This window comes from Flexivirga alba (genome assembly GCF_042661025.1).
GTDB lineage: Bacteria > Actinomycetota > Actinomycetes > Actinomycetales > Dermatophilaceae > Flexivirga > Flexivirga alba.
This window is the reverse complement of record NZ_JBHSWH010000001.1, coordinates 1,357,829-1,473,171: the sequence shown is the minus strand read 5'-3', so window position 1 is coordinate 1,473,171 and position 115,343 is coordinate 1,357,829. Positions and strand designations below refer to the sequence as shown.

General features: G+C 66.8%; 99 protein-coding genes and 3 pseudogenes (2 of these 102 running past the window's edge). 45 read left to right on the top strand and 57 right to left on the bottom strand.

Annotation, left to right across the window (positions count from 1 at the left end):
• The 3 genes in view from ACFQDH_RS07125 to ACFQDH_RS07115 are tightly spaced (at most 12 nt apart) and all read left to right on the top strand, a layout consistent with a single transcriptional unit that may run on beyond the window.
• Positions 1 to 218, top strand: the 3' end of a protein-coding gene (locus ACFQDH_RS07125; protein WP_382399832.1) for a ribonucleotide-diphosphate reductase subunit beta. 793 nt of this gene lie to the left of the window's left edge; only the last 218 of its 1,011 coding nucleotides appear in the window; its start codon lies off the left edge, out of view; the stop codon is at positions 216 to 218.
• Between the two features lie 7 nt (positions 219 to 225).
• The gene (locus tag ACFQDH_RS07120) at positions 226 to 1,470 is read left to right on the top strand and encodes an Nramp family divalent metal transporter (protein WP_382399830.1); all 1,245 of its coding nucleotides are present in this window, start codon (positions 226 to 228) and stop codon (positions 1,468 to 1,470) included.
• Between the two features lie 12 nt (positions 1,471 to 1,482).
• Positions 1,483 to 2,097, top strand: a complete 615-nt coding sequence (locus ACFQDH_RS07115) for a TetR/AcrR family transcriptional regulator (protein ID WP_382399828.1) — start codon at positions 1,483 to 1,485, stop codon at positions 2,095 to 2,097.
• A gap of 6 nt (positions 2,098 to 2,103) precedes the next feature.
• On the opposite strand, the gene ACFQDH_RS07110 is transcribed toward ACFQDH_RS07115, so the two are convergent.
• On the bottom strand, positions 2,104 to 3,009 hold the full coding sequence (locus ACFQDH_RS07110) for a LysR family transcriptional regulator (RefSeq protein ID WP_382399826.1): 906 nt from the start codon (positions 3,007 to 3,009) through the stop codon (positions 2,104 to 2,106).
• 112 nt (positions 3,010 to 3,121) lie between these two features.
• On the opposite strand from ACFQDH_RS07110, the pseudogene ACFQDH_RS07105 reads away from it, so the two are divergent.
• From ACFQDH_RS07105 to ACFQDH_RS07095, 3 genes and pseudogenes are all read left to right on the top strand, one after another.
• Positions 3,122 to 6,540: pseudogene (locus tag ACFQDH_RS07105) on the top strand (proline dehydrogenase family protein).
• Positions 6,541 to 6,804: 264 nt separating this feature from the next.
• The gene (locus tag ACFQDH_RS07100) at positions 6,805 to 9,774 is read left to right on the top strand and encodes a hypothetical protein (protein WP_382399824.1); all 2,970 of its coding nucleotides are present in this window, start codon (positions 6,805 to 6,807) and stop codon (positions 9,772 to 9,774) included.
• A 186-nt stretch (positions 9,775 to 9,960) separates the two neighbouring features.
• Positions 9,961 to 11,430 (top strand): DUF6020 family protein, encoded by a 1,470-nt coding sequence (locus ACFQDH_RS07095; RefSeq protein WP_382399822.1) that lies wholly within the window; start codon positions 9,961 to 9,963, stop codon positions 11,428 to 11,430.
• A gap of 14 nt (positions 11,431 to 11,444) precedes the next feature.
• Here ACFQDH_RS07095 and ACFQDH_RS07090 read toward each other — a convergent pair whose 3' ends face one another.
• Positions 11,445 to 14,054 (bottom strand): hypothetical protein, encoded by a 2,610-nt coding sequence (locus ACFQDH_RS07090; RefSeq protein WP_382399820.1) that lies wholly within the window; start codon positions 14,052 to 14,054, stop codon positions 11,445 to 11,447.
• A gap of 259 nt (positions 14,055 to 14,313) precedes the next feature.
• Here ACFQDH_RS07090 and ACFQDH_RS07085 point away from each other — a divergent pair, with 259 nt between their 5' ends.
• Positions 14,314 to 14,478: a hypothetical protein gene (locus tag ACFQDH_RS07085; protein ID WP_382399818.1), complete on the top strand. Its 165-nt coding sequence runs from the start codon at positions 14,314 to 14,316 to the stop codon at positions 14,476 to 14,478.
• Positions 14,479 to 14,605: 127 nt separating this feature from the next.
• Here ACFQDH_RS07085 and ACFQDH_RS07080 read toward each other — a convergent pair whose 3' ends face one another.
• From ACFQDH_RS07080 to ACFQDH_RS07050, 7 genes are all read right to left on the bottom strand, one after another.
• The gene (locus ACFQDH_RS07080; protein ID WP_382399816.1) at positions 14,606 to 15,190 is read right to left on the bottom strand and encodes a class I SAM-dependent methyltransferase; all 585 of its coding nucleotides are present in this window, start codon (positions 15,188 to 15,190) and stop codon (positions 14,606 to 14,608) included.
• 49 nt (positions 15,191 to 15,239) lie between these two features.
• Positions 15,240 to 15,638 (bottom strand): DUF2304 domain-containing protein, encoded by a 399-nt coding sequence (locus ACFQDH_RS07075; RefSeq protein WP_382399814.1) that lies wholly within the window; start codon positions 15,636 to 15,638, stop codon positions 15,240 to 15,242.
• Positions 15,635 to 16,375: a glycosyltransferase family 2 protein gene (locus tag ACFQDH_RS07070; protein WP_382399812.1), complete on the bottom strand. Its 741-nt coding sequence runs from the start codon at positions 16,373 to 16,375 to the stop codon at positions 15,635 to 15,637. The genes ACFQDH_RS07075 and ACFQDH_RS07070 overlap by 4 nt, the downstream gene beginning before the upstream one ends.
• Positions 16,366 to 17,379 carry a glycosyltransferase gene (locus ACFQDH_RS07065; RefSeq protein ID WP_382399810.1) on the bottom strand — a complete coding sequence of 338 codons (1,014 nt, stop codon included), beginning with the start codon at positions 17,377 to 17,379 and terminating at the stop codon, positions 16,366 to 16,368. The genes ACFQDH_RS07070 and ACFQDH_RS07065 overlap by 10 nt, the downstream gene beginning before the upstream one ends.
• Positions 17,376 to 18,656 carry a lipopolysaccharide biosynthesis protein gene (locus ACFQDH_RS07060; protein WP_382399808.1) on the bottom strand — a complete coding sequence of 427 codons (1,281 nt, stop codon included), beginning with the start codon at positions 18,654 to 18,656 and terminating at the stop codon, positions 17,376 to 17,378. Before ACFQDH_RS07060 ends, ACFQDH_RS07065 begins: the two co-directional genes overlap by 4 nt.
• Positions 18,657 to 18,801: 145 nt before the next feature.
• Positions 18,802 to 21,768 (bottom strand): S53 family peptidase, encoded by a 2,967-nt coding sequence (locus ACFQDH_RS07055; RefSeq protein ID WP_382399806.1) that lies wholly within the window; start codon positions 21,766 to 21,768, stop codon positions 18,802 to 18,804.
• Between the two features lie 252 nt (positions 21,769 to 22,020).
• Positions 22,021 to 23,526: a hypothetical protein gene (locus ACFQDH_RS07050; RefSeq protein ID WP_382399804.1), complete on the bottom strand. Its 1,506-nt coding sequence runs from the start codon at positions 23,524 to 23,526 to the stop codon at positions 22,021 to 22,023.
• 248 nt (positions 23,527 to 23,774) lie between these two features.
• On the opposite strand from ACFQDH_RS07050, the gene ACFQDH_RS07045 reads away from it, so the two are divergent.
• The gene (locus tag ACFQDH_RS07045) at positions 23,775 to 26,789 is read left to right on the top strand and encodes a putative Ig domain-containing protein (protein ID WP_382399802.1); all 3,015 of its coding nucleotides are present in this window, start codon (positions 23,775 to 23,777) and stop codon (positions 26,787 to 26,789) included.
• Between the two features lie 50 nt (positions 26,790 to 26,839).
• Positions 26,840 to 28,333 (top strand): hypothetical protein, encoded by a 1,494-nt coding sequence (locus ACFQDH_RS07040; protein ID WP_382399800.1) that lies wholly within the window; start codon positions 26,840 to 26,842, stop codon positions 28,331 to 28,333.
• 85 nt (positions 28,334 to 28,418) lie between these two features.
• On the opposite strand, the gene ACFQDH_RS07035 is transcribed toward ACFQDH_RS07040, so the two are convergent.
• From ACFQDH_RS07035 to paaA, 13 genes are all read right to left on the bottom strand, one after another.
• On the bottom strand, positions 28,419 to 28,700 hold the full coding sequence (locus ACFQDH_RS07035) for a tetratricopeptide repeat protein (protein WP_382404826.1): 282 nt from the start codon (positions 28,698 to 28,700) through the stop codon (positions 28,419 to 28,421).
• Positions 28,700 to 30,193, bottom strand: a complete 1,494-nt coding sequence (locus ACFQDH_RS07030; protein WP_382399798.1) for an O-antigen ligase family protein — start codon at positions 30,191 to 30,193, stop codon at positions 28,700 to 28,702. The genes ACFQDH_RS07035 and ACFQDH_RS07030 overlap by 1 nt, the downstream gene beginning before the upstream one ends.
• Positions 30,194 to 33,454 carry a beta strand repeat-containing protein gene (locus ACFQDH_RS07025; protein ID WP_382399796.1) on the bottom strand — a complete coding sequence of 1,087 codons (3,261 nt, stop codon included), beginning with the start codon at positions 33,452 to 33,454 and terminating at the stop codon, positions 30,194 to 30,196.
• Positions 33,388 to 36,717, bottom strand: a complete 3,330-nt coding sequence (locus ACFQDH_RS07020) for a beta strand repeat-containing protein (RefSeq protein WP_382404825.1) — start codon at positions 36,715 to 36,717, stop codon at positions 33,388 to 33,390. Before ACFQDH_RS07020 ends, ACFQDH_RS07025 begins: the two co-directional genes overlap by 67 nt.
• Positions 36,654 to 38,228 (bottom strand): putative Ig domain-containing protein, encoded by a 1,575-nt coding sequence (locus ACFQDH_RS07015; RefSeq protein ID WP_382399794.1) that lies wholly within the window; start codon positions 38,226 to 38,228, stop codon positions 36,654 to 36,656. Before ACFQDH_RS07015 ends, ACFQDH_RS07020 begins: the two co-directional genes overlap by 64 nt.
• Positions 38,229 to 38,495: 267 nt before the next feature.
• Positions 38,496 to 39,341, bottom strand: a complete 846-nt coding sequence (locus ACFQDH_RS07010) for a 3-hydroxyacyl-CoA dehydrogenase family protein (RefSeq protein WP_382399792.1) — start codon at positions 39,339 to 39,341, stop codon at positions 38,496 to 38,498.
• Positions 39,338 to 40,078, bottom strand: a complete 741-nt coding sequence (locus tag ACFQDH_RS07005) for an enoyl-CoA hydratase/isomerase family protein (RefSeq protein WP_382399790.1) — start codon at positions 40,076 to 40,078, stop codon at positions 39,338 to 39,340. The genes ACFQDH_RS07010 and ACFQDH_RS07005 overlap by 4 nt, the downstream gene beginning before the upstream one ends.
• Positions 40,079 to 40,166: 88 nt before the next feature.
• On the bottom strand, positions 40,167 to 41,333 hold the full coding sequence (locus ACFQDH_RS07000; protein ID WP_382399788.1) for a thiolase family protein: 1,167 nt from the start codon (positions 41,331 to 41,333) through the stop codon (positions 40,167 to 40,169).
• A 25-nt stretch (positions 41,334 to 41,358) separates the two neighbouring features.
• On the bottom strand, positions 41,359 to 42,447 hold the full coding sequence (gene paaE, locus ACFQDH_RS06995) for a 1,2-phenylacetyl-CoA epoxidase subunit PaaE (RefSeq protein ID WP_382399786.1): 1,089 nt from the start codon (positions 42,445 to 42,447) through the stop codon (positions 41,359 to 41,361).
• Positions 42,448 to 42,451: 4 nt separating this feature from the next.
• Positions 42,452 to 42,967 (bottom strand): 1,2-phenylacetyl-CoA epoxidase subunit PaaD, encoded by a 516-nt coding sequence (gene paaD, locus ACFQDH_RS06990; RefSeq protein WP_382399784.1) that lies wholly within the window; start codon positions 42,965 to 42,967, stop codon positions 42,452 to 42,454.
• A 2-nt stretch (positions 42,968 to 42,969) separates the two neighbouring features.
• The gene (paaC, locus tag ACFQDH_RS06985; RefSeq protein ID WP_382399782.1) at positions 42,970 to 43,893 is read right to left on the bottom strand and encodes a 1,2-phenylacetyl-CoA epoxidase subunit PaaC; all 924 of its coding nucleotides are present in this window, start codon (positions 43,891 to 43,893) and stop codon (positions 42,970 to 42,972) included.
• A gap of 93 nt (positions 43,894 to 43,986) precedes the next feature.
• Positions 43,987 to 44,280 (bottom strand): 1,2-phenylacetyl-CoA epoxidase subunit PaaB, encoded by a 294-nt coding sequence (gene paaB / locus ACFQDH_RS06980; protein WP_382399780.1) that lies wholly within the window; start codon positions 44,278 to 44,280, stop codon positions 43,987 to 43,989.
• On the bottom strand, positions 44,273 to 45,262 hold the full coding sequence (gene paaA / locus ACFQDH_RS06975) for a 1,2-phenylacetyl-CoA epoxidase subunit PaaA (protein WP_382399777.1): 990 nt from the start codon (positions 45,260 to 45,262) through the stop codon (positions 44,273 to 44,275). The genes paaB and paaA overlap by 8 nt, the downstream gene beginning before the upstream one ends.
• A gap of 114 nt (positions 45,263 to 45,376) precedes the next feature.
• Between paaA and paaZ the strand changes: the two genes are divergently transcribed.
• On the top strand, positions 45,377 to 47,389 hold the full coding sequence (gene paaZ / locus ACFQDH_RS06970) for a phenylacetic acid degradation bifunctional protein PaaZ (RefSeq protein ID WP_382404824.1): 2,013 nt from the start codon (positions 45,377 to 45,379) through the stop codon (positions 47,387 to 47,389).
• 81 nt (positions 47,390 to 47,470) lie between these two features.
• On the opposite strand, the gene ACFQDH_RS06965 is transcribed toward paaZ, so the two are convergent.
• Genes ACFQDH_RS06965 through ACFQDH_RS06955 form a run of 3 tightly spaced genes read right to left on the bottom strand, consistent with a single transcriptional unit; the run spans position 47,471 to position 48,581 of the window.
• Positions 47,471 to 47,938, bottom strand: a complete 468-nt coding sequence (locus tag ACFQDH_RS06965) for a Fur family transcriptional regulator (RefSeq protein WP_382399775.1) — start codon at positions 47,936 to 47,938, stop codon at positions 47,471 to 47,473.
• A gap of 26 nt (positions 47,939 to 47,964) precedes the next feature.
• The gene (locus tag ACFQDH_RS06960) at positions 47,965 to 48,171 is read right to left on the bottom strand and encodes a hypothetical protein (protein WP_382399773.1); all 207 of its coding nucleotides are present in this window, start codon (positions 48,169 to 48,171) and stop codon (positions 47,965 to 47,967) included.
• Positions 48,153 to 48,581 (bottom strand): CYTH domain-containing protein, encoded by a 429-nt coding sequence (locus ACFQDH_RS06955; protein ID WP_382399771.1) that lies wholly within the window; start codon positions 48,579 to 48,581, stop codon positions 48,153 to 48,155. Before ACFQDH_RS06955 ends, ACFQDH_RS06960 begins: the two co-directional genes overlap by 19 nt.
• 138 nt (positions 48,582 to 48,719) lie before the next feature.
• Here ACFQDH_RS06955 and ACFQDH_RS06950 point away from each other — a divergent pair, with 138 nt between their 5' ends.
• From ACFQDH_RS06950 to ACFQDH_RS06935, 4 genes and pseudogenes are all read left to right on the top strand, one after another.
• Entirely contained in the window at positions 48,720 to 50,579 is a 1,860-nt protein-coding gene (locus ACFQDH_RS06950; protein WP_382399769.1) for an acyl-CoA dehydrogenase, read from the top strand.
• A 372-nt stretch (positions 50,580 to 50,951) separates the two neighbouring features.
• Entirely contained in the window at positions 50,952 to 51,371 is a 420-nt protein-coding gene (locus ACFQDH_RS06945; RefSeq protein ID WP_382399767.1) for a globin family protein, read from the top strand.
• 124 nt (positions 51,372 to 51,495) lie between these two features.
• Positions 51,496 to 53,006, top strand: a pseudogene (locus ACFQDH_RS06940) (neutral/alkaline non-lysosomal ceramidase N-terminal domain-containing protein); the annotation flags it as partial.
• A gap of 102 nt (positions 53,007 to 53,108) precedes the next feature.
• Positions 53,109 to 53,561, top strand: a complete 453-nt coding sequence (locus ACFQDH_RS06935; protein ID WP_382404823.1) for a neutral/alkaline non-lysosomal ceramidase C-terminal domain-containing protein — start codon at positions 53,109 to 53,111, stop codon at positions 53,559 to 53,561.
• On the opposite strand, the gene aroQ is transcribed toward ACFQDH_RS06935, so the two are convergent.
• The 6 genes from aroQ to ACFQDH_RS06905 form a co-directional block, all read right to left on the bottom strand.
• Complete coding sequence (aroQ, locus tag ACFQDH_RS06930; RefSeq protein WP_382399764.1) at positions 53,548 to 53,988, bottom strand: type II 3-dehydroquinate dehydratase; 441 nt, start codon at positions 53,986 to 53,988, stop codon at positions 53,548 to 53,550. The two genes, ACFQDH_RS06935 and aroQ, sit on opposite strands and share 14 nt — an antisense overlap.
• A gap of 17 nt (positions 53,989 to 54,005) precedes the next feature.
• Positions 54,006 to 54,521: a hypothetical protein gene (locus ACFQDH_RS06925; RefSeq protein WP_382399762.1), complete on the bottom strand. Its 516-nt coding sequence runs from the start codon at positions 54,519 to 54,521 to the stop codon at positions 54,006 to 54,008.
• Positions 54,522 to 54,552: 31 nt separating this feature from the next.
• A complete protein-coding gene (locus ACFQDH_RS06920; RefSeq protein ID WP_382399760.1) occupies positions 54,553 to 56,388 on the bottom strand; it encodes an NHL domain-containing thioredoxin family protein in 1,836 nt (611 codons plus the stop codon).
• Between the two features lie 33 nt (positions 56,389 to 56,421).
• Positions 56,422 to 57,408 (bottom strand): L-histidine N(alpha)-methyltransferase, encoded by a 987-nt coding sequence (egtD, locus tag ACFQDH_RS06915; protein ID WP_382399758.1) that lies wholly within the window; start codon positions 57,406 to 57,408, stop codon positions 56,422 to 56,424.
• Complete coding sequence (gene egtB / locus ACFQDH_RS06910) at positions 57,405 to 58,712, bottom strand: ergothioneine biosynthesis protein EgtB (RefSeq protein ID WP_382399756.1); 1,308 nt, start codon at positions 58,710 to 58,712, stop codon at positions 57,405 to 57,407. Before egtB ends, egtD begins: the two co-directional genes overlap by 4 nt.
• Before the next feature lie 164 nt (positions 58,713 to 58,876).
• A complete protein-coding gene (locus ACFQDH_RS06905) occupies positions 58,877 to 59,302 on the bottom strand; it encodes a hypothetical protein (RefSeq protein WP_382399754.1) in 426 nt (141 codons plus the stop codon).
• A gap of 131 nt (positions 59,303 to 59,433) precedes the next feature.
• On the opposite strand from ACFQDH_RS06905, the gene ACFQDH_RS06900 reads away from it, so the two are divergent.
• Entirely contained in the window at positions 59,434 to 60,057 is a 624-nt protein-coding gene (locus tag ACFQDH_RS06900) for a LysE family translocator (protein ID WP_382399752.1), read from the top strand.
• On the opposite strand, the gene ACFQDH_RS06895 is transcribed toward ACFQDH_RS06900, so the two are convergent.
• Positions 60,058 to 60,852: a carbon-nitrogen family hydrolase gene (locus tag ACFQDH_RS06895; RefSeq protein ID WP_382399750.1), complete on the bottom strand. Its 795-nt coding sequence runs from the start codon at positions 60,850 to 60,852 to the stop codon at positions 60,058 to 60,060.
• Positions 60,853 to 60,857: 5 nt separating this feature from the next.
• Positions 60,858 to 62,948 (bottom strand): bifunctional copper resistance protein CopD/cytochrome c oxidase assembly protein, encoded by a 2,091-nt coding sequence (locus ACFQDH_RS06890; RefSeq protein WP_382399748.1) that lies wholly within the window; start codon positions 62,946 to 62,948, stop codon positions 60,858 to 60,860.
• Here ACFQDH_RS06890 and ACFQDH_RS06885 point away from each other — a divergent pair.
• The 4 genes from ACFQDH_RS06885 (at position 62,939) to ACFQDH_RS06870 (ending at position 67,149) form a co-directional block, all read left to right on the top strand.
• A complete protein-coding gene (locus tag ACFQDH_RS06885) occupies positions 62,939 to 63,826 on the top strand; it encodes a maleylpyruvate isomerase family mycothiol-dependent enzyme (protein ID WP_382399746.1) in 888 nt (295 codons plus the stop codon). The two genes, ACFQDH_RS06890 and ACFQDH_RS06885, sit on opposite strands and share 10 nt — an antisense overlap.
• A gap of 200 nt (positions 63,827 to 64,026) precedes the next feature.
• Complete coding sequence (locus ACFQDH_RS06880; RefSeq protein WP_382399744.1) at positions 64,027 to 64,533, top strand: MarR family winged helix-turn-helix transcriptional regulator; 507 nt, start codon at positions 64,027 to 64,029, stop codon at positions 64,531 to 64,533.
• Positions 64,534 to 64,640: 107 nt separating this feature from the next.
• Positions 64,641 to 66,422: an MDR family MFS transporter gene (locus ACFQDH_RS06875; protein ID WP_382399742.1), complete on the top strand. Its 1,782-nt coding sequence runs from the start codon at positions 64,641 to 64,643 to the stop codon at positions 66,420 to 66,422.
• A 76-nt stretch (positions 66,423 to 66,498) separates the two neighbouring features.
• Complete coding sequence (locus ACFQDH_RS06870; RefSeq protein ID WP_382399740.1) at positions 66,499 to 67,149, top strand: GNAT family N-acetyltransferase; 651 nt, start codon at positions 66,499 to 66,501, stop codon at positions 67,147 to 67,149.
• A gap of 23 nt (positions 67,150 to 67,172) precedes the next feature.
• Here the strand turns inward: ACFQDH_RS06870 and ACFQDH_RS06865 are convergent, their stop codons facing one another.
• The gene (locus tag ACFQDH_RS06865; protein ID WP_382399738.1) at positions 67,173 to 67,397 is read right to left on the bottom strand and encodes an antitoxin MazE5; all 225 of its coding nucleotides are present in this window, start codon (positions 67,395 to 67,397) and stop codon (positions 67,173 to 67,175) included.
• A 64-nt stretch (positions 67,398 to 67,461) separates the two neighbouring features.
• On the opposite strand from ACFQDH_RS06865, the gene ACFQDH_RS06860 reads away from it, so the two are divergent.
• Entirely contained in the window at positions 67,462 to 67,899 is a 438-nt protein-coding gene (locus ACFQDH_RS06860) for a GNAT family N-acetyltransferase (RefSeq protein WP_382399736.1), read from the top strand.
• A gap of 75 nt (positions 67,900 to 67,974) precedes the next feature.
• On the opposite strand, the gene ACFQDH_RS06855 is transcribed toward ACFQDH_RS06860, so the two are convergent.
• The gene (locus ACFQDH_RS06855) at positions 67,975 to 68,442 is read right to left on the bottom strand and encodes an HIT family protein (RefSeq protein ID WP_382399734.1); all 468 of its coding nucleotides are present in this window, start codon (positions 68,440 to 68,442) and stop codon (positions 67,975 to 67,977) included.
• 194 nt (positions 68,443 to 68,636) lie between these two features.
• On the opposite strand from ACFQDH_RS06855, the gene ACFQDH_RS06850 reads away from it, so the two are divergent.
• Positions 68,637 to 70,103 carry an HNH endonuclease signature motif containing protein gene (locus tag ACFQDH_RS06850; RefSeq protein ID WP_382399732.1) on the top strand — a complete coding sequence of 489 codons (1,467 nt, stop codon included), beginning with the start codon at positions 68,637 to 68,639 and terminating at the stop codon, positions 70,101 to 70,103.
• 19 nt (positions 70,104 to 70,122) lie between these two features.
• Here ACFQDH_RS06850 and ACFQDH_RS06845 read toward each other — a convergent pair whose 3' ends face one another.
• Positions 70,123 to 71,016 (bottom strand): hypothetical protein, encoded by an 894-nt coding sequence (locus tag ACFQDH_RS06845; RefSeq protein WP_382399730.1) that lies wholly within the window; start codon positions 71,014 to 71,016, stop codon positions 70,123 to 70,125.
• Between the two features lie 203 nt (positions 71,017 to 71,219).
• On the opposite strand from ACFQDH_RS06845, the gene ACFQDH_RS06840 reads away from it, so the two are divergent.
• Both ACFQDH_RS06840 and ACFQDH_RS06835 read left to right on the top strand, forming a co-directional pair.
• Complete coding sequence (locus ACFQDH_RS06840; protein ID WP_382399728.1) at positions 71,220 to 71,876, top strand: papain-like cysteine protease family protein; 657 nt, start codon at positions 71,220 to 71,222, stop codon at positions 71,874 to 71,876.
• A gap of 1 nt (position 71,877) precedes the next feature.
• Positions 71,878 to 72,678, top strand: coding sequence for a hypothetical protein (locus ACFQDH_RS06835; RefSeq protein ID WP_382399726.1), 801 nt, complete (start codon positions 71,878 to 71,880; stop codon positions 72,676 to 72,678).
• A 22-nt stretch (positions 72,679 to 72,700) separates the two neighbouring features.
• Here ACFQDH_RS06835 and ACFQDH_RS06830 read toward each other — a convergent pair whose 3' ends face one another.
• The gene (locus ACFQDH_RS06830) at positions 72,701 to 73,399 is read right to left on the bottom strand and encodes a GntR family transcriptional regulator (protein WP_382399724.1); all 699 of its coding nucleotides are present in this window, start codon (positions 73,397 to 73,399) and stop codon (positions 72,701 to 72,703) included.
• Between the two features lie 16 nt (positions 73,400 to 73,415).
• On the opposite strand from ACFQDH_RS06830, the gene ACFQDH_RS06825 reads away from it, so the two are divergent.
• Entirely contained in the window at positions 73,416 to 76,388 is a 2,973-nt protein-coding gene (locus tag ACFQDH_RS06825) for an FAD-binding and (Fe-S)-binding domain-containing protein (RefSeq protein ID WP_382399722.1), read from the top strand.
• 109 nt (positions 76,389 to 76,497) lie between these two features.
• Here ACFQDH_RS06825 and ACFQDH_RS06820 read toward each other — a convergent pair whose 3' ends face one another.
• Entirely contained in the window at positions 76,498 to 76,686 is a 189-nt protein-coding gene (locus ACFQDH_RS06820; protein WP_382399720.1) for a hypothetical protein, read from the bottom strand.
• Between ACFQDH_RS06820 and ACFQDH_RS06815 the strand changes: the two genes are divergently transcribed.
• Positions 76,670 to 77,077, top strand: a complete 408-nt coding sequence (locus ACFQDH_RS06815) for a hypothetical protein (protein WP_382399718.1) — start codon at positions 76,670 to 76,672, stop codon at positions 77,075 to 77,077. The two genes, ACFQDH_RS06820 and ACFQDH_RS06815, sit on opposite strands and share 17 nt — an antisense overlap.
• Before the next feature lie 135 nt (positions 77,078 to 77,212).
• Here the strand turns inward: ACFQDH_RS06815 and ACFQDH_RS06810 are convergent, their stop codons facing one another.
• From ACFQDH_RS06810 to hisC, 4 genes are all read right to left on the bottom strand, one after another.
• Positions 77,213 to 78,643: a dihydrolipoamide acetyltransferase family protein gene (locus ACFQDH_RS06810; protein WP_382399716.1), complete on the bottom strand. Its 1,431-nt coding sequence runs from the start codon at positions 78,641 to 78,643 to the stop codon at positions 77,213 to 77,215.
• A gap of 13 nt (positions 78,644 to 78,656) precedes the next feature.
• Positions 78,657 to 79,646 (bottom strand): alpha-ketoacid dehydrogenase subunit beta, encoded by a 990-nt coding sequence (locus ACFQDH_RS06805; RefSeq protein ID WP_382399714.1) that lies wholly within the window; start codon positions 79,644 to 79,646, stop codon positions 78,657 to 78,659.
• A complete protein-coding gene (pdhA, locus tag ACFQDH_RS06800; RefSeq protein WP_382399712.1) occupies positions 79,646 to 80,863 on the bottom strand; it encodes a pyruvate dehydrogenase (acetyl-transferring) E1 component subunit alpha in 1,218 nt (405 codons plus the stop codon). The genes ACFQDH_RS06805 and pdhA overlap by 1 nt, the downstream gene beginning before the upstream one ends.
• Before the next feature lie 228 nt (positions 80,864 to 81,091).
• Positions 81,092 to 82,192, bottom strand: coding sequence for a histidinol-phosphate transaminase (gene hisC, locus ACFQDH_RS06795; protein WP_382399710.1), 1,101 nt, complete (start codon positions 82,190 to 82,192; stop codon positions 81,092 to 81,094).
• Positions 82,193 to 82,327: 135 nt separating this feature from the next.
• Between hisC and ACFQDH_RS06790 the strand changes: the two genes are divergently transcribed.
• The gene (locus tag ACFQDH_RS06790) at positions 82,328 to 82,723 is read left to right on the top strand and encodes a phage holin family protein (RefSeq protein ID WP_382399708.1); all 396 of its coding nucleotides are present in this window, start codon (positions 82,328 to 82,330) and stop codon (positions 82,721 to 82,723) included.
• A gap of 92 nt (positions 82,724 to 82,815) precedes the next feature.
• Here ACFQDH_RS06790 and ACFQDH_RS06785 read toward each other — a convergent pair whose 3' ends face one another.
• The 5 genes from ACFQDH_RS06785 to ACFQDH_RS06765 form a co-directional block, all read right to left on the bottom strand.
• Positions 82,816 to 83,760, bottom strand: a complete 945-nt coding sequence (locus ACFQDH_RS06785; protein WP_382399706.1) for an NUDIX hydrolase — start codon at positions 83,758 to 83,760, stop codon at positions 82,816 to 82,818.
• A gap of 95 nt (positions 83,761 to 83,855) precedes the next feature.
• Positions 83,856 to 84,578, bottom strand: coding sequence for a hypothetical protein (locus tag ACFQDH_RS06780; RefSeq protein WP_382399704.1), 723 nt, complete (start codon positions 84,576 to 84,578; stop codon positions 83,856 to 83,858).
• Positions 84,579 to 84,691: 113 nt separating this feature from the next.
• On the bottom strand, positions 84,692 to 85,297 hold the full coding sequence (locus tag ACFQDH_RS06775; RefSeq protein ID WP_382399702.1) for a S8/S53 family peptidase: 606 nt from the start codon (positions 85,295 to 85,297) through the stop codon (positions 84,692 to 84,694).
• Complete coding sequence (locus ACFQDH_RS06770; protein WP_382399700.1) at positions 85,273 to 86,628, bottom strand: protease pro-enzyme activation domain-containing protein; 1,356 nt, start codon at positions 86,626 to 86,628, stop codon at positions 85,273 to 85,275. Before ACFQDH_RS06770 ends, ACFQDH_RS06775 begins: the two co-directional genes overlap by 25 nt.
• A gap of 161 nt (positions 86,629 to 86,789) precedes the next feature.
• Positions 86,790 to 87,680, bottom strand: a complete 891-nt coding sequence (locus tag ACFQDH_RS06765; RefSeq protein WP_382399698.1) for a L,D-transpeptidase — start codon at positions 87,678 to 87,680, stop codon at positions 86,790 to 86,792.
• A 183-nt stretch (positions 87,681 to 87,863) separates the two neighbouring features.
• On the opposite strand from ACFQDH_RS06765, the gene paaI reads away from it, so the two are divergent.
• Both paaI and paaK read left to right on the top strand, forming a co-directional pair.
• Positions 87,864 to 88,277, top strand: a complete 414-nt coding sequence (gene paaI / locus ACFQDH_RS06760; protein ID WP_382399696.1) for a hydroxyphenylacetyl-CoA thioesterase PaaI — start codon at positions 87,864 to 87,866, stop codon at positions 88,275 to 88,277.
• Positions 88,277 to 89,569, top strand: a complete 1,293-nt coding sequence (gene paaK / locus ACFQDH_RS06755) for a phenylacetate--CoA ligase PaaK (protein WP_382399694.1) — start codon at positions 88,277 to 88,279, stop codon at positions 89,567 to 89,569. Before paaI ends, paaK begins: the two co-directional genes overlap by 1 nt.
• A gap of 99 nt (positions 89,570 to 89,668) precedes the next feature.
• Here paaK and ACFQDH_RS06750 read toward each other — a convergent pair whose 3' ends face one another.
• Entirely contained in the window at positions 89,669 to 90,154 is a 486-nt protein-coding gene (locus tag ACFQDH_RS06750; RefSeq protein WP_382399692.1) for a DivIVA domain-containing protein, read from the bottom strand.
• A 117-nt stretch (positions 90,155 to 90,271) separates the two neighbouring features.
• On the opposite strand from ACFQDH_RS06750, the gene galE reads away from it, so the two are divergent.
• Positions 90,272 to 91,297: a UDP-glucose 4-epimerase GalE gene (gene galE, locus ACFQDH_RS06745; RefSeq protein ID WP_382399690.1), complete on the top strand. Its 1,026-nt coding sequence runs from the start codon at positions 90,272 to 90,274 to the stop codon at positions 91,295 to 91,297.
• A gap of 93 nt (positions 91,298 to 91,390) precedes the next feature.
• Here the strand turns inward: galE and ACFQDH_RS06740 are convergent, their stop codons facing one another.
• Positions 91,391 to 91,588, bottom strand: coding sequence for a hypothetical protein (locus ACFQDH_RS06740; RefSeq protein ID WP_382399688.1), 198 nt, complete (start codon positions 91,586 to 91,588; stop codon positions 91,391 to 91,393).
• 169 nt (positions 91,589 to 91,757) lie between these two features.
• On the opposite strand from ACFQDH_RS06740, the gene ACFQDH_RS06735 reads away from it, so the two are divergent.
• Entirely contained in the window at positions 91,758 to 93,473 is a 1,716-nt protein-coding gene (locus ACFQDH_RS06735) for an alpha/beta hydrolase (RefSeq protein WP_382399686.1), read from the top strand.
• Between the two features lie 98 nt (positions 93,474 to 93,571).
• On the opposite strand, the gene argS (ACFQDH_RS06730) is transcribed toward ACFQDH_RS06735, so the two are convergent.
• Together argS (ACFQDH_RS06730) and argS (ACFQDH_RS06725) are read right to left on the bottom strand one after the other, a co-directional pair.
• Entirely contained in the window at positions 93,572 to 94,693 is a 1,122-nt protein-coding gene (argS, locus tag ACFQDH_RS06730; RefSeq protein WP_382399684.1) for an arginine--tRNA ligase, read from the bottom strand.
• Positions 94,602 to 95,324, bottom strand: a pseudogene (argS, locus tag ACFQDH_RS06725) (arginine--tRNA ligase domain-containing protein); the annotation flags it as partial. The gene argS (ACFQDH_RS06730) and the pseudogene argS (ACFQDH_RS06725), both read right to left, overlap by 92 nt.
• A gap of 88 nt (positions 95,325 to 95,412) precedes the next feature.
• Here argS (ACFQDH_RS06725) and ACFQDH_RS06720 point away from each other — a divergent pair.
• The 5 genes from ACFQDH_RS06720 (at position 95,413) to ACFQDH_RS06700 (ending at position 102,490) form a co-directional block, all read left to right on the top strand.
• Positions 95,413 to 96,222 (top strand): hypothetical protein, encoded by an 810-nt coding sequence (locus tag ACFQDH_RS06720; protein WP_382399682.1) that lies wholly within the window; start codon positions 95,413 to 95,415, stop codon positions 96,220 to 96,222.
• A gap of 102 nt (positions 96,223 to 96,324) precedes the next feature.
• Entirely contained in the window at positions 96,325 to 97,263 is a 939-nt protein-coding gene (locus ACFQDH_RS06715; protein WP_382399680.1) for an ABC transporter ATP-binding protein, read from the top strand.
• Between the two features lie 233 nt (positions 97,264 to 97,496).
• Positions 97,497 to 98,735 carry an ABC transporter permease gene (locus tag ACFQDH_RS06710; RefSeq protein ID WP_382399678.1) on the top strand — a complete coding sequence of 413 codons (1,239 nt, stop codon included), beginning with the start codon at positions 97,497 to 97,499 and terminating at the stop codon, positions 98,733 to 98,735.
• Positions 98,736 to 98,746: 11 nt separating this feature from the next.
• Entirely contained in the window at positions 98,747 to 101,545 is a 2,799-nt protein-coding gene (locus tag ACFQDH_RS06705; protein ID WP_382399676.1) for an alkaline phosphatase family protein, read from the top strand.
• 108 nt (positions 101,546 to 101,653) lie between these two features.
• A complete protein-coding gene (locus tag ACFQDH_RS06700; protein ID WP_382399674.1) occupies positions 101,654 to 102,490 on the top strand; it encodes a hypothetical protein in 837 nt (278 codons plus the stop codon).
• 108 nt (positions 102,491 to 102,598) lie between these two features.
• Here the strand turns inward: ACFQDH_RS06700 and ACFQDH_RS06695 are convergent, their stop codons facing one another.
• Genes ACFQDH_RS06695 through ACFQDH_RS06685 form a run of 3 tightly spaced genes read right to left on the bottom strand, consistent with a single transcriptional unit; the run spans position 102,599 to position 106,163 of the window.
• Positions 102,599 to 104,917, bottom strand: coding sequence for an MMPL family transporter (locus ACFQDH_RS06695; RefSeq protein WP_382399672.1), 2,319 nt, complete (start codon positions 104,915 to 104,917; stop codon positions 102,599 to 102,601).
• Positions 104,918 to 104,961: 44 nt separating this feature from the next.
• Positions 104,962 to 105,591, bottom strand: coding sequence for a TetR/AcrR family transcriptional regulator (locus tag ACFQDH_RS06690; RefSeq protein ID WP_382399670.1), 630 nt, complete (start codon positions 105,589 to 105,591; stop codon positions 104,962 to 104,964).
• 23 nt (positions 105,592 to 105,614) lie between these two features.
• Positions 105,615 to 106,163 carry a hypothetical protein gene (locus tag ACFQDH_RS06685; protein WP_382399668.1) on the bottom strand — a complete coding sequence of 183 codons (549 nt, stop codon included), beginning with the start codon at positions 106,161 to 106,163 and terminating at the stop codon, positions 105,615 to 105,617.
• On the opposite strand from ACFQDH_RS06685, the gene ACFQDH_RS06680 reads away from it, so the two are divergent.
• On the top strand, positions 106,162 to 106,569 hold the full coding sequence (locus ACFQDH_RS06680; RefSeq protein WP_382399666.1) for a hypothetical protein: 408 nt from the start codon (positions 106,162 to 106,164) through the stop codon (positions 106,567 to 106,569). The genes ACFQDH_RS06685 and ACFQDH_RS06680 overlap by 2 nt on opposite strands.
• 93 nt (positions 106,570 to 106,662) lie before the next feature.
• Positions 106,663 to 107,301: a DUF4282 domain-containing protein gene (locus ACFQDH_RS06675; RefSeq protein WP_382399664.1), complete on the top strand. Its 639-nt coding sequence runs from the start codon at positions 106,663 to 106,665 to the stop codon at positions 107,299 to 107,301.
• Between the two features lie 66 nt (positions 107,302 to 107,367).
• Here the strand turns inward: ACFQDH_RS06675 and ACFQDH_RS06670 are convergent, their stop codons facing one another.
• Complete coding sequence (locus tag ACFQDH_RS06670) at positions 107,368 to 108,294, bottom strand: 2-dehydropantoate 2-reductase (protein WP_382399662.1); 927 nt, start codon at positions 108,292 to 108,294, stop codon at positions 107,368 to 107,370.
• Positions 108,295 to 108,445: 151 nt separating this feature from the next.
• Here ACFQDH_RS06670 and galT point away from each other — a divergent pair, with 151 nt between their 5' ends.
• Genes galT through ACFQDH_RS06655 form a run of 3 tightly spaced genes read left to right on the top strand, consistent with a single transcriptional unit; the run spans position 108,446 to position 111,230 of the window.
• Complete coding sequence (galT, locus tag ACFQDH_RS06665; RefSeq protein WP_382399660.1) at positions 108,446 to 109,519, top strand: galactose-1-phosphate uridylyltransferase; 1,074 nt, start codon at positions 108,446 to 108,448, stop codon at positions 109,517 to 109,519.
• A complete protein-coding gene (gene galK, locus ACFQDH_RS06660) occupies positions 109,519 to 110,718 on the top strand; it encodes a galactokinase (RefSeq protein ID WP_382399658.1) in 1,200 nt (399 codons plus the stop codon). Before galT ends, galK begins: the two co-directional genes overlap by 1 nt.
• Before the next feature lie 14 nt (positions 110,719 to 110,732).
• Positions 110,733 to 111,230: a low molecular weight protein-tyrosine-phosphatase gene (locus ACFQDH_RS06655; protein WP_382399656.1), complete on the top strand. Its 498-nt coding sequence runs from the start codon at positions 110,733 to 110,735 to the stop codon at positions 111,228 to 111,230.
• Here ACFQDH_RS06655 and ACFQDH_RS06650 read toward each other — a convergent pair.
• A complete protein-coding gene (locus tag ACFQDH_RS06650; protein WP_382399654.1) occupies positions 111,223 to 111,612 on the bottom strand; it encodes a hypothetical protein in 390 nt (129 codons plus the stop codon). The genes ACFQDH_RS06655 and ACFQDH_RS06650 overlap by 8 nt on opposite strands.
• Positions 111,613 to 111,794: 182 nt before the next feature.
• On the opposite strand from ACFQDH_RS06650, the gene ACFQDH_RS06645 reads away from it, so the two are divergent.
• The 5 genes from ACFQDH_RS06645 (at position 111,795) to ACFQDH_RS06625 (ending at position 115,244) form a co-directional block, all read left to right on the top strand.
• The gene (locus ACFQDH_RS06645; protein ID WP_382399652.1) at positions 111,795 to 112,577 is read left to right on the top strand and encodes a VOC family protein; all 783 of its coding nucleotides are present in this window, start codon (positions 111,795 to 111,797) and stop codon (positions 112,575 to 112,577) included.
• Positions 112,578 to 112,619: 42 nt separating this feature from the next.
• Entirely contained in the window at positions 112,620 to 114,035 is a 1,416-nt protein-coding gene (gene purB / locus ACFQDH_RS06640; protein WP_382399650.1) for an adenylosuccinate lyase, read from the top strand.
• A gap of 292 nt (positions 114,036 to 114,327) precedes the next feature.
• Positions 114,328 to 114,567, top strand: a complete 240-nt coding sequence (locus ACFQDH_RS06635) for a ribonuclease domain-containing protein (RefSeq protein WP_382404821.1) — start codon at positions 114,328 to 114,330, stop codon at positions 114,565 to 114,567.
• Positions 114,568 to 114,714: 147 nt separating this feature from the next.
• Positions 114,715 to 114,996: a metal-sensitive transcriptional regulator gene (locus tag ACFQDH_RS06630; protein ID WP_382404820.1), complete on the top strand. Its 282-nt coding sequence runs from the start codon at positions 114,715 to 114,717 to the stop codon at positions 114,994 to 114,996.
• A gap of 32 nt (positions 114,997 to 115,028) precedes the next feature.
• On the top strand, positions 115,029 to 115,244 hold the full coding sequence (locus ACFQDH_RS06625) for a heavy-metal-associated domain-containing protein (RefSeq protein ID WP_382399648.1): 216 nt from the start codon (positions 115,029 to 115,031) through the stop codon (positions 115,242 to 115,244).
• Positions 115,245 to 115,248: 4 nt separating this feature from the next.
• On the opposite strand, the gene ACFQDH_RS06620 is transcribed toward ACFQDH_RS06625, so the two are convergent.
• On the bottom strand, positions 115,249 to 115,343 hold the end of the coding sequence (locus ACFQDH_RS06620) for a VOC family protein (RefSeq protein WP_382399646.1). 559 nt of this gene lie beyond the right edge of the window; only the last 95 of its 654 coding nucleotides appear in the window; its start codon lies off the right edge, out of view — the gene reads right to left on this strand; its stop codon occupies positions 115,249 to 115,251.

The window sequence follows — 115,343 nt, the reverse complement described above, 5'->3', positions numbered from 1 at the left end:
TGCTCCCCCGCGGCATCCTCGGCCTCAATGCCGACTACATCAACACCTACGTCCGCTACCTGGCCGACCGCCGCCTGGAGGAGCTCGGCTTCGGACCGCACTGGGGCGTCAGCAATCCGGCGAAGTGGATGGCGACCGCCAACGACACTCTCGAGCTGGTCAACTTCTTCGAGTCGATCAACACCAGCTACGAGGTGGACGCGCAAGCGGGTTCATAGTGTGTCCGTGGTGACATCGGATCGCTCCATGCGGCGCGCGAGGTCACGGCCTCGCGCGCCGCGCGGACCGGGCGCTGCGGGTTCGCGCCTGCTCCGGCTCGGTCCGGCGTTCGTTGCCGCCATTGCGTATGTCGACCCGGGCAACATCGCCACCAACACGACCGCCGGGTCGCGCTACGGCTTCGGACTGTTGTGGGTGGTGCTGCTCGCAGTCGCGGCGGCTGGCCCGGTGCAATACCTGTCGGCGAAACTCGGTGCAGTCACTGGCAAGTCGATGGCACTGGTCCTGAGCACACGCCTGAACCCCTCGTCACGGGTGCTGTATTGGCTGCAGGCCGAAGGCGTCGCGGTCGCCACCGACCTCGCCGAAGTGGTCGGTGCTTCCATCGCACTGCACCTGCTCTTCGGTATGCCGATGTGGTGGGGCGCCATCGTCACGGCTGTCGCCGGCGGCGCGTTGATGGTGATCCGCGACCGGGTCGGCGAGCGCGGCTTCCAACTGATCATGGTGCTCGGGCTCGCAGTCATCGGTGCGGGATTCATCCTCGGCGTCCTGATGGGACCGGCACCTGCGGGGTTCGACATACGACCGCAGTTGCACGACCAGCAGATGGTGCTGCTCGCCACGGGCATCGTCGGCGCCACCGTGATGCCACACGCGATCTACTTGCACTCGGCGCTCACCACGAGTCAACTGGGCAGCATCCGTCGGCGGTTGCGGGACAACCGGCTCGACGTCACGCTCGCCATGCTGGTGGCCGGCACGGTGAACGTGTCGATGCTGGTGCTCGGTGCCACCGCGCTGCGCGGCCATCGTGACGAGGACTTCGGCGCCCTCGCACACGCCCTGGCCGACCGGGTCGGTGACGGCGCTCGGATTGGTTTCATCCTTGCTCTACTTGTCAGCGGCGTGACCTCGACCGCGGTCGGCATCCGATCCGGCGAGGTCGTCATGGCGGGGCTGCTGCGTCGCCGAGTGCCGATGCTGGCCCGCCGGGTGGTCGTGCTGATCCCCGCTGTCGTATTGCTGGCTCTCGAAGTCCCGGCGGTCGATCTGCTGGTGTGGTCGCAGGTCGCGCTGGCACTCGGCCTCCCACTGGCGCTGATCCCTCTCGTACTTCTCACGTCATCCGCGTCGGTCATGGGCGAGCAGGTGAATCGCCGCGCCATGACGCTCGTCTGCTGGATCATCACGTCGGCAGTCGTTGCTCTCGACGTGGCGCTGCTCGTCATACCGCTCACCGGTGTGTGACAGTCTCGGATCATGACAACCGCAGCCGAAGAGCCGACCCCGCGCCGTCGCGGACGGCCCGGCAAGGACCAGGCGACCGTGCTGCGTGAGGCGATCGAGCTGTTCAACCTGCAGGGATATGACGCCACCAGCATGGGCGATCTCGCCGCTCGCCTCGGATTCACCAAATCCGCTCTCTACCACCATGTTCCGAGCAAGGAACACCTGCTGCAGCGGGCCTTGGACGAGGCACTCGACGGGCTGTCAGAGGTCGTCGCGGCGGCACAGGCCGATACATCCGCGACCGCGCTCGAACGCCTCCGCCGCGCGATAAGGAACAGTGTCGACCTGTTGATCGATCACCTTCCGGCGGTCACTCTCCTGCTGCGGGTCCGCGGCAACAGTCCGGCCGAGCTGGCCGCACTGAAGCGGCGGCGTGAGTTGGACGCTCAGCTCGCACAACTGGTTGCCGAAGCCGCGGCCGAGGGCGGCATACGCACCGACATACCCCCGGACCTGATCAGCCGGCTGCTCTTCGGGATGGTCAACTCGCTGACCGAGTGGGTGCGGCCGAGTGGCCGGATCAGTCCGGACACGATTGCGGATGCGTTGACAGCCATGGCTTTCGAGGGCCTCCTCGCGCACTGAGCCGGCTCAGGAGAGCTCGACCTGTTTCGGGAAGACCTCCGCGAGGACCGACCGGCAGGCGTCGATCGCGGGCGTGTCGACGCTGGAGCGCCGGACCGAGGTGAAGACCGAGCGGCGAGGTGCCTCGGGCAGCTCGATCAGGCGCGCATCCGGTCGCCTCCGCACCAGCATCAACTCCGGAATGACCGCGACGGCGCTGCCCGACTCGATGAGCGCGATGTGCGCCTCCAGATCATCGGTCTCGAAACGCACGTCCGGCTCGAATCCGGCCTGTCGGCAGAGCTGTTCGGCCCAGTGACGGGATGCCGCACCGTAGGGCTCCATGACCCAGGGCAGGGCGCGGACGTCCTCGATCGAGCCGATGTGGTCCCAGTCATCGCCGGCCGGCACCACGAGCCGGAGTGCATCCGTGGTCAACGGGACGCGGTCGAGCGCCGGGTAGCGCGGCGCGGCGTGGTTGGGGTACTGCTCGGCAATCACCAGGTCGAACTCGTGCGCCGCTGTTTCGCGCAGGCCCTCCTCGGGCTCGCGTTGCGACATGGTGACGCGCAGGCGGGGATGCCGGGTGGCCAGCTCGGCGAGTAGTCGAGGCATGAAGGCGACTGCCGCCGATTGGAAGACCGCGATCCGCAGCGTGCCGGAGGCCTCCCCGGACACTCCGACGGCAGCGCTCTCCGCTTCCTCAAGTTGGCTGAGGATGCGCTCGGTGTGCTCCACCAGCACCTCGGCTGCGGGCGTCAGCTCCAGCCGCCGGCCGCTCTTGCGCAGCAGCGGCACACCGACTTCGCGCTCCAGCTGACTCAGCTGCTGGGAGATCGATGACGGGCTCAGGTGCAGCACTTCGGCGACTTCGGCGATGGTGCCGCGACCGCTCAACTCGCGGAGCAGCCGCAGTCTTCGGACTTCGAGCACACTTTACGATATCCGAACGATATGCATCGGAAAACATCGCTTTACCCGAAGGGATGAAGGCTCGATACTCGACATTGGCCAACCCCTGCTTGAAGAACCCCGAGGTGATCCAGTGACCACTGCCGATGTCGACACCGAACTCGTCGCCGAAGTCGAGACTCAGGTCAAGGCCTGGCTCGATGCCGCCGCGTCCAAGCCGGTCGATCCCTCCGCCAAGCGCCTGGCTGAAGTGCTGAAGGATCCTCGCGGGCTCGAGTTCACCGTCGGCTTCGTCGACCGCGTCATCCGACCCGAAGACCTCGGTGTCGCCGCGCAGGCGTTGCGTGAGTTGGTAGACGTCACACCGGGTTTCCTGCCTTGGTACCAGCGCGCGGCGCTGCGCACCGGCGGCTCATTGTCCAATGTCGCACCCGGGGTCGTCATCCCGATTGCCCGGAAAGTGTTGCGGCGCATGGTCGGTCACCTGCTCATCGATGCCACCGACTCCAAGCTGGGCGGCCAGATCAGCCGGATCAAGAAGCCCGGCATACACCTGAACATCAACTTGCTGGGTGAGGCAGTTCTTGGCGAGGCGGAGGCATCGCGTCGGTATGACGGCACGCTGCGGCTGCTCCAGCGCCCGGACGTCGACTACGTCTCGATCAAGACATCGTCCCCGGTCGCGCCACACTCACCGTGGTCGCACGACCAGGCGGTGGCTCACGTCATCGAGCGACTGCTGCCGCTCTACCAGTACGCCGCGACCGAAAGCGCAAGTGGCTCACCGAAGTTCATCAATTTGGACATGGAGGAGTACCACGACCTGGCGATCACGGTCGACGTCTTCACCCAGCTGCTGGACCGCCCCGAACTGCTCAACCTCGAGGCCGGCATCGTGCTGCAGGCCTACCTGCCCGATGCGCTCGCCGAGATGATCAAGCTGCAGGAGTGGTCGGCCGCCCGGCGCGCTCGCGGTGGCGCCCCGATCAAGGTGCGCCTGGTGAAGGGCGCGAACCTGCCGATGGAGCGCGCGCAGGCCTCCTCTTCGGATGGCCGCTGGCGACCTGGGGAAGCAAGCAGGAGACGGACACGTCATACCTGAGCGTGCTGGACTACGCGCTGCGGCCCGAGCGGACTGCCAACGTGCGCGTCGGCGTCGCCGGCCACAACCTCTTCGACATCGCGTATGCGTGGATCCTCGCCGGCCGCAACGGTGTTCGCGACGGCATCGAGTTCGAGATGCTGCTCGGTATGGCGGAAGGCCAGGCCGAAGCCGTCCGCGAGACCGTCGGCGATCTGCTGCTCTACGTGCCGGTCGTTCACCCGAAGGACTTCGACGTGGCGATCTCCTACCTGGTGCGCCGGCTCGAGGAGGGCGCGAGCCAGGACAACTTCATGTCGGCAGTATTCGAGCTGCACGACAGCGCCGCGCTCTACCAGCGTGAGAAGGATCGCTTCGTCGCATCGCTGGCCGCGCTGACCGATGAGGTGCCCGCGTCGCACCGCGTGCAGGACCGGCGGCAACCGGTCAACGCCGCCCCACTTGCCCACTTCGCGAACACCCCGGACACCGACCCGTCACTGCTCGGCAACCGCGCGTGGGGCAGCGAGATCATCGCCCGCGTCGCGACGTCGACCCTCGGGATCGATCTGGTGGCAGCGCACTCGGTCGACAACATCCATGCCGTGGAGACGGTCATCGACGACGCGCACAGCGCCGGCGCCGCATGGGGCGCCCGGCCCGCCGCCGAGCGCGCGCGGATCCTGCGTCAGGCTGCCGTGGAGTTCGAGAAGCGTCGCGGTGAGCTGCTCGAGGTCGCTGGCTCCGAGTGCGGCAAGACGCTCGACCAGGGTGACCCGGAGGTCTCCGAGGCCATCGACTTCCTCAACTTTTACGCAGACCGGGCCGAAGCAATGGAGACGATCGACGGCGCTGCCCCGAGCCCGGTCCGGCTTACGCTGGTCGTCCCGCCGTGGAACTTCCCACTCGCCATACCCACAGGCGGTATGGCGGCCGCGCTCGCCGCCGGTTCCGCGGTGATCGTCAAGCCGGCTCCCCAGGCAGCACGCTGTGGCTCGTTGCTCGTCGAAACCCTTTGGGCTGCAGGCGTTCCCAAGGATGTGCTGCGTCTGGTTCACGTCCCGGAGAACGAGGTCGGCCGCGCACTGGTCTCCTCCCCGAAGGTCGACCGACTTATCCTCACCGGCGCGTTCGACACGGCTGCCCTCTTCCGCACGTTCCGACCCGACCTGCCGCTGCTGGCGGAGACATCGGGCAAGAACTCGATGATCGTCACGCCGAATGCCGATCTCGATCTCGCGGTGAAGGACCTGGTCGCGTCGGCGTTCGGGCACGCCGGGCAGAAGTGCTCGGCCGCCTCCTTGGCGATCCTGGTCGGCTCGGTCGCCGAGTCGGACCGCTTCCGAAACCAGCTGATCGACGCCGTCACCTCGCTCAAGGTCGGCTTCCCCAGCGACCCAACGACGCAGATGGGCCCGATCATCGAGCCCGCAGCCGGGAAGCTGAAAAAGGCTCTCACCACACTGGATCCGTGCGAGACCTGGCTGGTAGAGCCGCGGCAGTTGGACGACGAGGGCCGACTCTGGTCGCCTGGCGTGAAGACCGGCGTCAAGCGTGGCTCGGAGTACCACCTGACCGAGTACTTCGGTCCCGTGCTGGGTCTGATCGCAGCCGCCGATCTGGACGAGGCCATCGCCATACAGAACCAGACCGACTACGGCCTCACCGCCGGGCTGCACTCGCTGGAGCGCAGCGAGCTGGAGACGTGGATCGACAAGGTCGAGGCGGGCAACGCCTACGTCAACCGCACGACGACCGGCGCGATCGTTCGCCGGCAGCCGTTCGGCGGTTGGAAGAAGTCGGCCGTCGGCGCCGGCACCAAGGCGGGTGGCCCGAACTACCTTGTCGGTCTTACGGATTGGACGCCTCGCGCCGCGGCCAAGGCTGCGGACATCTCGACCGCGGTGCAGCGGCTGCTGGACGCCTCAGGCTTGACTGGTGACAACGCTGAATTCCTGCGCCGCGCCGCCGGCTCGGACGCACTCGCCTGGAAGGACGAATTCGGCACTGCCAAGGACGTTTCCGGCTTGCTGGCCGAGAAGAATGCCTTCCGCTACAAGCCTGTCCCGGTCACGGTGCGCGTCGAGGCCGACGAGCCCGCGCACGTCACACGCATCGTGGCCGCCGGGCTCGCCGCCGGTGCACCGGTGACCGTGTCGCTCGGGGTCGCACTCGATGATCAGGTCGTGGGCGCCCTGACGGCTGCGGGTGCGAGCGTTGCCGAGGAGAACGACGACGCGTGGGCGACTCGTCTCCGTGGCGACGATGCGCCGCACCGCGTCCGACTCATCGGTGGCACGCGCGAAGGCTTCGCTGCCGCCAGCGAGGGTCGCGCGGACATCGCGCTCTACCCGCAGCCGGTCCTCGAAGCCGGTCGCATCGAGCTGCTGCCCTTCCTGCACGAGCAGGCCGTCGCGGTCACGGCGCACCGCTTCGGTTCGCCGACACCGCTGGCGGAAAACCTCTGCTGATCGTGAGCTAGTCGCAATTCGCCGCGTTTCGCGTCGCTATCAAGACGGCAGCATTGAACGGCCGCGGAATCGGTTCGTCATACCACTATTGACTGGCGAACGGATGTTTGGCTGCGTTCATCGATGAGCCTTGTCCCCGGACCATCGAACGGCAAAACCAACTGATGTCGCCGCGACGAATCAGCTGGCTCGTCAGCTATTTTTGGAATTCTGCGCAGGCTTGTCGCCGATTGCTCAGGTTTCTATGGAAAACGGGAGAGTGTTATGCGGTCGCTGCGACTGTTCCTGACGTCGTTGTTCGGTGTGCTCGCGCTGATGGTGGGGCTGCTGGGCACCCCATGGGCGACGGCCGCGCCGGTGACGGGCGCGACCACTCCACGGACGACACCGAGTGCTACGTCAGCGACGACCGGGCCCGGATTCGTGCCGGTGACGCCGGCCCGGGTGCTGGACACTCGCACCGGCACCGAACCCGCCGCGGGTTCGACCACGACGGTGTCGATCAGCGGGCACGCGGGCATCCCCATCTCGGGGGTCGCCGCCGTGGTGGTGAACGTGACCGCAGTGTCCCCCTCCGGACCGGGGTTCGTGACCACCTACCCGACCGGTTCGACGCGTCCGACCGCCTCGAACCTGAACTATGTGAAGGGTCAGATCGTCGCCAACCAGACGATCGTGAAACTCGGCACCGGCGGCGCGATCAGCCTCTACACGCAGACACCGACGAATTTGGTGGTCGATGTGACCGGCTACTACCCGATCGGTGCACAGTACGACGCGCTGGTACCCAGCCGCATACTGGACACCCGTCCCGGCACCGAACCCGCCGCCGGATCGACGGTCTCTCTCGTGGTCACCGGAAAGGGCGGGGTCCCAGCCACCGGCGTCGCCGCCGTCGTGCTGAACGTCGCCGCGGTCTCGCCGGCCGGCCCCGGCTTCGTGACGGCGTACCCGGCGGGCGTAGCCCGGCCCACCGCATCGGTCCTGAACTACACCACCGATTCGACGGTGGCGGGCACGACGATCGCCAAGGTCGGCGCGGGAGGAGCCGTCAACCTCTACACGCTCAAGGCAGCGGACCTGGTCGTGGACGTCGCCGGATGGATCCCCGCCCGCAGTGACTTCACCCCGATCACCCCGGCACGCATCCTGGACACCCGCAGCGGGGTCGGCGCACCCACGGGCCCGGTCGCCGCGAAAGGCACCATCGACGTGCAGGCCACCGGGATCGCGGGGATCCCCGCGAACGCAACCGCGGTCGAGGCCACCGTCACCGCGGTCTCACCAGCCGCCCCCGGATTCGTCACCGCGTGGCCCGCCGGCGTCGCCCAGCCGACCGCGTCGACCCTCAACTACGTCGCCGGCCAGATCGTCGCCAACTCCGCGACCGTCAAACTCGGCACCACCGGCAAGCTCGACCTCTACACCCTCGCCCAGTCCGACCTGCTGATCGACATCACCGGATACTGGACACCCACCAGCGTGGCGTGGGGTTCGGCCGCCAGCGTCGACCCGCCACAGGGCGACCCGCAGTCCATCTCGTGTCCAACGAGCAGCTTCTGCGCAGCAGTCGACACCTCCGGTAATGCCCTCACCTGGAACGGCACGAGGTGGACGTCACCGCAGCGCATCGACCGCGCGGGCGACGGACTGTTCTCGGTGTCGTGCCCGAGCAGCAGCTTCTGCGCGGCCATCGACGGAGTCGGGAACGTCCTCACCTGGAACGGCACGGCCTGGTCAGCGCCCAAAGCCGTCGACACCGGCAATGTCCTCGCCTCGGTCTCCTGCCCCAGCGCCGGCTTCTGCGCTGCCGTCGACCGGAACGGTGCTGCGGTGACCTACAACGGCACCAGCTGGGCGACGCCGAAGACCATCGATGCGGCCGGCAACGGACTGACCTCCGTCTCGTGCCCGACAAGCACCTTCTGTGCGGCCGTCGACAACAACGGGAGCACCCTCACCTACCGCAACGGCACCTGGTCGGCGCCGGCCGGCACCGACGCGAGCGGTGGCGGCTTGACCTCGGTGTCCTGCACGTCGAGCACCTTCTGTGCCGCCGTGGACTGGAACGGGAACGCCACGACATACAACGGCACCAGCTGGGCGACGCCCAAGAGCGTCGATCCGAGCGGCGGGCTGACCTCGGTGTCCTGCCGCTCCATGAGCTTCTGCGGAGCCGTCGACACGAACGGTCAGGCCCTTATCTACCGTGGCGGCGGTTCCTGGAGTGCACCGACACTGGCGGACACGCACACCGGCCGCTACGGGTGGCATGCACCGCGGTCAGTCTCGTGCGCCAGCACGGCGTTCTGCACCTCGGTGGACAGCGGAGGGTATGTCGCCACCTACTCGAGCGGTACCTGGACCTCGTCGTCAGCGTCCGCTGAGCCCAGCCGGGGCGGCATCAATGTGGTCTCCTGCCCGACGGCCACCTTCTGCGCGGCCGTCGACGCGAATGGGAATGCCCTCACCTCCAGCGGAAGCGCGTGGGCGAAGCCGACGCAGATCGATCCCCCGGCCGAATCGAGCGGGTCCCCGGCGAGCGGCAGCCTCACCGCTTCATGCGCGAGCGCCACCTTCTGTCTCGCTGTCGACGCCGTGACCGGGGGCTCGTTCACCTACAACGGGACGAAGTGGAGTTCCTCGCGGAGCACGGGCGACAGCGCCGCGATCCGCGCGGTGTCCTGCCCCACCAGCACCTTCTGCGCAGCCGGTGATGATGCGGGCAACGTTCTCACCTGGAGCGGCAGCAGCTGGTCGGCACCCAAGAGCATCGACGCGGCCGGCAACGGCTTGACTTCGGTCTCCTGCTCCTCGAGCAAGTTCTGTGCCGCCGTCGACCGGGACGGGAATGCCCTCACCTTCAACGGCAGCAGCTGGTCGGCACCCAAGAGCGTCGACGGTGCTGGCAACGGTTTGACGTCGGTCTCCTGTCCCGCCGGCACGTTCTGTGCAGCAGTCGACTGGGGCGGCAATGCACTCACCTACAACGGCTCCACCTGGTCGGCACCCACGAGCATCGACCCGACCGGTGGTCACCTGACGTCGGTGTCCTGTGCGTCGGGCAGCTTCTGCGCAGCCGTCGACTGGGACGGCAACGCCGCGTCCTTCAACGGATCGAGCTGGACCGCGCCCCAGCCCGTCACCACTGCCCCGTTGGTCTCGGTCTCCTGCCCCACCAGCACGCACTGCGTTGCGGTCGATGATGACGGCAACGCTGTCACCGGCCGGTAGCGAACCGGTCGCAGCGGTCCTTCCAGGAGGACGAAGGACCGTAGTCGGCGACGTGAGAGGTATCGCGCCTGAGGCCCTACGATCGCTGGCCGGCACGGGTCGCTAGCATCGTCCGGTGCCTGGAAGCAAGCAGCGACGCCGGACTCCTTCGAGTGCTCACTCCTCAGGTGTCGCATGGTGAAGCCGGTGGCTTGGCTCCGGGCACGCACGATCCCTCGGGCGCCGCTGCTGGTCTACGGCTGGGCGCAGCTGATCCTGCTGTGCTGGTGGGCCGTCAACTTCCCGGCCCAGCTGAGCATCGACTCGACCACCTACATCAGGCATGTCACCGTCGGGCCGTGGATAGCCGATCACTCGGTCCTCTACGACTTCTTCGTCCTGTGCTCACTGAAGCTGACGGGCAACGTGTGGCTGCTCGCCCTCATCCAGACGATCGTGTATGCCGCAGCGCTGGCGCTGATTGCGACCCGCATTCATCAGCTCGGGGTTCGGTGGCGCTGGGCGGCGTTGCCGTGCGTGCTGATCGTGTTTGTGCCGACCTTCGGCTCATTCACCACGATGATCTGGAAAGACGCTGCATTTGCGGCGGCCAATCTGTTTCTCGCGGCAACCCTGCTGAAGCTCATTGCGGCTCGGCGCGCCGGGGTCCCCTTCGGCAGGCCGATGGTGCTGACCTTGGCGGTGGAGATGGCCGCCGTCACGCTGTTCCGCAACAACGGCTTCGTTGTCGTCATACTCGTCGCGTTCGTGCTGATCATCGCGCTCAAGGGAGCGCGACTGAAAATGACGGCGGCTGCAGCGGCAGCGATCGTCGTCTTTGAGTTCGCCGGTGCCGTGGTCTATCCGGCAGTGGGGATCGAACCCGCCAACTCCTCCCAGTCGTATGGCGTGTTCGACGCGGACATCGCCCTGGTGTATGCCAAGAACCCGTCAGCCTTCACCTCCGCAGATCTCGCGGTCATGCAGAAGGCAGCACCTCTGAACGCATGGCGCACCTCCGACAACTGCTATACCTCGGACACGCTGTTCAAGAAGAAAAGCTTCAACTATGCGCAGGCAAATGCCCACCGACACCAACTCGCTGAGCTGTGGTTCTCACTCTTGAAGCGAGATCCGGTCGATCTGGTCAGCGGGCATTTGTGTCGCGCCGCCATCGCCTGGCGGGTCCGGCCGACGACCTCTTTTGGCGGCCTCCCACCAAAGACCAACTGGGATCTCTACACGAAGTCTTACGTCCTGGGCTACACGGATGCGCCGCCGTTGCCGGGCTATTTGATTCCGCGGTTGCGGCCACACCCCATCAGCTGGCGGATCTACAACAAGCTCGCAGTCGTGCGATATGACATCGCGAAAACGCCGCTCTGGCAGCTGCTCTTCTCGCGAGCCGCGGGCTGGAGTTACCTGGCCTACCTGGCCATCCTCGTCGCCGCCATCAGGAACCGTTGGAAGACCCTACTGATCGCAGCCGTGCCGATCCTGGCGAACCAACTGACCATCATGGTCGCCAACCCGGCCCAGCTGTTCCGCTATACCGTCGTCCAGCTGTTCCTCGGCATGCTCTTCATCCCCGTGGTCGCCGCGCGCTCCAGGGACCGGTCGAATGACGCCGCGACGGCATCACCGGTTGCCGAGAACCACCCAGCTACCGCACTCTGAGAGATCATCCAGGGTCACCCCTGACGACCGACGACCGCGCTGCCGTCCGAGTCAACTGCGAGACACACCGACCGCGCCGAGCACGAGACCGAGGCCAGGTAGCGACGGGCATCGACACTTGTCGGCCCTTGCCAGTTCACTCCATCGAAGGTGTAGGCATCCCCCATCGCGGTGACCGCCGCGCAGAATCCGGCCGTCGGACACGAGACAGAGGTGAACTGCGCGCCATACCCGACCTTGTGGGGCTTCGACCAGGAGGTGCCGTTGTAGACGACTGCATTCCCGTCCTGATCGACCGCCACACAGAACGACGCAGTGGCGCAGGAGATCGAGGTGATAGTCCCGCCGTCCGGATCGACGGCCACTGGCGCGGCCCACGAGCTTCCGTCAAAGGTCACCACTCCGCTCCCGATCCGCTGGGCGGCGACACAGAAGCTGGCCGAGACACAGGACACCGAAACCAGCCCGTCGTCGTTGCTGCTGGGATCGATCCGGGTCGCCGCCGACCAGGTGGTCCCGTTGAAGGTGTAGCCATTGCGTGCCTTACCGACCGCCACGCAGAAGGTCGACGTTGGGCAAGACACCGACCGCAGACTGTCGTTGGCAGCCAGTTTCGTGGGAGTCGACCACTTCGTGCCGTCGAACGTGGCGGCCTGTCCGAGACTGCCGACTGCAGCGCAGAAGGTCGTCGTCGGGCAGGACACCGACGCCATACGCGTCGTGGGCGGCAAAGTGTCTGGGCCGTCCGCCCAAGCAGAGCCGTTCCAGGTGAGCATCCGTCCGTATGGGTCCAGCGCAACGCAGTATGTCGTCGTCGGGCAGGAAACTGAGCCGAGATAGCCGAGCACCGGGTCGAAACTGGTGCGGGTGGACCAGGTCGCAGCGTCATACCGGAAGGAATCGCCGGCAACGTCAACGGCGACACAGGCGCCCGTCGTCGGGCAGGACACGGACGTGAAGCCCCCGGTGTGAGTGGCAACGCTCTCGGGAGCCGTCCACGAGCCGCCGTCATACGTGAGCGCGTTGCCCGCCCCGTCGACCGCTGCGCAGAACGTCGTGGTCGGGCAGGACACCGAAGCCAGTCCGTGGTTCGTGGTGTTCGAGTCAACTTTCACGGAGGTCGACCATTTGGTGCCACCCCAGGTGAACGCATTCCCCAGCGGGTCGACCGCGATGCAGAAATTGCTGGACGGACAGGAGACCCTGTTGAGCCGACCGTTAGGGTCAACCTTCGTCGGTGCGCTCCATCGGCTGCCGTTGAACGTCAGCGCGTAGCCGGCACCGTCCACGGCGGTGCAGAACGTAGCAGATGCACAGGACACCGACGGAATGCCGCCGACTGCTGCGGTGCCATAGGAATCGATCTTCGCAGAAGGCGACCACGCGACCCCGTTGTAGGTGGATGCGTATCCATAATTGTCGACGGCGACGCAGAAGTTCTTGGTCGGACATGAGACCGAATTCATGGACGTGTAGGTGAGCCAGGACGTGACGTGTCCGACGAATTGCGCCGACCAAGTGTCGCCGTTGTATGTCAGCGCCGTCCCGAACTGATCCACCGCGACACAGAAGTCAGGCGTCGGGCACGAGACGGAAGAAAAGACGGTGTCACCGTTGATCTTCCGGGGCGCGGACCAGGCCGTGCCGTCGTAGGTCAGCACATTCCCGCGAGCGTCGACGGCCGCGCAGAACGTCGTGGTCGGGCAGGAGATGGACTGCGGAATGCCTTGCGCCGGGTCGATGCTGGCGGGCGGCTCCCACTCGAGTCCGGTGTGCGTAGTCCCCCAGTAGCCGACGACATCGACGACCAGGTCGGTGGTGCCCCAGCCGGTGTAGAGATCGAGTGTGCCCTCGGATGACAGCGGGACTGTCGCCGAGTTGGCGACGATCTGGCCAGCGGCGTAGTTCAATGTCGACGTAACCGGATGGACAGGCTCGCCGCCGGAGAATGCGGTGACGAACCCGGCCTGCGAAGGTCCGACAACCGTCACATTCACTTCGACCGCCGCGACGCCCGTTGCCGGGACGCCGCCATGGCCAGCCACCTGCAAGGTGATCTGGGTGTTGCCACGGACCTTCTGCGCGGGTGCGCCGAGCCCGGTTCGGGTGTCCAGCAAGCGAGCCGGTGTGAGCGCCTGATAGTCGGTCCCGGACGGGATCCACCCGACCACGTCGACCACCAGGTCTGACTTGGCCAGCGTGTAGAGGTCGATCGCGCCACCGGTGCCGAGTTTGGCGATCACCATCGCGGGGACGACGCCGCCCTTGGCGTAGTTGAGGTTCGACGCGGTCGGTCGCGCCACGCCGGCTGGGTAGACGGTGACGAAGCCCGGCTCGGCCGGGTCGACGGCCGTCACGTTCAGCACGACCGCTGCCACGCCGGTGGTCGGAACGCCCGCCTTACCGGCCAGGGTGAGTTTGGTGACCGACTTCGCGGTCGGTTCGCTTCCCGGCCTGGTGTCGAGTGCGCGTGCAGGTGTGAGCGGGTGGTATGTCGAGCCGGTCGGGTAGTAACCGGTCACGTCGACGATCAGATCTGCGGCGGATACGCCGTTGTAGAGGCTGACGTCACTGGTGGAGTCAACCTTGGTGATGACCTGATTGGCGACCGTTTGGCCCTTCACGAAGTTCAGGTTCGATGCCTTGGGCGGTGCCCCGTTTCCGGGCCAAACGGTGACGAACCCCGGACCGGTTGCGTCTGTCACGGTCACATTCAGCACCACGGCCGCGACTCCGGACCGCGGGACGTCCCCGCTTTGAGCGACGTCGATCGAAGTGGTCGTGCCCGCCTCCGGGCGACCTATGGATGACCCGCTGCCGGGGCGCGTGTCCAGCACCCGCTGCGGCGATATCGTCACCAGCCCGGGAGGCGTGGGTGCGTTCGTGGCCGAGCTCGACGTGGCCGAACTCGACGTGGCCGGCCGACCCGATGCCGCGGTCGCCGGCGGCGCACCCAGCCCGGCCAATGCCGCTGCCACCGCAACAACCGTCACCCATACCAACAGCAACCGACGGACCACGACAGCCCTCCCCTTTTCCGCACCCTGATATATGCCGTCGCGCCTCCGCAACGCCGTGCATACGAAACCAATGAAGGTTTACACCAGAGTGAACACCGGCGTCCCCGATATCGGCGATACCCGATTCCCCAGGCGCGGTACGCCCGTGCAGCGGGTCAGTCCTTGCTTGCCCGAAGGCAGAATTCGTTGTAGGTGAAGAGCTTTCCCGCCATACGAGGAAGAGGGAAGCTACGCACATGGTCCGGCGTCAGGCCGACCCGGTCACACATCGACAGCAGCTTTGTTCCGTCGACGAACTCGACGTGAGTCTCGTCGCTCGCGAAACCGCGCTCTTGGGGGCAGATGAAGAACGCACGACCGCCGGGCTTCAGGTACGGCAGGTAGGAATTGACGAGCGCGACTCCATCGTCAGTCGGCATGTGCTCCAAGATGTGTGCGAACAGCAGTCCTTCGAAGGATTCCTTCGGGTATGCCGCTGCCTCGAACTCCTCGACCGTGTATGCCGTGTAGCCGGCTTCTCGAGCTATCTGGACCGACGTGGGGTTGTGGTCCACACCGACCGAGTCGGAGCTGAGCACGGCCAGGTTCCGCCCGATCCCGCAGCCGACATCGAGGGTGCGTCCGAGACCTTGGCGACGGAGATTGGCCTGGTATGGCGCCTGGACACGCAAGAGCTGCTTCCAGCGCGCAAACTGCAGTGTCTTGAGTCGGTCGGCATACGTGGAGTCTTCGGTCTGCACAAGCGGAGCCTAGCGCGGCGCGTGCCTGCTCTATTTCTGATTCACGGCACTAGTCGCCGTCCACGTGGGTGTCTTCGGTGGTCGCGCCCTTTTGCAGAGACTCGATGACCTGGTTCTGGCTCTCCACTTCGTGCCGCAGGATCGCAACATCCTCGGCGAGAGCACGGCATTTGTACGTCAGCGTGCTCGCCTCGACCGACAACTGCAGGCAGATGAGCATGATCGCCAGGACAGCAAGGAGAAACAGCAGGTTCGGGCCCTGGTGGACTCCGAGTGCATTGGCGCCCACGTCGATGATCGGTGGGTAGGCCGCAACGACGAGGGTCCCCAACGCTGCGAGGAGCCAGACCAGCGTGTACTTCTCCTTGAGCCAGCCCCGACGGATCAGCAGGTACATCGACCCGAGGGTGACGAGACCGAGCGCGGCCCCGAATATCTGAGCCGTCACGGAGACTCCTCCACAGCAGGGAATTCGGGCTTCAACCGAGCGGGCATCATGAATGCAGGCACCAGTCGTAGCAGATGGATCACCGACTTGAACGACGACTGGCTGGCCGCGCCACCCTGACGAGGGCGCATCGCAACACCGACCTGCCGAACCGTCAACCCGTGCCGGGATGCGATGAGGAGAGCCTCGACCGTGTCACCCAGATACTCCGCCGGATAGTGCGCGGCGAAGAGGGATAGCGCCCGCGGGCCGAACGCGCGGAACCCCGAGGTGACGTCCGTCAGTGCGGCGTCGGTTCGACGAGCGACTGATCGTGCCAGCAGTCGCATCACCAGCCGTCGCGTGATCCCGACCTGGTAGTCGTCATCTGCATCCGCGAACCGGGCACCGATGATCAGATCGGCTCCATCCAACGAGGCCAGCAATTGGTCAGCGGTTGACGGGTCATGCTGGCCGTCACCGTCGATCTGCAGCGCCATTCGGTAACCGTGCCGGATCGCATACCGGAACCCCGTGCGCAGCGCCCCACCCACCCCGAGATTGAACGGGAGGGTGACCACGCGGGCGCCCGCCTCGAGCGCCAACGAGCGGGTGTGATCGGTCGAGCCATCATCGACGACGAGAAGATCCGCGTCCGGCAGGTGTTCCCGAGCCTCCTCCAACACAGACACGATCGTGGCGGCCTCGTTGTAACAGGGGATGATGACCAGCAACCGGGATTGCTCGGTCAGAGCCATCGGCGCACCAACCTCTCGTATCCGGCAGACAGCCCGTTGACCATGCCCAGCCCGAACGGGAGCGGCACATTTCCCGGGTCATACCTCGCGGTGAAATGGGCCATCACCTCCCGGTCCGAGCGGGACCGCTCCGTTTGCAACTGACGGTTGCGGTCCGCGACCTGACCTCGGTGTCGGATCAGCCAGCCGTATCCCGCGACCTTCTCCCGGAACCAGCCTTGCCCGATCGACAGGGCTACGAGTCCTACCTCTTGCGTGACCAGTGCCGGCGCAAGCAACAACAGGGTCCGCGTGCTGTATGTCGTGAGCAGTGTCAACAACCGGTTGCGCTCCAGCAAGTAGAGCTTCCTCGGGTTGCGGCTGAATTCGTAATGATGCCAGGCAATTGCGTCAGCCACATAAAGCACAGACCGGCCGCGCTGCCACGTGCGGATCGATAGCTCGACATCTTCGTGGTAGGCGAAGTACTCCGGGTCGAACCCTCCCAACGCGTCCCACCACGGCCGTGTCACCGCACAACACGCACCACTCGCACTTGCCACTCGGCCCGAGCGATAGTGAGCCGCAACCGGCTCGCCATGCCCGCCCGCCCACGCCAGTCCGAGATAGTGAACCGGATTGCCGGCGCTGTTGACGACCTCTGTCTGGTCAGCGAGGCGGATGCTCGCCGTGGCGATACCGACCTCTGGATCACGCAACGCACGGGTGAGTTGCCCGAGTGCTCCCGGATCGACCAGAACGTCGCAGTTGAGAAGCACGAGCACATCGGCGTCAGTCGATTTCACCCCCAGATTGCAGCCTGCCCCGAATCCGATGTTCCCGGGCGCAGCCACCACCGTGACACCGGGAAGGTTCCGCACGCTGTCGATCGCGGATTGATCCGCACCGTTGTCAACCACGACAACCCGCACGTCGATGTCGGCAGACTCGAGCGCAGAGGACACCGCGGCATGCAGGTAGGGCTCTGCGCCATACGCGACCATCACCACGCCGACCCGGCTCATCCGAGCCGCCCCAGCCCGTAGTCGCTTCGAGCGCCGGCGCGTACTCGAGCGAACACGGCAACAAGTTGCCCGACTAGTGCTGCAGTCACCCCGGCAATGTAGGACACCTCCAGCCGCACGAAGATCGAGCCTGGCATCAGCACCACCACGACCATGAGTACCGCGACCGACCCGATCCACGCCCAGGCCGATGCCGACGCCGCGCCGACCGCCACCACCGCGTTTCCGGCAACGATTGCGAGCATGGCGATCCCAGTGCCAATAGCCAGCAATACCAGGTCGATTCGATGTATGCCGAAGCCCGCGCCATACACAACATGGACCAGCCATGGTCCGGCCACCGCGAGGATCAGGGTGAACAGGACCATCGCTCCGCCGATCAGTACGAAGAGGTTGCGCAAACTGCGCCGGAAGGCCCGGCCGTCCCCGTCGGCAACGGTATGCGCCAGACCGGGCAACAGGGCTGCCTGCACTGCGGCAAACGCGAACAGCGGCAGCCGGGCGAGCATCAACGCACCCAGGTAGTGCCCCGCAGACCCGGTCGAACCATCAGAGGTGGCCTGCGCGATGACCGGACCGATGTTGACCAGCACCTGCATCCCGAGTCCACCGAGGATCAGCCAGCCGAGGATCCGCAGCTGGGTACGATGGCCCGAATCCTCTGTTGCCACAGTCGTTTCGAACTCCCGTCGATGTCCTCCACCTGCGGCCCTCAGCGTCACCAGAACCGAAACCAAGAGAGCCACCGCCAGCCCCAGCGCGAACCCCGCGAGCGACCAGGCGAGCCATACGGCTATCGCACCCAGGACGATGCGGGCAACGCCCTCGACCGCGAGTTGCACGCCGTATGCCGTGTATCTGTCGTGACCGGCGAAGACTCCGCGTGTCACATACGCACCCCACATGCCGATCAGCGAAAGCAACAACGCAACGAAGGTCGACTCCGACCCACCGAAGAGATGCCGCACCAAGACACCGTGGAATGCAAGGGCGATGAGCAACAGGGCGGCGACCGCGACGGCCGAGGCGACCACGAGCATGCGGAAGACCGCACGCTCTTCGACCGGGTCAGCACGATGCATCGCGGCCGCGCGACCGATCGCCTGCTCAAAAGGCAGGAAGACACCCGGGCCGCCGGTATAGACCAGCACCCACAGCGTGGACAGCACCGCAAAGTTTGCCGGCGTCAGTTGCCGTGCTGCAATGGCCAGGAATGCGTAGGAACTGAGCCCGAAGAACCCGAGGCCGATGCCTACTCGGACGGCGCCGGAAGACAAGCGCGCAGTGTTCGGCATCTTCGGCATGCCGTGCACGGCGTCACCCCTTTGCTGCTTACGTCCTGACGAACCTGAGCGGCGCGACCTCGGAGCGACAATACCGATCGCCGCCTCGTTCACTGCGTAGCGGCACACCGCGAGCCGGTCAGCGGTAGAACCCGAAGCAGTCCGCGATCAACTGGACGGTGCCGACCGAGCCGTTGTAGAGGTCGACATACCCGCTGGCGGAGACCGGCACGATCACCAGATTCGGCGCCGTGAGTGCCGGGGTGTAGTTCAGGTTCGAGACTGTCGGTCGGGTGATCCCGTCGGGGTATGCAGTGATGAACCCATCCTTGGTGGGGCTGGTCTCCGTCACGTTCAGCACGATCGCCTTGATTCCCGCCGGTATGCCGCTCACCCCGGCCACCTTCACTCGCAGGACGTGCCCCGCCGCGACCGCACCCTTGGTGCCGACCCCTAGTCCGCTCCTGGTGTCGAGCAGGCGGGTGGGTGTCGTGCCGGTGAGGAGGGATGCCCCGGTCGAGGTGTAGTAGCCGAACTGGTCGGCAACGATCTGCAGGCTGCCGGCCGATCCGTTGTGGATGCTGATCTGTCCGTTCGTCCCGATCGGGACGATCGCCAGATTCGGGACGATCTGTCCGGCAGTGAAGTTGACGTTGGACACGGTCGGCTCCGATGCACCAGCGGGCCACGCGGCCAGCCAACCAGGGCGTTGCGGCGTGACGGCGGTCAGGTTCAGCACGACCGCGGTCGCGCCGGCCGGCACTCCATGCTGGCCGGTCACCTGCACGGTGATCGTCGTGCCCGCCGCGACCGGACCCATCGTCGGGCCGGTTCCGTTACGTGTGTCCAGAACACGAACCGGGGCGGTGGGAGTGAGTTTTGAACCTGCGGCCGTGCTGTTGTACGCGGACACGTCCGCGACCAACTGCACAGACCCGTCCGACCCGTTGTAGATGCTGATCCGCCCGTTCGATCCGATCGGCACCACCGCCAGGTCGGATCGGATGGTGCCCGGGGTGAAGTTCAGGTTGGACGCGGTGGGACGGGTTTGCAGTGACGGGTATGCCGTCAAGAACCCCGTGCCGGTCGGCGCGGTGACGGTCAGATTCACCACAACCGACGTCGCGGTGGCAGGGATCGCCGCGACACCACGGACGGGGACACTGATCGTGCCCTTGGACGGAACCGCGCCGGTCCTGCCGCCAATCCCGGTGCGGGTGTCCAGGATCCGGGCCGGAGTCACCGGGTGCAGGGCTTGCGCGCCGGGACAGGTCGCTGCGACCAGGCTGGTCGCGCTGGGCGTCCCGATTCCCGTGGCCAGGTCGTATCCCGTTGTCGCCGGATAATGACCGGCGGCCTGCGGCAGGTAAGCGTTCGTGCCCGACTTGATGTCATGGAAGCCGCCCAGATTTGCCCGAGCCGCGACTTTGTAGAGGGTCGGGTTGGCGAAGCCCAGTCGGGTCGTGCACTGCGGAAGCGCGTTGATCACTGCGGTCATTGCCGCCCACAGGGGTGCTGCAGCACTGGTGCCGCCATACAAGATCCAGCCGCCGTTGACGCTGTTGTAGATGAAGTATCCGGTCATCACATCGCCGTCGGCGGAGATGTCGGGCACTTCTCGGCAGTAGCCGGACGCCGCGCCACAGGGCGTACGACTCGAGTAGCTGTTGATGACCCCAGGGACGCCACTGGCTGACTGGTATGACGGCATGGGCCATACCGTCGAGATGCCGCCGCCACCGGATCCGCATTTGCCGCCGACGAATCCGCACTGGAAGGGCGATGTCGACTCGTTCCACGCGGTCTCACCCGGCGGCGGACCGAGCGTGTTCAAGGTCGTGCCGCCGACCCCCGTGACGTAGGGCTGGCTCGCCGGGTCATCGACCGCCAGCTGCGTTTCGGACGTGCTGTCCTGATAGCAGCCGGTCGAGCCGTAGTCGCCGGAAGCCGCAAACACGCTTTGTCCCTGCGCGGCGGCCTGCTGGAAAGTGGTGTTCTCGGCCGCCATCGAACTGGAGTCATTGTCTTGCTCGCACAGCAGCCAGGACGTCGAAAGCGTCTGCGCCACGTCCTCGCTGACCACCTTGGAATACGCGGACAGCAGAGCGGCGGTCGTGTTCGGAGCGCTGTAGACCCGGATCTTCGACCGAGGCGCGAACCCCGCGACGTTCTCGATGTCGAGGGCAGCCTCACCGCTCTGGCTGCCGGTCGCTCCCCCGCTGATCTTCACCGTGCTGACCGATGCCGACGTCCGATAGCACGCCTGGTAGCTGCTGATGTCGCTCGCAGTGAACGGCTCCAACTCCAGCACCGCCACCGTCTGGCCCGCGCCCAGGTCGCCCTGGTTGTACAGCGAGGTGAGCTGATAGCTGGAGGCGAGCTGGTTGGTCAGCCACCCTGCGCCATAGTCAAGTTGGGCGTTCTTCACCGCGGTGCAAGGTGCGGGTCCTGCGGCGGAGGCGACTGCCGGCGTTGCCGTCGCGGTCACCGAGTGGGATCGGGACGGAGTCTTCGGACCGACCTTGCGGCCAATGGCCGGGTGGGCGATCTTCAGGTCGTCCAGGCCGACGACGCCGGTCACCAGGCTCGCAACGGAGGCGGGCACCTGTGGTGCAGAGACGTTGGCGTATGCCGTGCGCCCATCCGTCAACCGGTACGTCGCGAACGACGTGTGGAACGCCGCGCCCAATTGGGCGCTGGTGCCGCTCACCGGAACGAGCAACCGGTTCGCGTCAACCGCGCCGACCGAGATGCCCCGGCCCTGCAGCGCGGAGCGAACGGCGTCAACGGTCGCCGTTGTCGGTCCGAACATTGCAGCGACCTGACCGGCGCCAAGATATTGCCGGTACAGCGGCGATCCCGGCGTGGAAACCGCAGTCGCAAATTGCTGCAATCCCTGCGGATCACGTTGGGCAAGAACGACATCCGCATGGATGACGGTTGCTCCCGGTAGCGTCCCGACGCGGACTGATCCCGCTGGCAGGCTCGGCCGGTGGCCGACGGGAGCCGAGCCGGTCGATGCCCCCATCGCAGGATTGGCATTGCCCAGCAGCGCGAAACCGACCATCAGCAACGCCGCCACAACGGCGACGATGTACCGGGGCACCCCTCGGCTCCACGACCACCCGTTCACGTCACGACCCGGCAGATTCATGACCCATCACCGACCTTCTTTTCCAGCCGCGAGCCCCCGGCGGCTGAGCTCGTAAGCAGGGGTCGTCGATGTGTCGTGGCAGCACACTTGAGGAGGCGAGCATAGACCCGCGGTGTGCCGTGCGTCGGCGATCTGCGCGACTCAGCAGCTGGACGCGCACGCGCGATGCGAGCCGAGGAGGCTTACCGCACGCAATTGTTACTGTCAGCGATCCATCGCATGCTGGTTTGGTCCTTCAGACCACCACTGCGCGGCACGCTTCAAGTCGGTGGAAATGTCGGCGCCGTCGAGCTCCACAAGCCCGGGATGGTCGGACATGCCTGCCGCGTAAATGACCCGCGAGGGCGATCCTGTCTCGCGGATGGCGGTCGTCAGGTCGATCTCAGCGGGGAACGCCCGATGGTGCGCGAGCGGCACGAGCAAGCGCTGCTTGTCAGCGACAGCGCCGTCGCGGTATGCCGCGGCGAGTGTCTCGGGGTCCTGGCGTTGGCACGACCCCAGCGCGACAGGCGCGTAGGGAAAGGGGCACCCCGTGCCCAAGGGTCCCGCCGCTTTGGGGGATAGCACCGAGGCCTCAACTGCGTGTGAGACTGCGTGGCTGTAGGGGCTCGAAGCAATCACTAGCGCAGCGGTGAACGGATCGGCACCATCGATCAGCAGTCGTTCAAGCCACACCCCCAATCCATCTGGTAGGCGCGGCGTGACGCCGGCTGCCACCCCGCGAGCGAGCTTCGCGGCGTCTTTCCTCATCGCTCGCGCATCAGCCAACGACAGCGTTTTCGAGCGTGAGTTCGCGATGCTGGACCGGATCAACTTCCGTTGAGCCTCGCTGAGTGGCATGAGCAACTCATACAACCGCAAAGGTTGGAAACTGCCAGCCACAATCAACGCAGCGAGTCGCCGGTCATCCGCGCCACTAGTCACGTCATCACGCACGACGCGCTTGATCTGATCCCATTGATCCAACCGGTCGCGGTCCCGGCGCAGGTCGACCGCCAGCACATACGCAACTGCTTCCAGCGCCGACCCGTCCAGCTGCCGATAGGTGTCCAGCGCGAGCAGAAATCCGTGTGGATGCTGCACATCGGTCAAGGCCGCCAGCGCATCGCCGATCACGGTGTGCCCGCAGGCAGCCAAGTGATCCCGCACCGCGTCTTCGACTGGGCCGGCGATCACTGGGTCAGCTGCGAGCAACTCCAGGGCGCGAATCCGGAAGCGGTATCCGGCTCCGATCGACCTCGACATCTCGCTGACCAACAGGTGCGCCCAGAACGAAGTCCGCTCTGGCGACTGGGGCGGGCCGGTGGTGATCAACCTGGCGAGGGCGAGCCAGTCGCGCCCTGAGAGCGGGGCTACATCGGCGGTATCCGCACGCCCCAATAGATCCCACTGGTCGCTGCGGCTTGTGGTGTCGTACTTGTCGTCCGGGAGATAGGAACTGATCTCACCTGCGGTCAGGCCGACGATTTGTTCCAGTGCACTCACAATCGGTAAGGGCGGGGTGAATTGACCCTTCTCATATCTGGTGAGCGTGCCGGGCACGAGCGACTTGGGCACGCCGGGATAAGCCTTCATCGCATCAATTAACTGCGGCTGCACGCGCAACGCAGGATCGGGAGCCGCATGACGCCATGACCGCATCAGCCATGGGACTGGTTCCCATTGCCGCGCGAGCGTATCCACGGGCGCACGATACGCGTCGCAGGGCATAGCACGATGATCTTTCTCGAACTCTGAACGATCGCAAGTTTTCCGCGATCCATCGCTTGCTGGACAGTCGACAGACATGCTGAAGCGCTGCCACCGGACAGTGCCCAACAAGCCTCACGCAAGGACACTCAATGCCTTCAGCTGATCAACGATCCGCTCCTGTTGACGCTCATTCCTGGCGCGTCGGCGTACGGCGGGCACGCATAGTCCTCGCCTGCGTAATCACCGCAGCACTTGCCATCTTCGCTATGGCGACGCCAGCGTCCGCGTCGTCGTCTGGCTCTGTCGCGACTGGAGCGACTGCAGCGACAACGGCTGCAGCGACAACGGCTGCCGCAACGTCGGTGCCGGGTTTGGTGTCGTTGTCTCCGGCGCGGGTGTTGGATACCCGGTTGGGGGTCGGTGCGCCGAAGGGGCGCCCGGCCGCGGGTGCGACGACGACGTTGTCGGTTGCCGGGCATGGGGGTGTGCCGGCCACCGGCGTCGCCGCGGTGGTGGTGAATGTGACGGTTGCGGACACGGCCGGGCCGGGGTACGTGACGGTGTGGCCGGCGGGTGCTTCGCGTCCGACCGCGTCGAACCTGAACTACGTCAAGGGCCAGGTGGTCGCCAACCAGGTCATCACCAAGGTCGGCACCGGCGGGGCGATCGCCTTGTATGACGGGGTCTCGGCCACCGACCTGATCGTGGATGTCACCGGGTACTACCCGACCGGGTCGGCATACAACCCGCTGGTGCCGACCCGGGTGCTGGACACCAGACCGGGCAGTGAGCCGGGTGCGAAATCGACCACGAAACTGGTGTTGACCGGCAAGGGCGGTGTCCCGGCCACCGGGGTCGCTGCGGTGGTCCTGAACGTGACCGCGGTGAACCCGGCCGGTCCGGGGTTTGTGACCGTGTACCCGGCCGGGGTGACCCGCCCGAACGCGTCGAACCTGAACTACACCAAAGGGGCCGTGGTCCCGGCCATGGTCATCGCGACCCTGGGCACCGGCGGCGCGATCGACTTGTACACCCTGGACAGCACCGACCTGATCGTGGACGTCGCGGGCTGGATCCCGACCGGCACGGACTACCACCCGGTCACCCCGGCCCGGGTACTGGACACCCGGTCCGGGCTCGGCGCGGCCAAGAAGAAAGTCCCCGGCAACTCCGCGATCAGTGTGCAAGTCGCCGGGCAGGGCGGCATACCCGCGACCGGGGTCGCCGCCGTCGAGGCGAACGTGACCGTCGTCGGCCCTTCACAGGCCGGGTTCATCACCGCGTACCCGTCCGGGACGACCCGACCCACCGCGTCGATGCTGAACTACGACACTGGTCAGATCGTGGCGAACTCGGTCACCATCAAACTCGGCGCTGACGGGAAACTCGCTCTCTACACCGGGTGGGGCACCACCGACCTCCTCCTGGACATCACCGGATACTGGACCAGCGGGCCACCCTTGTTGATCACGGCGCCGACTGCGGCGTCCCTGCCATCCGCGGTTGCGGGGTCCCCATACCAGGTCCAATTCACCGGCACTGGCGGCACCACGCCGTACCGGTGGTCCGCAACCGGGCTACCTGCCGGACTCACCTTGGATTCATCCACCGGGGTCCTCATCGGCACCCCGACAGCGACTGGATCCACTCCGAGCACCATCACCCTCACCGACATAGCCGGGCGCACTACCCAGGAGAAAATCACGATCGCCGTACCGACCGCGGTTCCCACCCAATGCCAAGGGCAAGCCTGCTCAGTCACCGACAACGGCGTGAATACCATCCACCTCACCAGCAACCAACTGGTCAACGTCGCCCGGGACAGTGCCGGAGCAATCGCCGCGGTGACCACGAACGGCGTCACGGTCACGAACAGTAATGTCCTCGTCCTACCCGTAACGGCCGACACCCCTTCCGGGGCCATCGATATCGTGAACTCGACGACCACTGACACCAGCGGCAACACCGTCTCCCAGGTCACCCCCGGAACACCAGCACAGGCCTACAACTCCGGCACCATCCAAACATCGGGAACAACCAGCACAACAGCAGGAAAAACACCCGCCGGAGTGAAGACCTGGATCGACGGCAAACCCGTCGCCAACGGCACCCCGGTGAAGACCGCTGCCACGGTGAAGTGCGACGGCAACGTAACCGCCCAAGCCGAAGTCACCCTCACCACCACGCTCACTCCTGAACTCACTGCAATCTGGAAGCACCCGCTCATCCAGATCGGAAACGTCTACGTCGGCACGGGCGGACTGGACACCGCATACGTGGCACTGGACGGCTCGATCAAAATCGGATTCGACTCCTCCATCACTGCGACAGGGCACTGCAGTCTGACGCTGCCCGAAATCACCCGCGCAGTGCCCGCCGGGGACCTCGGCGCTGTCGTGTTCGATGCGAAACCGTCCATCGATCTGGACGCGACCGCCGGCATCACAGTCGACACCTCAGCAACTCTGGAATGCTCGACCTCCTACTACTGGCACGCCGGCCACGGATTACCGACGAACTACTGCACTGCCAGCACGACACCGCTCCAGCTCAGCGCGGCCAAGGCATCGGCAACCCTTACTGGACACCTGCCAGTGACGGTGAGTCTCGACGACGCAGCAGGCATCACTGGCACCCTGACTCCGACGCTCACAGCCACCGAGAACGCAGGTGGGAACCCCTGGGCAACCCTCGACGGGAAAGTCGACGCTTCCATCGGCGCCTGCCTCGCCTGCTTCTGGAACGACGGCCCAAAGACCACTCTCGCTTCCGGCACCATCTGGTCCAAACGCCTCATCACGCTTTCCAGTGCCCCCACACCTCCAACCTCCCCTTTGTCGATCGCTACCGTAAATCTGCCGACCGGCACGGTCGGGACCGCGTATGCCGCAACCTTGGCAGCGACCGGCGGCACACCGCCCTACACCTGGACGGCAACCGGATTGCCCGCCGGCCTCACTCTCAACGCAACAACCGGCACCATCACCGGTGTCCCCACCACCGTCGGCGCCCGTTCAGTCAGCCTGACCGTCACGGACAAAACAGACCACAGCAGTAGCACCAACACTGATCTCGCCATCAGCTCCGCCACCCCATCAAAGCCCCTGGTATGGAGTGCACCCGCCCCCTTGACCTCCACGGAAGTGGCAACATCCTTTCGGTGTCGTGCCCGTCCAGAGGGTTCTGCGCTGCCGTTGACTCGGGCGGGAACGCGCTCACCTACAACGGCACCACTTGGACCACACCAACAAGCGTCGATCCCAACAACTGGCTTGCATTGATATCGTGCCCGTCCGGCACCTTCTGCGCCGCCGTTGACTACGCCGGGAATGTGCTCACCTACAACGGCGCCACCTGGACCACACCCAAGAACATCGACCCCACTGGCGGCGGCCTGACCTCGGTGTCGTGCCCGTCGAGCACCTTCTGCGCGGCCGTCGACTCCTACGGGAACGTGCTCACCTACAACGGCACCACCTGGACCACACCCAAGAACATCGACCCCAACGGCGGCGGCCTGACCTCGGTGTCGTGCCCGTCGAGCACCTTCTGCGCGGCCGTCGACTCCTACGGGAACGTGCTCACCTACAACGGCACCACCTGGACCACACCCAAGAACATCGACCCCACTGGCGGCGGCCTGACCTCGGTGTCGTGCCCGTCGAGCACCTTCTGCGCGGCCGTCGACTGGAATGGGAACGTACTCACCTACAACGGGACCACCTGGACCACACCCAAGAGCATCGACCCCAACGGCCTCATCCTGACCTCGGTGTCCTGCCCGTCCAGCATCTTCTGCGCCACCGTCGACGGAGGTGGGAACGTACTCACCTACAACGGCACCACCTGGACCACCAAGAACATCGACCCCACTGGCGGCGTGCCGGCCTCAGTGTCCTGCCCGTCCAGCACCTTCTGCGCCACCGTCGACGGAAACGGGAACGTACTCACCTACAACGGCACCACCTGGACCACACCCAAGCACATCGATTCCGATTCCAAAACCCTGTCCTCGGTGTCCTGCCCGTCCAGCACCTTCTGCGCCACCGTCGACTCCTACGGGAACGTGCCGACCTACAACGGGACCACCTGGACCACACCCAAGAACATTGACCCCAGCACCTACCACCTGGGCGCAGCGTCCTGCCCGTCCAGCACCTTCTGCGCGGCCATCGACAACGCCGGGAACGCGTTCACCTACAACGGGACCACTTGGAGCTCACCCAAGAACATCGACCCAAACAATTGGCTGACATCGGTGTCGTGCCCCTCCAGCACCTTCTGCGCCGCCGTCGACAACGCCGGGAACGCGCTCACCTACAACGGCACCACCTGGACCACACCGACCAGCATCGACCCCACTGGCACCTTCTATCTGATCCTCGACGCGTTGTCCTGCCCGTCCAGCACCTTCTGCGCCGCCGTCGACAACGCCGGGAACGTACTCACCTACAACGGCACCACCTGGACCACACCCAAGAACATCGATTCCGATTCCAAGACCCTGTCCTCGGTGTCCTGCCCGTCCAGCACCTTCTGCGCCGCCGTCGACTGGAATGGGAACGTACTCACCTACAACGGGACCACCTGGACCACACCGACCAGCATCGACCCCAACAACGAGCTTGAATCAGTGTCGTGCCCGTCCAGCACCTTCTGCGCCGCCGTCGACGGAAAGGGGAACGTACTCACCTACAACGGGACCACCTGGACCACACCGAAGAACATCGACCCCAACAACGAGCTTGAATCAGTGTCGTGCCCGTCGAGCACCTTCTGCGCCGCCGTCGACCGGAGTGGGAACGCGCTCATTGGCCGAGCGTGAACGGCCACGGAAACCTGTCAAGCGGTCACGGCAGGGACCGCGCGGAAGCCGCGGCCTACCGAAGTGGTCCCGGAACAAGGACGCGTCAGCTGGCGCGTCTTGCCGCCTGAGCCGCGAGCGCGGGCAACCCGAGCTCTGCGTAAAGCATGGACAGGTCGTGCCAGGTGGACTTTGAGGACGAATCGACGCGCACCGACTCTTCAAGGTCGGGGCGAGCGGCCGGGTAGTTGCCGGACGCGGCATACGCGACGCCTCGCATTGTGAGCAGCTGAGGGTTGAAACGGTCACGCTGCAGCGCCGGGTCGAGGATGGCGATCGCGTCGGCATACTTGCCGGTGTTCAGACGCAACGCGGCGCGGTCCTGCATCACCTGTATGTCGTCAGCGGCCGCACCGAGCCGACCGTCCCATTGCCACGCTTGCGCCGTGGCGCCCGGACCGGCCGCGACGAGCGCGTGGAAGACCTGCCCGTCGAGGTCCGGGTCCCACCAGCGCAGGTCGTGCGCCGTCGCGAACGCGGCCTGCGCACGAGTCGGTGATTTGTGCGCGAGTGCGTCATACCGGCCTTGATCTCGATCTCGGAGGCCGACGCCAGCACGAAGACAACCGCCAAACCCGCTGCGAGAGTGGCGAATCCCCACTCGACCACCTGCTGCCACGCGGCCGTCGCCGCGACCGGGACTGACGTGACGCTTGCGACGAGCACCACCGCCGGCAGCATGACCGCCGGCGTGGGGAAGGTGAACATCAAAGCGGTCAGGTATGCCGCAAGAGCGACCACTACCGAAGTGCCCCAACTGCTCTGTTTGCGCGCACACCGATAGACCCGCCAGGCGACATACGCGAGAACGGCCAGCAGGACCGGGCCGCCAGCGAGTAACAGCTGGAGGACCAAGTTGTGCGGGGTCGCCGGCGGATTCTGCGGGCCGACTCGCTGCTGCCAGGCCAACGTGTGCCGGCCAACGATCGCGTTCTCGAACTGGCTCGGCCCGACGCCCAGGATGGGGTGGTGCGTCCAGAGACTGAGCGACTCCTGCCACAGCATCACGCGACCGGACGCGGTCTGATGCGCCAGTCCCCCGCCGAGCAGCCGCCCACGAGTCACCGGGTCGAGGAAGACGGCGACCACCGCAACCAGCCCAGCGAACGCACTTACGACCGGGGCACGGCGACCGGCCAACAGTGCTGCCACCCCGAGCAGCACGAGGAGCCCGATCCATGCACCGCGCGACCCGGACAAGAGGACCGTGACGCCAGTCGCCACGCCACCCGCAATGAGCAATGGCCGACGCCGGTTCATGGCTGCAACCAGCAGCACCCCGCCATACAACAGGGCGAACGATCCTTCGTCGCTGGCGTTGCCGAGGAATGAACCTGGCCTACTCGCATCGGTGCTCAACGGGCGCAACCCCGTCGCCTCGACGATCGCGAGCAGTGCCACCACCAGTGCGACGACCGCCATCGCGTTGAGGAAGAGCTCCCGATCGCCAGGCTCGCCGTGCGGCCCCAGGTGCCGTGCCGCCCCCATCGCGACGATTAGGCACAGCACGAGGAAAGGGGCACCGTCATACACCTGACCGCGCCCCCACCACGCGGTCGAAACGTCGGCGCCGAACACACCAGCGATGCCAGTCACCAGCGTCGCCGCACCGATCGACAGCCACATCCAGCGCGGCAACCGACCCGCTCCAGGTATCGCGAGCAGCAGCAGCGCGGCGAACGCCGCAACGACCAATCTGCCGAAGACGAAACGGTTTTCGGCACCCGGAAGGATCGCGAGGGGTATGCCGGCAAGCAGCACGGCTGCGGCCCGGCGGAGGTAAGTCCGCCAGACCGCAATAGTCGAAATGTCAGCCGCCACCTACCCGGCTGCCAGCTTCGCGTCGATGCCCGACTTGGTAGTTCCGTCAGTCGTCGTGACGGATGTCGTTCCGGTGGGCAGCGTTGCCGAGCCGTCCCAGGCCACGCCGTTGTAGCACTGCGACTGGTAGCCGGTGGTCGACGAACCCGATGCCCCCGATGCGTCGAAGCACACAGTCTCGCTGCCCGCCGACAACCCGCCGACCGTGTAAGCGCCGCTCGAGTCGGTCGTGGCCTGACCGATAAGCGTGCTGCCGCTGCCGTAGACGTCGACCGTCACATCGGCCAGCGCCCCCGAGTCCGCCGCTGCGGTGACTGTCCCGGATATCCCGGCCGCGGTGGTCAACGAGGCGTTGATGTTGCGCTGGGTCGACCCGGTGCTGGCTGTCACGGATGTGGTGCCGCTCGGTGGAGCCGACGACCCGTCCCAGGCAATGCCCTTGTAGCACTGCGACAGATACCCTGTCGCCGGCGCGCCCGTCGCCTGAGAGGCCTGGAAGCACACGGTGTCACTGCCTGCCGAGAGCCCGGTCAGCGTGTAGTCGCCGGAGGCGTCGGTCGTCGCGCTGGTCAGGTAGGTGCCGCTGGAGTCGAACACCTCGGCCGTCACGCCGGCGACCGCGTTGCCGCCGGCGGTGACCGTCCCGGAGATGCCTGCCGCGAGCGGCAGCGTGGCATTGATGCCGGAGGTGGCCGATCCCGCCGTTGCCGACACCGGCGTCGTGCCGGCTGGCAGAGATGACCGCGAGCCGTACCACGTGAGGTTCTTGTAGCACTCATCAAGGAAGCCCCCGGTCGAGCCGGCGCCGGTGCCGGCCGAGCCGTTGAAGCAGACCGTGTAGGTGCCGGTCGGCAGTCCGCGGACTGTATAGGCACCGGTGGATCCGGTTGATGCGTATGCCACTTCGGTCTTAGTGGAGTCGAAGACATGTATGCCGACATCGCTGAGCGCCGCGCCGCCAACGGAGCCGATGACCGTCCCGGAGATCGCGGCACCCGCTGTCAGCGAAGCGTTCACCCCGGATTTCGTGGATCCAGCAGTCACGGGTACGGAGGTCGTACCGCTCGGCAGGGTCGACGAACCGTCCCAGGACACGTCCTTGTAACACTGCGACAGGTAGCCGGTGACCGATGAGCCGCCGGAGGCACCCGAGGCGTCGAAACACACCGTGTAGCTGCCGGTAGTCAGGCCCGTCGCGGCATACGTGCCGTTCAGGCCGGTCGTCGTGGTCGCTTCATAGAGCCGATTGCCCGACTGGTCGTAGACGTAGACGGTTGCGCCACTGACACCGTGGCCCGAGGTGTCCGTCACTGTCCCGGCGATCGCTCCAGCGGGCGCCAGTGCCGCGTCGATGCCGCCAGTCGTCGCGCCGGAGGTCACCGACACGGGAGGTGTCGAGGTGCCCGTCCCGCTCGGGTCGTTGTAGCACTGTGAAAGGTAGCCGGTCTTCGACGAGCCACCGGAGGCATAGGAGGTGTCGAAGCAGACGGTGTAGGTGCCGGTCGCGAGGCCGGTGATCGAGTAGGTGCCATCCGGGTCCGTATACGTATTTTGCAGCCAATCGCCGTTCCCGTCGTACACCGTGACGGTCACCCCGGACACCACACCGCCGCCACCGGTGGCAGCGGTCGTCGTTCCAGCGATGGCGCCTGCGGGTGCCAGGGTCGCGTTGACGGTCTGGACTGCGCCCGAGGTCACCGCAACGGCTGTGGTCCCCGCGGGCAATGCACCGGAAGAGGGATTACTCCACGGGACAGCCTTGTAGCACTGCGAGAGATAGCCGGTGGCCGACGATCCGGTTGCATCCCGTGCATCGAAGCAAACCGTGTAGGAACCGGCCGGCAGCGTCGGCACCGAATAGGCGCCGGTCACGCTTGTGGTCACGTTCGCGACCTGATAGCCGGAACCGTCGTAGATATATGCCTGCGCACCCTTCACTCCGCCGCCGCTACTGTCGGTGATGAGCCCCTTGATCGAGGCCGTGACCGACTTGAGTGGGGCGTTGATACCCGAAGCAACCGCACCAGTGATCACCGACACGGGCGAGGCGTCCGAAGGCGGGTTGGCGCCAGCAGCCCAGGCGACGTCGTTGTAACACTGGGCGACGAACGCCGTGGACGCCGTCTCACCCGTCGCCTGCGACGGGTCGAAGCAGACCGTGTCCGTCCCAGCCGCTAGGCCACTCAGCGTGTAGGTGCCGTCGCCGCCGGTCGTCGTCTGGGTGAGCTGATTGCCGCTGGAGTCGTATGCGTAGACCCACACCTCACTCACCGGCGAACCGTCGGATGCGGCTGTCACCGTCCCGGTGATAGCCGCGTCGGAGGTCAGCGCTGCGCTCACGCCCGCCGTTACGGTTCCCGTCGTCGTTGAGACCGCAGTCATCCCTGAGGGCATCGACTCCGGGTCGTACGCTCCGTCCCAAACGACACCGTTGAAGCACTGGTCAACATAACCGGCGGTCGACGGTCCGCCCGCCGCTCCCGCGGCATCGAAGCAGACGTAGTAGCTGCCCGACTGCAAACCGCCGACGGTGTAAGACCCGGACGAGTCCGTCGATGCCGTGGTCACCAAGCTCTTGCCCCTGGTGAAGACGGCGACCGTCGCGTTGCCGAGCGCCGCGCCCCCGGTAGCAGCGGTCACTCGGCCCGAGATCCCTGCTGCCGAGCCGAGTGCTGCGTCGATCCCGGAGTGTGTGGTGCCCGTGGTCGCCGACACTGGCGTCGTCCCCGACGGAAGATCGCTCGACGAACCGTCCCACGGCACGTTCTTGTAGCACTGTGGCACATAACCAGTGGCGGACGAACCGCCCGAGTCGGAGGCCGGTGTGAAGCAAACCGTGTAGCTGCCAGCCGGAATGCCGCCTGCGGTGTAGGTGCCGGCGCCGTCGGTGGATGCCGAGCTGACCGCGTTGCCGCTGCCGTCATACACATTCACCGTGACGTCGGTGAGGTCGGCGCCGCCGGCCGCATCGGTCACGGTGCCGGATATCCCGCCGGCAGCGCTCAGGGTGGCATTCACCCCGGAATGGATGGACCCGGACGTGACCGCAACCGCCGTCGTGCCGGCCGGTGGGTTGTTCCCGCTGGTCCACGGCACGCCGGCGTAGCACTGCGATGCGTAGCCGGTGGTTGACGTCCCGCCATACGCATAGGAGGCGTCGAAACACACCGTGTAACTCCCCGCCGGGAGGGGTTTCATCGTGTAGGCACCCGCCGAATCGGTGTAACTGTTCGCGACCCAGTTGCCGTTCTTGTCATACACATCGACGGATACCTGGGCGAGCCCGGACCCGCTGGAGGTGACGGTCCCCGAGACACCCCCGCGGCGGTCAGCGTCGCATTCAGTCCTGAGTGTGTCGACCCCGCAGTCACCGAGACCGCTGTTGTGCCGGACGGCGGGGCGTCGGAGGATGGGTCGCTCCAGGCGATGCCGTTGTAGCACTGGGACAAATACCCGGCGGCCGACCCGCCTCCGGTTGCGTACCTGGCGTCGAAGCAGACCGTGTAGCTGCCGGTCGGCAACCCCAGCACCGAGAAACCGCCGGTGGTGCCTGTCGCGGCGCTGTCGACTTGGTTGCCTGCGCTGTTGAACACCTCCACGTTCACGCCGCCGACCCCGGCGCCGCCAGAAGTGACGGTGCCGGAGATGCCGGCCGCGGACTTCAACGCCGCATCGACGCCGGGCTTGACCGAACCGGCAGTGACAGGCACGGCTGAAGTGCCGGCGGGTGGCGCTGACGAACCGTCCCAGGCGATGCCCCGATAGCACTGCGACAGGTAGCCGGAGGTCGACGAGCCACCGGAAGCATCGGACGCGCTGAAACAGATGGTGTAGGTTCCCGTCGCCAGTCCGGCCACGGTATAGGTGCCGTTCGTAGCCGTGGTCGGCTCCGTGCCGATGGAGCTGCCGTTGGCGTCATACGCCTGCACAGTCGCGCCGCTCACCTTCGCGCCATCGGATGCCGCGCTCACCGTGCCGGAGATCCCGCCCGCTGATGCCAGCGAGGCGTTGATGCCGGTCAAACCGACCTTCGCCGTCACCGGTGTGCCCGACGGAATATCGCTCCAGGAGTCGTCCCACGGGACGTTCTGGTAGCACTGCGACAGATATCCGGTGACCGACGAGCCGCCCGATGCATTCGAGGAGTCGAAGCAGACGGTGTAGTTCCCGGCCGGAAGATCAGTTATCGCGTAGGTGCCGGACGAGCCGGTCGTGGTCTGGCCGATGTCGTTCCCGGAGGAATCGAACGCGTACACCCAGACGCCACTCAGGCCGGCACCCCCGGATGCTGCCGTCACGGTCCCGGTGATGCCAGGGGCTGACACCAACGCGGCGTTCACGCCGGTCTTCGTCGAGCCAGCGCTCGCGGTGACCCGCGTCGCACCGCTCGGCATTGTCGAGGAGCCGTCCCAGGCGACCCCGTTGTAACACTGCGACAGATACCCCGTGGTCGACGAACCGCCCGAAACGTCTCCCGCGGCGAAGCAGACTGTGTAGCTACCTGCCGGGATACCTGTCATCGAATATCCACCGGAGGCCACAGTCGTCACTGAGTCAATTTGATTGCCAGTGCTGTCGTAGACCGCCACATCGACACCAGCCAGGCCGGCGCCACCGGGCGCCGCGGTGACCTTCCCGGAGATCCCGGAGCCGGAAGTGACCGAGGCATCGATGCCGGGGGTGGTGGAGCCCTTGACGGTCGGCACGCGGGACGTGCCGGACGGCACGTCGTACCACTGGCCGTTCCACGGCACGTTCTTGTAACACTGCGACAGGTAGCCGGCCTGCGACGGGCCGCCGGTGCCCGCGGAGGCGTCGAAACACACGCCGTACCGAGACGGGTCGGGGGTGACGCCGTTGAACGTGTATGTGCCGTTGCTGGCTGTCGTGGCGTTGCCGAACGGAGTGGCGATATTTCCCGTGCTGTTGTCGTAAACCCACACTTTCACGCCGCCCACCCCCGAGGATCCAGTCGCGGACGTCACGGTCCCCGACACCGCACCACCCGATGCTAGTGCCTTGTCGGCCACGTGGTCCGGCGTCGCGCTCAGCTCGAATCCATTGAAGTCACACACGCTCACGTAACCGCCGTCGGGAGCCGACGCCACGCCCTGCGCGTTGAAGCAGATTTGGTAATAGCCCACCGCCAGGCCGCTGAAGGCATAGGTGCCGTCGGCCGCAGTCGTAGTCTGCAAACCGTCGCCCGTCATCACGACAACACCGCCAATGGGCGCGCCGGTAGCGGCCGACGTGACGGTTCCCCGGATGTCGGGTTGCCTGACCAACGCGGGGGCGACCACCAAGCTCAGGGAGGCGTTGGCCGTCATACCACCCGCGTCCTTGACCGTCACCACCACGCTCGAGGTCGCCGCGGTGGTTGGGGTGCCGGTGACTTTGCCAGTGCCCGCATTCAGCGTCAACCCAGTCGGCAGGCCAATCGCCGACCACGTGTAAGGAGTCGTGCCACCAGTAGCGGCGAGCGTGGTCGAGTAGGACGCACCGACCGTCCCGCCGGCCAGGCTCGTGATGGTGATCTTCAACGCCGCCGGAGCAATGACCAGGCTCAGAGCGGCGTTGGCAGTTACCCCGCCCGCGTCTTTGACGGCGACTGTCACGGTGGAGGTTGCGGCCGCCGTGGGGGTGCCGGTGATCTTCCCGGTGGCCGGCGCGAGGGTCAGCCCGGCCGGTAGTCCGGTCGCCGACCATGTGTAGGGCGTGGTCCCACCCAACGCCGTCAGCGACGCCGTGTAGGAGGCGCCCACCATGCCGCCCGGTAACGCAGTCGAGGTGACCTTCAACGCGGCAGGCGCGACAACCAGGCTCAGCGACGCAGTCGCAGTCTTTCCCGCCGCGTCCTTGACTGTGACCGTCACGCTCGACGTCGCTGCCGCAGTGGGAGTCCCGGTGACCTTCCCCGTGCCAGCGTCCAGTGACAGCCCGGCCGGAAGCCCGGTCGCCGACCACGTGTACGGAGTGGTGCCGCCGGTCGCGGCCAGGGTCGTGGAGTACGTGGCACCGACCGTGCCACCGGGCAGGCTCGACGTGGTGATCTTCAACGCCACCGGCGCAGGCGCCACCACCAGGCTCAGCGACGCAGTCGCAGTCTTACCCGCCGCGTCCTTGACGGTGACAGCTACGGTGGAGGTCGCTGCCGTGGTCGGTGTGCCCGTGATCTTTCCGGTCGACGGCGCCAGCGTCACTCCAGCGGGTAGCCCGGTCGCCGACCACGTGTACGGAGTGTTCCCGCCGGTCGCGGCCAGAGTGGTCGAGTACGCAGCACCGACCGTGCCACCGGGCAGGCTCGACGTGGTCACCTTCAACGCCACCGGCGCAGACGCCACCACCAGGCTCAGCGACGCAGTCGCAGTCTTACCCGCCGCATCCTTGACGGTGACAGCTACGGCCGAGGTCGCCGCTGTAGTGGGAGTCCCGGTGATCTTCCCGGTCGACGGCGCCAGCGTCATTCCAGCGGGTAGCCCGGTCGCCGACCACGTGTACGGAGTCGTCCCACCGGTCGCGGCCAGAGTGGTCGAGTACCAGCACCGACCGTGCCACCGGGCAGGCTCGACGTGGTCACCTTCAACGCCACCGGCGCAGACGCCACCACCAGGCTCAATGACGCAGTCGCGGTCTTACCCGCCGCATCCTTGACGGTGACAGCTACGGCCGAGGTCGCCGCCGTAGTGGGAGTCCCGGTGATCTTCCCGGTCGACGGAGCCAGCGTTAGTCCAGCGGGTAGCCCGGTCGCGGACCACGTGTACGGGGTCGTCCCACCGGTCGCGGCAAGGGTCGTGGAGTATGCCGCGGCGACGGTCCCGCCCGGCAGCGACGTGGTGGTGATCTTCACCGCCGGTGGTGGCGGTGTGGTGGTGGTCCAGTATCCGGTGATGTCCAGGATGAGGTCGGTGGTGCCCCACCCGGTGTAGAGAGCGAGTTTCCCGTCAGCGCCGAGTTTGATGGTGACCGAGTTCGCCACGATCTGACCAGTGTCGTAGTTCAGCATCGACGCGGTGGGTCGGGTCGTCCCGGACGGGTACGCGGTGATGAACCCGGCCTGTGAAGGGCCGACGACGGTCACGTTCGCCTCGACGGCGGCGACCCCGGTCGCGGGTATGCCGCCCTGCCCGGCGACTTGCACACTGATCGCGGAGTTGCCGGGGACTTTCTTCTTGGCCGCGCCGAGCCCGGACCGGGTGTCCAGTACCCGGGCCGGGGTGACCGGGTGGTAGTCCGTGCCGGTCGGGATCCAGCCCGCGACGTCCACGATCAGGTCGGTGCTGTCCAGGGTGTACAAGTCGATCGCGCCGCCGGTGCCCAGGGTCGCGATGACCATGGCCGGGACCACGGCCCCTTTGGTGTAGTTCAGGTTCGACGCGTTCGGGCGGGTCACCCCGGCCGGGTACACGGTCACAAACCCCGGACCGGCCGGGTTCACCGCGGTCACGTTCAGGACCACCGCAGCGACCCCGGTGGCCGGGACACCGCCCTTGCCGGTCAACACCAGTTTCGTGGTCGATTTCGCACCCGGCTCACTGCCCGGTCTGGTGTCCAGCACCCGGGTCGGCACCAGCGGGTTGTATGCCGACCCGGTCGGGTAGTACCCGGTGACATCCACGATCAGGTCGGTGGCCGAGACCCCGTCATACAAGGCGATCGCCCCGCCGGTGCCGACCTTGGTGATGACCTGGTTGGCGACCACCTGGCCCTTGACGTAGTTCAGGTTCGACGCGGTCGGACGCGAAGCACCCGCCGGCCACACCGTCACGTACCCCGGCCCGGCCGTGTCCGCAACCGTCACATTCACCACCACCGCGGCGACGCCGGTGGCCGGCACACCCCCATGCCCGGCAACCGACAACGTCGTCGTCGCACCCGCGGCCGGACGCCCCTTCGGCGCACCGACCCCCAACCGGGTATCCAACACCCGCGCCGGAGACAACGACACCAAACACGCAGCACCCGACGTCACAGACGTAGAGGCCGCAGCCATGCCAGAACCAGGCACAGAACCCGACGCCGCGGCTGCTGTCGCCATACCCGCTGCTCGCGCAGCCGGGGACCCCAGTCCCCCCAATGCCATAACCGTGACCACGACCGTCAACCACACCAACACACCACGACGAGCAAGACACATAATGCACGCCCAATCCGCGGCTGCCGAGCCGACGATCGTTCATCCAATGAAATCGATCGGAGCGTACGCGCGGACCGCAACCGTCCACCCGCGTCTTGCACACATTGGGAAGGGTGGCAAGTTCCTGTCGTTTTGAAGGCTCACGCCATCTGCATGGCCCCGGTCGCGTTATGCCTCGGACGTCCAGTCGTAGAAACCCTGACCGGTCTTGCGGCCGAGGTGGCCGGCGGCGACCTTGTCGCGCAGCACCTGCGGCGGGGCAAAACGGGGGCCGAGCTCGCGCTCGAGATGCTCGGCGATCGCCAGGCGCACGTCGAGGCCGACCAGATCGGTGGTCTTCAGCGGGCCGACCGGGTGCCGGTATCCCAGCTCCATCGCGGAGTCGATGTCCTGCGCGCTCGCGACACCTTCGTCGACCATCCGCATCGCTTCCAGCGCGATGGCGACACCGAGACGGCTACTCGCGAAGCCCGGCGAATCCTTCACTGTGACAGCGGTTTTGCCGATCGCGGCCACCCAGCCCTGCGCGGCGGTGACCAACTCGTCGGCGGTCGTCTCTGCCACGACGATCTCGACCAGCGAGCTGCTCGGGACGGGGTTGAAGAAGTGCAGCCCGATGACCTGCTCGGGCTTCGGCAGGCGCCGCGCCAGGTCGGTCACCGACAGGGAACTGGTGTTGGTGCCGAGCATCGCGTCCGGCGCGATGCCGGCGACCTCGCCCAGGACCGTTGCCTTCAGGTCGGCGTCCTCGGGCACTGCCTCGATGATGAGCCCGCAACCGGCCAGCGCCTGCCGGTCGGTCGCGGTGCTGAGCTCGCCGTGCTGGGTCTGACCTCGTTCCGCTGATTTCGCCAGGCTACCCTCGATCCGCTCCCGGCCCGCGGCGGCAGCGTCGTCCGAGCTCTCGACCACCACGACGTCGGCGCCGCCGAGCAGGAACGCGTGCGCGATGCCGGCACCCATCCGGCCGGCACCGATGACACCGATTCGTTCTGGCAGAACGTTGTTCGTCACTTCTTGCGATCCTTCCGCTCCAGGAATGCGGTCATCCGGTCGTACTTGTCCTCGGTCTCGAAGAGGACCGCCTGCGCGATGTCGTCGATCAGCGGGTGCGCCTCGCGCGGCGCGTGGAAGACCGACTTGGTCAGCCGAACGGCTTGCGGCGCCTGCCGGGCGATCCGGTCAGCGAGCGCCATACCGGCCGCGAGGAGGTCGTCCGGCTCCACGATGTCGTTGAGCAGCCGGCAACCCAGTGCCTCTTCAGCGGTCAACACCCGCCCAGCCAGCAGGATCTCCTTGGCCAGCGGCTCCCCGACCAGCTCGGCCAGCCGCCACGACGCACCGGCAGCAGCCAGTATGCCGAGCCCGGGCTCGGGGTTGCCGATCTTCACCGACGGAGTGCCGATCCGGAAATCGCAGGCGTAGGCCAGCTCTGCGCCACCGCCGAGGGCGTAGCCGTCGATGAGAGCGATGACCGGCATCGGCAGCTTGCGGATCCGGTCGAAGATGCCGGAGTTGATGCCACGCAGGGCATCGTCACGGCGCCGCTCACGCAGTTGTCCGATGTCAGCTCCAGCAGCGAATATCCCTCCGCTGCCAGTGATCAGCGCGATCCGCGGCTGTTGCTCCAACAGCGCACATGCCTCGTGCAGCGCCGCGACCGTGTCGGCGTCGATGGCGTTGCGCACCTCCGGCCGATTGAGTCGTATGACGACACGGTCGTCTCGCTCATCGAGCTCGACGGCACTCAAAGCTGCCTCCTTCGAAAGGCCATGTCCTGGAAACGGGGTCCCCGCAAAGTATCGGAGCGAGGAACGAGCGGAGAACTTTGTGGGGTGTTCATACGGTCTCCAGGAGAAGGGCCGAACCCTGACCGACACCCACGCACATCGTGGCCAGACCGCGCTTGCCGCCGGTGTCGCGCATCCGACGCAGCAGGGTGACGACGAGGCGCGTGCCCGAGCAGCCGAGCGGGTGGCCCAGCGCAATGGCCCCACCGTCGGCGTTGATGATGTCGGCGTCCAGTTTCAGGTCCCGCATGCACGCGATCGACTGCGACGCGAATGCCTCGTTTAGCTCGACCGCATCGAGCGAATCCACTTGCCATCCGGCACGATCCATCGCCTTCCGGGTCGCGGGCACCGGTCCGATGCCCATGATCTCCGGCGCGACACCGGCGCTGGCGCCGGCGACGATGCGCGCCTTCGGCTGCAGACCGCTCTCGGCCAGGAACTTCTCCGACACGATGACGACCGCGGCCGCGCCGTCATTGAGCGATGACGCATTGCCGGCGGTGATCACGCCGTCCGGCTTGTTGACCGGTCGCAGCTTGGCCAGCTTCTCCGCGGTCGTGTCCGGTCGTGGTCCCTCGTCCCGCGTGACGTCACCCACCGCGATGATCTCGTCATCGAAACGGCCAGCCTCTCGAGCGGCTACCGCACGCTGATGTGACTGCAGCGCAAAGGAATCCAGCTCCTCGCGAGTCAGTTTCCACTGCTCGGCGACCCGCTCGGCGGTCTGTGGCATCGACAAGGTGGTGTCCTCCTCATACGCCGGGTTGGTGAACCGCCAGCCGATCGAGGTGTCGAAACTCGCGCCCGGCTTCGCCCACGGACGGGACGGCTTCGCCTGCACCCACGGAGCCCGGGTCATCGATTCGACCCCACCTGCGACGACGATGTCCGCGTCTCCCGCGGCAATCATCTGGCGTGCCGTCGTGATCGCGGTCAGCCCGGACGCGCAGAGCCGGTTGACGGTGAATCCCGGCACGCTCTGCGGCAATCCGGCCAACAGCACCGCCATACGGGCGACGTTGCGGTTGTCCTCACCGGCCTGGTTTGCGGCGCCGAAGATCACCTCGTCGATGCGCTCCGGGTCGATGCCGGACCGGCGCACCACCTCGCCGACGACGAGTGCGGCGAGGTCGTCGGGACGGTGTGCGGCGAGCGCGCCGCCATACCGGCCGATGGGAGTGCGGATCGCGTCGAGGACGAAGGCCTCCGGCATGCGTGTGCTCCTTTGAAGTTGTGGCTCAGGCGTCGTAGTCGACGGTCACGTCGTCGCTGATCGGGAAGCTCTGGCAGGTGACGACGAAACCCTGCTCGACTTCGGCATCCTCCAGCGCGTAATTGCGGACCATCTCGACCTCGCCGTGAGTGACCTTGGCGCGACAGGTGCCGCACACGCCGCCCTTGCAGGCGAACGGCATGTCGGGTCGCTTCTGCTGTGCCGAGTCGAGCACGGTCACGGTCTTGGGGACCGCCGTCGTCGTGCTTCGACCGTCGAGAACCACTGTCAATGCGGAGGTTTCGCCTTCGACGGTGGCTTCGGCATGGCGCAGCTGCGGCGGAGGAGCATCCACATAGAAGAGCTCGTAGTGGATGCGGTCCTTCGCGACACCCAACTCCTCCAGCACGGAGCGCGTCTCGGTCAGCATGTCGATCGGTCCGCACAACCAGACGTGGTCGATCAACTCCAACGGCACCAGCTCCCGCAGGATGGTGCGCAGCCGGTCACCCTCCAACCGGCCGGAGAAGAGCTCGACGTCGCGTGGCTCACGCGACAGCACGTGAATCAGGTCGAAACGCTGGTGATTGGCGTTCTTCAGGTCGGCGAGCTCTTCGGCGAACATGACGGTGTTGGTCGCACGGTTGCCGTAGAGCATGGTCACCGTTGAGTCCGGATGCGTCACGACCGACGAGGCGATCGACAGCATCGGCGTGATGCCGGACCCCACTGCGATGCACAGGTGCCGGGCCGGCTCGTCGGGTTCGGCGCGGAAGCTCCCGCTGGGTCGCTCCACCTCGATGGTGTCGCCCGGGCGCACGTCGTGCACCAGCCAGCTGGAGAAGAGCCCGTCCGGGATCTCCCGGACCCCGATGCGCGGCAGGCTGCCGACCGGTGAGCTGATCGAGTAGGTACGGCGGTGCTCGACACCATCGACGACCCGGCGCAACGTCAGCGCTTGCCCTGCGGCGAAAGCGAATTCGTCCGCTAACTCGTCCGGTATTGCGAAGGTGACCGCGACGGAGTCGTCGGTGAGCCGCTCGACGTCGGCCACCAGCAGATCGCGGAACGGTGCCGTGCGGGAGTTGATGTTCGTCTCGGTGGCGAGGGACATCTCTCTAATGCTCCTTGATGTGGTCGAAGGGCTCCCGGCAGGAGCGGCAGCGGTAGAGCGCCTTGCACGCGGTGCTGCCGAACTCGCTGGTCACCTCGGTGTCACCGGACCCGCACTGCGGGCACTGTATGGCGCGCCGGGTCGGCATCAGCTGCAGGGCAATCGGCCCGCGGGGAGCCTCTCCGGGAGGAGATATCCCGTTGTCGGACAAGGCTTTCCGACCATTCTCAGTGATCGAGTCGGTCGTCCACGGCGGGCTGAGCTGCACCCGGACCCGGACCGACTCGAAGCCCGCGTCGGTCAGCCGGTGCACCAGGTCGTCGCGCATCGTCGCCATCGCCGGACACCCCGAGTATGTCGGGGTGATCGCCACGACGACCGTGCCGTCGTCGTTCTGTCTGAGGTCCCGTAGGACACCCAGGTCGGCAAGGGTCAGCATCGGCAACTCCGGGTCGGTGACCTCCGATGCAACCCGCCAAGCATGTTCGAGCGCAGTCGGATTCACCGTCTCGGTCGTCACGGTCACCACCTGCCCATCGGGTGCGCCCGGGCGACCACCTGCAGCTCGGCGAGCAGCATGCTGAACGACTCCGAGTGCATGCCCTGCCGGCCGGTGCGGCCACGGACACCCGCGAGCGCCGGGGCGTCCGGTGCCGTCATACCTGCGACAGCCAGCACCTGGTCGAGCACCACACCGATCTCGTCAGCCAGCACGGCCGGGTCGGCACCAACGCGGACTTCGATCTCCGTGGACGCCGTCAACTCCGGGATCAACGGCCACACCGCACGCATTGCGTCGGTCAGCCGGCGGTAGGACTCTTCGGTGCCGCGGGCGAGCGTCACGAACCACCGACCAGCGAAATCCCGGTGGTACGCAAGCTCTTTCACGCCTTTCGCGGCAATCGCTGCTACCACGGCGTCGGCGTGGCCGACCAGCCGCTGCAGGATTGCCAGGCGCCAGGTCGACATCACGAGCAACCGGGCCACCAACTCGGCGAAGTCGCCGTTCGGGACCTCAGCCAGGCGCACATTTCGGAAGTCGCCTGCGTCGCGGAAGTAGGCGAGCCGGTCCTCGTCCGGCACCGGAGAACCCTCCGGGAGGGTCGGCACCAGTGACGGGTCCGCCGCGGCCGCCCGCGCGAGCAGCAGGCGCGCCTGACCGACGAGGTCCAGCGCGATGTTCGCGATTGCGATGTCCTCCTCCAGGTCGGGTGCGCGACTCGTCCACTCCGACAGTCGTTGTGCATAGATCAGTGCGTCATCGCCGAGCATCAAGCAGTACTGCGCCAATTCGGTCGCATCGATGCCGTCCGGGATCGTCGTGTCGACGCCGGCCAGTGGGTCTTCGAAATCGGTGCCGAAAGCCCAGTGCGCGTCGTTGCCGAGCAGCCCGGCATACGCGTTGTCGTGCTCGCCCTCGGTGTCCTGGGTGATGTGCTCGCTCATAACTGCTTTTTCCTGGTCATGTCATCCTCGAAAGTCGGGGTCCCCGCGAAGTATTCGGAGGAGCGAAGCGGGGGAGAAACTTTGTGGGGTGACTTACATGTGAGGGACGTTGGACGGGATGTCGTAGAACGTCGGGTGGCGGTAGACCTTGTCGCCGCTCGGTGCGAAGAGCGGGTCCTTCTCCGACGGGCTCGACGCGGTGATGTCCGCGGACTTCACCACCCAGATCGACACGCCCTCGTTGCGGCGGGTGTAGACGTCGCGCGCGTGCAGCAGCGCCATCTCGGCATCCGGCGCATGCAGCGAACCCACGTGCACGTGGTTGAGGCCGCGCTTGCTGCGGATGAAGACCTCGTAGAGCGGCCATTCGGCAGTGTTCTCAGTCATTTTCGGTCTCTTCCCCGGTCTCGATACGGCCTCCGCTAGCGCTCCGGCCTACTCGACCAGCTTGGGAAGCGAACGCCATCGCGGCGTCTCTGACCCATGCGCCGTCGTCGTATGCCGCCTTGCGGTGTGCCACTCGTGCCGCGTTGCAGGGGCCGTTGCCCTTGACGACGTGCCAGAACTCTTCCCAGTCCGGCTCGCCGTAGTCGTAAGAGTCACGCTCCTCGTTCCACTTCAACTCCGGGTCCGGGAACGTCACGCCGAGCGCTTCGGCCTGCGGCATCGACATGTCGACAAACCGTTGCCGCAGCTCGTCATTCGTATGGCGCTTGATGCCCCACGCCATCGACTGCTCGGTGTTGGGCGAGTCGCCATCCGGCGGGCCGAACATCATCAGCGCGGGCCACCAGAAGCGGTTGACCGACTCCTGCACCATCGCGCGCTGCTCGTCGGTGCCGCGCATCATCGTCATGAGCAGCTCGTAACCCTGCCGCTGGTGGAACGACTCCTCTTTGCAGATGCGGATCATCGCCCGGCCGTAAGGCCCATAAGAGGTTCGGCACAGGGGAACCTGGTTGCAGATTGCGGCGCCGTCGACCAGCCAGCCGATGGTGCCGACATCGGCATACGTCAGGGTCGGGTAGTTGAAGATCGAGGAGTACTTCTGCTTGCCGGAGATCAGCCGGCGGGTGAGTTCGTCGCGAGAGATGCCGAGCGTCTCGGTCGCGGAGTAGAGGTAGAGCCCGTGGCCGGCCTCGTCCTGCACCTTCGCCAGTAGCACCGCCTTACGCCGTAGTGAGGGCGCGCGGGTGATCCAGTTGCCCTCGGGCTGCATGCCGATGATCTCGGAGTGCGCGTGCTGTGCGACCTGCCGGATGAGTGTCTTGCGGTAGTCGTCCGGCATCCAGTCGCGTGGCTCGATGCGGTCGTTGCCGGCGATCGTCGCCTCGAAGGCCTCTTCCAAGGGAGCCTGGTCAACCTGCACGAGATCCTCCTCGAGTATTTACAGACCGAGTGGTCAGTTATTAGTCTGGCATGCAACGGCCGCCGTTGGCAACGACAAGCACCGACAACAGGAGTTCCAGTGACAGACGCACGCATGCTCGAGAGCTACGCCGCCGGATCGTGGTTCCGGTCCGACGCCGAGGGCGATCCGCTGCTGGACGCGACCACCGGCGAGACGGTTGCCCGGATCAGCAGCGTCGGCGTGGATCTCGCCGCGATGGTCCGGCACGCCAAGGAGGTCGGCGGGCCCGCCATACGAGAGCTGACCTTCCACCAGCGGGCGATGCTGATGAAGGAGGTCGCGCTGCTGCTGTCGAAGCCGGAGATCAAGGCAGAGCTGTATGACGTGTCCTTCAAAACCGGTGCCACCAAGAAGGATTCGTGGGTCGACATCGACGGCGGCATCGGCACGGTCTTCAGCTACTCCAGCAAGGCCCGCCGCGAGCTGCCCAACTCCACGGTCGCGCCCGACGGCCCGATGGAGCAGCTGAGCAAGGGCGGCACCTTCGTCGGTCAGCACGTCTTCACCTCGCGCCCCGGCGTCGCCGTCGAGATCAACGCGTTCAACTTCCCGGTGTGGGGCATGCTCGAAAAGCTCGCGCCCGCCTTCATCTCCGGCCTGCCGAGCATCGTCAAGCCGGCCAGTCAGACGGCATACCTGACCGAACTCGCCGTACGCCGCATCATCGAAGCCGGCGTCCTGCCCGAGGGCAGCCTGCAACTGCTCGCCGGCAGCGCTGGCACGCTGCTCGACGAGTTGACCGTCCAGGACTCGGTCGCGTTCACCGGATCGGCGCACACGGCGGGCTTCCTGCGGCGGCACGAGTCCGTGCTTCATGGCGGCGTTTCCCTTGGCGTGGAAGCGGATTCGCTGAACTGCTCGGTACTCGGCACCGACGTCACCACCGACGATCCGGAGTTCGACCTCTTCGTCAAGGGGGTCGTGGCAGAGATGACCGTCAAGGCCGGGCAGAAGTGCACCGCCATTCGCCGGGTGATCGTGCCCGGCCCGATGATCGACCCCGTCATCGAGGCGATCAGTGCGCGCCTGGACAAGTCCACCGTCGGCGACCCGCGCGACGAGTCCACCCGGGTCGGCCCGCTCGCGTCACTCGCCCAGCGCGACGAAGTGCGCAAGGCGATCGAGGCGCTGCGCTCCTCCGCCGACATCGTGTATGGCGACCCCCACGCCGCCGTCGGCGACGACCGTGGGGCCTTCATCCAACCGGTGCTGCTGCGCGCGCACGCCGACTCCACCCAGGTGCATGACGTCGAGCCCTTCGGCCCGGTCGCGTCTGTCATCGGTTACGAATCCACTGCTGACGCAGTGCAATTGGCCGCTCGCGGCAAGGGCAGCCTGGTCGGGTCCGTCGTGACCAACGACCCCGAGGTCGCCCGGGAGATCGTGCAAGGGGCCGCTCCCTGGCACGGCCGCATCCTGGTGCTCAACCGCGACGATGCCAAGGAGTCGACCGGTCACGGTTCGCCGCTGCCCATGCTCGTGCACGGTGGTCCGGGACGGGCCGGCGGCGGTGAGGAACTCGGCGGCGTCCGAGGCATCCTGCACCACATGCAGCGCACCGCCATACAGGGTTCGCCGGACATGCTGACCGCGATCACCGGGCGCTGGACGACCGGGTCCCAGCGCGACGTTGAAGACGTGCACCCGTTCCGAAAGTCGTTGGCACAGCTGCAGATCGGCGACACCGTCGAAACCGGCAGCCGCACGATCACACTGGAGGACATCAACGACTTCGCGGCCAAGACCGGCGACACGTTCTACGCACACACCGACCCCGAGGCCGCCGCCAAGAACCCGATCTTCGGGGGCATCGTCGCGCATGGCTACCTCATCGTGTCACTCGCAGCCGGCCTGTTCGTGGAGCCCAACCCGGGTCCGGTGCTGGCAAACTTCGGTGTCGACAACCTGCGCTTCCTGACTCCGGTCAAGGCCGGCGACTCGATCAGCGTCAAGCTGACCGCCAAGCAGATCACCCCGCGCCAGACCGCCGACTACGGCGAGGTCCGCTGGGACTGCCTGGTCACCAACCAGGACGGGGAGGCCGTCGCGACATACGACGTGCTGACCCTGGTCGCCAAGGAGTAGACCCCCGCCGCTCCTCGTTCGAGAGGAGTACCTCGTGACCGAGAGGAGTAGGGAATCGACCCTTTTTCGTAGTCCTGTCGGTCAGTTGGTACTCCTCTCGGTCACGCAGTCGGCGCAGGTGCCGAGCAGGGCCGCGTGCTGGGAGTCCAGCTCGAATCCGAGCTCCTCACGCATGCGGTCGCCGAGTGGTCCCAGCCAGTCGGTCGGCACGTCGAAGAACCGCTCGCAGGTCGTGCACTGCAGGTGCGCGTGGCTGTGCTGGGACGCCGCCGAGTGCTTCAGGTGGTAGATCGTCGCGCTGCCCGGCACGTGGGTGTGCGCGACGATGCCCAACTCGCTGAGCGACTGCAGCGACCGATAGATCGTTGCGCGGTGTACGCCGGGCTCGGCGGCGTCGACACGCTCGGCGATGTCCTCGGCGCACATGTGGCCGCGCGCCTCGTCCAGCACCTGGAGCACCGCTCGCCGCGCCGCGGTCACCCGCTCACCCTTCTCGCGCAGCCGGCCGAGGGCTTCTGTCACAGCCGGCGCTTCATCGGTATGTCGCATGACGCACCTCCTGCCTCGATTGTCCCTCAGCCGCCGGTTCGCGGAGGAGTCAGCGCGGTCTTCAGCTTCGAGGCGATCGATACCTGCTGTATGCCGAGCCCGGCGAGGTGCTCGGTCACGCCGTCCAGGAAGTCCAGCGTGCCGGCCCCGGTGAGCTCGACCTCCAGCTCGTGCCAGGCCTGATCGAGGCGAGGATCGAGCAGGTTGCTCGTCGTCACGCTGTCGTCACACACGCTCGCCACCGGCCCCTCCGGTCCGTCGACCAGCCGCTCCAGCCGGGTCGTCCGCACCCGGCAGATCGGCTGCAACGGCTCTCCCCGGTGAGGTGTGCGACCTGGGCGACGAACTCCTCCGGCGGCCCGTCCGATGCCTCGCCCAACGGAAGCCCGTGCTCGAAGCGACCCTCACTCTCACCCGGCACCTTCAGGTGCCAGCCGTCGTCGGCACCGCCGACCCGCCGCCGCAGGGTCACCCCGGCGCCGGCCAGTCGCACGTCGCCGGTGTCGTAGTAGAGCGCGTCCAGCTCATGGCGGACCGGCTCCGAGACGCTGGTCACGCCCGGCCACGACGCCGGGTCGGGCGCTTCGCGGTCGGCCAGGGTGAACTTCCGCTCCACTTCAAGGTGCCGCGCCACGTCCGCCATACAGCCATTGTCTTGTATGGCGGCTGGCCACTTGCAAGATCCCCAGGATCGCCATACGGGCCCCGGGTTTGCCTGATTTACTGACGAGTAGCACAATGAAGTTACTGACGAGTAGGACTATCTGGAGGAGCCAGAGCCATGTCCCATTACAAGAGCAACACCCGCGACCTGGAGTTCAATCTCTTTGAGCTCCTCGGCCGCCAGGATGTTCTCGGTTCGAGCCCGTATGACGAGGTCGACGCCGACACAGCACGCGAGATGATCAAGGAGCTGGCGCGGCTGGCCGAGAACGAGCTCGGTGACAGCCTGCTCGACTCCGACCGCAACCCGCCGGTCTACGACCCGCAGACGAAGACCGCGAAGCTGCCAGAGAGCTTCAAGAAGTCCTACCAGGCCTACCTTGACTCGGGATTCCAGGCCGTGGACCTGCCCAAGGAGTTCGACGGCACCGCCGTGCCGCCCTCGCTGAAGTGGGCGATGAACGAGCTGGTGCTCGGCTCGAACCCCGCGATCGGCATGTATGCCGCCACCTTCTCCTTCAGCCGCTTGATGTACATCCTGGGCAATGACGACCAGAAGAAGCTCGCCAAGTGGGTCGCCCAGGGGTCATGGGGCGCCACGATGGTGCTCACCGAACCTGACGCCGGTTCCGACGTCGGCGCGGGGCGCACCAAGGCGGTGCAGCAGCCCGACGGCACCTGGCACATCACCGGCGTGAAGCGCTTCATCACCTCCGCCGAGCAGGACATGACCGACAACATCGTGCACTTCGTGCTCGCTCGCCCCGAGGGCGCCGGCCCCGGCACCAAGGGCCTGTCGCTCTTCATCGTGCCGAAGTACCACGTCGACCTCGAGACCGGTGAGCTCGGCGCACGCAACGGCGTCTACACCACCAACGTCGAGCACAAGATGGGCCTGAAGGTCTCGACCACGTGCGAGCTGACCTTCGGCGACGGCGAGCCGGCCGTCGGCACCCTGCTCGGCGACGAGCACAACGGCATCGCGCAGATGTTCCAGGTCATCGAGCACGCTCGAATGCTGGTGGGCACCAAGGCAATTGCAACCCTGTCGACCGGTTACCTGAACGCGCTCGACTACGCCAAGCAGCGCGTCCAGGGCGCCGACATGACCACGCCCGCAAAGGACGCACCGCGCGTCACGATCACCCACCACCCCGACGTGCGCCGCAGCCTGATGCTGCAGAAGGCGTATGCCGAGGGCCTGCGCTCGCTGGTGCTCTACACCGCCAGCCAGCAGGACATCGTCGATGCGGAGTTCTTGCGCACCGGCTCCGAGCAGCCCGAGGCGGGCTCGCCGGCCGAGATGGCCGGCAAGCTCAACGACCTGCTGCTGCCGATCGTCAAGGGTGTCGGCTCCGAGCGCGCCTGGGTGCTGCTCGGCACCGAGTCGCTGCAGACCTTCGGTGGCTCCGGCTTCCTGCAGGACTACCCGGTCGAGCAGTACGTCCGCGACGCCAAGATCGACACCCTCTACGAGGGCACGACCGCGATCCAGGGTCAGGACTTCTTCTTCCGCAAGATCGTCAAGGACCAGTTCGCATCGCTGATGCACCTGGCCGGCCTGATCACCGAGACGGTCAAGGGCGGCGACGGCCACGACGGGCTGCAGACGGAGCGCGAGCTGCTCGGCACGGCGCTGGCCGATGTGCAGGGCATCGCCGAATGGCTTGCCACCACTGCGATGTCAGCGCTCGAGGAGGGCAAGGCCACCGAGATCTACAAGGTCGGTCTCAACACCTCACGCTTCCTGCTGGCCGCCGGCGACCTGGTCATCGGCTGGCTGCTGCTGCGCGGCGCCGAGGTCGCGCAGGCTCGCCTGGACGCCGGTGACGCCGGCTCGGACGAGGCGTTCTACCGCGGCAAGGTCGCGGCGGCGAAGTTCTACGCCGCCAACGTGCTGCCGAAGATCGCCGCCGAGCGCAGCATCGCCGAGTCGACCGACCTGTCGCTGATGGAGCTGCCGGAAGACTCCTTCTGATTGAAAGGACCCCATCCGCATTGAGCGGACCCGTTACCGCACCGCGGTAACGGGTCCGCTCAATGCGTTGTGGGTCCTTTCAATCATGGACGACAGCGCGGCGCGTGCGTCCGGCGCGCACGCGCCCCTTCACCGAGAGGACACCCGTTCATCGAGGGGACAGGGGAATTGCCCGAATCGGGCCCGATTCGGGCAATTTCCCCTGTCCCCTCGGTCATTGGGTGTCCTCTCGGTTTTGTGGATTGCCGCTCACAGGTGCGCCGGGACGGTGGAGAGGTTTCGGACACGACGGCTTCACGGTCGGGCAACGGCGGCGAAACAGCGAGCGCCGAGCATGGTGGGATCGGGCCGCTTCATCCCCAGGAGACCACCATGGACCAACGCCAGATCCACCTCGTGCAGTCGACGTTTGCGCAGGTCGCACCGATCGCCGACCAGGCTTCGAGCATCTTCTACGACAAGCTCTTCGAGCTCGACCCCTCGCTGCGCGCCCTCTTCCCCGCCGACATCACCGAGCAACGCCAAAAGCTCATGAAGACACTGGGTTTCGCAGTCAACGGACTGTCGGACTGGACCGCCGCAGCACCCGCGGTGCGATCCCTCGGCGCCCGGCACGTCGGGTATGGCGCCCTGCCGTCGCACTACGCGACCGTCGGCTCGGCCCTCATCAGCACCCTGGATGTCGGCCTCGGTGCCGCCTTCACCCCGGAGGTTCGCGAGGCGTGGGTCGCGTGTCTCGGTCTGGTCAGCAGCGCCATGCGAGATGCCGCGGCCGACGAGCTGGCGTCCTGAGGCGACGGGCGACGTCCAGAAACTTACTTGGTCGTTTGTCCACCTTCGTGATGTGATCCCTGCCATAGTCGATTTCGTCGGCGCGGACGACCGCGCGTAGCGCTCAGGCGAAGGAGACCGTGCGATGACGGTTCACGAGGAGAAGACCCAGCCCACCCGCCGGACCGTGTTGCGCGGCAGCGCTGCTGTCGGCGTCGGCGGCGCATTGGCGGCCACGGCGGTGGCCGCAGCACCGGAGGCGGAGGCGACCACCGAGGCGGCATACCTCGTCGGTCGCGGGATGGGCGACACGACCGGGGCCTGCGCCGAGAACGGCATGATGGGCTACTCGATGCCGCAGCAGATCGACAACGGCATCTCGATGCGACTGCGGGCGCGTGCGTTCGTGGTCGTGGACCTGGCGACCGGCAGGCGGATCGCGTGGTGCGTTGCGGACCAGGCACTGATCCCGGTCGCGGCACATGCGGCGATCGTGGCGAAGCTGATGGCCAAGTACCCCGGCACCTACGACTACACGAATGTCTGTGTCACTGCTACGCATTCGCACTCGACACCGGGTGGCTGCTCCCACGACTTCATCTACAACCTGGCGATCCTGGGCTTCCAGCAGGAGACCTTCGACGCGATGGTCGATGGGTTCGTCGACGCCATCAGCGCGGCGCACGAGGACCTCAAGCCGGGATCGATCACGGTCGGTCATACGACCCTGAGTGACGCGAGCCGCAACCGTTCACAGACGGCATTCGAGCTGAACCCAGCTTCCGACAAGGCGATGTTCCCCGACGCGATCGACCCGAACATGATCGTCTGGCGCTTCAAGCAGGGCAGCACCGACGTCGGCGCGATCTCGTGGTTCCCGACCCACGGCACGTCACTGCCGAACACGAATCTCCTTGTCAGCGGCGACAACAAGGGGTATGCCGCCTGGTCGTGGGAGCGCGAACAACTGGGCCAGGACTACCTGGCGGGACAGCAGAAATTCGTGTCGGCATTCGCGCAGTCGGCAGCCGGGGACATGTCCCCGAACCTCGAGTTGAAGCCGGGCACCGGTCCGACCGACGACCCGTGGCAGAACATCGCGATCATCGGCGACCGGCAGAAGACCGCCATGCAGCAGGCCTGGAAGACGGCGACCACGCCGATCGCCGGGTCGATCGAGAGCATCGCGACCTACATCGACATCGGCAACATCGCCATCGACTCCAAATGGACGCCGGACGGTCAGGAGCACCACACGACGCCGGCCGTGATCGGTGCGTCGATGCTGGCCGGCAGCGTCGAGGACGGTCCCGGCCTCGGTTACCCCGAGGGTTGGACCGGACCGTTGGCCAAACTGTGGGCGATGCTGCCGTCGATGCCGCCCTCTCCGGGTTGGATGCTCGCCGAGCAGCAGCCGAAGCTGTGCACCCTGCCGGTCGGGCTGCTGGGCGCGGCGCCGAGTCGAGTGCTGATCCAGGTGCTGAAGATCGGGCAGTTCCACATCGTCTGCACCCCGTGCGAGGTGACCATCGTGTCGGGCTGCGGATCCGTCGCTCGGTCGCCGCGGAGCTGGGTGTGCCGATCGAGCAGGTGATGATCCAGTCCTACTCCAATGGGTATGCCGAATACGTCACAACCCCAGAGGAATACGCGTCACAGCAGTACGAGGGCGGCTCGACGCTCTACGGCCGGTACGAACTGTGCGCCTACCAGCAGGAGTTGTCGTCGCTGGCGAAGAAGCTGCAGTCCGGCACGTCGGTGCCGGTCAGCAGCGCCGGTGCACCGTCGCCGCTCGGCTTCCTCAATCTGGTGCCCGGGGTCGTCTATGACAACCCGCCGCTGGGCCAGAAGTTCGGTCAGGTGGTGACGGCGCCCGCGACGTCATACACGCGTGGAAGCCGGGTGACCGTCGAATTCGTCACCGGGCACCCCAAGAACAACCTGCGCCGGGACGGGACGTTCCTCGAGGTGCAGCGCAAGGTGGGCACTTCATGGAAGCGCGTGCAGGACGACGGCGACTTCGCGACCAAATTCGTCTGGACCCGCAAGGACGTACTGCTCGGCTCCTCGACGGCGACGATCACCTGGGACATCCCGGCCGACGCGCCGGCCGGCACCTATCGGATCGTGCACCACGGATCGTCGAAGGCGCCGTTGACCGGGCAAATCAGCGACTTCACGGGAATATCAACGGAATTCACACTCGGGTGAGTGCGGCGAGACGTCGCAGCGCGAACTCGTAGCCGTCGACACCGCAGCCGACGATGACGCCGGCGGCGAGGTCGGACAGGTAGGAGTGGTGCCGGAAGTCCTCGCGGGCAAAGACATTCGAGACGTGCACCTCGACGAACGGCACCTGCACCGCTGCCAGCGCGTCCCGGATCGCGACCGACGTATGCGTGTAGGCGCCGGCGTTGAGCACGATGCCCGCATCGCCGCGACGCCGCTGGATCTCGTCGACCAGCGCGCCTTCGTGATTGCTCTGGAAGAGCTCCACCTGCACGTCCAGCCCGGCGGCCACCTGCTCACAACGCGCCTGTATGTCGGAAAGCGTTGCGGCGCCATACAACTCGGGCTCGCGGGTGCCGAGCAGGTTGAGGTTGGGTCCGTTGAGGACCGCGATCGTCGGGCGCGTCATGTCTCAAGTATGACGGCTCACCCCGCACCGGAGCCGGATGCCGGGCCCTCGTCGCGCACTTCGTGAACCGCGGACACCGCTTCTCGCAGTCTGCCGATCCAGTCGTCTTCGTGCTGGCCGACGAGGCGCACGGACCAGGCCAGCGCTTCGGACCGTGACCTCGCGACACCCGCGTCGACGAGCGTGTCGAGCACCCGGCGCTCCGGCTGGCGGAGCCTGGTCATCACCGGCACGGAGAGGTTGGTGAAGATCTCTCGGGTCTCCCCGCAGACCGCACCCCACGCCACCTTGACACCGAAACGTCGCTGGGCCTCGTCCGCGATCCGCATGCGCTTGCCGCGGGTGTCCTCACGCCAGCGCTTGATGCGACCGCTCTCCGCGGCACGGGCACCGTCCTCGTCGGCCTTGTCCATCTTCGGCGCCGGAAGCGTGCCGACAACCACGATCTCGTCGCGGTCAGTCGTCACCTCGGCAGCGCCCTCGAACCAATCGTCGGGCAACCGCCCGGCGAACCATCCTTCGATCTCACTCATGTATTGATTACACGCTTACATGATTACATCGTCAAGGGGAGGTGGCACGGAGGGCGAGCTCGAGGTGGCCCGCAGCGCCGTCGACCAGGGTGATCGGGATGCCCCAATCCTGTTGGTAGACATGGCAGGCCGCATGCTCGGGCAACTCGCCGGTCACCGGATCACCGTCACAGGCGGCCGCCCGGACCGAGATGTGCAGGACACCCTCCCGGGCATCGTCAGCGAACTCGAGCGTGCGCTCCAGCCCCTGCGCGGCGCCGGCACCCTGCACCAGCAGGTCCTCCGGTGTGGCCGAGACCGTCAGCTGAGTCGGGTCGCCATACCTCTTGTCGAGCTTCTGACCGGTCGGCGGCACGAAGCCGACCGACAGTCGCAGCGCGCCCGGCGCGACCTCGGTCACGGACCGTTGGGTCCGCAGTGCGGCACCCGAAACCCGTGCAGCATCAGCGGGTATGGCGACCCGGGTGACCCGGTGCGCAGTCGATTCGACGACGAGCAGTCGCGCGCCGTCGGCGTCGGCCTCGACCAGCACGTCGCTGGGTTCAGCAAGACCCGAGGCCAGAGTGGAGACCTCCCCGGTCGCCGAGTCGAAGCGCCGGATCGCACCGTTGTAAGTGTCGGCGATCGCGACGCTCCCGTCCGGCAACTCCGTCACACCCAAGGGGTGCTGCAGCAGCGCGTCGCCCGCCGGACCATCGACATGACCGAAGTCGAAGAGACCCTTGCCGACATACGAGTCGAGGCGAAAGCCGCTGTCCGACAGCGAGATCGACCGCAACGCCGAGGTTTCGGAGTCAGCGATCCAGACTCGGGAGCCGTCGGCGGCGGACGCGAGACCGGACGGCTGCGCCATCCACGCCTCGTACGCGTCGCCGTCGCGCAGACCCTCCTGACTGGTGCCCGCGAGCACCGCCACGGAGTTGTCCTTCGGATCGGCGGCGAGGTGCAGCGCCCACAGCTGGTGGGTGCCGGCCATCGCGATGACCACCCGGTCTATCCACCACGCGACATCCCACGGCGTCGACAACGGCTGTTTGAGTGCGGCCCCACTTCCGGAGCGCTCGCGCAGCTGCTCGCCAGTGCCGGCCTGGACGCGAATCTGCCCGTCCGACAGGCGAATCGAGAGGACCTGGTGTCGCACCGAGTCCGCCACGACGACGTCGTAGCCCACGCGCTGCGCCGTCTCGGCGGGCAGCACCAAGATGCCCTGCGGCGAGTCCAGGACGTCGGGTCCGCCGTAGCGGGCACGCTCGGTCTCCAGGTCGGCCTCGAGGTGCACGACTTGATGGTGTGCAGTGTCGGACACCAGGTAGCTGCCGTCACCCACAGCTGCGAGCTTCCCCGGGAAACGCAGCGCGGTGGCGGGCGGCGCCGGTGCGACATACGGCCCGTCACCGGTGCGCAACGTGCCCTTCGCATGGTGCTCCTCGAGCAGCTCGCGCACCAGGATCGTCAGCCCCTGCGCGTGACCCTCACCGGAGAACTGCCCGACGATGTAACCCTCCGGGTCGATGACCACCAGCGTCGGCCAGGCGCGAGCGGTGTAGGCGCCCCAGGTCGTCAGCTCCGGATCGTCGAGCACCGGGTGGTGCACGGCATACCGCTCCACCGCCTGCTCCAGCGCGACCGGGTCGGCCTCGTGCTCGAACTTGGGCGAGTGCACGCCGATGAGCACCAGCTGGTCGGCGAATTCGCTTTCCAATGGCCGTAGTTCGTCCAGCACGTGCAGGCAGTTGACGCAGCAGAAAGTCCAGAAATCCAGGACCACAACTTTGCCGCACAGGTCGGCCAGCCGGACCTGCTCCCCGCCGGTGTTGAGCCAGCCCCGACCGATGAGCTCCGGAGCACGTACGCGCAGACCTGTCATGCCTCCATGGTCCCGCGGACGCGGACGGAGCGATCAGCCGGTCGGCTTCATCGCCAGCAACACCGCGAAGTCACCCGCCCGATCCGTCCATACCTGCCGCACCGAGAGGCCGACATCCTCCAGCTCACCGCAGATCCCGCTGACCCGGAACTTCGTCGAGATCTCCACGCGCACCTCCTCGCCACTGGCGAGCGTGAAGTCGAGATCGGCGGCAGGCAGCCGCACGCGTTGTGGCATGTCGGCGCGCAACCGCAGGTCCATCCGCTCCATCTGGGGGTCCCAGAACGGCACATAGGAGAACCCGTCGGCGTCGATCTCGCCGTGCAACTCGCGGTTGAGCACACGCAGCACGTTGCGGACGAAAGCCTCGGTGACACCGTCGGAGTCGTGGTATGCCGCGACCAGCCGGTCCGCGCTCTTGACCAGGTCGACACCGAGCAACAGCGAATCGCCCGCGACCAGGACGTCGCTCAGCGCTCCCAGGAACGCCGCGCGCTCCTCGCGGTAGAAGTTGCCGATCGTGCTGCCGAGGAAGGCGATCGTGCGTCGGTCGCCCTGGGGAAGCTGCGCCAGGTGCAGCGTGAAATCGCCGACGACCGCTTCGACCTGCAAGGCGGGATAGCGCTCCACGAGCGTCTCGGTCGCCTGACGCAGCGTCGCCTCTGACACGTCGACCGGGGTGAAGCGCCGCAACCGGCCGGTCGCGGTGAAGGCGTCCAGCAGGATCCGGCTCTTCTCGCTGGTGCCGCTGCCCAACTCGATCACGGTGCTCGCCCCGCTCGCCGCGGCGATCTCGTCGGCGTGCTCGGACAAGATCTCGTGCTCCGCCGCGAACGGGTAGTACTCCGGCAGCTTGGTGATCTGGTCGAAAAGCTCCGAACCGCGGTCGTCATACAGCCACTTGGGCGAGAGCGTGCGCGGATGACTGCCGAGGCCCCGGCGTACGTCATCGATCAGGCTGTCACCGGCTCGGTCCGGGTCGAGCAGCACGGAGACGATCGGGTCCGGCGTCGCGCTCATTTCGCAGCTCCTTCGGCCAGCCGCAACCCGGTCATCGGCCAGCGCGCGCCCGCCGGGAAGAAGTTGCGGTATGACGCCCGCGCGTGCCCCGGCGGCGTCAGCGCACAACCACCGCGCAGCACCATCTGGCCGGACATGAACTTTCCGTTGTATTCGCCGATGGCGCCCTCGGCCGGATGGAAACCCGGGTAGGCGAGGTATGCCGACGAGGTCCACTCCCAGCAGTCGCCATACATCTGTCGCAGGCCGCCGGAGGCCGGCGGCGCGGGGCGTGCGTGGAAGGTCTGCGAGTCGGCGAGATTGGCGCTGTCGTTGGGCTCGCCGAGCAGCGTGCGCGCCGCGTGCTCCCACTCCTGCTCCGTCGGCAGCCGCTTGCCCGCCCAGGAGGCGAACGCGTCGGCTTCGTAATGACTCAGGTGGGTCACCGGCACGCCGGGGTTGACCGGGAAGGTGCCGTGCAACGTGTGCTCGAACCAGATCCCGTCGAGCTGCTGCCAGTAGAACGGCGCCTGCCAGCCTTCCCGCTGCACCCGCCCCCAGCCGTCGGACAGCCACAGTCCGGCCCGGTCGTAGCCGCCGTCAGCCATGAATTCGAGCCATTCGCCGTTGGTGATCAGCCGATCGCCGAGGCGGTAGGGCTCCAGATAGACGCGGTGCGGCGGCAGCTCGTTGTCGAAGCAGAACCCGCCACCCTCGTGGCCGACCTCGACGAGCCCGCCCTCCACATCGACCCAGCCGAGCCGGTCGGGATCGCAGATCGGCGCGGGCGTCCCGGCATACGCCGGCTGCAGCGGGTTGGCCGACAGGACGTGCTTGATGTCCATCAGCAGCAACTCCTGGTGCTGCTGCTCGTGGTTGAAGCCCAGCTCGATCGTCGACGCGAGCTGCTCCAGCGCACCCGGGTCGAGCGTGTCGATCAGGTCGCGCATGCGCGCGTCCACGTTGCCGCGATAGGTGCCGACGTCGTGCGCACCGGGCCGGCTGATGTGCCCGCGCTCGGCGCGCGCGTAACGCGGCCCGACCGCTTCGTAGTAACTGTTGAACAGGAACCAGTATTTGTCCTGGTATGGCGCGAAGTTGCGCTCCTGCTCGGCCAGCACGAACGTCTCGAAAAACCAGGTGACGTGCGCTCGATGCCACTTGGTCGGCGAGACGTCGGCCATCGATTGCACCGTCTGGTCCTCGGGCGACAGCGGAGCCGAGAGGACCTCGGTGTAGGACCGCACCTCGTCATACCGCGACAGGAGCGCGTCCACGGTCCGGCTGTCAGTGGGACTGTGCGTGGGAGCGGAAAGAGTGGTCACGTCGGACACCTCCGGCCCAGCCGGTCGTCGACGGCGGCCGCCGAGTGCGGGCGCGCCGGGCCGGGCTGACTCGAATCAGCCTAGGCGCCACATCCGACAACCGGCCGAGAAGAGAGTGACCGGTAGGCGGCCTGCCGATGGCGAACGCGGTATGTCGCTCCGGTCTACCGGTCTCTCGCCGGCGACGGCGACGGCACATGCGGGGCGATTTGCGGCACCGCGCCGGCCTCGATCAGTTTGCCGATCTCCCGGATCCGCTCACGGGAGCCGCTCCAGCCCTTGACCTTCTCGGCGGTGACGAGCGTGCGCTTGCGCGTCACCTCGATCGTCCACGGCTTGCCGAAGATCGACCGGGCGATCATCACCACCGGGAAGATCAGCAACAGCAGCAGGAACTCGCCCAGGAAGATCATCAGGATCACGATCAGCGGCACCAGCACGATGCCCAGGATGATCATGCTGATCGGATCGTCGCCGATGTCGGTGATGCCGTCCAGCCAATCGATGTCCTTGGCCTTCGCCTTGCGGCGCCACGGCAGCCACTTGCGGCGTACTCGGTACTTCTCACCGGTCGGTGTGACGGCCTTCATCGGCTTCCCCTCATGTTGTGCGGCACACGGCAGGATACTGACGACGGGCGCCGTGGCTTCGTTCCGAATGGGTCCGCCACATCCTGGATGAGACTCGCCCGTGCGTAGCGCACGGTTCTACCATTTTCCGTATGACGCAGTACCTGTCCTTCGTGGCGCTCGCCATCCTCCTGGCGATCGCACCCGGTCCCGACTCGCTGCTGACCCTGCGCAGCACCCTCGTAGGTGGCCGGCGACGAGGTGCCTGGACGGTCGTCGGCATCCTGATCGCGAACATCGTCCAAGGCGTGCTGGCCGCCTCAGGTCTCGGCGCGATCCTGGTGCATGCCGAGACGGTCTTCCGGATCATCAAGTGGGCGGGCGCGGCATACCTCGCCTATCTGGGCTTCCTGGCGATCCGCGCGGCCTGGCGGATGCGCAACGCTGATGCACCGACCGACACCGTGCCGACGCTGCGCCGTAGTCCGTGGTCCGCTGCCCGGCAGGGCTTCCTGTGCAACATCACCAACCCGAAAGTGCTCGCTTTCAACATCGCGGTGCTGCCGCAGTTCGTCGGCGAACACGCAAGCGTGGCAACGCTGTTGACCTATGCGATGACGCTGGCCGCCGTCGGTTGCGTCGTGCTCGTCGCGCTGGTCGCGGTGGCCGGGATCGCCACGCGGGTGCTGCAGCGCATCACGGTGCGCCGCAGCATCGAGGGCGCGACCGGAGTCGTCATGCTCGGCTTCGCGAGCGCGCTCGTCGTCGAGAGCTGACTACAGGCGGCGGTCGCGCAGCACGGGGAACGCTTCGCGAAACTCCCGCACGGACGCCGGGTCGACATCCACGCGCAGGATCTCCTCATCCGCGCCCGCTTCCGCGAGCACCTCGCCACTGGCCGCGATGACCGCGCTGCGCCCACCCATGGCGGTGCCGGCGTGCGTGCCCGCGGTGTTGCAGCCGATCACCAGACATTGGTCCTCGACAGCCCGTGCACGCAGCAGCAGACTCCACGCGTCGGCGCGAGCCTCCGGCCAAGCAGCTGGTATGACGAAAGCCGTTGCACCCTGGTCCAGTTGGGCACGGTAGAGCTCGGGAAAGCGCAAGTCGTAGCAGGTCGACAGCCCCGCCCGCAGCCCAGCGGCGTCCCGCACGACGACATCGGTGCCGGCTTCCATCAGCTTCGGCTCACCACCGGCGAAACCGAACCGGTGGATCTTGCGGTAGGTCCCCGCGATCGAGCCGTTCGGCGCTAAGAGCACGGAGGTGTTCCACAGCGACTTGCCCTCCGGCCCGGTCTCCCCCGAGTCAGGGTGCTCCGCGATCGATCCGCCGTGCAGCCACACACCGGCTTCCCGGGCGGCCCCGGCCAAAGAAGACACCACCGATCCGCTGACGTCCTGTGACCGCGCCGGCCAGTCGCGGTAGGAGAAGCCGCCGGCCGACCACAGCTCCGGCAGGACAACAAGGTCCGCCCCCGCCTCGGCCCGCACCAGATCGCACACTCGAGACGTGCGCTCCTCGAGCGACTCGTCGTCGCCATACGCCAGCTGGATGGCCGCAATCCGCATAGTCCTCAGTCCTTTTCGTGAGTCGACTCGACCCGGGCGCGGGAGGCGAGGTAGTCGTTGTAGGCATTGAGCTCCGCGTCACCGTCCCGCTCGGCCTGCCGCTCGGCGCGCTCGCCCTCGGCACGATCGCTGCGATACCACTCCATCGCGATGAGCATCGCCATCATCAAGGTCGGGAACTCACCGGCACCCCACGCGACGGTGCCGGCCCGTTGTTGGTCGACCAACACATTGGGGACCCACGACAGGTGCAGGACCGTGAAGAGATCGGGCGCGAGCAGCGTGGTGCCGGTCATCATCGCCACGCCGAAGAAGGCGTGAAAAGCGATGGCCACCAACAGGATCAGCAGCCGGATCGGCGGCGCCCAGCGCTTCGGCCCTGGATCGATGCCGACCATCGCATATGCGTAGACGTAGCCGATGAGCGTGAAGTGGGCCACCATCAGCACGTGCCCGGTGTGCGTGGTCAGCGCCAGATAGAACAGCGGTGAGTAGTAGAACGCGATCAGCGTGCCGAAGGACAGCACGGCCGCGATGATCGGGTTGGCGAAGAACGCGAAGACGCGAGAGTGCACGACGGCGAGGATCAGCTCCCGAGGGCCGAGCGTGCCGTCGTGCCGCTTCGGCAGTGCACGCATCGCCAACGTCACGACCCCGCCGCGCACCAGGCAGATCGGCACGAACATCGACACGCCCATGTGCATCAGCATGTGCATCGAGAACATCACGTGCCCGTAGATCGCCGGCGCGGCATCGGTGAAGTAGACGAACGCCGCCCAGCCGCAGACCCACCAGACCGTGCGGGCGATCGGCCACTTGTCACCGCGGCGGTGCAGGCGCCATACCCAGTGCAGGTAGACGCCCAGCGCGATGACGGCGACGGCGGTGAAGAGCCACTCCACCCGCCAGGCGAGGAACCAGCTGCTGGTCTCCAGCGGCGACGGTGTCGGATAGTCGGTGAGCGAGAAGGCGATGTCCGAGGTGTTGAGCGGCGACTCCCCGGACACCGGCGGTTGCGAGCGTGACAGTGCGACACCGAGCCCGATCGCGACACCCATCACGAGGACCTCGATGCCGGCCAGCCGGGCGAACGCCGCCCGGCCCGGCTTCGACGCCCGGTCGGCACGCAGCCGGGCAATGACCTTCTGCCGTTGGAACCAGCCGAGCACGCCGAGTCCCAGCAGCGCGGCGATCTTGGCGAGGACGACGACGCCATACTTCGAGCCGATCCCACCGAACCCGCCCAGGCGGATCCACGCGTTGAGAGCGCCGGACAGGCCGACCATCGCGATGCACCAGGTGGCCACGGTGGAGAAGCGCGCCACGACGTCCGGGGCACCCTTGCCGAGCCGCGACCACATCAGGAGTACGGCGAGCAACCCGCCGACCCACACGGCGACTCCGAGCAGATGGAAGATGAGCGAGTTGACCGCGGCGTCGTGGTCATTGCTGCCGGCGGCGTGGCCGACCAGCGCGAGCGGCCACAGCCCGGCGATCGCGACGAAGAAGAGGCCCGCCTGGATGGCTCGACCGGCGCCGACGAAGCAGACCGCCGCGATGCCCAGCCCGATGAGCGAAGTGATGGCCGGGGCTCGCAGCAACTCCAGTTGCCAGGTCGACTGCCACGCGGACGACCAGAAGCCACTGGATCCGACGTGGGTGCCCGAGACGTCGGCGTAGTTGAAAACCCCGCTGATCGCCCCGCAGATCGCCCATGCGAGGGCGGACCAGGCGGCATACCGGCTGACCCGGATGCGGCGGGCGGTCTTCTCCCCTCGGGCATCAGCAGCCCACCGAGCAGCAACAGGCCGATGGTCAGCGCCATACCCAGCTGGAAGAGAGTCGTCGACAGCGGCAGCCCCCAGCGCACGAGCGCGCCGGCGTCGATGAGCTCCAGCTTCTTGGCGGCTCCGGTGAACTGCAGCGCCACCGCGCAGGCGATCAGGCCGGCCAGAATCGTCGCGGCGAGTGCTCCGGCGCGCGATACGGGGCGGTTCGTGGTCTGACCTGTCACCCGGAAAGCCTAGATCGGCACCTTGGAGGTCTTTCCCTCGGTGCACGGGCAGGAACCGTTTACTCTCGGGGTATGTCGACACGACCGATCCCGCCCGAAGGCCTCGACGAGATGGTCACGGCGTATGCCGAGACCACCCAGGCGGTGCTCGAGCTCGGAATCACATGCCGGCCGGACGATTTCGACCTGCCCACCCAGTGCCCGGGTTGGACGGTCAAGGACCAGATCTCGCACGTCGTGGGACTTGAGTCGGTGCTCGCGGGCGGACCGTCGGATGACGTCACGGTCCCCGACCATCCTTGGCTGCGCCACGACACCGGTCGGTTCATGGAGCAGGCGGTGGAGGCGCGCCGGTCCCGGACAGGGCACGAGGTCGTGCAGGAGTTGGCCCACGTCCTGCCGCGCCGGTTGCGAGCGCTGAGGGATCCGGAGCTGACACTGGACAGCGAGGTGCCGGACCTGCTGGGCGGCCATGGCACCCTCGGCGAACAGCTGCCGCGGCGCATCATCGACATCTGGTGTCACGAGCAGGACTTGCGCGAGGCGCTGGACCGGCCCGGCAACCTCGACTCAACCGCCGCCGCGGCATTCGTCGCCGCCGTGCTGAACGCGCTCCCTCGACGTGCCGCTCGGGCCGGTCTCGAGCCGGGCACCTCGGTGATCATCGAGTGCACGGGACCCGTCCTGGCCCGCGAGGGCGTGCGCATCACCCGGACCTCGGATGGCTCGCTGCGCGGCGAACCGCTCTTCTCCGGTCAGGCGCACGTCGACGAAACCGATGACAGCACAGGCGAACTCATCGTCGTGCCGCCCGGTTCAATGACCACGATCCGGCTCACCACCGAGGCACTGACCCGCCGCGGCGCAGGGCGAGTCGCGGCCGCGGACCTGCGCTACGCCGTCGAGGGCGACGAGGACATCGCCGCGCGCGTGCTCGACGCACTCACCATCACACCCTGATCGGCGCACCGCCCGCGCCCCCGGAACTTCACGGGAACTCCGGCCCCTGAGGCACGGGTGGTCCTCGACTTGATTCATCGGCATTCGATGCATATAGTTGTATGCCGCAAGCAAGTTGTCTGCGTCACATCGGCGCGGCCCGGATCGGCCTGGACCGCGTCCGGCACCCGAAACCCCTTACCGAGCAACGAGGAATCTGCATGCCCGTCGAGCACGCCGTTGCGATGGAGCTGTCGACCGAGCTGATCCAACTGGTCAAGAAGATCGAGGCGATCCGCCATCACTCCCCGCGCGTGCACAGCGGGCTCGAGCCGTCGTCATACCCGGTGTTCTTCGCCCTGGGGCGCGGCCCGGCGCGCGTGTCGGCGCTGGCGGACAGAGTGCACTCCGATGTCTCCACGGTGAGCCGCCAGGTCAGCAATCTGGTCTCCCACGGGCTGGCCGCCAAGGTCTCCGACCCCGACGACGGTCGGGCCCAACGGGTAGCGCTGACCGAGGAGGGCGAAGCGCTCATCCAGCGTCTGCAGGACGGCCGCGGCCGTTGGATCCAGCAGCTGCTCGTCGACTGGGACGACGCCAAGGCGCGGGACTTCACGCGCCACCTGCACGAATTCATCGGTCAGCTCAGCGTCGAGCTCGACCAGGCCCGCGCCCAGGGGGCGGACCTACCCGAATTTCCACCAGCAACTCGAAAGGATGCTTCATGAGCGAGCGGAGCGAGCGCCCAGACAGGCACAGGTTGAATGCTGGCGCCCGACGTAGGAGGGAGGCAGCATGAGCGAGCGGAGCGAGCGCCCAGACAGGCACAGGTTGAATGCTGGCGCCCGACGTAGGGAGGCAGCATGAGCACCCCAAAGCAGCCGCTGCGGCGCCGACGAACGGTGAATACTCGCACCGGCAGATCCTGACGATCCTGTCCGGCCTGCTGCTCGGCATGTTCCTCGCCGCGCTCGACCAGACGATCGTCAGCACCGCGATCCGAACCATCGCCGACGACCTGCACGGTCTGTCGGTCCAGGCCTGGGTCACCACGGCATACCTGATCACCTCGACGATCACGACACCGATCTACGGCAAGCTCGGCGATCTCTACGGCCGCAAGAAGCTCTTCATCTTCGCCATCGCCGTCTTCGTTCTCGGCTCGGCGATGTGTTCGTTCGCCACCTCGATGTACGAACTTGCTGCGTTCCGTGCCTTCCAGGGCATCGGCGCGGGTGGTCTGATGACGCTGACGCTGGCGATCATCGGCGACCTGGTGCCGCCGCGTGAGCGCGCGAAGTACACCGGTTACTTCATGGCGACCTTCGGCACCTCCTCGGTGCTGGGACCGGTCGTCGGTGGCTTCCTCGCCGAGACGAACTCCTTCCTGGGTGTTACCGGATGGCGTTGGGTCTTCCTGGTGAACGTGCCGATCGGCATCCTCGCGTTCTTCGTGGTCTCCGCGACGCTGCACCTGCCGCACGTGCGGCGCGAGGCGCGCATCGACTGGTGGGGCGCCGCCGCACTCGTCGTCGCGCTGGTGCCACTGCTGACCGTCGCCGAGCAAGGTCGCGGCTGGGGTTGGACGTCGGCCACCTCGCTGATCTGCTTCGCGATCACGCTCATCGGCGTCGGGGCGTTCCTCTGGATCGAGCACTCGATGGGCAACGACGCGCTGATCCCGCTGCGCATCTTCCGGCTGCGCGCGGCGTCCGTCACCATCGTCGCCAGCGTGATCGTCGGCATCGGCATGTTCGGTGGTATCACCGTCCTGCCGCTCTACATGCAGATCGTGCACGGCGCCTCGCCGATGACCTCAGGGCTGATGATGCTGCCCATGGTCGGTGGTCTGATGCTGGCCGCGATCATCTCCGGTCTGATCACGGCCAAGACCGGCAAGATCCGCGGATTCCCGATCCTCGGAACGGCTTTGGCCACCATCGGTCTGCTGCTCTTGTGGCTCAATGTCTCCGCCGACTCCAGCCTCGGACTCGTGATGGTCTTCATGTTCATCACCGGTTTCGGGCTGGGTAACTGTATGCAGCCGCTGACGCTGATCGTGCAGAACGCCGTGCCACCGCGCGAGATCGGTGTGGCCACCGCGGCCGCGACGTTCTTCCGGCAGACCGGTGGCACGCTCGGTGTCGCGATCTTCCTGTCGATCCTGTTCAGCACGGTCGGCGACAAGATCAAGGGTGCACTCGGTGCGGCCGTCAAGGCCGACCCGTCGCTGGCGACGCCGGCCAACCAGAAGGTGCTCGGCACGGTCGCTGCGCAGGTGCAGGACGACTCCAACATCCTGCAGCACGTGCCGGCCAACATCGCGCATCCGTTCAAGGTCGGCTTCGCCGACTCGATGGACCTGATCTTCCTGTGCGCGGCGATCGTGATGTTCGTCGGCTTCCTGGTGCTGCTGCTGATGCCGCCGGTCGAGTTGCGCGCCCAGTCGGCCAGTGCGGCCGCAGCGTCGGAAGCCTCAGCGGCAGGAGCGGCGGTCGCGCCGCAGCGGGAGTCGGTCGGCGTGACTGCCGGCGGCTCCGGGCGCCACGAGTCCGACGGTGACAACCCCGCAGACGGTGTGGACGAGTCACTGCCTCCGCGGCACAGCGCGGACTGATCAGTTCGTATGACGAAGGGCGTCCGGCATCCTGCCGGGCGCCCTTCAGTGTTGTCCGATCGGACTACCCTGCAGTGTGCCCGAGTTCACCTGGCGACCGGCCAACGAGGCAACGACCGAAGCCGTCGAGGCGGTCTTCGACACCGGCGGCGCGCGCAGGTGTCGTTGCCAGGCGCTGAAGGCGCCCGGCTGGATCTGGCGGGACACGACCCAGGAGCAGCGGGACGCCAGCCTGCTGGAGCAGACCGGTTGCGGCACCGCCGGGCCTACCTCCGGCCTGATCGGATACCTCGACGGCGAGCCGGTCGGGTGGGTCGCGGTCGAGCCGCGGGAGAACTACCCCCGGGTGTGGAGCCGGCGGAAGTCGTGGATGCGGATGGACCCCGAGCTCGTCGGCGTCTGGTCGGTCACCTGCTTCGTCGTCCGCAAGGGCTTCCGCCGACAGGGCCTGATGTACGAATTGGCCGCGGCCACCGTCGAATACGGCAGGCAGGTCGGTGCCCGCGTTCTGGAGGGCTACCCCACCGAGCCACCGCCTGGGAAGACCGTGATCTGGGATGAGGCGTCGGTCGGTCTGCTGCACGTCTTCCTCGACGCCGGTTACGAGGTGGTGGCATCTCCTACGCTGCGCCGCAGGGTGGTTCGTCACCGGCTCGGCAGACAGGCTCACTCGGAACAGTCGACCGCGACTGCGAGCGCGGCGCAGATCTCACGCGTCCGAACTTGAGCCACTCTCGACTGAATCGAGGCTCACCACGCAGCGTCGCGGGAGTCCGGGTCTCCCCATTCGTCCGGCTTGGTGAGCGGGTGTTCGCCATACGTGCCGTAGTTGGCGTCCAGTTCGGCTGAGCGGTGACGAGCGAGCAAGGCGGCGAGGGCTTCGTCCAGGAGTGCCGCATCCCTGCTCCCGGTCACGTTGCGGGCACCCTCGAGCAGGTCGGCATCCACCGTGGTGCTGATCCATAGGCGAGCCATGCCACGATTTGGCGAGGCCGAGGGTGACGACTTGGACGCCCATAGCGGCGTAGTCTCGCCTGCTGTGAATGGCGCGCTGAGGGTGATCGAGATCGACACCGTGGACGTGAAGGTTGCCGCCGAACTGGCCGCCATTCACGAGGAGTCCGCCACCGCGGCCTACGCACACATCTTCGACTCGCCGTTCCCGCGCCAAGACACACAGACCCGCTGGGCGACCTACACCGGTCGAGTTGCGTTGGCCCAAAGCCACGACCACACAGTCGGATTCGTCGCATGGCAGGACGATGAGCTCGATGCCCTCTACGTCCGACCCGAAGCAGCCGGCAAAGGCGTCGGAACAGCTCTCCTGGGCACGGCAACGAACACCACGCGGTTGTGGGTCCTCGAGGCCAACACTCACGCACGTCGGTTCTACGAGCTGAGCGGGTGGCACGCCTCGGGCCGTGCGCGAAGCGTCTGGGAGGGCGCCAACGAACTGGAGTACCGGCGCCGCCGGTAAGTGCGCTGCTGGGGAGCCAAACCGCAGCGCGCATTCGGGGACTCGTGATCGGCATGCGACTCAGACGATCGGATGCTAGAGCTTGCTCAATTCCTCTTTCAATGCAGCAGCCTGCGCTTGCCGCTCGCCACTCGGAGTTACCTCGATCCAGTGGTCAGGATCAGGCGGCCAGTCGTCGTCTGCCATGACCGGGATGACGTGGAAAGGAACGTGAGGGACCGTCTGCCACGCAGCGATACCGTTGTGCTGCTGAACGTGGATACCGTTCGGGTTAAAGGTGTTTCGAACTGCGGTAGCGACTCGCCTCGTCATGATGGCGACTTCGGCCGTCTCGTCGTCGGTGAGGTCGAGAAAGGTCTCTACATGCCGCGTCGGGATGATCAGAGTGTGCCCGGGCATCTTGCCCAGCGATGACGGGGCAAGGATCACGTACAGCCGGTCGTCGTGATGGACGACACCCGGTGGGCCGTGAGGCGGGACGACACCGTCGAAGTTATCGCAATAGCCGCAGGATCGCTTCGGGACCTCGATCGGTGGGACCACGACGACAAGACTCGCAGTCTGAAGTGCGCGGGCGCGGTCGCCAACGCACAGCGACCCAGCCGAATGACGTACTCGCGAAACCCACGATAGATGCCATGAACGCGAAACTCTGTACGAAAAACACTGTACGCGGCGTTCTGTTCTTGGTACAGTATGGTAGGCGAAAACGCTTACAGGGGAAGGGGATTCACGTCATGAGCATCGGTTCTTCGATACTGGATGGCGTCCCGATCGCGCAGCCTGGTCGTGGACCGGAAGTGCTCGCCGCGTTACAGGCCGCCGCGCAACTGTTGGACGAGGTTCCGGGCGCGGTGCACCAACTCGGCGAGGACCAGGAAGGCGAGTTGGTCTCGACGCTGTTGCGGTTGCACGGTCGGGCTGCCCAGGTAGCCACCGTTGTCACTGCGGACGCAGTAGACCGGGGTGCGGTGACAAAGTCCGATGCGGCCACCACGGCACAGTGGATGGCATCACACGCCAGGGACGGCGTTCCGGTGGAACCCAAGGCGATCCGGGTGATGGCGTCAGTGGCCGATGCGTGCCAGCACCGCAAGAACACCGTGATCGGCCAGGCATTGTTGAAGGGGTCGTGTTCGGTGGAGTCCGCGCGGACCGCGTTGCTCCAAGCGGACAAGGTCGGCCCGGTTATCCCGACGGCCGAGCGTGACGAGGTGCTGAGTTGGTTCCTACGGATCGACCCCTCGCTCGGGTGTGACGGGCTGACGAGGCTGACGCGGGCGATCATCGATCGGTTCGCCCCGGAGAAACTGTCCCAGGACGACGAGACGTTGGAAGGCACCGAATCCTTGTCCTGGTCCACCACTGCGACGGGGATGACCCGGTTGGTCGCGGAGTTGTCGCCGGCGAACGCCGCAATCCTCAAAGAAGCAATCAACGCCAAATCCGCACCCCGGCCCGCGAAACCTGCTGCCGCGACTGACAAAACCGACACGAGGGACGCAGCTGACGAGACCACTCCGGCCACCCGAGCTGACGGCGCCGTCGGGAATGGCGAAGCTGGCCGGAGCCACGGGTCGGGTGCGGCATTCGGCCTCAACCTCGACGACGACGTTGAGGCTGCCGAATCTTCCACCAGTTCTGAACCGGTGCGGGATGAGCGGTCGCCGGGTAAGCGTCGGGCGGATGCGTTGATGGACCTGGTCGGTGCTGGTGCCCGGGCAGCGACCGGGGACGGCACTCAGGCGAGTGCGGCGACCGTGTTGTTGACGATGGGGTTGCAGGAACTGTTGGCCGGCCACGGTGCGACCACCAGCACGGGTGATGTGCTGGATGCGGGTGCTGCTCGCCGATTCGCGTGCACCGCGGACCTGATCCCGGTTGTGTTGGGTGGGCCGAGTCAACCCCTGGATGTGGGGCGGCGAGAACGGTTGGCCACCAAAGCAATTCGGGTCGCAGTCATCCTGCGTGACGGCGGATGTTCTTTCCCTGGTTGTGATCGACCGCCGGGTTTCTGCGAGATCCACCACGTCACACCGTGGTGGGCCGGCGGCGAAACCTCCCTGACGGATTCCGCGATGCTGTGCGGCCGACATCATCAGACGGTGCACCGGCAGGGTTACACGGCTGAGGTACGACCCGACCGCGTCATCTGGGACCCGACACCCGGCCGGATGCCCGGCCACCAAACCGTAGCTGCCTGAGCATCAGCTGGGGTCGGCGTCAGCTCCATTGCCAGTCGATGCCGACGACACCGGGCTCGGCGTCCGGCACGACCACCTGCGCGCGGCGGTCCTGCGACAGGGTGATCTCCCGGCGCACCAGATCCGGAGAATGCGACGTCTTGCGCTGAAACTCCATCACCCGCACCGGCAACGCCGCTGGGTCGAAACGCACCTCGAGCGTGTGATGCGTGATCGGCCATTCATGGAAGCGGAAGTACTCGGTCGTCGCGTGGGTGGCCGCGTCGTGGACGTCATACCGAAGGACTGCGGACTCCCCCACACCCAGGCGCCGATCGAGGAGCAGCTCGGCGACGAGCACTCCTCTGTCGCGGTCGCGAACAACCCGGCCGACCCGACAGCCGCCGATCGCCGACGGCAGTACCTCGTCGATGTCGCCGTCCGACTCGGTCTGGTGCACGATCACCAGGCGATCCGCCGAACGCACCGCCTGCACGGCCTGGACCACGTGCTTCACCCGCAGGGCGCCGCTTGCCGACAACACGACTTCCTCGACCACTCCCGACGTGCGCAGTTGACCGTGCGCGGCGCCGTCGAGCCGTGCGAGCAACTGGGCCAGTGCGTCCGATTCATCGACAACAGCGAAAGGGCGACGTGGGCGAACGGCCGAAAGACGCGCCGGCTCAAGCCTTTCGACCAGCCACCCGGACGGGACACCCAGAACGTCCTCGAGCGCATCGAGTATGGCGACCGACCCATCGCGTGGCACGCGCGCGCCGCTCTGCCAGGTGCTGAGCGTGGCGATGCCGACGTCAAAACCTTTGTCCGCCAGGTGTGCCCGGAGCCGGGACAGCGACAAACCGCGTGCCCGGATTGCGGAGCGCAGCGCGTCGCTGAACTTCAGCCGGCCATCGTCACCACCGTTGCTACCCACCCACGTCACTGTAGGTAAACGTTCACACCTGGTGGTTCAAGGATTCGTCAAGAACGCGGCGCCTCCGGGCGACGGCGAACGCGCGCGTTCACGGCGCGGATCTCACACTCGCAGAGCGGTATTGCGGTGTCGGCAAGAGGCGCGCACGATCCAGCCCATCCACCACCTGCTCCCGGGCAGAAAACCTCAGGAGGTGCACTCAGATGCAGCGAACATCCAAAACCGGTCGTCTGACGGCCATCGCGATTGCAGCGGCCACCGCTGCGCTCGCCGTGGCCGGACCCGCGCAGGCAGCCGACACCCACGCAGCCAGCCCACACACGACGGTCGCCAATGCCGCTACGAGCCAACGCATTTCGCCGCGCTGGGCGGCCACACCCTCGAACTACTACCTCTACATCTACGGCCAGGCACAGGAACAGTCCAACTGGTGCTGGGCAGCCACCGGCAACAGCGTCGCGGCGTACTTCGGCTACGACTACTCGCAGAACCAGTTCTGCGACATGGCATTCGGGCAATCGACGGACACGACCTGCCCCAATACCCAGGCGAACCTCGGCAACGACCAGCAGGCGTTCTCCACCATCGGCATCAATCCCGGGAGCTACATCAGCGGGACGGTCAGCTACAGCACCGTGGTCAACCAGATCAGCAACAACGAGCCGATCATGACGCGGATCGGCTGGACCTCCGGCGGCGGCCACATGATGGTGCTCACCGGCTACGACACCAGCAACAACCAGGTGCAGTACTACGACCCGTGGCCCTCGGACTCGCGGTTCAACGTGTCGACATACAACTGGTATCGCTCCAACTCGCAGTTCACCTGGACCCACACGCTCTACGGGATCGGAGCCTGACATGACACGAACGCACTTCTCCCGCCGAATCGCATTGGGAGCGCTCACTATCGGCGCGGTGGCCGCCGTCGGCATTGCCGGCGCCCCGAGCGCGCTCGCCGCCGTTCATCAGGATTTGCCGCAGGTCTCGGCGCAGCAACAGCGCGCCGCTGTCTCCGCGGCGTCGACACCTGGCGCGCGTGCCCTGCTCACGACCGCGACACGGGATGCCGCAACCCGGCGCCACACCGCGATGCCGCACACCCCGGCCACGATCGGGACGCACGGCACGCCGGTCTACGCACTGTCCGCGAGCTTCGTGCGCGGACAGTCCGAAACCGTCGGGCAGCTCTGGTATGTCGCAACATCCGCCTCCACCGGAGCCGGCCCGATGACACTCTTCACCGCACCCGACAAGACCGGGGCCTGGCAGGCGGTGAACGTCGCCTCGGGCAACACCGAGGCACGGATGGCCGCGGCCGCGCACGGCGGTTCACTGCTGCTCGAACCGCAGGTCAACGCCTGGTATGCCGTGACGGCCGACCGGATCAAGCCGCTGAACTCTGCCGCGAAGAAGGTCGTCGGTCCGGCCGCGGTGTCGGTCGCGTCATACCAGCACATCGTGCAGAGCCGGTATGCCGACAAGCAATCGGGTAGCGCCTACGCAAAGCGTGGAACGGCAGGTGGTTTCAGCGCTTCAGCCACCACGCCGGGTGGGGCCACGCAGGGCGGCATGTCTGGTCACGGCATCGGCCTCGTGGCCGGTGGCGTGCTGGTAGCGGGTGCCGCGGGCCTCGGCCTCAAGCGCCGTCGTCGGGCCTGAGCGCACGTCGTGGTCCGGCGCGTCAGACGCGCCGGGCCTCGGCTGTGCTCTCGACCAGCGACTCCCAGCAGGACCAGGCGTTTTCGTCGCCGTCGTCGTGTGCCTGTGCGACCAGCAGTCGGCCGGTGCTGAGCAGATGCCGTCGCATCTCGGCGGCGGCACGCTCCTGGTCGCCCGCACTGATCGCGTCAACGATCGGCTCGTGCTCCGCGAGGATCTCGTGACGCGACCTGGATCGGCCCGCAGTCGATGCCCCGATCAACCGGGTCGTGTCGCGCAGGCCCGCGATCAGTCCGGTCAGCCGTCCGTTGCCGGCACGATCGAGGATCGCGGCATGCAGTTGCTCGTCAGCTGCATCGAATCCGGCCGCATCCGCCCTCGCGGCCGCCCGCATCTCGGCCAGGTGCCGGCGCAATTCTGCTGCGACAGCGGCGGATCCGGCATTCGCCGCCCGTGCCGCCGCGGCCGGCTCCAGAGCGATCCGCAGGGCGAAGATCTCCGCGATGTCCTGACCGGTGGGCCGCACCGGCCGAAAGCCGCGTTGGGGCACGAACTCGACGAGACCGGCCTCGGCGAGACGCAACAGCCCTTCGCGCACCGGGCTGCGCGACATCCCGAGTCGCTCCGCCATCTGCGGCACCGAGTGGAACCTGTCCCTGCCGATCGTGCCGTCGTGCAGCCAGCCGCGGATTCGCGCGGCTGCGTCGTCCGCCATCGTCATGGGTAACATGTTACCCATGCCGTTGACCTCCGCACTGCGCGCCGCCGGGCTCGAAGCACGCGATGACGACACCACCCGCGCGATCTACAGCTCGGACGCGTCCCTCTACCGCGTGCCGCCACTCGCGGTCGCGTTCCCGCGCTCCGCCGAGGAACTGGCAAGTGCGTATGCCGTGGCGCGCGAGGCCGGCGTTCCACTGACGACGCGTGGCGCGGGCACGTCCGTGGCGGGCAACGCGGTCGGCCCCGGACTGGTCGTCGACACCTCCCGCCACCTGAACCGGATCCTCGAGATCGACCCCGAAGCGCGCGCCGCGCGAGTGCAGCCGGGCGTCATACAGGAGCAGTTGCAGCGCACTGCCGCGCCATACGGGCTGCGCTTCGGGCCTGACCCGTCGACATCCACCCGGTGCACCATCGGCGGGATGATCGGCAACAACGCCTGCGGCTCGCGCAGTCTGGGTTACGGCCGGACGGTCGACAATGTGCTCGCACTGCGCGGATTCTTCGGCACGACAAGCGAATTCGCCGTCAGCAGCGGGTATGACGACCCGACACCCACCCAGGAAGCCACCGCACTGCGCGCTCTCGCACAGGGCGACCTCGCGCACATTCGGACGCAGTTCGGCCGGTTCGGCCGACAGGTGTCCGGCTATTCGCTGGAACACCTGCTGCCCGAGCGCGGCGCGGACGTCACCCGCTTCCTCGTCGGCTCCGAGGGCACGCTCGCAGTGGTCACCGAAGCGACCGTCCGGCTGGTTCCCGACCCGAAGCATCGCCGGATGATCGCACTCGGCTTCACCGACATCGTCGCTGCAGGCGTCGCGTCCCCCGCGGTGCTCGAACACAACCCGACCGCGTGCGAGGGGTTGGATGCTCGCCTCATCGACGTCTTGCGCAACCGGCGAGGCGATGCCGCCGTGCCGGAGCTGCCGCGCGGCGGCGCCTGGCTCTTCGTCGAGGTCAGCGGCGACGACCTCGCCGAGGTCGATGCCCGAGCAACCGCCGTCGCCGCGGATCCCGCTTTGGGCGCTGTAGATTCGCGGGTCGTTGGCTCTGCCGCCGAGACGGCAGCGCTGTGGCGGATCCGGGCCGACGGCGCAGGGTTGGCCGGCCGATCACCGGCTGGTGAGCCTGCCTGGCCGGGCTGGGAGGACGCGGCGGTGCCGCCGGACAAACTCGGCGACTACCTGCGCGACTTCGACGAGCTGGTCACGTCGCACGGCCTCACCAGCGCGCCGTTCGGGCACTTCGGCGACGGTTGCATGCACGTGCGGCTTGACCTACCGCTGCAACGCCCCGACGCGCGAAAGGTGTTGCGGTCCTTCATGACCGACGCCGCGGTGCTCGTCGGTCGGTATGGCGGCTCGCTCTCCGGGGAACACGGCGACGGGCGAGCACGCAGCGAGCTACTCCCGCACATGTATGACGCAACCTCCATCGCGCTCTTCGGCAAGGCAAAACAGATCTGCGATCCCGAAAACCTGCTCAGCCCAGGCATTCTCGTCAATCCCGCGCCGATCGATGCGGACCTGCGGTTCCCCACGCCGCGCGCCCCGGCGGTTCGAACGAAGCACGCGCGGTCTCGATACGGCTCGCCCTTGGGGGCTCGTCTACTCGACCACCTTGGGAACCCGCTCGCCCCGCGCGCACGCCCGTCGAGTGCCAAGACAAGCTGGTCGAGTAGGGCGAGGAACGAGCCCGTATCGAGACCCGCCAACGGCCTCGCGCTCTCCTGGGCAGCCGACGACGGCGACTTCAGCCAATCGGTGCACCGCTGCACCGGCGTCGGCAAGTGCCGCGCCGACAACACAGGCTCCGGCGGGGTCATGTGCCCGTCATACCTGGCGACGAAGGAGGAGAAGGACTCCACCCGCGGGCGGGCTCGCGCACTGCAGGAGATGATCAACGGCTCTGTCGTGCAATCGGATTGGCGTGCACCCGAAGTGCACGAGGCCCTCGACCTGTGCCTGTCCTGCAAGGGCTGCCTGTCCGACTGCCCCACTGGGGTCGACATGGCCTCGATGAAGTCCGAGGTGCTGCACCAGGCGTATGCCGGCCGGCGTCGCCCGATCTCGCACTACACGCTCGGCCGGTTGCCACAGTGGTTGCGGCTCGCCCGTCGCACCCCGCGGATCGCCAGACTGACAATGCGTTTCGGCGACAAGATCGGCTTCGGCAAGCGGCTGGCCGGCGTCGATGCACGCCGCTCGATCCCTGTCATCGCGAAGGCCTCGTTCGCGCAATGGGCGAGCAAGCACGACCTGCATCCCTATGCCTCGGGTGCTGTTGAGCAACCTGCCCTGCTGTGGGTGGACACCTTCACCGACCAGTTCACACCGGAGATCGGCGAGGCGATGGTCAGCGTGCTGCGCGACGCCGGCTATCAGCCGGTGCTGCCGCCCCGGTCGGTGTGCTGTGGCCTGACCTTGATCTCAACGGGTCAGTTGGATGCCGCGAAAAGCACTCTCAGCACACTGGTTTCGACACTGGCTCCGGCCGCCGCCGACGGTGTGCCGATCGTCGGTGTCGAGCCGTCCTGCACCGCGGTGCTGCGCCACGACCTACTGGAACTGTTGCCGGGCAACGAAGAAGCCACGCAGGTCGCACACGCCACCGTCACCCTGGCCGAGCTGTTGACGCGCACAGACGGCTGGCAGCCACCGAAGCTAGCGGGCACCCGGGTCATCGCCCAGCCGCACTGTCACCACCACGCGGTGATGTCGTGGACCGCCGACGCGGCACTACTGAAAGCGGCCGGCGCCGACGTCGTCCAGATCGGTGGATGCTGTGGCCTGGCAGGCAATTTCGGCGTCGAGCAAGGTCACTACGACGTGTCGGTCGCCGTCGCGGAGACCAACCTGCTGCCCGCGGTGCGCGATGCTCAGCCCGGTGACGTCATCCTCGCGGACGGCTTCTCCTGTCGCACGCAGCTGCAGGACCTGGCTGGCACTGACGCCATACACCTGGCGCAGTTGCTTGCCCGTTGACGGTCACATCCGCATGCCGCTGCCGCCCACCGCAAAGCCGTGCGGGCGCAACTGCACACCCGGGATAGCCGTGTTGAAGTCGATCTGGAAGCGGGGATCTTCAGTCAGCTCATGTGCGGTCCGGCCCCCGGGCCAGCCGGTAGCCGTCAAGCAGCCGCGGGTGGCTGGGGTCGGTGATGTCGAACATCGCCACGCCGCTGGCCCGGCCAGGACTCACGTAGGGAACGAAGAGGCGCGTGCCGTCGGCCGACAAGGCGCCATACGTACACAGTGTGTGACCGATGCTGGTCCACAGCATCCTCGGCGGTGGCATCATGCTGCTCGGGCCGTGGCAGCTGTTCACCGGCTCGACGCGGCGAATGATGCGCGGACACAAAGTGATTGGCCGCACGTATGCCGTCATCGTCGCGGCCAGCATGATCGCCGCCGCCATCTACGTGGTGCGCACGCCCTGGACCGACGTCTTCAGCGGACCAGTCTTCGCCGTCGGGCTCTGGGGATTCTGGGTCGGTGTCGTTGTCAGCCTGACGCTCGGCATCATGGCGATCCGGCTCGGCTGGTCGCTGGTCCTGGGCTTCGACCACTTTTCGGCGTCTGGACCATCGGCGCGACGATCGGTGCCCGCACGATCGATCGCCGCCCGGTCGTGCCGGGGATGCGCAAGGTCTGGGTCTCCGAGGGCGCGATGACCTCCTGCGGTCTCGCGGCATTCGCGGTGATCGACCGGGAGTTGCGGCGTGCGGCCAAGCTTCCGCCGCGCGGTTATGCCGAGAGTGCAGCGGAGCGCACTCTCGGCATCACCGGAACGGTATGGCGTGCCGGCGTCAGCCCCAGACCAGCGCCTTCGCCGGGTCCTCGAGAAGTGCCGCGATGTCGGCCAGGAAGCGCGAGCCCAGGTCGCCGTCGATCAACCGGTGGTCGAAGGACAGGCCGAGCTGCGTGACCTGACGCGGCACGATCTGGTCGACGCCGTGTTCGTCGGTCACAACCCAGGGCATCTTGCGGATCGCGCCGAAGCACAGGATCGCCGACTCGCCGGGGTTGATGATCGGGGTGCCGGTGTCGACGCCGAAGACTCCGACATTGGTGATGGTGATCGTGCCGCCGGACATGTCGGCAGGCTGCGTGCGACCTTCGCGCGCGGTCCCGACCAGCGCGCCGAGCGCCTCGCCGAGCTCACGCATTGACAGCCGGTCGGCATCCTTGATGTTCGGGACGACCAGGCCACGTGGCGTCGCGGCTGCGATGCCGAGGTTGACGTAGTGCTTGACGACAATCTCCTGTGCCGCCTCGTCCCAGGTCGCATTGACCTCCGGATTGCGTTTGATCGCAACGCAAAGGGCCTTGGCGAGCACCAGTAGCGGTGTCACCTTCAGGTCGCGGAAGTCGCGATCGCCCTTGAGCCGCTCGACCAGCTCCATGGTGCGCGTCATGTCGATCGTGATGAACTCGGTCACGTGCGGCGCGGTGAACGCCGACCCGACCATCGCCTGCGCGGTCATCTTGCGGACGCCCTTGACCGGGATGCGGGTCTCACGTGCGCCGTCGTATGGCGCCGCAGCCGCCGCCGGAGCCGCAGCCCCACCACCGGCAACGAAGGCCTCGACATCGGCTCGACTGATCACACCGTCGTCCCGAGTCGACTGCACCAGCGACAGGTCGATGCCGTTGTCCTTGGCGAACTTTCGCACCGGAGGCTTGGCGAGCACCTTCCCTTCGGAACGGCTTGGGGTGGCGCCAGCCTGACGCGATCGGGTCGGGGCCGGGGCGTCCTCGCGCGGGATCGGCGCGTTGGGCAGCGCGTCCGTCGCGACGTGCACGTGCAGGTCCGGAGCCGGCAGTGGCTCGTGGCTGCTCGGGCCGCGGTCGCCCTCGAACGCACGGCGAGCGCGGCGTTTGGTAGCGCCTTCGACGGCGCCATACCCGACCAGGTTCGCGACTCGCTCGCCCGAATCTTCTGCGGCGGCAGCGGGTTTGGAGTCGGGGGCGGTGGCTGGCGCATCGTCCTCGGCACCGGCGACCTCGATCGATACGATCGCCGCGCCGACCTCGACGGTGGCGCCCTCCGCGACGAGCAACTCGACGACGGTGCCCTCCCACGGGATCGGCAACTCCACCAGGGACTTGGCGGTCTCGATCTCGACGACGACGTCATTGACCTTGACCGTGTCGCCCGCCTTGATCTTCCAGGTGACGATGTCGGCCTCGACCAGACCCTCACCGGGGTCGGGCAGCTTGAACTGCTTCACGCCCATGTTTGCGATCTCCTTAGAAACTGAGCGCTTGGTCGACGCTGTCGAGGATCCGGTCCAAGTCGGGCAGGAAGTCCTCTTCGTAGCGGGACGGCGGGTAGGGGATGTTGTAGCCACCGACGCGTATCACCGGCGCCTCCAACGAGTAGAAGCATTCACGCTGAACCTGGGCTGCCAGCTCGGCACCCATGCCGAGGAAGGTCGACGCCTCGTGCACCACGACGCAACGCCCGGTCTTCTTGACCGACGTGAAGATCGTCTCGGTGTCCAACGGTGAAAGTGACCGCAGGTCAATGACTTCCAGCGACTTGCCCTCACCGTGAGCCGCGGCCGCGGCGTCGAGGCAGGTCTTGACCATCGGGCCGTAGGCCAGCACCGTCACGTCGTCACCCGGGCGAGCGACCCGCGCGCTGTGCAGCGGCAACGGCGCACCCGCGGCTTCGTCGAGCTCGACCTCGGCGCGCTCGTGGTAGCGACGCTTCGGTTCGTAGAACATCACCGGATCGTCGGAGGCGATCGCCTGCTGGATCATCCAGTAGGCGTCGGCCGGGTCGGCGCAGCTAACGGTGCGCAGGCCGGCGGTGTGGGCGAAGTAGGCCTCGTTGGACTCCGAGTGGTGCTCGACAGCACCGATGCCGCCGCCGAACGGCACGCGAATGACCATGGGCAGCTTCAGGTGGCCGAGCGACCGGGCGTGCATCTTGGAGACCTGGCTGATGATCTGGTCGAACGCCGGGTAGATGAATCCGTCGAACTGGATCTCCACCACGGGCCGGTAGCCGCGCAGCGCCAGACCGATCGCCGTGCCGACGATGCCCGCCTCGGCCAGCGGGGTGTCGATGACCCGGTCCTCACCGAAGTCCTTCTGCAGGCCCTCGGTGATCCGGAAGACGCCGCCGAGCTTGCCGACGTCCTCGCCCATGAGCACGACCTTCGGGTCGTCCTCCATCGCCTTGCGCATCCCGGCGTTCAATCCCTTGGCGAGAGACAGCTTTTGAGCAGTCATCAGTTGCTCCCCTCCGAGGCGAAGGACTCGTGGTAGGCCATGAACTCCGCCTTCTCGCGCTCCACCACGGGGTGCGGGTCGACATAGATGTCGTCGAACATCGCCGGTTTGGGCGGGTCCGGCATCTCCTGGCAGGCCTTCCGGATGCGAGCCGCGAGCTCGTCGGCCTCCTTGTCGACCGCGTCGAAGAACGCGTCGTCGGCGTGACCCTTGCTCGCCAGGAAGCCGCGCATCCGAGCGATGGGGTCCTTCTCCCGCCAGATGTCGACCTCGGCCGCGATGCGGTATTTGGTCGGGTCGTCCGACGTGGTGTGTGCGCCCATCCGGTAGGTGAACGCCTCGATCAGCGTAGGACCCTGGCCGGCGCGGGCGGCGTCCAGGGCGGCCTTCGTCACGGCATACACAGCAAGGACGTCGTTGCCGTCGACCCGCACGCCGGGGAAGCCGAAGCCACGTGCGCGCTGGTATGGCGGGATCCGGAACTGCTTGTAGTTGGGCTCGCTGATCGCCCACTGGTTGTTCTGCACGAAGAAGACCATCGGCGCGTTCGCGACACCCGCGAAGACCAGCGCCTCGTTGTAGTCACCCTGCGCGGTGCCGCCGTCGCCGGTGAACGCCATCACCGCGGTGTCCCGGTCGGCGTCGCCGGTGCCGACGGCGCCGTCGCGCTGGACACCCATCGCGTAACCGGTCGCGTGCAGCATCTGGTTGCCGATGACGATCGTGTAGAGGTGGAAGTTGTTCTCGTTGCTGTCCCAGCCGCCGTGGTTGACCCCACGAAAGAGGCCGAGCAGGTTCTCCGGCGGCACGCCCTTGCACCACGCGACTCCATGCTCGCGGTAACCCGGGAACGCGTAATCCTGCGGGCGCATCGCGCGACCGGCGCCAACCTGTGCGGCTTCCTGGCCGAGCAGCGAGGGCCACAGGCCGAGCTCGCCCTGCCGCTGCAACGCGTGACCTTCGGCGTCGATCCGGCGCACCAGCACCAGATCGCGGTACATCGAGCGGCCGTCCTCGGGAGTCATGTCTTCGACGATCTGCGCGTAGTCCGCGTTCGCCTCGCTCGTCGGCAGGCGGTTGCCGTCACCGTCGACGAACTGCACCATGTCGGGGCCGCCATCGGTGATGTCGTGCTCCATCGGACCTGTCACCACCGTCTCGTGATGTCTCACGGGGCCGGGCGTCACCGGCGCCGAATCCATTGCGTCGTCGGGCATGGGTTCTCCTTCTCGGGCGGCCGCGGGCTGGGTATGCCGCGACGTGTCATGCACCCGCGCCGGGGTCACCGGACTGGGCGCGCAGCGGCTGCGACATACGACTGGAAAAGGTGTCCGAGAGGTATGACGCGGCTCACATTGCCTTACGCCGGAAGGGTACCCGCGGAATCCGAGACCGACGAATCCGGAGCGCTACCCACGAGTAGCGAGGTCTCGATACGGGCTCGCCTAGCGGCTCGCCCTACTCGACCAGCTTTTGGCGACTTCGAGCAGGCGGTCGGTGGCCTCGACCTCGCCGATGCTGCACCGCACACCGTCGCCGGCGAACGGACGCACGACGACGCCCGCGGCCTCGGCCGCTGCCGCGAAGTCGAGGGTCTTGTCACCCAGCGGCAACCAGACGAAATTGGCCTGCGTGTCCGGGACGGGATAGCCGAGGTCGCGCAGCCCGATCAGCATCCGGTCACGCTCCGCGACGAGCGCCTGCACCCGCTCGTCGAGCTCGTCGTATGCCGCCAGACTGGCGATCGCGGCCTGCTGCGCGACGTGCGAGACGCCGAACGGCACGGCCGCCGTCCGCAGCGCCGACGCAACCTGCTCGTGCGCGATGCAGTAGCCGACACGTAGCCCGGCGAGACCGTAGGCCTTCGAAAACGTCCGCAGCACAGCGACATTCGGCCGCGAGCGCCATACGGCCAAGGCGTTGGCCGCGTCGGTGTCACGGTTGAACTCCAGGTAGGCCTCATCGAGCACCACCAGCACGTCGGACGGCACCCGGTCGAGGAACTCCTCGAGCTCGGCCGCCCGCACCGCCGGACCGGTCGGGTTGTTGGGGCTGCACACGATGACCAGCCGGGTGCAGTCGGTGATCGCGTCGGCCATCGCAGACAGGTCGTGTCGCGACTCGCCGTCCAACGGCACCTGTACGCCGGTCGCGCCGGACAGGCCCACGACGATCGGGTAGGCCTCGAAGGAGCGCCACGCGTAGACGACCTCGTCGCCGGCCTCGCAGGTAATCTGCAGCAGCGTGCCGAGCAGACCCACGCTGCCCGTGCCAGTGGCGACCTCATCGGCGTGCACGCCGAAATGCTTCGCGATCGCGTCGCGCAGCGCGACCGTGCCCATGTCGGGGTAGCGGTTCATCGTCAGCATCGCGTCCTGCACGACCTGGAGCACGGACGGCAGCGGCGGGTACGGGTTCTCGTTGCTACTGATCTTGTATGTCGTCCGACCCGGCTCTTCGGCCGCCGGTTTGCCGGCGACATAGCGGGGGATCGAGTCGAGCGTCGCGCGCAACCGGACGGTGCGCTCGGGTGTGGCCTCAGTCATGCGGGGTCCCCGCGAAGTATTCGGAGGAGCGAAGCGGGGGAGAAACTTAGTGGGGTGCTCATGGTCGCCACTGTATGCCGAGGCACGGGAGCGTTTCAGATCGCTCTCGTTCCGATGGCATGCCAAGGTGGGCACATGAAGAACTTCCTGATCAAGTCCGGTATCAACGCCGTTGCCCTGTGGATCGCGGCCATTGTCGTGCCCGGCATCACCTTGGCTCAGGGCGACAAGTCGACCGGCTCCAAGGTGTTGACCATCATCGTTGTTGCGATCATCTTCGGCCTGATCAACGCGGTCGTGAAGCCGATCGCGCACTTCTTCTCGTTCCCACTCATCGTGCTGACGCTCGGCCTGTTCACATTCGTCGTCAATGCGCTGATGCTGCAGATCCTGTCGTGGCTGTCGGACCCGCTGAACCTCGCGTTCCACGTCGACCACTTCTTCTGGGCGGCCATCCTCGGCGCGCTGGTCGTGTCGTTCGTCAGCATGCTGATCAACATGCTCTTGCCCGACAAGCTCGAACAGCACTGAGTCCCTTCATTGAGCGGCATACCAACGCATTGACCGGCGTACCAAATCGAGCAGATTCCGTACGCCGGTCAATGCGGAGGTATGCCGGTCAATCAGAAGTTGGGCGGGCGGCCGTCCTCCAGGTAGACCGGTCCTGACCCGGCGTCGAGTGCGGCGACCGCTTGCTGCGCGACGCGCACGGTGTATTCGGCCGCGTGCTCGGCGAGTTCCGTGTCATCACACCAGTGCACGGCACGGATCTCCCGCGGCTCCAGCTGTATGGCGTTCAGCTGCTCCGCCGGCACCGACACGTCGAAGACGAACAGCGTCGCGTCGTCCCAGCCCCTCCAGGCGGGCAACCAGCTGACCGCGGCGAGCGACCGGACCTTCGCGGTGACGCCCAACTCCTCCCGCAGCTCGCGGACGACCGCTGCCGCCGGCGATTCGAGCGGATCGACAACTCCGCCGGGCAGATCCCAAGGCTTCTTGTAGACCAGCTCGCAAACCAGCAGCCGGCCCAGTTCGTCCCGGACCAGGGCCTGCGCGATGGTGCGCTTGGTGGGCAGCGAGCTGTTCAACCAGGCCGTGAAGGCGTCTCGGCTGCCCGGGGCCGGATCGCCCGCGAGACGGCCGAGCAGCACCGCGTCGACGCCCTCCCGGAATTCACGCAGCACCCCTTCGGTGCGCAGCCCGGCCAGCGCCGCCGAACGCAGCGCCGGACGGTTGGTGCGGGCGACATACGCCTCGACGCGTCGTAGCCCGAGGTCGGTGAAGCCGTGCTCCACCACCGCTCGCAGCGCACCCGCCGCCAGGCCGCGACCGCGCGACTCCGGGCGCAGCTGCCAGGCGAGTTGCCCTGCGCCGTCACGGTGTTCGGGCAGCCGGAGCGCGACCAGGCCGGCGCGCTCGGCCCCGTCGTCGACCGCAAAAACGTGCACACCGTCGTCGCGCACCCAGGCCGGCACATCGCGTTCCAGCTGGGGCGGCGCGTCGGACATGAGGCGGCGCAACTCACGGCCGTCGCCGAGGATCGGTGCGTGGTGCGGCGCCTGCGTCATACCGGCCAGCCTTCCAGATCTTCCAAAACGCGTTGTGCCCCCATCCGCCGAATGGCGAGTGGGGGCACAACGTGGAGTGCTGGTGCGGCGCGCGATCAGCCCGTGACCGGAAGGGTCGTGGTGGTCGGTGTCGGCGTCGGCGGCTCCGTGGTGGGAGGCGGCGTCGTCGGCGCGGTGGTCGGCGGGTTGGTCGTCGTCGAGCTCGGCGGGTTCGTGCCCGTGGAAGTCGGCGGGTTCGTCGTCGACGTGGAAGTCGGCGGCGCGGTGGTCGGCGGAGTGGTCGTCGGCGGAGTGCTCGTCGGCGGAGTGCTCGTCGGAGCCGCCGCGCAGTCCGCGCCGGCCAGCGCGACGTGGGTGCCATCGAGGCCCGGCGCGAAGTTGATGTACGCCCCGGCAGTGTGGCCCGCAACCTTCGTCGAGGCGAAGGTCACGGTGCCCTGGGCGTTCTTCAGACCGGTGAATGTCGCCAGCGGGACGGAGCCGCCGGTGTGGACGCCGGTAGCACCGCCGCCGGCCACCAGGACGCTCGGCTTGCCGGCCACACAGGTGGTCTTGACCGTGACGGTCGCACCGCCGGCAGCAAGCTTGAACGTGCCCGATCCCGCGCTGGCGGTGCCGGAGAACTCGTAGCCGTAGGGATCGGCGTAGGCGCCGGTGGTCCAGCCCGACGCCTGGCCGCTCGTCCCGTCCGCCCAGGCCACGCCGTAGAACGTGTCGCCGGCAGCCGCCGAACTGGCCGTGCCTGTTGCAATCAGCCCCGAAGCAGCAGCGACACCTGCTACCAGTGAAGCCCCGAACAACGCAGTGTTGCGTTTCATGGTCTTGCTCCCCTTCAATTCATCTATTCGAAAAGTACGTTGCCCGGTGGTGCGGGCCAGTGCCGGGCACCTGCCCGCACCACCGGATCGAAGTCAGATCGTCGTCGCGAACGTCACTTACCGAAGGACGTCAGGAAGCTACCGCTGGGCTCGCCCAGACCGGTCACGTTGTCCCAGCCGGTCGTCACCCGCAGCGAGTCGGACGGCTGCGCCAGACCCTCGAGCACGAAGTGTCCGTTCTTGGTCTGCCCGAACACCATGCCGTACTTGCCGGCCGTGGCCGCCTTGACGTCGGTGATGTTCGTGGTGCCCTTCAGCTTGTAGAAGTAGGGCGCTGCGTTACCGACCTTGCGACCGGTCAGTGCCTTGGACGACGCGACCAGAGCGGCAACAAGCGGCGAGGACTGGCTGGTGCCGCCACTTGTCGTGACGTGACTGCCGTCGAAGGTCAGCCCGAGACCGGTCGCCGGGTCGGCGATCGCGCTCACGTCCGGGATGGTCCGCTTGGTGGTCGAACCGGTGACGACGCCCTTCTGCCAAGCCGGCTGGGAGTAGTCACTGCTCACACCGCCACCAGCGCCGACCGAGTTGCCGAAGAACGGGTAGCGGGTGATGCCACTCGTGCTGGACGCGGAGGGCTGATCCCACAGGCTGGTCGACCAGCCCACGGTGAACTGCCGAGCGCCCGCCGAGTTCAGCGCAGCGGCGGTGCCGCCCACCGCGGTGAAGAACGGCGAGGTGGCCGGGTAGCTGGGCTCCTCGGCCCGCTGGGAGCGGTGCCGCCCTCCTTGATGCTGCCGTCGCCCATGTCACCACTGCTGGCAAAGAGGCTGATGCCGGTCACCGACGCGCGCGCGGCGGTGCGGTCGAACTGCTGCTTGAAGCTCTTGCTCTGGCCGGACTCGTCGCCGCCCCAGGACATCGAGATGGTGCTCACCGTGTGCTGGGTGACTGCCTTGTTGAAGATGCTCAACAGTGCGGAGTCGGTCGAGTCGGAGGCGCCGTAGTAGGTGATCGTCGACTTCGGGGACATGTAGTGCGACGTCTGGACGTCCATGTCCTGCTCGCCGTAGTCCGGGTTGAGGCAGGCGCTGCCCTTGGCTTTGCTCTCCGGGGCCGACTGGTTGTTGTAGGTGCCGAGCAGCGGGTACTTGTAGTAGCCGGAGATCGCGTTGGCCTTGGACTTCGCGGCCGCGTCGGAGCACCACAGCAGGATGCCGATATTGGACTTGGCGGTCGACGCCTTACCGGCGTTGTAGAGCTTCACGGCCTGCTGCGGGCTGTAACCGCACAACATGTTCGAGGTGCTGGGGAACTTCAAAGCGCTGACTGCGACGTGCTGGCCCCAGTAGTTGGAGCACTCGTTCGAGGTCGCCGCAGCTGTCGCCTTGGCACCCGGCATCGCACGGGAGTTGGAGAACGGCGAGTTCGTGTGCTGCGTGGAACGCGGGGCCGACGTCAACGAACGCTGCGGACCGAAGGTGTCGATCGGACCGGTGTGGCGCGAGCTGACGGTGGTCAGGCCGGCGACGTTGAGGACGCCGAGCGACTTCGGCAGCTGCGGGTCGATGTTAGGCGCAAGGCCGGTGTTCGATCCGAGTGCGACACGCTCCATCTTCAGCGAGAACGCCTTGTTGACCGTGCGGACCGGCGCGGCCACCGTCACGACACCGCTGGCGGCGTCCTTGGATGTGACCTTCAGGCCCTGACCCTTCGCCCAGTCCGAGACCTTCTTCAGCGAGGACGGCGATGCACCGAACAGACTCTTGTACTGAGCAGGCGAGATCACGGTGCCCTTGGCGAGCAAGGAGTCGAGCAACGCCTGGTTGCGCAGCGGCACGGCGATCGACAGATCGACGTTGGCGCTGCTGTTTGCGACACCCAGGGTGCGCAGGTTCGAGTGGTCCGGCAAGGCGGTGCGACCAGAGTTGGTCAACCGCACCTTGTCGTTGCCCTGGCCGGCGGCGTGCGCCATACCGGCACCTGCCCCTGCCATTGCAATTGCCGTGGTCAACGCGACGGCACCCGCCGCGACATGACGACGCTTCATCAATTTCCTCCCGTTTGAATTTTGGTCCTGTTTCCGAGGCCTGAGGGGACTGTCGGACCGGAGCTCGAGGTGTGGCGCGGGTAACACAGTACCCAAGAACACCTTCTAGGGAACTTACTCACCAGTATCCAGAATGTGACGGCTCTCACGACCCGGTGAATTCAGGCCGTGATGTCGACCGGCGTACCTGTCGGCAACTTCGCGAACATCTTCAGCGCCGCGGCCGGGACCCGGATGCAGCCGTGTGAGACCTTGCCCTCGCGGCCCTGTTTCGTCGGCCAGCCGTGCACGGCGACGGTGCCCGGCCCGCCGCCATACGAGTCAAGAGTGTCGGAGTGTGCCCCGAGGGCGTAGATCACCGGCGAGAACGATTGGTTCGGGTCTACGAACCCGCTCAACAAGAAGGTCTGGCCGACCGGCGTCGGCGTCGTGGCCTTGCCCTGGCCGACGTCCCAGGTCCCGCGGGACTTGCCGTCATACGTGATCGTGAGCGTGCCCTTGGACAAGGAAACCTGCACCGCCCATTTGGTCTTCGCGCGGTTCAGGCCGGCTTCCGGGATCCAGACGGTGGCGCCGTTGGGGCGGGCCGGCAGGCGCACCTGCGCCCAGCCGCGCTCGGTACGCAGCACCGGCAACCAGGTCGTGCTGCCAATCTGCGACTTCGGGATCATGGTGACCGGGTCTGCCCCCGGCTTGGCGAAGCCCGGCATCGCCTTGTCGACTCGTATGGCAAGACCCCCGCTGGCACTCGTCAGATCGATCGGCGCCTTGGGCACCTTGCCCTCGGTCTCGGCCACCGGCAACGTGTCGAGCACCGACTGCGGCACGTTCGGGACGGGTATGTCGGGGAGGCGCGACGTGGCGTGCGGCGCGGCCGAGCTGGTCGTCGCAGCAGCCACCGGCGGCTTGTCGTCGCCACCGCCGAACACCTTCACGCCGATGAAGACCACGAGGGCGACCACCAGGAAGCCGACGACGACCCCCGCCACCGACGTCCCCACCTGACGCATTGATTTGCTCGCACCGACGCGGTGTTTGCCTGGTTCGGTCACAACCTGTGCTTTCTATCGAGCAGCGAGAGCGGTGCAGAGTTGACTTCCGGCATTCTGCATCGGTTCCGCGCGAATCGCCGAATCAGTGTTGTGGTCACCATCGGTTGTCCAAATACTGATCGATTGGTCAGTAATTCATCGAGAAGTCTCCCGCGACAGCTTTCACGGTGGCAGGCTGGCCGCATGGAAGGAACGGATCACGTGCTGACCATGTGGCGCGAGGACCGCGCATCGGCCGCTCAGGAGATCGAGTTGGTCGATGTCGGCGTGTATGACGACGGGCGCGGCCACGCCCGCACCCGCATGCAGTTGCGCGAGCACCAGGTCAACGGACACGACATCGCCCACGGCGGGCACATCTTCCTGCTGGCCGACTCGACGTTCGCCCTCGCGTGCAACGCGAGCGGGCACACGACGGTCGCCTCCGGTGGGGAGATCTCGTTCGTGACGGTCGGCCGGCTCGGCGACGTGCTGGTCGCGGAGGCGAGCGAGCGGGTGACCTACGGCCGGTCGGGCATCACCGACGTGACGGTCAGCCGCGAGTCCGACGGCGCAGTGATCGCAGAGTTTCGTGGCAGATCGAGGAGGCTTCGTTGATGACTGGGGCAGAGTTGGACGCCGCCGAGAAGTGGTCGGTGGACGAGTTGCGAGCGCACCAGCTACAGCGCCTGCAGGAGACGGTCGCGGCGGCATACAAGAACGTCCCGCATTACCGGAATGCGTTGGATTCCAGTGGAGTTCACCCCGGCGACATCAGAGATTTGGCAGATGTGCGGCTGCTGCCCTTCACCGGCAAGGCTGACCTGCGAGACAACTACCCCTTCGGCATGTTCGCGGTGCCGCGGTCGCAGGTCGTGCGGGTGCACGCTTCGAGCGGCACCACCGGTTTGCCGACTGTGGTCGGCTACACCCAGCAGGACATCGACACCTGGGCCGACCTCGTGGCCAGGTCACTGCGCGCCGCAGGGGTGCGACCGGGCGACGTCTGCCACGTCGCTTACGGCTACGGCCTTTTCACCGGCGGGCTCGGTGCCCACTACGGAGCCGAGCGGCTGGGCTGCACCGTCATACCGATGTCCGGCGGGCAGACCGCGAAGCAGGTGCAACTACTGCGTGACTTCGGCGCCCGCGCCATCATGGTGACGCCGTCATATTTCCTGTCGATCCTCGACGAGATGACCACGCAAGGCATCGACCCGCGCGAACTGCCTCTGCAGGTAGGCGTTTTCGGCGCCGAGCCATGGACCGACGCGATGCGGTCCGAGATCGAGCAACGTGCCGGCATCGATGCGGTCGACATCTACGGGCTCTCCGAGGTGATGGGTCCGGGCGTCGCGATGGAGTGCGCGGCGACCAAGGATGGCCCGACGATCTGGGAGGACCACTTCCTGCCGGAGATCGTCGACCCGGTCACCGGTGAGCCGGTCGCCGACGGCGAGGAGGGCGAGCTCGTCTTCACCGCGCTCACCAAGCAAGCGATGCCGGTTTTGCGCTACCGCACCCGCGATCTGACGCGGTTGCTGCCCGGCACCGCGCGGCCGGCATTCCGGCGGATGGCCAAGATCACCGGCCGGAGCGACGATCTGATGATCATCCGCGGCGTCAACGTCTTCCCCACCCAGATCGAGGAGCTGGCGCTCGGGTATGACGGGCTCTCGCCATACTTCCAGTGTGTGCTGACCCGGCCCGGACGACTTGACGAGCTGACCGTGAATGTCGAAGCAGCAGAAGGTTTTACGAGTGACCAGTGGGCACAGGTCGAAGCTGACCTGGCTCGCGACATCAAGGACCGGATCGGCACCTCTGCCAAGGTCACGGTCCTCCCGGTCGGTGGCATCGAGCGCTCTGTCGGCAAGGCCCGCCGGATCGTGGACAACCGCCCGCAGTAGCGACACTGGCGGATCGAGTAGGCACGAGGCACGAGGGCCGTATCGAGACCCGGGACCTCGAGACGCTCCCCCGCTTCGCTCCTCCGCTCCTCGGCCGCCTCAGAGGGGGCGGATGCGTTCCAGTTGGTCCAGGAAGTGATCGACGGCGGCGGCGTCATACCCACCGCGGCCAGCACGGGCCATGTGGAACTGCGCGGACTTGATGTCCGGCAGCGACTCGCCGTTGCCCATGGCGCGCAGCACGTTGTCCAGGAAATCGTCGACCTGATCCGTCTCGTATGCCGAGCCGAAACGCGTTGACTGGAAGGTGATCTCGCGCACCCACACCTGTTGCTGCCGCGACCAGTTGAGTCGGCCGTTCTCTGGCGCGGTGGCCTCGGCGCTGTCGACGTCATTGACCTCGTGCCGGATGTTGAGCTGGCGTTGCCACTCGGCGATGTTGTCGAAGAGCGCCGTGACGGACTCGGGCGAGTAGCCCTCCCGAAAACGCGCGCTGCGCAGGCCCACGGTGCCGATCGCCGGCACGGGTTGCTGCGCCCGCATCAACGACACGACACGATCGAGCTGACGTTGTACGTCGGCCATGACGTATCCGCCCCGAGGCTGAGTGGTCAGCATCGGTTTCTCAACACGGGCAATATGATCGGCTGTCCACAGGGTCCTCACCACGGGCTCCATCCTTGCACCGTAGCCTGAGTCATCATGCGAGTACTTGTCTCCGGCGGTGCCGGCTACATCGGATCCCACACAGTCCTGGCCCTGCTCGAAAACGGCCACGACGTCGTCATCGTCGACGACTTCGCCAACAGCAAGCCGACGGTGCTCGGTCGGCTGGAAGCGTTGTCGGGCAAGACCATCCCGTTACACGCCTTCGACCTGACCGACGCGGACAAGACCGAGCACCTCTTCAGCCAGGAGCATTTCGACGCGGTCGTCCACTTCGCGGGTCTCAAGGCGGTCGGCGAAAGCGTCACCAAACCGCTGGACTACTACCGCAACAACCTCGACAGCACGTTCTCGCTGTTGCGCGCGATGACCCGGCATGGTGTGGACAAGCTGGTCTTCTCGTCGTCCGCGACGGTGTATGGCGACAACGCCCCCGTGCCCTATCACGAGGATTACGAACCGCTTTCGGCCTCCTCGCCATACGGACGCACGAAGGTGATGATCGAGCGCGTGCTGACCGACGTCGCCTCGATCACCGATGGTTTCCGTGTCGCGTTGCTGCGCTACTTCAACCCGGTCGGCGCGCACCCGTCAGGCCAAATCGGCGAGGATCCGCAGGGTATCCCCAACAATCTGATGCCGTTCATCGCCCAGGTCGCGGTCGGCCGGCGGGACAAGCTGACCGTATTCGGAGACGACTACCCGACCAAGGACGGCACCTGCGAGCGCGACTACATCCACGTGATGGACCTCGCCGCCGGGCACGTCGCGGCGCTGGAGCACCTGCCGACGATGGGCGCGCCGGTCCGAGCCTTCAATCTCGGCACGGGACAAGGCACTTCGGTGTTGGAGCTGCTGCACGCCTTCGAGCGGGCGGTCGGGCACGAGTTGCCCCACGAAGTCGGCGCACGGCGCGCGGGTGACCTGCCGGCATACTGGGGCGACCCGACCCGCGCACACACCGAACTCGACTGGCACGCCACGCTTTCCATCGACGACATGTGTGCCGACACCTGGCGCTGGCAGTCGCAGAACCCGAGCGGGTTCCCGGAGGGCAAGTAGAGGTCTCGATACGGGCTCGTTCCTCGCCCTACTCGACCACCTTGGGGGACGGGCTCGTTCCTCGCCCTCCTCGACGACCTTGGGGTGCGGCGGTCAGTGGTGGGCCAGGTGCTGATGCGCCTCGAGGTACCGCTCGCACTGACCGTGCGTGCCGGGCCCGAAGGCGACTCGCCAGTCCAGTGGGATGCGGTTGGTGCACGACCAGATGATGAGTCGGCCGACACGACCTTCCACGACGAAATAGAGCTCTGTGCTGGACGCCTTCTGGTGTGCGTCCGGGTTGCCGGACATGGCATTCCCTCCCAGTCCTTCCAAGCCCCCGAGCATCATGCTCGTGAGACCAGTGTGACGCAGGAGACCGCCATACCGCTGCATATTTCTGGACACTTTCGCAACTGGTCGGAACCACACCGCGCATTCGTCGCGTCCACCAACCGACAATCAACGAAGGAGTTCAGTCATGCGCCGTCGCGTTCCGCACCTCGTCACTGTGAGTGCCCTTGCCACCGTGATCGCTGCTGGCGGTGGTGCACTGGCCGTAACTCCAGCTAGTGCCGCAACCACGACCAGCAGCTTGTCGCCGACGCACGCGAACCTCGACAAATACACGTCGCAGCAGCTGACGTGGAGCGTCAGCCTGTGCCCGCAAGAGGTCCGCGAGCTCGGCAAGGCAGCGAAGCGTTCGGAGTGTGCACGCGTCACCGCTCCGAAGGACTACTCGCACCCGGGCAAGGGGGACATCAAACTGATGGTCACCCGGACCGCGTCCGAGCAGTCCGGCACGTCCGAGCGCGTCGTCTTCACCAACCCTGGCGGGCCGGGTGGGCCGGCCGCACGCTTCTCCGTCGTCGTCGCCGCGCTCTCCCCGCTCGGTCGCACCGAGGCCGTTGTCGGCGTCGACCCGCGCGGCACCGGGGAGAGCACCCCGGTCAGTTGCGATCCGCCGCAGACGAAGGTCCGCGACAGCCACCAGCTGACCGACGCGAATGTGACGGCTCTCCAGACGGCGGTCAAGGCATCCGTCGACAAGTGCGTCGCGCAGCACGGCGACTACCTGCCCTACATCAACACCGACAACACTGCCCGGGACCAGGACCTTGTTCGCCAGCTGCTCGGCGTGAAAACCATTGACTACTATGGCGTCTCGGCCGGCACCTGGCTTGGCGCGCATTATGCGACGCTCTTCCCGGAGCACGTCGGGCGCTTCGTGCTCGACAGCAACACCGCCTTCACCAAGGACTTCCAGGCCAGCTTCGGCTACCAGCCGATGGGCTTCCAGCGGCGCTTCTCGACACAGTTCGAGCCGTGGGCCGCCCGGCACAACGACACCTACGACATCGGCTCGACCGCCGCCGAGGTGGAGGCCACCCACACCCGGGTGCGCAAGGCCGCCGCCGAGGGCAAGCTCGGCTTCTTCTCCGCCAACGTCGTCGACAACGTGCTGACACAGCAGATGTACTCCAACAAGGGCTTGGAGACCGCGGCGAAATTCCTCGGCTACCTCGATGACGCCCGGGACGGGAACAAGATCGCGCTCTACCAGGCGTTCGCGCTGCTCAGCTCGGGCTCGGACAGCTACACCGACAACCGGGAAAGCACGACGTTCATGGCCACCACGTGCAACGACACGTCGTGGAACAAGAACCAGAGCTACTACGTCGGGCGGGCGCGAAGCCTCGGCCCGAAATATCCCCTGCTGGGTTATGGGCAGGTCGTCAACCAGTGCGCGTACTGGCCCTACCAGGCGACCAACAGCAAGGTCGACCTCTCCAACTCGCCGAAGATCCTCATGGTCGACACCACCCTCGACCCGGCAACGCCCTACGAAGGTGCTGCCGCCGCGCACGAGGCATCACCCAACACCGTGCTTCTGACGGTCAACAACCAGGGCAACCACGGTGCCGTCCTCGGCAGCAAGAACACCTGCGTCACCGATGCGGCATACGGATTCCTGATGAATGGCGCACTGATCAAACAGGATTCGGTCTGCCAGGGTGTCCCTCTGCCCGGTGATGACAAGGTCTATCCGACCGGCAAGCAGGTCGCCGGCCCGAAGCCGAGCCTGGGCGACTCGCAGAAGACGACCCCGAAGCACAAGGCGGATGACCTCGGCGACATCCTGCTGAACCTGCTGGAAAAGCTGGTCGGCGACATCTTCGGCGGACCGCATTCGTAACGCGGGTCGAGTGCCGTGAGGTACGAGCGGCGTATCGAGACCGAGTCCAGTTCGGTCTCGATACGCTCCTTCGTCGCTACTCGACCAGCTTGACGGTCTTACATCTGGTCGGGGGACTCGATGCCGAGCAGGCTAAGTCCCTTGACCAGGACCTTGCGGGTCAGGGAGCACAGGGCCAGGCGGCTGTCGCGGACCGCGGCGTCCTCGGCCTTCAGCACCGGGCAGTGCTCGTAGAACGCCGTGAACGTCGTCGCCAGGTCATAGAGGTATGACGCAAGCCGGTGCGGCTCGAGGGACTCGCCGACCTCGGCGACGACTCCACCGAAGTCCAACAACCGCAACGCAAGTGCGCGTTCGGCAGGCTCCGCCAGAACGACCTGTCCGGCGAACTCGACCCCATCCGCACGGGACAGGATCGAGCGGATACGCGCGGTTGCGTATTGCAGGTAGGGCCCGGTGTTGCCCTGCAACGCGAGCATCCGGTCCAGGTCGAACGTGTAGCCCGAGTCATGCGACACCGACAGGTCGGCGTATTTGATCGAACCGATCCCGACCTGGTGGGCGATCGTCGCGCGCTCCTCGTCGGACAAGTCCGGGCGCGACTCCGCGACGACCTGCGCGGCGCGTTCCAACGCCGAATCCACCAGGAATTGCAACGAGATCAGGTCGCCGGACCGAGTGCGCAAGATCTTGCCGTCGGGGCCGACGACGTTGCCGATCTGCACGTGGATCGGCTCGGTGCCCTTGATCCAGCCGGCCTTGTCAGCGGCCGACCAGACCATCCGGAAGTGCAGGTTCTGCGGCGCGCCCACGACATACAGCGCCCGGTCGGCGTGCAGGTCGAGTGACCGGTGCCGGATGGTCGCCAGATCCGTTGTCGCATAGCCATATCCGCCGTCCGATTTGCGGATGATGAGCGGCACCGGCTTGTCGTCGCGTCCGATGAACTCGTCCTGGAAGACACACAGCGCGCCATCGCTCATGACCGCAATGCCCTTGGCCTCCAACGTGTCGCAGATCTCGGCGAGCTCGTCGTTGTATGACGACTCCCCGGATGTCGTCGTCCGTGAGCAACACGCCGAGCTCGCGATAGACCTTGTTGAGGTAGACCTTCGACAGCTCCATGATCTCGTGCCACAACCGCAGGCTCTCGGCGTCGCCTCCCTGCAGCGTCGCGACCCGCTTGCGAGCGCGGATCGCAAAGTCTCCCCCGCCGCCATTGTCCGACGCGTCGAACTTGGCGCGCGCGGCACGGTAGAACGTGTTGGGGTCGCTCTCCAGCAGTTTCGCGTTGTCGCTGTCCTCGCCGACCTCGAGCAGGTGCTCGATCAGCATGCCGAACGCAGTGCCCCAGTCGCCCAGGTGATTCTGCCGGATGACGTCATGTCCGAGCGCCTCCAGGGTGCGCACCAGCGAGTCGCCGACGACCGCGCTGCGCAGGTGGGCGACGTGCATCTCCTTGGCTGCGTTGACCGAGGAGTAGTCGATCACGACGATCTCGTGCTCCGGCAGCGGTATGGCGAGCCGGTCGTCCGCCAGCTGGTGATCGGCGGCCGACGCGATCCAGTCGTTGCGCAGCGTCAGGTTGAGGAAACCGGGGCCGGCAATCTCGACCTTCGCGATCAAGCCTTCGTCGGCACCGATCTGGTCGGCGATGGCCTGCGCGATCTCCCGCGGCGGCTTGCCCAAGCGCTTGGCGAGTGCCATCGCGGCGTTGGCCTGGAAGTCGGCGTCGGTCTGCCGCTTGTTGGCCGGGCGGATCACCGGGTCCGCCTCTCGCCATTCCGGTCCGAAGGCCTCGGAGAGGGCCTGCTGGACGCGGGTGGTGAGCGCAAGACGGGGATCGGTCATGTCGCTTAGATTAAGGCGTGGCGCCAGCGCCGGACGAATCGATATCGGTGTTGTGCGGCGACTCGGCACCCGCTATTACCCTGGGATCATGCGGCCCGTCACACGCATCACCGTCTGCGCGCTCACCATCGCCCTCAGCCCGGCCATGGTTGCGTGCGGCTCGACCCACGTCGTCAGCGTGACCAATCCCTCGTCGTCGAGCGCAGGCGTGGACCCGAACGCACCGGTCCCGGGTGCCAAGACCTTGGCCGACGACGCCCGCGCGGCATACCGCTCGGCGAAGTCGGCGCACGTCCACGCGACGATCGACCAGGACGGCGCCACGCAGACCATCGACATCCGCGGCACCATGGACGGCACCAACCAGGAGCTGTCCGTCAAGGACCCGAGCAGCGGCGACGCGACCCTGCGCACGGTGGACGACAAGTACTACATCAAGGGCAACCAGGACTTCTGGGAGTCGGCGACCAAGTCGAGCACGACCACCGCAGCACTGCTCGCTGACAAGTGGGTGCTTGCACCGCACCGCATGGGGTCGAGCAGCAGCGTCAGCAAGTTGACGATCCGCGCCCTGCTGGACGGGATGCTCGGCGACACCGCCCTGTCCGACAGCGAGCTGGCCGGCATGAAGACCAGCCGCGCCTCGGAGAACGGCACCGCCTTGTTCGTCGCAACGGGTGACGACTCGAATCACGACGTCAACACCTTCAAAGTGCTCGCCGACGACGGGAGCAATGTCGCCGAAGTCTCGGGCAAGTCCGACGACGGCTCCGACGGCACGGCGAAATTCGACGGCTGGAACACCCAGAGCCACGTCGACGTCCCCAAGGGTTACGTCACGTTCCCCGACTCGCCCTCTGCCCCAACGGGCACCAGCGCGCCCGGCCGCGACACCTGATCGGGTCGTAGCCCGCGGTTCGCGGAGTGTTCAATCAGTGTCTGCTCACGGTGTGTTCGTGATCCCTAGGTTCGGTATGCAACCGACCGAAGAGATGGGTTCATGTCCACACCTCTCGCGATCCGAATTCGCGCAGTCCGCAAGCACTTTGGCGACATCATCGCTCTCGACGACGTCGACCTCGACATCCCGACCGGTCAGATCCACGGCCTCGTCGGCCCGAACGGCGCAGGCAAGACAACGCTTCTCGGAATGCTGCTCGGCCTCACCGCACCCACTGCCGGCGAAGGCCAGATCCTCGACCACCAACTGGCGCGCACTCGGGCGGTCCCAGCCGGAGTCGCCGGCTTCCTGGACGGCCCTGGTCTCTATCCGACGCTGACCGCACGGCAGAACCTCACCTCCTCACTCGCGCTCTCAGGTGTCCGGAGCAACGACGACACCGTGGACGAGATGCTGGAGACCGTCGGACTGAGTAACGTTGCGCACGAACGGGTTCGGGGCTTCTCACTCGGCATGCGGCAACGCCTCGGCCTGGCAGCCGCCGTGCTCACGAAGCCACGCCTGCTCGTCCTCGACGAGCCGGCGAACGGTCTCGACCCGGCCGGTAAGCGGCAGGTCCACGACGTGCTCACCGATCTCGCCGCCCGTGGCACCACCGTCGTTCTCTCCAGTCACCGGATGGATGACGTCGAAGCGCTGTGCGACGAGGTCACGATCCTGATGTCCGGCCGAGTGGCGTTCACCGGCCCGCTGGCCAAGCTTGCCGCCGAAAACGACTCTCTCGACTACCGACTCGTCACGTCGGACCCCGCGAGCGCCCGGCGGATCGCCGCGGCGACACACGGCATACATCTTCGTGGCGCCGATGAGGGTATGGCGGCAGACCCCGCGCCGACCCGGCCACTCCTGCTCGCCGCGGCCACGCCGGCCCTGGACGAGCTGGTCTCCCGCCTGGCCCGTGGCGGCGTCGCGGTGCGCGAGCTCACGCCCGTTCTCTCGCCGCTCGAAGCCGCTTTCCTCACCTTGACAGACAGCTAGGAACTCACCCGATGACCGGGATCTCGATACGCTCCTCCGTCGCTACTCGATCACCTTCGGGTGGGGAGCCCGGCGCTACTCGTTCACCTTCGGGTGGGGAGCCCGGCGCTACTCGATCACCTTCAGGTGGGGAGCCCGGCGCTACTCGATCACCTATCAATTCGACCTCCACCGCCCGCGTCTACCGTTTCGAGCTGACGAAACTGTTGTCCCAATGGCGGATTCGTGTCCTGGTGGCTGCTTGCTGGATCGCACCTGCGCTCTTCGTCGCGGGGGTCAGCCAGCAGAGCAGCCTGCCGGTGGACACCCTCTTCGGACGTTGGATGCACGACACCGGTTGGGCAGGGGCACTGGTGACCCTCGGCTTCGCCGGCACCTGGGCCCTCCCGCTGCTGACGTCTGTCGTCGCGGGCGACATCTTCACGTCCGAGGACCGGCTCGGCACGTGGCGACATCTGCTCGTCGCCGTCCGTTCGCCGCGGCGCATCTTCGCGGCCAAGGCGTTGTCGAGCCTCACCGTGCTGGTCGCGATGGTCACTGGTCTGGCCGTCTCCAGCTCGGCCGCGGGTGTTCTCGTGGTCGGCAACAACCCCCTGATCGGCCTGGACGGCCACACGCTCTCGGCCGGTGACGCGGGCGGCCGTGTTGCCCTGGCCTGGCTGTGTGTCCTCGCGCCGACTCTCGCGCTGGCCGGGATCGGGCTGCTCGGCTCGGTGCTCTTCGGCCGGTCCCCGATGGGGTTGCTGCTGCCGGCCGTCGTGGCCTTCGCGATGCAACTCGCGGGGCTGCTGCCCCTGCCGGTGGCCGTGCGGCTGGCCTTGCCGGGCTCGGCATACAGCTCCTGGAACGGCCTGTTCACCGAGCCGGCCCAGCTCGGGCCGATCCTCACCGGTGTCGGCGTCAGCTTGGTGTGGGCGCTGGTCGCGACTGCCTTCGCGTATGCCGTTTTCGTCCGGCGCGACTTCAGTGGCACCGGCCACGACACGGCCGGTCGCCGGGCGATCACGGTCGGTCTCGCGCCGATCGCCGCTCTGCTGGTTGTCGGCACGCTCGCTGTTTCGCCATACGGCTCCATCAGCGGGAGCGGGATCACCCAGAACAAGGTGAACCGTTCTGTGGCAACGGCTTTCGCGCACCTATACCGGCTGCAGACGACGCAGCTGCACAACCCGGCGGTCACCGAGGCACAGCTCAGGACCTCGGCCTCCTGCAGCCGCGGCGGCGGGACGATCACCCCGGAAGGGGCCGGCAACGACTGGCGCTGTGTCGTCAGTTGGCACCTGCCCGGCAGCACAGCCGTCGGGCAAGCGATCTATCAGCTGGACCTGCACCCGGACGGCCGCTTCATGGCCGACGGTGACGGCCCCAAGCAGGTCAACGGCTATTTCCTCGTGCGCACCGCAGACGGCGATGCGCCCAATCCCCTGTGGCAGTTCGACGCCAATGTCGATCTGCTGTCCACCCACCCCTGAAAGGTATGTCCATGCAGGTAACACGACAGCGTCGCGCTGCCAAGGCACGCATCCTCGACCGTCGAAAATTCCGCATCGCCATCGCCGGAGCCGCGGTCCTGACCGTGGCGACCGGCGGGATCGCCGCGGCGTCCCCCTCCAGCCTCTTCGGAGACCACCAGGTCGGCGACGTCAACCAGAACGGTCAGTTGGTCTCGGACAACCAGTACATCAAGCCCGTCGGCGACCGGCTGCTGACCGAGGACGGCAAGTACATGGGCTCCACGGTGAGCCCGGACGGCCGGTATGTCGCGGCCACCAGCACCGACAAGAACGTCGTGCTGCAGATCGTCGACCTCTCGACATACAAGGTGATCTGGAAGGTCGGCAAGGCCGCCGGCGTCGACCAGAAGCTGACCGACGGCAGTGTCGGCCAGGAGGGCCCCACCTACTCGCCGGACGGCAAAGTCCTCTGGTTGCCTGAGACCAACGGGCTCACCCGCTTCCCGGTCAACACCGACGGCACCCTGGGCACCCCGACGACCGTGCCGCTGCCGAAGGTCAACGGCAACTCCGCGCTGCCGGGCAGGTCGGCCTACTCCGCGGACGGCAAGACGCTCTACGTCCCGGTCAACGGGCAGAACACCGTCGCCGCGCTGGACCCGAGCACGGGCGCGGTCACCAAGACCTGGAACGTCGGCATCGCACCGCGCGAGATATCCGTGGTCGGCGACAAGCTCTACGTCAGCAACGAGGGCGGCCGGCAGGCAGCCGCCGGCGACCAGACGATGACGTCATACGGCACGAACGTCCCGGCCGACGGCTACAAGGGCACCTCGACCAGCGGCACCCTGAGTGTCATCGACACCGCCGACGCCTCGGCGACACCCGCCACCATCAAGGTCGGCCTGCACCCGACCAACATCTACCGCTCCGGTTCGACGCTGTATGTCGCCAACACCAACAGCGACACCGTCTCGGTCGTGGACACCACCAAGAACAAGGTGGTGCAGACGATCAGCACCCAGCCGTGGGCCTCCTCGACGACGGGCTACGCACCGACCGGCATCACGCTGGTCGGCGACCGACTGCTCGTCAGCCTCGGTCGCGCCAACGCCGTTGCGGTGTATGGCGTCAGCAAGAACGCGCAGGACCCGGCCCGTTACATCGGCCTGCTGCCGACCGACTACTACCCGGCTGCCGTCGCGAACGTCGGCGGCAAGGTCGTCGTGACCAACACCCGCGGCGTCGACGCCCGGGGACCGGCCCTGACCTTCAACGCGGGCCCGGGCACGACACCTGCGACAGGGCACGGCACGCACAGCACCACCGGCTCGTTCACCCGCTTCACCCTGCCGAGCGACAAGCAGATCGGGAAATACACCGCGCAGGTCTACACGCAGAACGGCTGGGACAAGAACAACGTCAAGGAGGCGACGCAGGGCAAGGCCAAGGCGGTCGCCATCCCGAAGCGGATAGGCGACCCGTCGACGATCAAGCACGTCTTCCTGCTGGTCAAGGAGAACCGCTCCTACGACCAGGTGTATGGCGACATGTTGCAGGGCAACGGCGACGCGAGCCTGGCCCAGTTCGGTGCGAAGGCGACGCCGAACCAGCACGCGCTTGCCACGCAGTTCGGGCTCTACGACAACACCTACGACATCGGCACCAACTCGGCCGAGGGCCACAACTGGCTGATGCAGGGTGACAACCCGGAGTACACGGAGTCCAGCGCGGGCGAGTACGTGCGCAGCTACGACACCGAGGAGGACGTGCTCGGTCACCAGCGCTCGGGCTTCCTGTGGACGGCCGTGCAGGACGCCGGTATGTCGGCGCGCAACTACGGCGAGTTCGAGTACAACGAGGGCAAGCCCGCGAACGGCACCTGGCAGCAGTACTACTGCGCCGCCAAGTCGGTCGGCCAGGGCGGCGATCCCGCCCAGCTGACCACGCCGGATCTCAAGGGCAACTACGGCTCGGTCATCCCCTCGCTCAACGCCATCTCCAACCCGCTGTCCCCGCCGTTCGACCTCAGCATCCCGGACCAGTACCGCTACCAGATCTGGAAGCAGGAGTTCGAGAAGAAGGGCCCGTCCGGGCTCAACATGATGTGGCTGTCGAGCGACCACACCGGTGGCACCGCTGACCCGGAGGCGCAGGTCGCGGACAACGACCTCGCCGTCGGCAAGATCGTGGACACGATCTCGCACAGCAAGTACTGGAAGGACTCGGCGATCTTCGTGGTCGAGGACGACAGCCAGAACGGCGCCGACCACGTCGACGGACACCGTGCACCGGTCCAGGTCATCAGCCCCTGGGCCAAGCACGGTGTCGTTGACAACACGTACTACTCGCAGTTGAACATGGTCCGCACGATCGAGCAGATCCTCGGTGCCCAGCCGCTGAACCAGAAGCTGGCGGCTGCCACCCCGATGTTCGACGCGTTCCAGTCCAAGCCGGACACCAAGCCGTTCACCGCCGTGCCCAACCAGATCCCCCTGACCGAGGGTGTCGGCACCCCGCCGACGTGCGGCCTGGACACGCTGGGCAAGACGGGTGCGGCGGCCGCGAAGGTGAACGCCACCGCGGCCAAGAAGACCGCAGTGCCCGCCGCCGAGAAGGCCGTTGCGATGAAATGGCACAAGTGGAGCGAGAACCAGCGCTTCACCGGCCGGAACGCGCGTGCGGACTACGCGAACCCGGAGCAGATGAGCCGCTGGACCTGGTACCAGACCCACAACTGGACCAAGCCCTACCCGGGCGACAGCAAGATCTACGCGCCGAACGACGTACCCGGCGGCGCCATCCCCTCGGCCGCCGACGGCGACTGAGCAGCCGCACCACCACCAACCGAAGGCCCTGCCGACGCACGTCGGCAGGGCCCTCCAGGTGCTGGGCCGATTTGTCGTAAACCGCCCATCCTCACGTACTTTGGGGCCATGCGTACCGTCACCAAGATTTCCCAGCTGACCGTCGCCGCGGCGCTCGGCCTGTCCCTCGCCGCCTGCGGCTCCAGCTCCAGTTCCAGTGGCAGCACCTCCGCCGGAGGCGCCGGATCGTCCGCCAGCACGGCGAGCGGAGCGTCGTCCGCGCCCTCCGCCAGTCCGTCGTCCTCCTCCTCGTCCTCGTCCACTGCACCCGGCAGCGACCAGGCCGGTGCCCCCGACGCCAAATCGCTGGTGCACCAGGCCCGTTCGGCATACCGCGCGGCCAAGTCGGCGCACCTGCACGCGAGGATCAAGCAGGACACGAAGGTCGAGACCATCGACATCAAGGGCACCGTTGACGGCAGCAACCAGGACGCCACCATCTCGGAGACCGGTCAGGGGACCGCGGCCTTCCGCACTGTCTCGAACAAGACCTACATCAAGGCCGATCAGACGTTCTGGACCACTGCCGGCAAATTGACCAAGCCCGTCGCGGCGAAGGTCGCCGACAAGTGGGTGGTCGCCCCGCCTTCGACCAAGTCCCAGCTCTCCTCCATCACCATCAAGTACTTCCTCGACAGTGTCCTCGGCGAAAGCAACCTGAGTGACAGCGAGCTCGGCAAGTCGAAGACCAAGAAGTCCTCCTACAACGGCAAAGACGTCTACGTGATCACGGACGAGTCCCCCAACGGCGGCAGCCTGACCCTGGCGGGCGACACCAAGGACTTTCTGCGCCTGCTTCCGCCCGCGAACCAGAGCGACGAGGGTGCAGTGACCGCCGACGGCTGGAACCAGCAGCCGAGCGTGACCGCTCCGGCCGGCGCCATCGACCCCCAGTCGCTGAAGTAGCCCCTGGCGTATGACGAAAAGCGGCCCGGGTGAGCGTGTAGCTCACCCGGGCCGTGGTCTCGATACGCTCCCCCGCTCCGCTCCTCCGCTACTCGACCAACGAGTTGCTCAGACTTGGGCGAGCGCCGGATCATCTTCAGTGGCAGTCTCTTTCGCCAGCCTCTTGGCCAGCCCCTCACCCTCGACGTCGACCCGCGGCAGGATCTTGTCCAGCCACTTCGGCAGCCACCAGGCCTTGTCGCCGAGCAGGTACATGATCGCGGGGATCAGCGTCATCCGGACGACGAAGGCGTCGAAGAAGACCGCCGCCGCGAGCGCGAAGCCCATCGACTGGATGAGGCTGTTGCTCTGCAGCATGAACGCGGCGAAGACCGAGATCATGATGGTCGCGGCTGCAGCGACCACGCGGGCGCCGTGCCGGAAACCGTCGACGATCGAGGCACGGGCGTCTGCCCCGTGCACGTAGGCCTCGCGCATTCGGGTGACCAGGAAGACCTGATAGTCCATCGCCAGCCCGAAGACGATGCCGATCAGGATGATCGGCATGAAGCTGACGATCGGTTGCCCCTCGACGATCCCGAACAGGCCGTTCTGGAAGACCGCGACCGTCGCGCCGAGCGTCGCCAGCACCGAGAGCAGGAAGCCCAGGGTCGCGGTGAGCGGCACGAGGATCGACCGGAAGACGATCATCAGCAGGAGGAACGCCAGTCCGATGACGACCGCCAGGTATTTCGGCAGTGCGTTGGTCAACTGGGTGGACACGTCAGTCTGCACGGCGGTGGTGCCCGTGACGCCGACCGTGGCGCCGGTCTTGTTCTCGATGCTCGACTGACCGTCCCGCAGGTTGTTCAGCAGGTCCAGCGTCGACTGGTCGTCGGCGCCGCTCTTGGGCGTGATGAGGATCTGCGCGCCGGACTTGTCCTTGTTGACCGCGATGATCTGAGCGTTGACCACGTCCTGCTGACTGCCGGCCCAGCCCATCACTTGACCGTATGCCGCCATACGCGCCTGGTCGCCGGAGATCTTGCTGCCGTCGACGACTGTCAGCAGCGGAGCCTGCCGACCAGCGCCGAACGACTCGGTGATCATGTCGGCGGCCTTGCGCTGCGTCGTCGAGGACGCCGCAGTCGAGTCGCTCGGCAGGGCGAGGTGCAGGTTCTTCATCGGCAGCGCGAGACCGCCCAGAACCACGATCACCAGGCCGACGATGATGGCCGGCTTCTTGCCGAGCAGGTTGGCCCAACGCACACCGTTGTTCGTGGTCTTGCCATCGGCGGCGACCTTGTCGTGGCGCTTGCGCAGCTGAGCGCCGAACGCCTTCGACTTGAGCATGCCGAGCACGGCCGGCAGCAGGGTCAGCGCGACACAGACCGCGAAGAACACGGAGCCAGCGGCGGCCAGACCCATCGAGGTCAGGAACGGTATGCCGACCACGGACAGGGCGCACAGTGCGATGAGCACGGTCAGGCCCGCGAAAACAACTGCGCTGCCTGCCTTTCCGACTGCGAGGCCGGCGGCGTGCGCCCGGTCATCGGTTTCTCGAAGCTCAGTTCGATAGCGCGCCAGGATGAAGAGCGTGTAGTCGATGCCGACGGCGAGGCCGATCATCGTGGCAAGGATCGGCGTGGTGGTGCCGATCGTGGTGAATCCGGTCGCGAACTGGATCGCCAGCTCGCCCATCAGCACGCCGACACCGGCGGAGATGATCGGCATACCGGCTGCGACCAGCGACCCGAAGGTGATGAACAGGACGAACGCGGCGACGATGATGCCGAGCAGCTCGCTGCTGCCGCCGGTGCTGGGCATCGCCTGCATGCCGGACCCGTTGGCCTCCGCCTGTAGGCCGTCGGCGCGGGCACCCTTGAGCGCCTGGAGCACGTCATCCTGCGTGCTCGCCTTGACGTCGGCCACCGTGGCGACCTTGAAGTTCCAGCTGATCGTCCCGGTGCGGCCGTCCGCCGACAGTGGCGAGACCGCCTGAGCGTTCTTCTTCGCGGTGGCCTGCTGCTGCGGGCTCTTGCCGGCCTTGGCCAGCACCTGGTTGGTCTGTGCCTTCGCAGCGACGACCGGGTTGACCGGCTGCGCCTTGGCATCGGTCGGCATCTGCGGGACCTTCTTCAGGTCCGTGATCAGCGCATTGACCGCGTTCTTGTACTTGGTCTCTCGCAGCGTGTGACCCTGCGGCGCGGAGACGACGACCGTCGCGGCCGCCTCGTCCTGCACGTCGCCGGTGCCGGGAAAGAGCTTCTGCTGCATCGATTGAGCCTGCAGCGAGGGGATGCCCGGGATGCTGAATTTGTCGACCATCGGCTTGCTGACGCCGATCGCGAGTGCGCCGAAACCGACGAGCACGATCGCCCAGGCGGCGATGAACATCGGCCACCGGCGATAGGCCGTGTGGCCGAGTCGATAGAGAAGGGAAGCCATGGAGATCCTTCGAATTGGGGTGGGGAGAAGCCGCTTGTGGGGTGTCAGCCGAAGATCCGGCGCACCGTCTTGAGGTTGTCCAGGAAGATGTCCGCAATCTCACGGACGTCGCCGCTGCTGAACTGATGCAGCGAGATCTTGAAGGTCACTGCGAGCACACCGAGGAGAACGTGGTGCTCGGGATCGGCCGCCGGCCGTCCGGAGCGTCGGGCGAGCAGCTCGATGAGCGCTTCGGCGAAGCCCTCGAAGTCCTGCTGGGCCGCGATGATCAGCTTGGGGTTGGCCGTGAAGCAGCGTTGGCCGATGAGCCAGTCGTCCCGCTCCAGCGGAACCTCGGTGCTGGCCCGCAGCACACCCAGCACGAGTGCCGCCACGTCGTCGACGAACTCCCCCGTAGGGCCGCCTGCGAGAAACGTGTCGATGTCGTCCTGAGTCAGCTGCGGGCCACCACCGAGGGTGGCCTCGAGCTTGCCGTCGAAATAGTTGAACAGCGTGCGTCGCGAGACGCCCGCTCGCTCGGCGAGCTCGTCGAGCGTGAACTCGTCATACCCCTTGTCGGCCGCGAGTTCGCGGGCCGCTCGGGTGATGGCGTATGTCGTCCGCGCCCGCTTCGCGGACATCGGCACCGCGATGCGCAAGCGCGGTGCCGAGTTCGTCGAAGACGTGTGGAGCATGCGACAAGTTTTGCCCTTTTGGCTTATAAAGTGCAAATCGAGACGGTGTGATGTGCGACTCGCTTGGCAAGCTGTATGGCGCTCGAGCGACGCGCGGACAACGAACGCTGCAGCCGCTGCTCCAGGAACCAACCCTGTGCGCCGAGGCTGACGCCGAGATAGACCATGATCGTGGCTGACTCGAATCCGCTGTATCCATGCGGTGTTTCGCCGAAGGCGAGCGGCCCGGCAAAGGCGGTCACCGCGTGCCCGGCGAGTGCGACCAGCCACCAGCCGATCGTGACCGGCGTCCCGCGTCGCATCCAGGTGCCGTCGTTCTCGCGCCATACCTGCACCGAACGTGCCCGGGGCAATGCGATGACGGCCGCGATGATGAGTCCGGCGATCACGCCGACGATCTCACCCGGTGACACCTTGTGGTCCTGCAGGAAGTTCGCCGCGTTGATGACCCCCAGTGCACCCAGGATGAGCGGCAGCTTCACCAGGTTGTCCTTGACGCGTTGCACCCGTAGCTGCCGATAGAAGATGAGCGCGACGACGAGGAGGACTTCGAGGACGACGGTTGTGTTCATGGGTTCAACTCTCGCCGCGTATGACGCACGAGGCATCGACCCCAGGGTGGAGACCGGGTGGAGATCACCACGGAACTACGCCTTCGTCATCGAAGAAGCCGCCCGGCCGGGAACCAGTCGATCGCGCGGGGTCGCGTCTCTCGTCCGCTCCGCGACACCGTTCGACGTCGTGACCAATCACGTGCGCCTCGGCGCGGATGAACTCACCCGGCTGGCGGACTATGTCGCCGACAACGGGGTCGCCGCGAGCTCTGCCGGGCCGATCCCCGAGGACACCGGACGCGGCCCCGCAGTGCCAACCTGTGGGTCCGCAGCGACGCAGCGTCCGGTGGCCGAACTCGCCGCTGTCCACGCCGAATCGGGCGCCGGGCGCCCGGCCGGCAAGGTCGTCGTGATCGCTCCGTGACGTGGGTTCGTTGGACGCCTTGCCCGTGAGCAGGTTGGATGGGTGCTGACAGCGGGCGCCATACGGGGCCCTGGACGACAGAGGAGGGAACGTATGTCGACGCCCACAGGTGGCTCATGGAACAACGATCAGCAGGGGCAGGGTGGCCAGTCGGGCCAGGGTGCTCCGCAGAGCGGCCAGGGTTACCAGGGACAGAGCCTGGGTCAGGGTTTCGGCCAGCAGAACCAGCCGGCCTATGACCAGCAGCAGGCGCCGGGTTATGGCGAGCCCGCTCCGCAGGGCTACGGCCAGCAGGCTCCGCAGGGCTACGGCCAACCCGGTGACCAGCCGCAGCAGGCCGACCAGGGCCAGCACGGCGGCTTCGCCGGTCACGCGCAGCAGGTCGGCCAGCAGTTCGGCGCCGACGCCGGCCAGGTCGTGTCGGGTGCGGGCGAAGGTGTCGGCGACCTGTTCTCCGACCTGCAGTTCAAGAAGTCGCTGACCGAGAAGATCGCCAGCCTGACCTTCCTGGGTGTGATCATCTGGGCGGTCCTGAACTTCATCAGCAACCTGATCTACAACTTCGGCAGCGAAGACTTCGGTGGCACCAGCGTCAAGCACATGAGCACCTTCTCCGGGATCGTGCACACGATCACGGACCTGGTGTGGCTGATCGTGATCGTCGCGATCGTCCGCCTGGCGCTCGAGCTCGCGATCAACGTCGCGCGCATCGCGACCCGCAACAAGGACTGAGCGCCTCCGTCATACACAAGGAGCGGCCGCACCCGTCATGGGTGCGGCCGCTCCTTCGTGGTGCGGTCACGCAGGCGTCCCGCCCTCCTCGTATGGCGCGAGCACTGCGGCCAGCGCACGGCAGGTCGGGGTCGGCACACCGGCCGCCTCGCCCATGGTGACCACCCCGCCGCCCAGCCACGGCAGCTCCAGCTTGTTGCCGTGCATCAGGTCGTGGTGCATCGACGAACTCATCTGTGCCGGAAGGGTGTCGACGAAATCCAGCTGCTGATCGACGTAGTCCGCGGGCAGCGCGACCCCACGCGCGTGTGCCACCGCGACGGTCTCGGTCATCAGGTCACGCAGCAGGCGACGCGTCGAGTCATGCGCTCGCAGCACGCCGATCGGTTGTCGCGCAGCACTGGTCGCCGACGACAGCGCGACCAGGAAGACGAACTTGCGCCATACAGCTGCCTCGATGTCGTCGCTCACCTCGACCTCGACGCCCGCGTCATCGAGAGCCCCCTGCAGAGCATCGACCGTCTTGCTGCGGGCGCCGCCATACGCACCGACGACGATCCTGGCCAGCGACCCGTTGTGCCGTATGGCGCCTGGCGACTCGATGGCCGCGGAGATGTAACAGACACCGCCGAGAACTTCGGTGTCCGGCAGGTGGGCGCGCAGCAGCTCGTCCTTCTGCACGCCGTTCTGCAGTGACAGGACCGCTCGGGGCCGGCTCGGCAGCTCCGCGAGTTGTCGGGCGACGTTCTCGGTCTCGCCGAGCTTCACCGCGATCAGCACGAGGTCGACGTCGCCGATCGCCCGGATGTCGTCAGTGGCGCTCACCTCGGCCAGCCGAAGTGGGTGCGCATCGCTGAGCACGGTCAGGCCTCCTTCGCGCAGCGCCGCGAGCTGCCGGCCGCGCGCGATGAAGCGCACGTCGTGGCCCGCCGCCGCCAGCTGCCCGCCGAAATAGCCGCCGACTCCGCCGGCCCCGATGACTGCGATCCGCATTTCTTCCTCTTTCGGCGCTCGGAACTTTCCCCTGCAACAACCGCCGTCCCGGTGACGTCATTCCGGGGGCGCACGAGTTCGTGCTACAACAGGACTGAACATTTTCGAACGTTGGACTGCGAACGTTTCAAATTCTGCGAACGGAGGCGCGATGGAGCGCACAACGGGGAAACTGGCCGACGGCCGCCAGATCCTTTGGTATGACGCCGACGGCACCTCCCGGACCGCGGCGACCGACAAGCGAGACCTGCCCACGACCGTGACCGGGTCGGAACTCCGCCTGGATCCGCTGACCGGCGAGTGGATCGCGGTGGCGTCGCACCGGCAGAGCCGCACCTACATGCCGCCGGCCGACGAATGCCCGTTGTGCCCGTCGCGCGACCACCTGTCGGAGGTACCGTCCTCCGAGTACCAGGTCGTTGCCTTCGAAAACCGTTTCCCGTCATACGAATTGAGCGCCGAGGCGCCGGAGACGAGGACCGAGGGCCTCGAGCAAGTGCGCGCCGGACGCGGTCGCTGCGAAGTCGTGTGCTTCACCAGTGACCACAATTCCTCGTTCGCCGAGCTCACTCCGCAGCAGGCGCGGCTGGTCGTGGACACCTGGGCCGACCGCACCACCGACCTGAACGCGATGGACGGGATCGAGCACGTCTTTCCGTTCGAGAACCGCGGTCAGGAGATCGGCGTCACCCTGCAGCACCCGCACGGCCAGATCTACGGCTACCCCTTCGTGCCGCCCCGTGCCACGACCGAGCTGGAGCACGCGCAGGCCTATTTCGATGAGCACGGCAGCAGCCTTTTCGGCGGCATCATCGCCAGCGAATCCGCAGCAGGCACAAGGATTATCGCGGAGAACGACGAGTGGCTCGCGTTCGTGCCGTTCGCCGCGCGCTGGCCGATCGAGGTGCACTTCTACCCCAAGCGCCAGGTGCCCGACCTGCCCGCGCTGGACGACGCGGGCCGCGATGGGTTCGTGCCGGTCTATCTCGACGTGCTGCAGCGTTTCGACCGGTTGTATGACGAACCGACCCCCTACATCGCGGCCTGGCAGCAGGCGCCGGCCTCGTCCTACCGGGATGTCGCGTGGCTGCACCTGGAGCTCTATTCGATCCGCCGCGCGGAGGGCAAGGTCAAGTTCCTCGCCGGGTCCGAGTCCGGTCAGGGGGCGTTCGTCAACGACGGGCTGCCCGAGAGCGTCGCGCAGCGTCTGCGCGAGGTGAAGTGATGGGTTCGGCACGTGCCGACGGGGTGATTCGGACGCCGGATCCGGTCGACTTCGATGCACTCGTCGCCCGCTTCCGCTCGCTGTATGACGCAGAGCCCGACGGTGTCTGGGCGGCGCCGGGACGGGTCAACATCATCGGCGAACACACCGACTACAACGGCGGATTCGTGCTTCCGATCGCGCTGGCGCAGCACACGGTGGCCGCGGTCCGGAGGCGCAACGACACCGTGGTGCGCATCGCGTCGGCGTCGATCAACGACGGCGCCGTGGTCACTCTCGACCTCACCGACGTCACCGAAGGTGGCGACTACGGCTGGGCGGCATACATCGTGGGTGTGGGGTGGTCCGCCGGGCAGCGCGACCTGCCGGTGACCGGCCTCGACATCGCGCTGGACTCCAATGTCCCTGTGGGTGCTGGCCTTTCGTCATCCGCAGCGTTGTCCTGTGTGACCGCGCGCGCCTGGTCGGACCTGCTCGACTGGCAGCTCGACAACGAGACGGTCGCCGACCTGGGCCGCGACGCCGAGAACAAGATCGCCGGCGCCCCGACCGGCCTGATGGACCAGCTGGCGTCGGTGTGCGGCCAGGAGTCGCACGCGATGCAGATCGACACCCGCGCGGTGACCATCACCCAACTCCGCTTCGACCTACCTGCGGCCGGTCTGTCGCTGCTCGCCATCGACTCGCACACGGAGCACTCGCACGCCGACGGCGAGTATGCCGAGCGCCGCCGGTCCTCCCAGGAAGCCGCGCTGCGCCTGGGCGTTCGCGAGTTGCGCGACGTGCCGCTGGAGAGCCTGGCCACCACACTCGACAAGCTCCCGCCGCTGCTGCGCCGCCGCGCCCGGCACGTGGTCACCGACTCCGCGCGGGTCGAGCAGACCGCGGCGATTCTTCTCGCAGGTGACGACCTGCGACGAATCGGCCCGCTGCTCAACGACTCTCACGCCTCGATGCGTGACGACTACGAGATCACCGCACCGAGTGTCGACGCGCTGCAGGAGGCGGCCGTTGCCGCCGGCGCGCACGGTGCCCGGATGACCGGCGGCGGCTTCGGCGGCTGTGTGATCGCGCTGGTGGACCAGCAGGACGCCGCGGCGGTCGCGGACGCCTGCGTCGCGGCGGCGGCCCGTGGCGGCTTCCCGACCCCGACCGTCTTCGAGGCGGTCGCCAGTGGAGGTGCTGCCCGGATCCGGTGACGTAGGGTCACCGAGTGACGTATTCAGTGTGCTTCGTGTGCTCGGGAAACATCTGTCGCTCCCCGATGGGCGAGGTGATTCTGCGCTCGATGCTCGACAAGGCCGGTCTCGGCGACCAGGTTGTGGTGGATTCCGCCGGCATCGGCGACTGGCACGTCGGACAGGGTGCGGACCCCCGCACGCTCGCCGCCCTCAGCCGCGGCGGGTATGACGGAAGCGCGCACCGGGCACGCCAGCTCGAGGCGTCATACCTCGAGAAGCGCGACCTCATCCTGGCCGCCGACCGCGGGCACCTGCACGACCTGCTGCAACTCGGCGAGGGCCTGCAGGTGACCAACGCGGAGACGCGGCTGGTGCGCGAGTTCGACGCGGACGCGATGGCCGCCGGGGAGCTTGAGCTGGACGACCCCTATTTCGGCAATGCCACCGACTTCGACCGGTGCCGCGACCAGGTCGAAGCGGCGTGCCGTGGCCTGGTCGCGGAGCTGCAGGATGAGTTGCCGGTCAGCTGACCGGCAACTCGCAGCGGGCGACGTCGGTCGCCCAGCTCAGAATCTCCAGCTCGTCCTCATCGTCGTCGGCGGCAGCCGGGCAATGCGGCGTCGTGAGGAAGTGGAGTGCGGAGACGATCACCAGGCAGCGCGGGTCGGTGCGCAACTGCGCCAACCGCTCGGCGGTCAGGCCGGGCTCGGCCAACTCCTCGATGTGCGCGTCAACGATCGCCTCGGCGATGTCCAGGTGCAGATGAGTCGCGACGCCGGCAACGCCCGGAGCACGCAACCTTGCGTCGACGACATGCAGCAACCACCGCAGCGCATCGATCTCGCCGATCATCGCCTTGGCTGCCTCACGGGATGCCCGGAATGCGATCGAGTCGCGCAGACTCCCTGTCATCTGTGGACACCTCCCCGCCCTCTCGTCGTTCATGCGGACACGGTAAGTCGGCTGCTGTGCCGGCAGGGGCAGGTTGACAAAACCTTGAAAAGGAATTGAACAACCTCACGAAATCCTGATCGTTTCATCGCCATACCTTGCTTCGGACGTCATACGGCGAAGGGGATGCCTAAGCTCGGACAATGAGCGAACGAACAACGTCCTGGCCCGCCGGCACGCCGTGCTGGGTCGACTGCGCCTTCGAGCCGGCCCACCGCGGGATGCACCACGCGCAGGACTTCTACGAGAAGCTCTTCGGCTGGGACGTTCAGCGCGACGACGAGCACGCCGATTACCGCGTATGCCGCAAGGATGACCAGCCGGTCGCCGGTCTCGAGCACAAGAACGCCAACTCCGACGCGCCGCCGTTCTGGACCACCTACTTCGCCACGGACGACATCGCTGCCACCTGCGAAGCAGTGACCGCGGCCGGCGGCCGTGTCCTCACCGAGGTCATCGACATCGCGGGCGTCGGGCGTTCGGCCTATTGCGCCGACCCGACCGGCGCTTTCTTCGGGCTGTGGCAGGGCACCGGCCTGATCGGTTTCGGCCTGGTCAACGAACCCGGCTCGGTCGTCTGGAACGACCTGATGACACGTGACCTGGCGGGCTCGAAAGCGTTCTACACCAAGGTATTCGGCTTCACGTATGACGACCGTGGGGGCGCCTACGCGATCGCCAAACTGTCCACCGGGGAGACCGTTTGCGGCATACACCAGGCGGAGCAATTGCCGGACGACGCGCCGCCGTCCTGGCTGGTGCATTTCGCGGTCGCCGACCGGGACTCCTCGGCACAAATCGCCCAGGAACTGGGCGCGTCGATCCTGATGACGATGGACACGCCGTTCGGCCCGGAGGCACTCCTGCAGGGCAAGCACGGTGAGATCTTCGCCGTCATCGCGATGGACGACACGACCTCCGACTGACCGCCGGGTCCGGTCGCTCGGCCGCTCTGGGACAATCGGCGCATGCGTTCGCTTGCTGATGCCAACCCGCCCATCGCGCTCGGCGCCCTGGACGGGCGATACCGGGCCGCCGTCGCCCCCTTGGTCGACCACCTCTCCGAGGCCGCGCTCAACCGCGAGCGGGTGCACGTCGAGGTCGAGTGGCTGATCCACCTGACCTCCAACGACGCGGTCCCGGGTGTTCGTCGGTTGACCGATGGTGAGATCGCCGAGTTGCGCGACATACCAGCGCAGTTCGACACTGCGGACATCGCCGAGCTGGCCGACATCGAGCGCGAGACCGTGCACGACGTCAAGGCGGTCGAGTACTACCTGAAGCGCCGGCTGCCGCAGATCGTCGGCGATGACGATGCGGCCGGGCTGGCCGAGCTGGTTCACTTCGGCTGCACCAGCGAGGACGTCAACAACCTGTCCTACGCACTGATGGTGCAGGGCGCGACCCGGCAGGTGTGGTCACCTCGCGCTACGGCGCTGGTCGACCAGATCGCCACCATGGCAACCGAACTGGCCGATGTCCCGCTGCTGGCACACACCCATGGGCAGCCGGCGACACCGACCACGATGGGCAAGGAGCTGGCGGTCCTCGCCCACCGACTGCGCCGTCAGCTGCGCCGGATCGCGAGCGCGGAATACCTCGGCAAGCTCAACGGCGCGACCGGCACGTATGGCGCACACGTCGCCGCGGTGCCCGAGACCGACTGGGTGACGCTGTCCCGCACCTTCGTGGAATCCCTTGGCCTGCAATGGAATCCGCTGACCACCCAGATCGAGAGCCACGACTGGCAGGCCGAGGTCTACAGCGACATCGCCCGCTTCAACTCGATCCTGCACAACCTGGCGACCGACGTGTGGACCTACATCTCGATGGGCTACTTCGCGCAGTCCCGCGGCCAGGGCACGGTCGGGTCGAGCACGATGCCACACAAGGTCAACCCGATCCGCTTCGAGAACGCCGAGGCCAACCTCGAAGTCAGCAACGGCCTGCTCGACGTGCTCGCCCGCACGCTCGTCACGTCGCGGATGCAGCGCGACCTGACCGACTCCTCGATGCAGCGCAACATCGGCACGGCATACGGGCACTCGCTGTTGGCCATCGACAACGTCACCCGCGGCCTCGCCGGGCTCGACGCGTCGCCGGAGCGGATGGCGGCCGACCTCGACGCCAACTGGGAGGTGCTCGGCGAGCCGATCCAGTCCGCGATGCGAGCCCTCGGTGCCCAGGGCGTGCCGGGGATGGAGCAGCCCTACGAGCGGCTCAAGGAGCTCACCCGTGGCCGCCGGATCAGCGAGGCCGACCTGCGCGAGTTCGTGCGCGGGCTCGGCCTGCCTGCCGAGGTCGAGCAGCGGTTCCTCACCATGACTCCCGCGACGTATGTCGGCCTGGCCCCGCAATTGGTGAAGTTCCTGCACGAGGACTGAGCGCGGAGCCGCGGCGCGGACACGGACAGGCTCTGTGCCCTGCACAAAGTGCGCCGGTCCTGCAGCACCATCTGCAGGCCCACGGACGCGTCGCTCCGCCATACTCAACAAGGACCAGCAGGACGTGCGCCCCACCGCACCTGCTGCAGGACCGCAGATCCACAACCCCGCACCACACCACCGCGGCCCGCGCAAAGTGCGCCGACTCTCCCGCACCATCTGCAGGCCCGGACCAAGGCGACTCCACCGATTCCCGCCTGAGACCCTTGACCAACTTCTGACGAAATCCTGACTGCGCGGTCACCTGCCGGCCGAGTCCAGCAGCTACTACCACGAATACACCGTGATCACGCCAGGTGCGCCCACCCGCGGCACCCGGTGGATCATCACCGGCGGCACCCCGCTGACCAGCCCGCCGAACTGGTACTACACGGGCGATCACTACGCATCCTTCTGGCAAGATCACCGGCGTCAACTGACCGTCTCACGCGTGCGTAGGTCGACCCAGTGTCTACCCACGCACGCCTTCTGACGTCATACCCGCGCGGACCTCGACACTGGGGAGACGTATGCGCGCCGACCCGGGGAGCGGAATACCCCCATGGGGTATTGTGTTGCCTATCGCGAGAAGCGGTTTCGCTCCGGCAACCGACTCGGGCAGCAACCTTTGGAGGAACGTATGGCGGGCTACACCGGCACGAAGGACGACTACCTCAAGCGACTTCGGCGCATCGAAGGACAGGTGCGCGGCATACAGCGCATGGTCGAGGAGGACACCTACTGCATCGACGTGCTGACCCAGGTCAGCGCGGTCACCAAGGCGTTGCAGACGGTCAGTCTCGGGCTGCTCGAGGACCATGTCGGCCATTGCGTGGTGGACGCCGCACGCGAGTCCGACGAGGCGGCTGCCACGAAGGTGCGCGAAGCATCCGATGCGATCGCCCGCCTGGTGCGCAGCTGAAACCGCCATCCCGAACCACGAAGGAGAACCCCATGACTCAGACCGACATCACCGTGCACGGCATGACCTGCGGACACTGCGTGGCCGCAGTCACCGAAGAGCTCAAGACGATCGACGGTGTGCGCGAGGTGCAGATCGACCTGCACGAAGGCGGCGACTCACCGGTGCACATCACCAGCGAAAGTGACCTCAACCCGCAGGCGATCGCCGACGCGGTCGACGAAGCGGGCTACGAGCTGGTCGGCTGACCGGTCAGATGCTGACCGCGCCGGCGGCGCTGTGGAACTGCACCGACATCAGGCCCGGGTTGCCGTGCAGTGCGGCGAAGTCGAACTTGATGTCCGGCT

Coding starts and splice junctions, on each gene's coding strand:
- ACFQDH_RS07115 (WP_382399828.1), top strand. CDS start 1,483: ATGACAACCGCAGCCGAAGAGCCGACCCCGCGCCGTCGCGGACGGCCC.
- ACFQDH_RS07100 (WP_382399824.1), top strand. CDS start 6,805: ATGCGGTCGCTGCGACTGTTCCTGACGTCGTTGTTCGGTGTGCTCGCG.
- ACFQDH_RS07070 (WP_382399812.1), bottom strand. CDS start 16,375: ATGGCTCTGACCGAGCAATCCCGGTTGCTGGTCATCATCCCCTGTTAC.
- ACFQDH_RS07065 (WP_382399810.1), bottom strand. CDS start 17,379: ATGAGCCGGGTCGGCGTGGTGATGGTCGCGTATGGCGCAGAGCCCTAC.
- ACFQDH_RS07050 (WP_382399804.1), bottom strand. CDS start 23,526: ATGCCCTGCGACGCGTATCGTGCGCCCGTGGATACGCTCGCGCGGCAA.
- ACFQDH_RS07045 (WP_382399802.1), top strand. CDS start 23,775: ATGGCGACGCCAGCGTCCGCGTCGTCGTCTGGCTCTGTCGCGACTGGA.
- ACFQDH_RS07035 (WP_382404826.1), bottom strand. CDS start 28,700: ATGCAGGACCGCGCCGCGTTGCGTCTGAACACCGGCAAGTATGCCGAC.
- ACFQDH_RS07015 (WP_382399794.1), bottom strand. CDS start 38,228: ATGGCGACAGCAGCCGCGGCGTCGGGTTCTGTGCCTGGTTCTGGCATG.
- ACFQDH_RS07000 (WP_382399788.1), bottom strand. CDS start 41,333: ATGCCGGAGGCCTTCGTCCTCGACGCGATCCGCACTCCCATCGGCCGG.
- paaE (WP_382399786.1), bottom strand. CDS start 42,447: ATGTCCCTCGCCACCGAGACGAACATCAACTCCCGCACGGCACCGTTC.
- paaC (WP_382399782.1), bottom strand. CDS start 43,893: ATGAGCGAGCACATCACCCAGGACACCGAGGGCGAGCACGACAACGCG.
- paaB (WP_382399780.1), bottom strand. CDS start 44,280: ATGACTGAGAACACTGCCGAATGGCCGCTCTACGAGGTCTTCATCCGC.
- paaZ (WP_382404824.1), top strand. CDS start 45,377: ATGCTCGAGAGCTACGCCGCCGGATCGTGGTTCCGGTCCGACGCCGAG.
- ACFQDH_RS06965 (WP_382399775.1), bottom strand. CDS start 47,938: ATGCGACATACCGATGAAGCGCCGGCTGTGACAGAAGCCCTCGGCCGG.
- ACFQDH_RS06955 (WP_382399771.1), bottom strand. CDS start 48,581: ATGGCGGACGTGGCGCGGCACCTTGAAGTGGAGCGGAAGTTCACCCTG.
- ACFQDH_RS06950 (WP_382399769.1), top strand. CDS start 48,720: ATGTCCCATTACAAGAGCAACACCCGCGACCTGGAGTTCAATCTCTTT.
- ACFQDH_RS06945 (WP_382399767.1), top strand. CDS start 50,952: ATGGACCAACGCCAGATCCACCTCGTGCAGTCGACGTTTGCGCAGGTC.
- aroQ (WP_382399764.1), bottom strand. CDS start 53,988: ATGACGCGCCCGACGATCGCGGTCCTCAACGGACCCAACCTCAACCTG.
- ACFQDH_RS06925 (WP_382399762.1), bottom strand. CDS start 54,521: ATGAGTGAGATCGAAGGATGGTTCGCCGGGCGGTTGCCCGACGATTGG.
- ACFQDH_RS06920 (WP_382399760.1), bottom strand. CDS start 56,388: ATGACAGGTCTGCGCGTACGTGCTCCGGAGCTCATCGGTCGGGGCTGG.
- egtD (WP_382399758.1), bottom strand. CDS start 57,408: ATGAGCGCGACGCCGGACCCGATCGTCTCCGTGCTGCTCGACCCGGAC.
- ACFQDH_RS06905 (WP_382399754.1), bottom strand. CDS start 59,302: ATGAAGGCCGTCACACCGACCGGTGAGAAGTACCGAGTACGCCGCAAG.
- ACFQDH_RS06900 (WP_382399752.1), top strand. CDS start 59,434: ATGACGCAGTACCTGTCCTTCGTGGCGCTCGCCATCCTCCTGGCGATC.
- ACFQDH_RS06895 (WP_382399750.1), bottom strand. CDS start 60,852: ATGCGGATTGCGGCCATCCAGCTGGCGTATGGCGACGACGAGTCGCTC.
- ACFQDH_RS06885 (WP_382399746.1), top strand. CDS start 62,939: ATGTCGACACGACCGATCCCGCCCGAAGGCCTCGACGAGATGGTCACG.
- ACFQDH_RS06880 (WP_382399744.1), top strand. CDS start 64,027: ATGCCCGTCGAGCACGCCGTTGCGATGGAGCTGTCGACCGAGCTGATC.
- ACFQDH_RS06875 (WP_382399742.1), top strand. CDS start 64,641: ATGCTGGCGCCCGACGTAGGGAGGCAGCATGAGCACCCCAAAGCAGCC.
- ACFQDH_RS06865 (WP_382399738.1), bottom strand. CDS start 67,397: ATGGCTCGCCTATGGATCAGCACCACGGTGGATGCCGACCTGCTCGAG.
- ACFQDH_RS06850 (WP_382399732.1), top strand. CDS start 68,637: ATGAGCATCGGTTCTTCGATACTGGATGGCGTCCCGATCGCGCAGCCT.
- ACFQDH_RS06840 (WP_382399728.1), top strand. CDS start 71,220: ATGCAGCGAACATCCAAAACCGGTCGTCTGACGGCCATCGCGATTGCA.
- ACFQDH_RS06835 (WP_382399726.1), top strand. CDS start 71,878: ATGACACGAACGCACTTCTCCCGCCGAATCGCATTGGGAGCGCTCACT.
- ACFQDH_RS06830 (WP_382399724.1), bottom strand. CDS start 73,399: ATGACGATGGCGGACGACGCAGCCGCGCGAATCCGCGGCTGGCTGCAC.
- ACFQDH_RS06825 (WP_382399722.1), top strand. CDS start 73,416: ATGCCGTTGACCTCCGCACTGCGCGCCGCCGGGCTCGAAGCACGCGAT.
- ACFQDH_RS06815 (WP_382399718.1), top strand. CDS start 76,670: ATGCTGGTCCACAGCATCCTCGGCGGTGGCATCATGCTGCTCGGGCCG.
- ACFQDH_RS06820 (WP_382399720.1), bottom strand. CDS start 76,686: ATGCTGTGGACCAGCATCGGTCACACACTGTGTACGTATGGCGCCTTG.
- ACFQDH_RS06810 (WP_382399716.1), bottom strand. CDS start 78,643: ATGGGCGTGAAGCAGTTCAAGCTGCCCGACCCCGGTGAGGGTCTGGTC.
- ACFQDH_RS06805 (WP_382399714.1), bottom strand. CDS start 79,646: ATGACTGCTCAAAAGCTGTCTCTCGCCAAGGGATTGAACGCCGGGATG.
- pdhA (WP_382399712.1), bottom strand. CDS start 80,863: ATGCCCGACGACGCAATGGATTCGGCGCCGGTGACGCCCGGCCCCGTG.
- hisC (WP_382399710.1), bottom strand. CDS start 82,192: ATGACTGAGGCCACACCCGAGCGCACCGTCCGGTTGCGCGCGACGCTC.
- ACFQDH_RS06790 (WP_382399708.1), top strand. CDS start 82,328: ATGAAGAACTTCCTGATCAAGTCCGGTATCAACGCCGTTGCCCTGTGG.
- ACFQDH_RS06785 (WP_382399706.1), bottom strand. CDS start 83,760: ATGACGCAGGCGCCGCACCACGCACCGATCCTCGGCGACGGCCGTGAG.
- ACFQDH_RS06780 (WP_382399704.1), bottom strand. CDS start 84,578: ATGAAACGCAACACTGCGTTGTTCGGGGCTTCACTGGTAGCAGGTGTC.
- ACFQDH_RS06770 (WP_382399700.1), bottom strand. CDS start 86,628: ATGAAGCGTCGTCATGTCGCGGCGGGTGCCGTCGCGTTGACCACGGCA.
- paaI (WP_382399696.1), top strand. CDS start 87,864: ATGGAAGGAACGGATCACGTGCTGACCATGTGGCGCGAGGACCGCGCA.
- paaK (WP_382399694.1), top strand. CDS start 88,277: ATGACTGGGGCAGAGTTGGACGCCGCCGAGAAGTGGTCGGTGGACGAG.
- ACFQDH_RS06750 (WP_382399692.1), bottom strand. CDS start 90,154: ATGGCCGACGTACAACGTCAGCTCGATCGTGTCGTGTCGTTGATGCGG.
- galE (WP_382399690.1), top strand. CDS start 90,272: ATGCGAGTACTTGTCTCCGGCGGTGCCGGCTACATCGGATCCCACACA.
- ACFQDH_RS06740 (WP_382399688.1), bottom strand. CDS start 91,588: ATGTCCGGCAACCCGGACGCACACCAGAAGGCGTCCAGCACAGAGCTC.
- ACFQDH_RS06735 (WP_382399686.1), top strand. CDS start 91,758: ATGCGCCGTCGCGTTCCGCACCTCGTCACTGTGAGTGCCCTTGCCACC.
- argS (WP_382399684.1), bottom strand. CDS start 94,693: ATGGCGGCGGGGGAGACTTTGCGATCCGCGCTCGCAAGCGGGTCGCGA.
- ACFQDH_RS06720 (WP_382399682.1), top strand. CDS start 95,413: ATGCGGCCCGTCACACGCATCACCGTCTGCGCGCTCACCATCGCCCTC.
- ACFQDH_RS06715 (WP_382399680.1), top strand. CDS start 96,325: ATGTCCACACCTCTCGCGATCCGAATTCGCGCAGTCCGCAAGCACTTT.
- ACFQDH_RS06705 (WP_382399676.1), top strand. CDS start 98,747: ATGCAGGTAACACGACAGCGTCGCGCTGCCAAGGCACGCATCCTCGAC.
- ACFQDH_RS06700 (WP_382399674.1), top strand. CDS start 101,654: ATGCGTACCGTCACCAAGATTTCCCAGCTGACCGTCGCCGCGGCGCTC.
- ACFQDH_RS06695 (WP_382399672.1), bottom strand. CDS start 104,917: ATGGCTTCCCTTCTCTATCGACTCGGCCACACGGCCTATCGCCGGTGG.
- ACFQDH_RS06690 (WP_382399670.1), bottom strand. CDS start 105,591: ATGCTCCACACGTCTTCGACGAACTCGGCACCGCGCTTGCGCATCGCG.
- ACFQDH_RS06680 (WP_382399666.1), top strand. CDS start 106,162: ATGGGTTCAACTCTCGCCGCGTATGACGCACGAGGCATCGACCCCAGG.
- ACFQDH_RS06685 (WP_382399668.1), bottom strand. CDS start 106,163: ATGAACACAACCGTCGTCCTCGAAGTCCTCCTCGTCGTCGCGCTCATC.
- ACFQDH_RS06675 (WP_382399664.1), top strand. CDS start 106,663: ATGTCGACGCCCACAGGTGGCTCATGGAACAACGATCAGCAGGGGCAG.
- ACFQDH_RS06670 (WP_382399662.1), bottom strand. CDS start 108,294: ATGCGGATCGCAGTCATCGGGGCCGGCGGAGTCGGCGGCTATTTCGGC.
- galT (WP_382399660.1), top strand. CDS start 108,446: ATGGAGCGCACAACGGGGAAACTGGCCGACGGCCGCCAGATCCTTTGG.
- galK (WP_382399658.1), top strand. CDS start 109,519: ATGGGTTCGGCACGTGCCGACGGGGTGATTCGGACGCCGGATCCGGTC.
- ACFQDH_RS06650 (WP_382399654.1), bottom strand. CDS start 111,612: ATGACAGGGAGTCTGCGCGACTCGATCGCATTCCGGGCATCCCGTGAG.
- ACFQDH_RS06645 (WP_382399652.1), top strand. CDS start 111,795: ATGAGCGAACGAACAACGTCCTGGCCCGCCGGCACGCCGTGCTGGGTC.
- purB (WP_382399650.1), top strand. CDS start 112,620: ATGCGTTCGCTTGCTGATGCCAACCCGCCCATCGCGCTCGGCGCCCTG.
- ACFQDH_RS06630 (WP_382404820.1), top strand. CDS start 114,715: ATGGCGGGCTACACCGGCACGAAGGACGACTACCTCAAGCGACTTCGG.
- ACFQDH_RS06625 (WP_382399648.1), top strand. CDS start 115,029: ATGACTCAGACCGACATCACCGTGCACGGCATGACCTGCGGACACTGC.